General features: G+C 60.1%; 102 protein-coding genes, 1 tRNA gene, 1 pseudogene and 1 riboswitch (2 of these 105 only partly in view). Of the genes and pseudogenes, 56 read left to right on the forward strand and 48 right to left on the reverse strand.

The window, feature by feature from the left end; genetic code table 11:
* The 15 genes and pseudogenes from I6L41_RS10645 to exeN all read left to right on the forward strand — a co-directional run.
* Positions 1-390 carry the 3' end of an HD domain-containing phosphohydrolase gene (locus tag I6L41_RS10645; protein ID WP_216958708.1) on the forward strand. It extends 1,056 nt beyond the left edge of the window, so 390 of the gene's 1,446 nt are visible here — the last part of the coding sequence; its start codon lies off the left edge, out of view; it ends in the stop codon at positions 388-390.
* 327 nt (positions 391-717) lie between these two features.
* Positions 718-2,286 (forward strand): ExeA family protein, encoded by a 1,569-nt coding sequence (locus I6L41_RS10650; RefSeq protein WP_204482924.1) that lies wholly within the window; start codon positions 718-720, stop codon positions 2,284-2,286.
* Positions 2,286-2,981 carry a GspB family T2SS assembly factor variant ExeB gene (gene exeB / locus I6L41_RS10655; RefSeq protein WP_216958711.1) on the forward strand — a complete coding sequence of 232 codons (696 nt, stop codon included), beginning with the start codon at positions 2,286-2,288 and terminating at the stop codon, positions 2,979-2,981. The genes I6L41_RS10650 and exeB overlap by 1 nt, the downstream gene beginning before the upstream one ends.
* Before the next feature lie 228 nt (positions 2,982-3,209).
* Positions 3,210-4,043, forward strand: a complete 834-nt coding sequence (exeC, locus tag I6L41_RS10660; RefSeq protein WP_139732621.1) for a GspC family type II secretion system variant ExeC — start codon at positions 3,210-3,212, stop codon at positions 4,041-4,043.
* 21 nt (positions 4,044-4,064) lie between these two features.
* The gene (gene exeD, locus I6L41_RS10665) at positions 4,065-6,104 is read left to right on the forward strand and encodes a GspD family T2SS secretin variant ExeD (protein WP_216958715.1); all 2,040 of its coding nucleotides are present in this window, start codon (positions 4,065-4,067) and stop codon (positions 6,102-6,104) included.
* Positions 6,104-7,609: a GspE family T2SS ATPase variant ExeE gene (exeE, locus tag I6L41_RS10670; protein WP_040065841.1), complete on the forward strand. Its 1,506-nt coding sequence runs from the start codon at positions 6,104-6,106 to the stop codon at positions 7,607-7,609. The genes exeD and exeE overlap by 1 nt, the downstream gene beginning before the upstream one ends.
* A 1-nt stretch (position 7,610) precedes the next feature.
* A complete protein-coding gene (gene exeF, locus I6L41_RS10675; RefSeq protein WP_005338296.1) occupies positions 7,611-8,831 on the forward strand; it encodes a GspF family T2SS innner membrane protein variant ExeF in 1,221 nt (406 codons plus the stop codon).
* Positions 8,832-8,928: 97 nt separating this feature from the next.
* Positions 8,929-9,360 (forward strand): GspG family T2SS major pseudopilin variant ExeG, encoded by a 432-nt coding sequence (exeG, locus tag I6L41_RS10680; RefSeq protein ID WP_005338297.1) that lies wholly within the window; start codon positions 8,929-8,931, stop codon positions 9,358-9,360.
* A 38-nt stretch (positions 9,361-9,398) separates the two neighbouring features.
* Positions 9,399-9,971 (forward strand): GspH family T2SS minor pseudopilin variant ExeH, encoded by a 573-nt coding sequence (gene exeH / locus I6L41_RS10685; protein WP_216958718.1) that lies wholly within the window; start codon positions 9,399-9,401, stop codon positions 9,969-9,971.
* Positions 9,968-10,327, forward strand: a complete 360-nt coding sequence (exeI, locus tag I6L41_RS10690; protein ID WP_005338301.1) for a GspI family T2SS minor pseudopilin variant ExeI — start codon at positions 9,968-9,970, stop codon at positions 10,325-10,327. The genes exeH and exeI overlap by 4 nt, the downstream gene beginning before the upstream one ends.
* Positions 10,324-10,971, forward strand: a pseudogene (gspJ, locus tag I6L41_RS10695) (type II secretion system minor pseudopilin GspJ); the annotation flags it as partial. The gene exeI and the pseudogene gspJ, both read left to right, overlap by 4 nt.
* 106 nt (positions 10,972-11,077) lie before the next feature.
* The gene (exeK, locus tag I6L41_RS10700; protein WP_216958725.1) at positions 11,078-12,079 is read left to right on the forward strand and encodes a GspK family T2SS minor pseudopilin variant ExeK; all 1,002 of its coding nucleotides are present in this window, start codon (positions 11,078-11,080) and stop codon (positions 12,077-12,079) included.
* Between the two features lie 122 nt (positions 12,080-12,201).
* Complete coding sequence (exeL, locus tag I6L41_RS10705) at positions 12,202-13,386, forward strand: GspL family type II secretion system protein ExeL (protein WP_216958728.1); 1,185 nt, start codon at positions 12,202-12,204, stop codon at positions 13,384-13,386.
* Positions 13,383-13,874 carry a GspM family type II secretion system protein ExeM gene (gene exeM, locus I6L41_RS10710; protein ID WP_216958730.1) on the forward strand — a complete coding sequence of 164 codons (492 nt, stop codon included), beginning with the start codon at positions 13,383-13,385 and terminating at the stop codon, positions 13,872-13,874. Before exeL ends, exeM begins: the two co-directional genes overlap by 4 nt.
* Positions 13,871-14,638, forward strand: a complete 768-nt coding sequence (exeN, locus tag I6L41_RS10715) for a GspN family type II secretion system protein ExeN (RefSeq protein WP_216958732.1) — start codon at positions 13,871-13,873, stop codon at positions 14,636-14,638. Before exeM ends, exeN begins: the two co-directional genes overlap by 4 nt.
* Positions 14,639-14,777: 139 nt before the next feature.
* Here the strand turns inward: exeN and I6L41_RS10720 are convergent.
* Positions 14,778-14,865, reverse strand: a tRNA-Ser gene (locus I6L41_RS10720).
* A 208-nt stretch (positions 14,866-15,073) separates the two neighbouring features.
* Here I6L41_RS10720 and I6L41_RS10725 point away from each other — a divergent pair.
* The 3 genes from I6L41_RS10725 to I6L41_RS10735 all read left to right on the forward strand — a co-directional run bounded on the left by I6L41_RS10725 (position 15,074) and on the right by I6L41_RS10735 (position 18,423).
* On the forward strand, positions 15,074-15,730 hold the full coding sequence (locus tag I6L41_RS10725) for a Bax inhibitor-1/YccA family protein (protein WP_005338308.1): 657 nt from the start codon (positions 15,074-15,076) through the stop codon (positions 15,728-15,730).
* Between the two features lie 164 nt (positions 15,731-15,894).
* Entirely contained in the window at positions 15,895-18,048 is a 2,154-nt protein-coding gene (gene yccS, locus I6L41_RS10730) for a YccS family putative transporter (protein WP_216958734.1), read from the forward strand.
* Between the two features lie 24 nt (positions 18,049-18,072).
* The gene (locus I6L41_RS10735) at positions 18,073-18,423 is read left to right on the forward strand and encodes a TusE/DsrC/DsvC family sulfur relay protein (RefSeq protein ID WP_019446869.1); all 351 of its coding nucleotides are present in this window, start codon (positions 18,073-18,075) and stop codon (positions 18,421-18,423) included.
* Between the two features lie 64 nt (positions 18,424-18,487).
* On the opposite strand, the gene I6L41_RS10740 is transcribed toward I6L41_RS10735, so the two are convergent.
* The 3 genes from I6L41_RS10740 to I6L41_RS10750 all read right to left on the reverse strand — a co-directional run bounded on the left by I6L41_RS10740 (position 18,488) and on the right by I6L41_RS10750 (position 21,310).
* A complete protein-coding gene (locus I6L41_RS10740; RefSeq protein ID WP_216958736.1) occupies positions 18,488-19,228 on the reverse strand; it encodes a hypothetical protein in 741 nt (246 codons plus the stop codon).
* A 166-nt stretch (positions 19,229-19,394) separates the two neighbouring features.
* Entirely contained in the window at positions 19,395-20,300 is a 906-nt protein-coding gene (locus I6L41_RS10745) for a Gfo/Idh/MocA family protein (RefSeq protein ID WP_216958739.1), read from the reverse strand.
* Between the two features lie 128 nt (positions 20,301-20,428).
* Positions 20,429-21,310: a LysR family transcriptional regulator gene (locus I6L41_RS10750; protein WP_216958742.1), complete on the reverse strand. Its 882-nt coding sequence runs from the start codon at positions 21,308-21,310 to the stop codon at positions 20,429-20,431.
* 105 nt (positions 21,311-21,415) lie between these two features.
* Between I6L41_RS10750 and I6L41_RS10755 the strand changes: the two genes are divergently transcribed.
* The 5 genes from I6L41_RS10755 (at position 21,416) to I6L41_RS10775 (ending at position 27,243) form a co-directional block, all read left to right on the forward strand.
* Entirely contained in the window at positions 21,416-22,024 is a 609-nt protein-coding gene (locus tag I6L41_RS10755; RefSeq protein ID WP_005347588.1) for a short chain dehydrogenase, read from the forward strand.
* Positions 22,025-22,445: 421 nt separating this feature from the next.
* A complete protein-coding gene (locus I6L41_RS10760; RefSeq protein ID WP_254203303.1) occupies positions 22,446-23,024 on the forward strand; it encodes a hypothetical protein in 579 nt (192 codons plus the stop codon).
* Between the two features lie 286 nt (positions 23,025-23,310).
* Positions 23,311-24,810, forward strand: a complete 1,500-nt coding sequence (locus tag I6L41_RS10765) for a histidine-type phosphatase (protein ID WP_216958748.1) — start codon at positions 23,311-23,313, stop codon at positions 24,808-24,810.
* Positions 24,811-25,502: 692 nt separating this feature from the next.
* Positions 25,503-26,333 carry a hypothetical protein gene (locus I6L41_RS10770; protein WP_216958751.1) on the forward strand — a complete coding sequence of 277 codons (831 nt, stop codon included), beginning with the start codon at positions 25,503-25,505 and terminating at the stop codon, positions 26,331-26,333.
* A gap of 112 nt (positions 26,334-26,445) precedes the next feature.
* Complete coding sequence (locus I6L41_RS10775; protein ID WP_216958754.1) at positions 26,446-27,243, forward strand: hypothetical protein; 798 nt, start codon at positions 26,446-26,448, stop codon at positions 27,241-27,243.
* Between the two features lie 359 nt (positions 27,244-27,602).
* Here I6L41_RS10775 and I6L41_RS10780 read toward each other — a convergent pair whose 3' ends face one another.
* From I6L41_RS10780 to I6L41_RS10790, 3 genes are all read right to left on the reverse strand, one after another.
* Positions 27,603-29,966, reverse strand: a complete 2,364-nt coding sequence (locus I6L41_RS10780; RefSeq protein ID WP_216958758.1) for a YgiQ family radical SAM protein — start codon at positions 29,964-29,966, stop codon at positions 27,603-27,605.
* A 184-nt stretch (positions 29,967-30,150) separates the two neighbouring features.
* The gene (locus tag I6L41_RS10785) at positions 30,151-33,279 is read right to left on the reverse strand and encodes an efflux RND transporter permease subunit (protein WP_216958762.1); all 3,129 of its coding nucleotides are present in this window, start codon (positions 33,277-33,279) and stop codon (positions 30,151-30,153) included.
* Positions 33,279-34,328, reverse strand: coding sequence for an efflux RND transporter periplasmic adaptor subunit (locus tag I6L41_RS10790; RefSeq protein WP_216958765.1), 1,050 nt, complete (start codon positions 34,326-34,328; stop codon positions 33,279-33,281). The genes I6L41_RS10785 and I6L41_RS10790 overlap by 1 nt, the downstream gene beginning before the upstream one ends.
* A gap of 201 nt (positions 34,329-34,529) precedes the next feature.
* Between I6L41_RS10790 and I6L41_RS10795 the strand changes: the two genes are divergently transcribed.
* Positions 34,530-36,083 (forward strand): sensor domain-containing diguanylate cyclase, encoded by a 1,554-nt coding sequence (locus I6L41_RS10795; RefSeq protein ID WP_216958768.1) that lies wholly within the window; start codon positions 34,530-34,532, stop codon positions 36,081-36,083.
* Positions 36,084-36,116: 33 nt separating this feature from the next.
* A complete protein-coding gene (locus tag I6L41_RS10800; protein ID WP_216958771.1) occupies positions 36,117-36,992 on the forward strand; it encodes a patatin-like phospholipase family protein in 876 nt (291 codons plus the stop codon).
* Between the two features lie 72 nt (positions 36,993-37,064).
* Here I6L41_RS10800 and I6L41_RS10805 read toward each other — a convergent pair whose 3' ends face one another.
* Complete coding sequence (locus I6L41_RS10805; RefSeq protein WP_216958774.1) at positions 37,065-38,405, reverse strand: APC family permease; 1,341 nt, start codon at positions 38,403-38,405, stop codon at positions 37,065-37,067.
* 198 nt (positions 38,406-38,603) lie between these two features.
* Positions 38,604-38,870, reverse strand: a complete 267-nt coding sequence (locus I6L41_RS10810) for a DNA-binding transcriptional regulator (protein ID WP_005338367.1) — start codon at positions 38,868-38,870, stop codon at positions 38,604-38,606.
* 258 nt (positions 38,871-39,128) lie between these two features.
* Here I6L41_RS10810 and I6L41_RS10815 point away from each other — a divergent pair, with 258 nt between their 5' ends.
* From I6L41_RS10815 to I6L41_RS10830, 4 genes are all read left to right on the forward strand, one after another.
* The gene (locus I6L41_RS10815; protein ID WP_216958777.1) at positions 39,129-39,725 is read left to right on the forward strand and encodes a hypothetical protein; all 597 of its coding nucleotides are present in this window, start codon (positions 39,129-39,131) and stop codon (positions 39,723-39,725) included.
* Positions 39,726-40,033: 308 nt separating this feature from the next.
* Positions 40,034-41,053, forward strand: a complete 1,020-nt coding sequence (ompA, locus tag I6L41_RS10820; protein ID WP_013723997.1) for a porin OmpA — start codon at positions 40,034-40,036, stop codon at positions 41,051-41,053.
* Positions 41,054-41,360: 307 nt separating this feature from the next.
* Positions 41,361-42,362, forward strand: coding sequence for a porin OmpA (gene ompA / locus I6L41_RS10825; protein ID WP_139405970.1), 1,002 nt, complete (start codon positions 41,361-41,363; stop codon positions 42,360-42,362).
* 232 nt (positions 42,363-42,594) lie between these two features.
* The gene (locus tag I6L41_RS10830; protein WP_043818860.1) at positions 42,595-43,632 is read left to right on the forward strand and encodes an OmpA family protein; all 1,038 of its coding nucleotides are present in this window, start codon (positions 42,595-42,597) and stop codon (positions 43,630-43,632) included.
* 85 nt (positions 43,633-43,717) lie between these two features.
* On the opposite strand, the gene I6L41_RS10835 is transcribed toward I6L41_RS10830, so the two are convergent.
* Positions 43,718-45,412: an NAD-dependent malic enzyme gene (locus I6L41_RS10835; protein ID WP_005338379.1), complete on the reverse strand. Its 1,695-nt coding sequence runs from the start codon at positions 45,410-45,412 to the stop codon at positions 43,718-43,720.
* A gap of 69 nt (positions 45,413-45,481) precedes the next feature.
* On the reverse strand, positions 45,482-46,339 hold the full coding sequence (locus I6L41_RS10840; RefSeq protein WP_162628346.1) for an AraC family transcriptional regulator: 858 nt from the start codon (positions 46,337-46,339) through the stop codon (positions 45,482-45,484).
* Positions 46,340-46,459: 120 nt separating this feature from the next.
* Between I6L41_RS10840 and I6L41_RS10845 the strand changes: the two genes are divergently transcribed.
* Positions 46,460-47,839 (forward strand): MATE family efflux transporter, encoded by a 1,380-nt coding sequence (locus I6L41_RS10845; RefSeq protein ID WP_047435970.1) that lies wholly within the window; start codon positions 46,460-46,462, stop codon positions 47,837-47,839.
* Positions 47,840-47,962: 123 nt separating this feature from the next.
* Positions 47,963-48,211 carry a YciN family protein gene (locus I6L41_RS10850; protein ID WP_005338382.1) on the forward strand — a complete coding sequence of 83 codons (249 nt, stop codon included), beginning with the start codon at positions 47,963-47,965 and terminating at the stop codon, positions 48,209-48,211.
* A 33-nt stretch (positions 48,212-48,244) separates the two neighbouring features.
* On the opposite strand, the gene I6L41_RS10855 is transcribed toward I6L41_RS10850, so the two are convergent.
* Entirely contained in the window at positions 48,245-49,366 is a 1,122-nt protein-coding gene (locus I6L41_RS10855) for a GGDEF domain-containing protein (RefSeq protein WP_005338383.1), read from the reverse strand.
* A gap of 246 nt (positions 49,367-49,612) precedes the next feature.
* On the opposite strand from I6L41_RS10855, the gene I6L41_RS10860 reads away from it, so the two are divergent.
* Both I6L41_RS10860 and I6L41_RS10865 read left to right on the forward strand, forming a co-directional pair.
* Positions 49,613-51,010: a nucleobase:cation symporter-2 family protein gene (locus I6L41_RS10860; RefSeq protein ID WP_216958780.1), complete on the forward strand. Its 1,398-nt coding sequence runs from the start codon at positions 49,613-49,615 to the stop codon at positions 51,008-51,010.
* A 99-nt stretch (positions 51,011-51,109) separates the two neighbouring features.
* Positions 51,110-51,826 carry a protein ligase gene (locus I6L41_RS10865; protein WP_216958783.1) on the forward strand — a complete coding sequence of 239 codons (717 nt, stop codon included), beginning with the start codon at positions 51,110-51,112 and terminating at the stop codon, positions 51,824-51,826.
* Positions 51,827-51,939: 113 nt separating this feature from the next.
* Here I6L41_RS10865 and I6L41_RS10870 read toward each other — a convergent pair whose 3' ends face one another.
* On the reverse strand, positions 51,940-53,316 hold the full coding sequence (locus I6L41_RS10870; RefSeq protein ID WP_005338391.1) for a sodium:alanine symporter family protein: 1,377 nt from the start codon (positions 53,314-53,316) through the stop codon (positions 51,940-51,942).
* A 107-nt stretch (positions 53,317-53,423) separates the two neighbouring features.
* Positions 53,424-53,539: riboswitch (glycine riboswitch) on the reverse strand.
* 507 nt (positions 53,540-54,046) lie between these two features.
* Here I6L41_RS10870 and I6L41_RS10875 point away from each other — a divergent pair.
* On the forward strand, positions 54,047-55,213 hold the full coding sequence (locus tag I6L41_RS10875; protein WP_216958786.1) for a type III PLP-dependent enzyme: 1,167 nt from the start codon (positions 54,047-54,049) through the stop codon (positions 55,211-55,213).
* A gap of 88 nt (positions 55,214-55,301) precedes the next feature.
* Here the strand turns inward: I6L41_RS10875 and I6L41_RS10880 are convergent, their stop codons facing one another.
* Positions 55,302-56,270 (reverse strand): calcium/sodium antiporter, encoded by a 969-nt coding sequence (locus tag I6L41_RS10880; RefSeq protein ID WP_216958789.1) that lies wholly within the window; start codon positions 56,268-56,270, stop codon positions 55,302-55,304.
* Positions 56,271-56,396: 126 nt separating this feature from the next.
* Positions 56,397-56,870, reverse strand: a complete 474-nt coding sequence (locus I6L41_RS10885) for a peroxiredoxin (RefSeq protein ID WP_216958792.1) — start codon at positions 56,868-56,870, stop codon at positions 56,397-56,399.
* 155 nt (positions 56,871-57,025) lie between these two features.
* Here I6L41_RS10885 and I6L41_RS10890 point away from each other — a divergent pair, with 155 nt between their 5' ends.
* A complete protein-coding gene (locus I6L41_RS10890) occupies positions 57,026-57,952 on the forward strand; it encodes a phenylacetate--CoA ligase family protein (RefSeq protein ID WP_216958794.1) in 927 nt (308 codons plus the stop codon).
* A gap of 83 nt (positions 57,953-58,035) precedes the next feature.
* Here I6L41_RS10890 and yfcD read toward each other — a convergent pair whose 3' ends face one another.
* A complete protein-coding gene (yfcD, locus tag I6L41_RS10895) occupies positions 58,036-58,518 on the reverse strand; it encodes an NUDIX hydrolase YfcD (protein ID WP_058059161.1) in 483 nt (160 codons plus the stop codon).
* A 203-nt stretch (positions 58,519-58,721) separates the two neighbouring features.
* Between yfcD and I6L41_RS10900 the strand changes: the two genes are divergently transcribed.
* Entirely contained in the window at positions 58,722-58,940 is a 219-nt protein-coding gene (locus I6L41_RS10900) for a DUF1107 family protein (RefSeq protein ID WP_005338403.1), read from the forward strand.
* 52 nt (positions 58,941-58,992) lie between these two features.
* On the opposite strand, the gene I6L41_RS10905 is transcribed toward I6L41_RS10900, so the two are convergent.
* The 11 genes from I6L41_RS10905 to I6L41_RS10955 all read right to left on the reverse strand — a co-directional run bounded on the left by I6L41_RS10905 (position 58,993) and on the right by I6L41_RS10955 (position 68,984).
* The gene (locus tag I6L41_RS10905; protein ID WP_033135134.1) at positions 58,993-59,307 is read right to left on the reverse strand and encodes a DUF2845 domain-containing protein; all 315 of its coding nucleotides are present in this window, start codon (positions 59,305-59,307) and stop codon (positions 58,993-58,995) included.
* 188 nt (positions 59,308-59,495) lie between these two features.
* Complete coding sequence (locus I6L41_RS10910; RefSeq protein ID WP_005338405.1) at positions 59,496-60,107, reverse strand: FKBP-type peptidyl-prolyl cis-trans isomerase; 612 nt, start codon at positions 60,105-60,107, stop codon at positions 59,496-59,498.
* A 150-nt stretch (positions 60,108-60,257) separates the two neighbouring features.
* A complete protein-coding gene (locus tag I6L41_RS10915; RefSeq protein ID WP_216958797.1) occupies positions 60,258-60,983 on the reverse strand; it encodes a copper homeostasis protein CutC in 726 nt (241 codons plus the stop codon).
* 41 nt (positions 60,984-61,024) lie between these two features.
* The gene (locus I6L41_RS10920) at positions 61,025-61,927 is read right to left on the reverse strand and encodes an ROK family protein (RefSeq protein WP_005343908.1); all 903 of its coding nucleotides are present in this window, start codon (positions 61,925-61,927) and stop codon (positions 61,025-61,027) included.
* A gap of 107 nt (positions 61,928-62,034) precedes the next feature.
* Positions 62,035-62,541: a GNAT family N-acetyltransferase gene (locus I6L41_RS10925; RefSeq protein WP_005338408.1), complete on the reverse strand. Its 507-nt coding sequence runs from the start codon at positions 62,539-62,541 to the stop codon at positions 62,035-62,037.
* Complete coding sequence (locus I6L41_RS10930) at positions 62,529-63,335, reverse strand: M48 family metallopeptidase (RefSeq protein ID WP_100654279.1); 807 nt, start codon at positions 63,333-63,335, stop codon at positions 62,529-62,531. Before I6L41_RS10930 ends, I6L41_RS10925 begins: the two co-directional genes overlap by 13 nt.
* A 181-nt stretch (positions 63,336-63,516) precedes the next feature.
* Positions 63,517-64,491, reverse strand: coding sequence for a PstS family phosphate ABC transporter substrate-binding protein (locus I6L41_RS10935; protein ID WP_005338411.1), 975 nt, complete (start codon positions 64,489-64,491; stop codon positions 63,517-63,519).
* A gap of 178 nt (positions 64,492-64,669) precedes the next feature.
* Complete coding sequence (gene phoR / locus I6L41_RS10940) at positions 64,670-65,965, reverse strand: phosphate regulon sensor histidine kinase PhoR (RefSeq protein ID WP_216958800.1); 1,296 nt, start codon at positions 65,963-65,965, stop codon at positions 64,670-64,672.
* Positions 65,966-65,973: 8 nt separating this feature from the next.
* Positions 65,974-66,663 carry a phosphate regulon transcriptional regulator PhoB gene (gene phoB / locus I6L41_RS10945; RefSeq protein ID WP_216958803.1) on the reverse strand — a complete coding sequence of 230 codons (690 nt, stop codon included), beginning with the start codon at positions 66,661-66,663 and terminating at the stop codon, positions 65,974-65,976.
* A gap of 101 nt (positions 66,664-66,764) precedes the next feature.
* Entirely contained in the window at positions 66,765-67,175 is a 411-nt protein-coding gene (locus tag I6L41_RS10950) for a VOC family protein (RefSeq protein ID WP_216958806.1), read from the reverse strand.
* A gap of 129 nt (positions 67,176-67,304) precedes the next feature.
* Positions 67,305-68,984, reverse strand: a complete 1,680-nt coding sequence (locus I6L41_RS10955) for a sigma-54-dependent Fis family transcriptional regulator (protein WP_216958809.1) — start codon at positions 68,982-68,984, stop codon at positions 67,305-67,307.
* Positions 68,985-69,220: 236 nt separating this feature from the next.
* On the opposite strand from I6L41_RS10955, the gene I6L41_RS10960 reads away from it, so the two are divergent.
* Positions 69,221-70,738 carry an aldehyde dehydrogenase family protein gene (locus tag I6L41_RS10960; protein WP_005358870.1) on the forward strand — a complete coding sequence of 506 codons (1,518 nt, stop codon included), beginning with the start codon at positions 69,221-69,223 and terminating at the stop codon, positions 70,736-70,738.
* An 80-nt stretch (positions 70,739-70,818) separates the two neighbouring features.
* On the opposite strand, the gene I6L41_RS10965 is transcribed toward I6L41_RS10960, so the two are convergent.
* A complete protein-coding gene (locus tag I6L41_RS10965) occupies positions 70,819-71,604 on the reverse strand; it encodes a helix-turn-helix domain-containing protein (RefSeq protein WP_216958812.1) in 786 nt (261 codons plus the stop codon).
* 233 nt (positions 71,605-71,837) lie between these two features.
* On the opposite strand from I6L41_RS10965, the gene I6L41_RS10970 reads away from it, so the two are divergent.
* Complete coding sequence (locus I6L41_RS10970) at positions 71,838-72,737, forward strand: DMT family transporter (protein WP_216958815.1); 900 nt, start codon at positions 71,838-71,840, stop codon at positions 72,735-72,737.
* An 81-nt stretch (positions 72,738-72,818) separates the two neighbouring features.
* Here I6L41_RS10970 and I6L41_RS10975 read toward each other — a convergent pair whose 3' ends face one another.
* The 5 genes from I6L41_RS10975 to I6L41_RS10995 form a co-directional block, all read right to left on the reverse strand.
* The gene (locus I6L41_RS10975) at positions 72,819-73,514 is read right to left on the reverse strand and encodes a response regulator (protein WP_075115718.1); all 696 of its coding nucleotides are present in this window, start codon (positions 73,512-73,514) and stop codon (positions 72,819-72,821) included.
* Positions 73,515-73,517: 3 nt separating this feature from the next.
* Positions 73,518-75,086 (reverse strand): sensor histidine kinase, encoded by a 1,569-nt coding sequence (locus tag I6L41_RS10980; protein WP_021229142.1) that lies wholly within the window; start codon positions 75,084-75,086, stop codon positions 73,518-73,520.
* A 17-nt stretch (positions 75,087-75,103) separates the two neighbouring features.
* The gene (gene maeA, locus I6L41_RS10985; RefSeq protein WP_216958818.1) at positions 75,104-76,654 is read right to left on the reverse strand and encodes an oxaloacetate-decarboxylating malate dehydrogenase; all 1,551 of its coding nucleotides are present in this window, start codon (positions 76,652-76,654) and stop codon (positions 75,104-75,106) included.
* Between the two features lie 23 nt (positions 76,655-76,677).
* Positions 76,678-77,994, reverse strand: coding sequence for a 2-hydroxycarboxylate transporter family protein (locus I6L41_RS10990; protein WP_216958822.1), 1,317 nt, complete (start codon positions 77,992-77,994; stop codon positions 76,678-76,680).
* Between the two features lie 516 nt (positions 77,995-78,510).
* On the reverse strand, positions 78,511-78,681 hold the full coding sequence (locus tag I6L41_RS10995) for a hypothetical protein (protein ID WP_174218983.1): 171 nt from the start codon (positions 78,679-78,681) through the stop codon (positions 78,511-78,513).
* A 298-nt stretch (positions 78,682-78,979) separates the two neighbouring features.
* Here I6L41_RS10995 and I6L41_RS11000 point away from each other — a divergent pair, with 298 nt between their 5' ends.
* The 5 genes from I6L41_RS11000 to I6L41_RS11020 all read left to right on the forward strand — a co-directional run bounded on the left by I6L41_RS11000 (position 78,980) and on the right by I6L41_RS11020 (position 83,071).
* Positions 78,980-79,492, forward strand: a complete 513-nt coding sequence (locus tag I6L41_RS11000) for a MarR family transcriptional regulator (protein ID WP_005349886.1) — start codon at positions 78,980-78,982, stop codon at positions 79,490-79,492.
* A gap of 1 nt (position 79,493) precedes the next feature.
* Positions 79,494-80,549, forward strand: a complete 1,056-nt coding sequence (locus I6L41_RS11005) for an HlyD family secretion protein (RefSeq protein WP_040066685.1) — start codon at positions 79,494-79,496, stop codon at positions 80,547-80,549.
* Positions 80,539-81,636 (forward strand): DUF2955 domain-containing protein, encoded by a 1,098-nt coding sequence (locus I6L41_RS11010; RefSeq protein ID WP_216958824.1) that lies wholly within the window; start codon positions 80,539-80,541, stop codon positions 81,634-81,636. Before I6L41_RS11005 ends, I6L41_RS11010 begins: the two co-directional genes overlap by 11 nt.
* A 207-nt stretch (positions 81,637-81,843) precedes the next feature.
* Positions 81,844-82,572 (forward strand): ABC transporter substrate-binding protein, encoded by a 729-nt coding sequence (locus I6L41_RS11015; RefSeq protein ID WP_234898496.1) that lies wholly within the window; start codon positions 81,844-81,846, stop codon positions 82,570-82,572.
* A gap of 142 nt (positions 82,573-82,714) precedes the next feature.
* Positions 82,715-83,071, forward strand: coding sequence for an MliC family protein (locus tag I6L41_RS11020; protein WP_216958830.1), 357 nt, complete (start codon positions 82,715-82,717; stop codon positions 83,069-83,071).
* Between the two features lie 56 nt (positions 83,072-83,127).
* Here the strand turns inward: I6L41_RS11020 and I6L41_RS11025 are convergent, their stop codons facing one another.
* From I6L41_RS11025 to nrdD, 5 genes are all read right to left on the reverse strand, one after another.
* A complete protein-coding gene (locus I6L41_RS11025) occupies positions 83,128-83,520 on the reverse strand; it encodes a TonB family protein (RefSeq protein WP_005358848.1) in 393 nt (130 codons plus the stop codon).
* Positions 83,521-83,697: 177 nt separating this feature from the next.
* Complete coding sequence (locus I6L41_RS11030; protein WP_005338440.1) at positions 83,698-83,868, reverse strand: YqaE/Pmp3 family membrane protein; 171 nt, start codon at positions 83,866-83,868, stop codon at positions 83,698-83,700.
* Positions 83,869-83,932: 64 nt separating this feature from the next.
* Positions 83,933-84,442, reverse strand: coding sequence for an anaerobic ribonucleoside-triphosphate reductase-activating protein (gene nrdG, locus I6L41_RS11035; protein ID WP_216958833.1), 510 nt, complete (start codon positions 84,440-84,442; stop codon positions 83,933-83,935).
* Positions 84,439-84,735 (reverse strand): hypothetical protein, encoded by a 297-nt coding sequence (locus tag I6L41_RS11040; RefSeq protein WP_230599605.1) that lies wholly within the window; start codon positions 84,733-84,735, stop codon positions 84,439-84,441. Before I6L41_RS11040 ends, nrdG begins: the two co-directional genes overlap by 4 nt.
* A gap of 39 nt (positions 84,736-84,774) precedes the next feature.
* Positions 84,775-86,892: an anaerobic ribonucleoside-triphosphate reductase gene (gene nrdD, locus I6L41_RS11045; protein ID WP_100654288.1), complete on the reverse strand. Its 2,118-nt coding sequence runs from the start codon at positions 86,890-86,892 to the stop codon at positions 84,775-84,777.
* A gap of 445 nt (positions 86,893-87,337) precedes the next feature.
* Here nrdD and I6L41_RS11050 point away from each other — a divergent pair, with 445 nt between their 5' ends.
* Positions 87,338-88,312 carry an ABC transporter substrate-binding protein gene (locus I6L41_RS11050; RefSeq protein WP_005338444.1) on the forward strand — a complete coding sequence of 325 codons (975 nt, stop codon included), beginning with the start codon at positions 87,338-87,340 and terminating at the stop codon, positions 88,310-88,312.
* A gap of 81 nt (positions 88,313-88,393) precedes the next feature.
* Here the strand turns inward: I6L41_RS11050 and ligA are convergent, their stop codons facing one another.
* The 3 genes from ligA to I6L41_RS11065 form a co-directional block, all read right to left on the reverse strand.
* On the reverse strand, positions 88,394-90,400 hold the full coding sequence (ligA, locus tag I6L41_RS11055) for an NAD-dependent DNA ligase LigA (protein ID WP_216958836.1): 2,007 nt from the start codon (positions 90,398-90,400) through the stop codon (positions 88,394-88,396).
* A 99-nt stretch (positions 90,401-90,499) separates the two neighbouring features.
* On the reverse strand, positions 90,500-91,669 hold the full coding sequence (zipA, locus tag I6L41_RS11060; RefSeq protein WP_216958840.1) for a cell division protein ZipA: 1,170 nt from the start codon (positions 91,667-91,669) through the stop codon (positions 90,500-90,502).
* Positions 91,670-91,684: 15 nt separating this feature from the next.
* The gene (locus I6L41_RS11065; RefSeq protein WP_216953087.1) at positions 91,685-95,059 is read right to left on the reverse strand and encodes an AAA family ATPase; all 3,375 of its coding nucleotides are present in this window, start codon (positions 95,057-95,059) and stop codon (positions 91,685-91,687) included.
* Between the two features lie 214 nt (positions 95,060-95,273).
* Here I6L41_RS11065 and cysZ point away from each other — a divergent pair, with 214 nt between their 5' ends.
* Both cysZ and I6L41_RS11075 read left to right on the forward strand, forming a co-directional pair.
* Positions 95,274-96,038, forward strand: coding sequence for a sulfate transporter CysZ (cysZ, locus tag I6L41_RS11070; RefSeq protein WP_005338455.1), 765 nt, complete (start codon positions 95,274-95,276; stop codon positions 96,036-96,038).
* A gap of 146 nt (positions 96,039-96,184) precedes the next feature.
* The gene (locus tag I6L41_RS11075; RefSeq protein WP_005338456.1) at positions 96,185-96,799 is read left to right on the forward strand and encodes a trimeric intracellular cation channel family protein; all 615 of its coding nucleotides are present in this window, start codon (positions 96,185-96,187) and stop codon (positions 96,797-96,799) included.
* 85 nt (positions 96,800-96,884) lie between these two features.
* Here the strand turns inward: I6L41_RS11075 and I6L41_RS11080 are convergent, their stop codons facing one another.
* The 4 genes from I6L41_RS11080 to I6L41_RS11095 all read right to left on the reverse strand — a co-directional run bounded on the left by I6L41_RS11080 (position 96,885) and on the right by I6L41_RS11095 (position 100,235).
* On the reverse strand, positions 96,885-97,136 hold the full coding sequence (locus I6L41_RS11080) for a hypothetical protein (RefSeq protein ID WP_021229156.1): 252 nt from the start codon (positions 97,134-97,136) through the stop codon (positions 96,885-96,887).
* A 47-nt stretch (positions 97,137-97,183) separates the two neighbouring features.
* Positions 97,184-97,729, reverse strand: coding sequence for a DUF882 domain-containing protein (locus tag I6L41_RS11085; RefSeq protein WP_005338458.1), 546 nt, complete (start codon positions 97,727-97,729; stop codon positions 97,184-97,186).
* A 164-nt stretch (positions 97,730-97,893) separates the two neighbouring features.
* The gene (locus tag I6L41_RS11090) at positions 97,894-99,378 is read right to left on the reverse strand and encodes a murein L,D-transpeptidase (RefSeq protein ID WP_158112084.1); all 1,485 of its coding nucleotides are present in this window, start codon (positions 99,376-99,378) and stop codon (positions 97,894-97,896) included.
* A 92-nt stretch (positions 99,379-99,470) separates the two neighbouring features.
* Positions 99,471-100,235: an ABC transporter substrate-binding protein gene (locus I6L41_RS11095; protein ID WP_158112083.1), complete on the reverse strand. Its 765-nt coding sequence runs from the start codon at positions 100,233-100,235 to the stop codon at positions 99,471-99,473.
* Between the two features lie 316 nt (positions 100,236-100,551).
* Between I6L41_RS11095 and I6L41_RS11100 the strand changes: the two genes are divergently transcribed.
* From I6L41_RS11100 to I6L41_RS11120, 5 genes are all read left to right on the forward strand, one after another.
* Complete coding sequence (locus I6L41_RS11100; protein ID WP_088869915.1) at positions 100,552-101,097, forward strand: hypothetical protein; 546 nt, start codon at positions 100,552-100,554, stop codon at positions 101,095-101,097.
* Between the two features lie 55 nt (positions 101,098-101,152).
* A complete protein-coding gene (locus tag I6L41_RS11105) occupies positions 101,153-102,172 on the forward strand; it encodes a glycosyltransferase family 2 protein (protein ID WP_216958843.1) in 1,020 nt (339 codons plus the stop codon).
* Positions 102,169-102,540, forward strand: coding sequence for a GtrA family protein (locus tag I6L41_RS11110; protein WP_005338463.1), 372 nt, complete (start codon positions 102,169-102,171; stop codon positions 102,538-102,540). Before I6L41_RS11105 ends, I6L41_RS11110 begins: the two co-directional genes overlap by 4 nt.
* On the forward strand, positions 102,540-103,706 hold the full coding sequence (locus I6L41_RS11115; protein ID WP_040066657.1) for a hypothetical protein: 1,167 nt from the start codon (positions 102,540-102,542) through the stop codon (positions 103,704-103,706). The genes I6L41_RS11110 and I6L41_RS11115 overlap by 1 nt, the downstream gene beginning before the upstream one ends.
* Positions 103,707-103,934: 228 nt before the next feature.
* On the forward strand, positions 103,935-106,046 hold the full coding sequence (locus tag I6L41_RS11120) for an alpha-amylase (RefSeq protein WP_216958846.1): 2,112 nt from the start codon (positions 103,935-103,937) through the stop codon (positions 106,044-106,046).
* Positions 106,047-106,121: 75 nt separating this feature from the next.
* Here the strand turns inward: I6L41_RS11120 and I6L41_RS11125 are convergent, their stop codons facing one another.
* Positions 106,122-106,748 carry a glutathione S-transferase gene (locus I6L41_RS11125; RefSeq protein ID WP_216958851.1) on the reverse strand — a complete coding sequence of 209 codons (627 nt, stop codon included), beginning with the start codon at positions 106,746-106,748 and terminating at the stop codon, positions 106,122-106,124.
* A 170-nt stretch (positions 106,749-106,918) separates the two neighbouring features.
* Here I6L41_RS11125 and I6L41_RS11130 point away from each other — a divergent pair, with 170 nt between their 5' ends.
* The 4 genes from I6L41_RS11130 (at position 106,919) to I6L41_RS11145 (ending at position 110,491) form a co-directional block, all read left to right on the forward strand.
* On the forward strand, positions 106,919-107,563 hold the full coding sequence (locus tag I6L41_RS11130; RefSeq protein WP_216958854.1) for a response regulator transcription factor: 645 nt from the start codon (positions 106,919-106,921) through the stop codon (positions 107,561-107,563).
* Positions 107,564-107,676: 113 nt separating this feature from the next.
* Positions 107,677-108,273: a TetR/AcrR family transcriptional regulator gene (locus I6L41_RS11135; RefSeq protein WP_216958857.1), complete on the forward strand. Its 597-nt coding sequence runs from the start codon at positions 107,677-107,679 to the stop codon at positions 108,271-108,273.
* A gap of 82 nt (positions 108,274-108,355) precedes the next feature.
* On the forward strand, positions 108,356-109,234 hold the full coding sequence (locus tag I6L41_RS11140) for an alpha/beta hydrolase (RefSeq protein ID WP_216958861.1): 879 nt from the start codon (positions 108,356-108,358) through the stop codon (positions 109,232-109,234).
* Positions 109,235-109,345: 111 nt separating this feature from the next.
* Positions 109,346-110,491: a patatin-like phospholipase family protein gene (locus I6L41_RS11145; protein ID WP_216958864.1), complete on the forward strand. Its 1,146-nt coding sequence runs from the start codon at positions 109,346-109,348 to the stop codon at positions 110,489-110,491.
* A gap of 28 nt (positions 110,492-110,519) precedes the next feature.
* On the opposite strand, the gene I6L41_RS11150 is transcribed toward I6L41_RS11145, so the two are convergent.
* Complete coding sequence (locus I6L41_RS11150) at positions 110,520-112,472, reverse strand: monovalent cation:proton antiporter family protein (RefSeq protein ID WP_216958867.1); 1,953 nt, start codon at positions 112,470-112,472, stop codon at positions 110,520-110,522.
* A 118-nt stretch (positions 112,473-112,590) separates the two neighbouring features.
* On the opposite strand from I6L41_RS11150, the gene I6L41_RS11155 reads away from it, so the two are divergent.
* A complete protein-coding gene (locus I6L41_RS11155) occupies positions 112,591-113,493 on the forward strand; it encodes a GGDEF domain-containing protein (protein WP_005347848.1) in 903 nt (300 codons plus the stop codon).
* A gap of 89 nt (positions 113,494-113,582) precedes the next feature.
* Here I6L41_RS11155 and tilS read toward each other — a convergent pair whose 3' ends face one another.
* Positions 113,583-114,649: the 3' portion of a tRNA lysidine(34) synthetase TilS gene (tilS, locus tag I6L41_RS11160; RefSeq protein ID WP_216958870.1), read on the reverse strand. Its footprint extends 292 nt past the window's final position; the window shows 1,067 of its 1,359 coding nt (coding positions 293-1,359); the start codon falls outside the window, past its right edge; the stop codon is at positions 113,583-113,585.

A 114,649-nucleotide genomic window follows, 5' to 3' on the forward strand; every position in this document is an offset into this window, starting at 1 on the left:
ACCGACGAGGAGTTCGCCATCATGAAGCGCCACCCGCAGATCGGAGCCGACGCGCTGGCGAGTGCCGAGGCGCAGCTGGGCTCGAACTCCTTCCTGCGGCTGGCCCGGGAGATCTCCCTCACCCATCACGAAAAGTGGGATGGCAGCGGCTATCCGGCAGGGCTGGCGGGTGAGGACATTCCTCTCTCCGGGCGTTTGATGGCGGTAGCAGATGTCTACGATGCCCTCATCTCGAAACGAGTCTACAAACCTGCTTTCAGCCATGAGGAAGCGAAGGAGATCATCGTGAAGGGGAGCGGCAGCCATTTTGATCCCGACATTGTCGCGGCGTTTCTCGCCTGCGAAGCGCAGTTCAGGGAGATTGCCGCGCAGTTTCAGGATCACCACTGAGCAAGTACATGCTGACCAGCTTGCTCTGATGGCTGACAGGGCAACCGGCGTCATAAATTGTACACAAACAGGTCTGACCATGGCCGACTCAGCGCCATGCTGACGGCCTTTGCCACGCCGCGCACATATTGATATTTCCCTTTATTTACAGCTGTTTTTTGTCATTTTGTGATCCGGAGTCGTGCCAATGACGCAACCGGGATCACAAGATGGCAGGAAAAGGCCGCAATTTGCCCTCCGGCGCCAATGATGGCTTCCAATGAAAGCGAGGTTTGCTATCATCCGGAGACATTTTTCATCTGTCGCCGGCTACAAAAGAATACCCTCATGTACACACAGTTCTTCGGCCTCTCGGAACACCCGTTTTCCATCTCGCCCAATCCCAAGTACCTCTATATGAGCGAGCGCCACGGCGAAGCCCTTGCTCACCTCAACTATGGATTGCAGGATGGCGGCGGCTTTGTGCTGCTGACCGGCGAAGTGGGCACCGGCAAGACCACCGTCTCCCGCTGCCTGCTGCAACAGCTGCCCGCCGAGACCGAGATCGCCTATATCCTCAACCCCTCCCTGACCGAACGGGATCTGCTGGCTGCCATCTGCGACGAGTTTCAACTCCCCTATCCCGAAGATGCCGGGATCAAGCGGCTGTTCGACCTTATTCGCGATCACCTGCTGGCCAACCTGGCGGCAGGCAAGCGCAGCGTGGTGCTGGTGGATGAGGCGCAGCACCTGCTGCCCGGCGTACTGGAGCAGCTGCGTCTGCTCACCAACCTCGAAACCGACGAACGAAAGCTGCTGCAAGTGGTGCTGATCGGTCAGCCCGAGCTGCAACAGATGCTGCGCCAACCCCTGCTGCGTCAGCTGGCCCAGCGCATTACCGCCCGCTATCACCTGCTGCCGCTCTCCCACAGCGATGTGGATGCCTACGTCCGCTTCCGGCTGCAAGTTGCAGGCTGCGTACAACCCATCTTCACCCCGCGCGCCATCAAGACGCTTCATCGCCTGAGTGGCGGCATCCCCCGTTTCATCAACCTCATCTGCGACCGCGCCCTGATCGCCGCTTTCGCCCGTGGCAGCTACAAGATTGTCCACAGCGATATCAGCCAGGCCGCCTTCGAGGTCAATGGCGTTCGGGACGAAGGGAGCTGGGCCTCCGGTCTGATGGTGACGCTGGCTGGCGCCCTGCTGGTGGCCGCAGGCTGGTGGGGCTGGCAATTTTTCGGCGTGTTCCCCACCCGTCCGGTAGTCAAGGTCGAGGTGCCGGTCACCATCGACGAGACCGCCGAGCAGCAGGAGCAGCTGACCGAGGCGATCAATCAGGCCATCGACCCCGACAGCGCCATGCAGAATCTCTATCGGGTCTGGGGGTATGAACCGGAACCGTTCGAAGCAACCTGCGACAACGCGCCCCGTGCCGGTCTGCGCTGTCAGGAGGGAGAGGCAAGCCTTGACGAGCTGCGCGCCCTGCAGTACCCAGCCATGATCACGCTCACTGACCAGACTGGCGGCCTCTACTACGGGACCCTGGTCAATCTGGGGCCGAACAAGGCCAGCCTGATGATAGGTGACCAGAGCTGGCAGGTGGATCGCCAGTGGCTCAGCGACAACTGGGGCGGCAGCTACACCCTGCTCTGGCGCATGCCGAAAGGGGGGGTGAGCCTGATTGCCAGCAATGCCGGTCAGACCCAGATCCAGTGGCTCGACAACGCCCTCAGCCGCGCGCTGCAACAACCCGAGCGCAAGGTGCGCCGTTTCGATGGCGAGCTCAAGAACAAGCTGCAGCAGTTCCAGCGGGATCAGGGGCTGACCCCTGATGGCATCGCTGGCAGCAACACCCTGCTGCGTCTCAACGCCCTCTCCGGTGAACCCATGCCCAGACTGGAGGAGGCCTCCTGATGTCGACCCTGCTCAAGGCGCTGCGCCGTGCGCAGCAACCGCAACTCTCCGCCCATATTCTGGCCATGGGCTTGCCCATGCCCCGGGAAGAGGAGCGCAGCCCACGCCGCATCGGCTGGCTGCTGGCTCCCCTTGCCCTGTTGCTGGGGGCGGGCGCCAACTATGGCTGGCATCTGCTCCACCTGCGCCCCATCGAGGAGAAGGTAGAGGTAAAAGAGGTGATCACCCCGCCCTTCGTGCGGGTCGAACCCAAGGCGATGGTGACCCGACCGCTCCCCCCGCCCCTGCCGGAGCCGGTGGTCCAACCCAGAGCAGTGGCCAAAAACGAGGGGACCAGTCAGGGGAATACCCCCGCGCTGAGTCTGGCCGAGCAGCTGATGAAAGCCCTCAATGAAACCCCATTGCAGGAGACGCCACACGCCACCGGCCAGAACAACGTGCAACCGGCCCAGTTGATGGCGCTGGGCTCGGCACCCCAGTCGGTGCGCCAGCAGGTACCGCAATTGAGCTACGGCTCTCATGTGTTCTCCTCCAACCCCGCCAAGCGGGCCGTAGTGCTCAATGGCCGGGAATACCGGGAGGGGAGCGAAATCGCCCCGGGGGTCGTGCTCGCTACCATCGACCAGCAATACATAGTGCTGCAGGTCGCCGGACAGAGCGTTACCCTCAAGGCGCTGCAGGATTGGCGAGGATGAGTACGCACCGTACCCTGATGTTCGCTGGCAAGCTGCGATACACCTCACCTGAGTGCCACTTTTGTGAGCATTCAAAGGTTTACGGTGTGATGAAATATCCATTTTTACGGTTTGGCGCGCCCCGACCCGTTGTGTCACAGCACTCCGCCGTACACAATACGCAGCCGCCCCAGAGCCTGGAATTTGTTGATTAATATGACGCTACGATTCAGGGATGACATCTTGACCATGCTGCTGGCCCAGTGCCGACGGCTTCCCATGACCAGAGTCACCCAGGTGGCCTTTCTGGCGCTGCTGATCATGCTGGCCCAGCAGAGCGCCGCCCTCACCTGGCGTCTGCTCACCCTGGCAAGCCCGCAAACCAGTCAACCGTGGCAACCCTCCGCCGTGGCGGTCAACGGCCAGAGCAACCCGCGCCTTGAACTGGGCGAGGTAAGCCGACTGGCGCTGTTTGGCAAGGCGATCCCCAAGGCACAGGCCAAAGCCGCCGTGGCCGCCAATGCGCCGCGTACCCAGCTCAATGCCCAGCTCAACGGAGTGCTGGCGAGCTCGGATCCCGCCAAATCCATCGCCATCATCGCCATGTCCGGCATCCAGAACTCCTACGGGATCGGTGACATGATTGACGGCACCCAGGCGCGGATCCGGCAGGTCTATCCGGATCGGGTGATCATCGAGCGGGATGGCCGCGACGAGACTCTGATGCTGGATGGTGAGGAGTATGGCAAGCCGCTGCCACAGACCAACGCCGCCCCCCTTGGCTCCCTGCGCAGCGAGCTGATGGCCGATCCGGGCAAGATCACAGATTACCTCAATATTTCACCGGTTCAGGTGGATGGCCGCATGACCGGCTATCGCCTCAACCCGGGCAGCAATCCTGAGTTTTTCAACCAGAGCGGGCTGCAGGCCAATGACCTGGCCATCAGCATCAACGGGCTGGATTTACGGGACAACATGCAAGCCATGCAGGCGATGCAGCAGATGGCTGGCGCAACGGAAATGACAGTGACCGTCGAGCGACAGGGCGAACAGTTCGACATCTATGTGCGCTTGTCAGAATAATGATTTGGAGTCGTACCAATAATGACCACTAAAGGGAAAAGCTGGCGTCTGGCCACTATCGCAGCGGCACTGATGATGGCGGGCTCAGCCTGGGCCACCGAATACTCTGCCAGTTTCAAGAACACCGAGATTGAAGAGTTCATCAATACGGTGGGCAAGAACCTCAATAAAACCATCATCATAGAGCCCTCGGTGCGCGGCAAGATCAACGTGCGCAGCTACGACCTGCTCAATGAGGATCAGTACTACCAGTTCTTCCTGAGCGTGCTCGACGTCTACGGCTTTGCCGTGGTACCGATGGACAACGGGGTGCTCAAGGTGCTGCGCTCGCGGGATGCCAAGACCTCCGCCATTCCGGTGGTGGATGGCAGCAACCCGGGCTCCGGCGACGAGATGGTGACTAGAGTAGTGCCGGTGCGCAACGTCTCGGTCCGTGAGCTGGCACCGCTGCTGCGCCAGCTCAACGACAACGCCGGCGGTGGCAACGTGGTGCACTACGAGCCCTCCAACGTGCTGCTGATCACCGGCCGCGCCGCCGTGGTCAACCGTCTGGTAGAGGTGGTGAACCGGGTCGACCGCGCAGGCGATCAGGATGTGGACATCATCAAGCTCAAGTTTGCCTCGGCGGGGGAAATGGTGCGGCTGGTAACCAATCTCAACAAGGATGGCAATCCCCAGGGGGGCACCGCTTCCCTGCTGCTCTCCCCCAAGGTGGTGGCCGACGAGCGCACCAACTCTGTGGTGGTGAGTGGTGAGCCGAAAGCGCGCGCCCGCATCATCCAGATGGTGCGCCAGCTCGACCGCGACCTGCAAAGCCAGGGCAACACCCGGGTCTTCTACCTCAAATATGGCAAGGCCAAAGATATGGTCGAGGTGCTCAAGGGGGTCAGCTCCAGCATCGAGGCCGACAAGAAGGGCGGCGGCGCAACCACAGGTGGCGCCAGCATCGGCGGTGGCAAGCTGGCCATCTCAGCTGACGAGACCACCAATGCGCTGGTCATCACCGCCCAGCCGGACGTGATGTCCGAACTGGAGCAGGTGGTGGCCAAGCTCGATATCCGCCGCGCCCAGGTGCTGGTGGAGGCGATCATCGTCGAGATGCAGGATGGCGACGGCCTCACCCTTGGCGTCCAGTGGGGCAATGCCAACGGCGGTGGCACCCAGTTCACCAACTCAGGTCTGCCTCTCGGCAGCGCCATTGCGGCGGGCAAGGATTACCAGAATGGCAAGACCGACACCGCTGCCGGTCTGCTGAAAGAGTTCAACGGCATGGCCGCCGGTTTCTATCACGGCGACTGGGCCATGCTGGCCACGGCGCTGGCCTCCAATACCAAGAACGATATTCTCTCCACCCCGAGTATCGTCACCATGGACAACAAGGAGGCCTCCTTCAACGTCGGTCAGGAGGTCCCGGTCCAGAGCGGTTCGCAAAGCTCCACCACCAGCGATCAGGTGTTCAACACCATCGAACGCAAGACGGTGGGCACCAAGCTGGTGGTGACCCCGCAGATCAACGAAGGGGATTCGGTGCTGCTCAATATCGAGCAGGAGGTCTCCAGCGTCGCCCAGACCCAGGCGACCGGTACCGCCAACCTTGGCCCCACTTTCGATACCCGTACCGTCAAGAACGCGGTGTTGGTCAAAAGCGGCGAAACCGTGGTGCTGGGCGGTTTGATGAATGAGGAGACCAAGGAGCAGGTCTCCAAGGTGCCCTTGCTGGGCGATATCCCGGTGCTGGGCTATCTGTTTCGCTCCACCTCCAACACCACCTCCAAGCGCAACCTGATGGTCTTTATCCGGCCGACCATCTTGCGCGATGCGGACGTCTATACCGGTGTCTCCAGCAACAAATACTCCCTGTTCCGCGCCGAACAGCTGGATGCGGCAGCCCAAGAGGGCTATCTCACCTCGCCCAAACGTCAGGTATTGCCTGCCTATGGCCAGGATGTGATGGTGTCGCCCGAGCTGCAAAAAGAGATCCAGAAGCAGATCAACGAGATGCGGAGCAGACAGCAAAGCACTGTCGAGACCACCACCCCGTTTGTGCAGAGTAAGCCCTGATGAGTGCCTACCATCTGGATGGAAGCGCCGGGCCTGCGCCACTGCCCGAGCTCCCCTTTGTCTTTGCCCGCAACTTCGGGGTGATCCTGATTGAGCGGGACGGCGCTCCCGTGCTGCAGTGCCGCCCTGGCGTCACCCCGCAGGCCCTGCTGGAGGTGCGGCGGGTCGCTGGTTGCAGCTTCGCGGTGGAGCAACTCGACAACGAGGCCTTCGAAGAGCTGCTGATGGCCCACTACCAGCGCGACTCCTCCGAGGCGCGCCAGCTGATGGAAGATCTCGGCAACGAGATGGACTTCTTCGCCCTGGCCGAAGAGCTGCCGCAAAGCGAAGATCTGCTGGATGCCGATGACGACGCCCCCATCATTCGTCTCATCAACGCCATGCTGAGCGAGGCGATCAAGGAGGAGGCCTCCGATATCCATATCGAGACCTTCGAGCGGGCACTGGTCATTCGTTTTCGCATCGACGGGGTGCTGCGGGAGATCCTTCGCCCCCATCGCAAGCTGGCATCACTGCTGGTCTCGCGGATCAAGGTGATGTCGCGGATGGATATCGCCGAGAAGCGGGTGCCGCAGGATGGCCGTATCTCGTTGCGTATCGGCGGCCGCGCCGTCGACGTGCGGGTCTCCACCATGCCGTCCAGCTACGGCGAGCGGGTGGTATTGCGTCTCTTGGACAAGAACAACGTGCGCCTCGAGCTCAAGCAGCTGGGGATGACCGCGGCCAACCGCACCATCATCAGCGAGCTTATTCGCAAGCCCCACGGCATTATTCTGGTCACCGGCCCGACCGGTTCCGGTAAATCCACCACCCTCTATGCGGCGCTGTCTGAAATCAACTCGCGGGATCGCAACATCCTGACCGTCGAAGATCCCATCGAATATGACCTCGAAGGGGTGGGCCAGACCCAGGTCAACACCAAGGTGGACATGACCTTCGCCCGCGGCTTGCGCGCCATTTTGCGTCAGGATCCGGATGTGGTGATGGTGGGGGAAATTCGAGATCTGGAAACCGCCCAGATCGCGGTGCAGGCCTCCCTCACCGGTCACCTGGTGATGTCGACCCTGCACACCAACACCGCCATCGGTGCTATCACCCGGATGCGGGACATGGGGATCGAGCCCTTCCTGCTCTCCTCGTCGCTCTTGGCGGTGCTGGCCCAGCGGCTGGTGCGCACCCTCTGCCCCGATTGCCGCGCCCCGCGCCCCATCACCGAGCAGGAGCGCCTCGCCATGGGGATCGAGCTGGCCCCCGATCAGCAGGTGTGGCGTCCGGTCGGGTGCGAGCTGTGCAACCACACCGGCTACCGTGGCCGGACCGGCATTCACGAGCTGGTGGTGATCGATGAAGCGGTGCGTGAAGCCATTCACAGTGCCAGCGGCGAGCTCGCCATCGAGCGGCTGATCCGCGGCCACACCCCCAGCATCCGCCGTGACGGCATCGACAAGGTCCTCAAGGGGCAGACCAGCCTCGAAGAGGTACTGCGCGTGACCCGGGAAGATTGAGATGGCGGCATTCGAATACAAGGCCCTCGACAACAAGGGGCGCAGCAAGAGCGGCGTGATGGAGGGCGACTCGGCCCGTCAGGTACGCCAGCTGCTGCGCGAACAGGGGCTCACCCCCCTCGAGGTGAACGAGACCACCGAGAAGGCGAAACGGGAAGCGACCCGCTTCGCCCTGTTTCGGCGTGGTGCCAGCACTGCCGAACTGGCCCTGATCACTCGCCAGCTGGCGACCCTGGTTGGGGCCGGTCTCACCATCGAAGAGGCGCTCAAGGCGGTGGCCGAGCAGTGCGAAAAGGCCCACTTGCGCTCTCTGGTGGCGACCGTGCGCAGCAAGGTGGTAGAAGGTTATTCGCTGGCCGACTCGCTGGGTGCCTTCCCCCATGTGTTCGACCAGCTGTTTCGCTCCATGGTGGCGGCCGGTGAAAAGTCGGGCCATCTGGAGAAGGTGCTCAACCGTCTCGCCGACTACACCGAACAGCGCCAGCATATGCGCACCAAGCTGTTGCAGGCGATGATCTACCCCATCGTGCTTACCTGCGTGGCTATCGGGGTTATCTCGATCCTGCTTACCGCCGTAGTGCCCAAGGTGGTGGCCCAGTTTGAACACATGGGCCAGCAGCTGCCGGGCACCACCCGTTTTCTCATCGGTACCAGCGAACTGATGCAGGCCTACGGCCTCTGGTTCCTGCTGCTGATCTTCCTTGGCAGCTTTGTCTGGCGCTGGTGGCTCACCGATGAAAAGCGTCGCCGACGCTGGCATCAGGTACTGCTCGGTCTGCCGGTGATTGGCCGGGTCAGTCGCGGTCTCAACACCGCCCGCTTCGCCCGTACTTTAAGCATCCTCAACGCCAGCGCGGTGCCGCTGCTGGAGGGGATGAAGATCTCCGGCGAAGTGCTCTCCAACGACTTTGCCAGAATGCGCATTCTCGAGGCCGCCGAACGGGTGCGCGAGGGGACCAGTCTGCGCAAGTCGCTGACCGAGACCAAGATTTTCCCGCCCATGATGCTGCACATGATCGCCTCCGGCGAGCAGAGCGGCGAGCTCGACAGCATGCTGGAGCGGGCGGCGGACAACCAGGATCGGGAGTTTGAATCCCAGGTCAATATCGCCCTCGGGGTGTTCGAACCCATGCTGGTGGTCTCCATGGCCGGGGTGGTGCTGTTTATCGTGATGTCGATCCTGCAGCCGATCCTCGAGCTCAACAATATGGTGAATATGTAAGTTTCCGGTGTTCGGTGGCGCCGCTGGCGGCCCGTCGAACCCACCCAGTGATCACTCTCTGATGGGCCATCCCATCTCATTCGTTACGGAGCAACTCATGAACAAACGTCGTCAATCCGGTTTTACCCTGCTGGAAGTCATGGTGGTCATCGTGATCCTCGGCATTCTGGCCAGTCTGGTGGTGCCCAACCTGATGGGCAACAAGGAAAAGGCTGACCAGCAGAAAGCGGTCTCCGATATCGTGGCGCTGGAAAATGCCCTCGACATGTACAAGCTGGACAACAACCGCTACCCGACCACAGAACAGGGTCTGGACGCGCTGGTGACCAAGCCCTCCATCGATCCGGCGCCGCGCAGCTACCGCGATGGCGGCTACATCAAGCGCCTGCCGCAAGATCCCTGGGGCAACCCGTACCAGCTGCTGAGCCCGGGCCAGTTCGGCAAGATCGACATCTTCTCCATGGGTCTGGATGGTGAAGCCGGTACCGATGACGACATCGGCAACTGGAACCTGAAGGATTTCCAATAAGTGATGTGCCGCCACCGCACTCCTTGTGAGCTGACTGCATGAAGCGGTCTCTCTCATTTCATCGCCAATCCGGCTTTACTCTGCTGGAAGTGTTGCTGGTCGCCATGCTGATGGGACTGGTGGCCACCGCCGTCACTCTCAGCATGGGAGGCGCCAGAGGAGATCGGGAGCTGGACAAGCAGGCGCGTCGCCTGATGGCGACGCTGCAACTGGCGCAGGAGTACGCGGTGATGGATGGCCGGCTGGTGGGCATTCGCGTCGAGGAGAATGGCTGGCAGTTTATGCAGCGTCAGGCCAAGGATCGCAAGTGGCTGGCCCTGACTGGCGACAAGCAACTGGGGCCGGTGCAACTGGCCGAGAACATGACGCTGGCGCTGGAGCTGGAAGGCTTTGGCTGGCAGCCGGACTCCGACGAGAAAACCGAACAGAAGCGCGACGAGAAGGAGCGCACGCCGCAGCTACTGATCTTCCCGGGCGGCGAGCTGAGCCCGTTCGTGCTCACCTTCACCCAGCAGGATGGCGATGCCCGCTACACCCGCATCGTCAAGGGGGATGAGTTCGGCCGCCTCACCCTGCTCACCGGCGATGAAGATGAAGAGGTGAGCGAATGAACGCCCGCGGCATGACACTACTCGAAGTCATGGTCGCACTGGCCGTCTTTGCCATCGCGGGTCTCGCGGTAATGAAAACCGCCAGCGAACACCTCTCGGCCCTCAACTATCTGGAGCAGAAGACACTCGCCACCTGGGTGGTAGAGAACCAGCTGGTGCAACAGAAGCTCGAGAACAAGTGGCCTGGTGACAGCTGGGTGGAAGGGGATGAGCAGATGGCGGGCAGCACCTGGTACTGGCGCTATCGCGGCGTCGCCACCGCCGACAACAACTTCCGGGCGCTCGATATGGAAGTGCGCACCGAGGCCAAGGCCGAGAACCCGGTCGCCATGATGCGGACCTATATCAGCCGATGACCCAGCTATCCGCCCGCACGCCTCGCCCCGTCCGTCACGCCGGTTTTACCCTGCTCGAAATGCTGGTGGCGATCGCCATCTTCGCCACTCTCAGCATGGGCGCCTATCAGGTGCTGCAGGGGGTACTCACCAGCGACGAGGTGGCCAAGCGCAAGGAGGCTCGCCTCAACGAACTGCAACTCGCCTTCACCCTGCTGGAGCGAGACGTCACCCAGATGGTGCCGCGCAGCGGTCGCATCGAGGGGGAGAACAACAAGGTGCTGCTGGCGGCCTCCCGGTTCGGCCAGCAGAGCGATGACTGGGGCATGGCCTTTATGCGCAGCGGCTGGCTCAACCCGGACGGCATGCTGCCCCGCTCCCATCTGCAACGGGTCGGCTGGCGCCTCAAGGATCAGAAGCTGGAGCGCCTGAGCTACCTCTATCCGGATCCGGTGATCGGCACCGAGCCGCGCATCCAGCCAGTGCTGACAGGGGTCACGGCGTTTCGCCTCTACTTCTTCGACAAGGGCAACTGGAAGGAGGAGTGGACCCAGCGCAGCGTGCTGCCCCACGGGCTGGCAGTGGAGCTGGATCTGGAAGATTACGGCACCATTCGCCGCCAGTTCCTGATTGGTGCCGGTGGCCAGCGCGCCGAAGAGAACAGCCAGAGCAGCAACCCCGACCAAGGTGGCAACAACAACAACGGGAACAACGGCGGCAACAGCAATACCAATAGTGGCAATGGTGACAGCCAGAACGGAGGGGGCGCCAATGCGGGCTAATCTCGCCGCCCCCGGTCGCCAGCGCGGCATGGCGCTGCTGGTGGTGCTGCTGATCCTCTCGGTGATGGTGATCATCGCCAGCAATATGAGCGGCCGCCTGCAGCTTGAGCTGCGCCGCACCGCCAACATCACCACAGGCAAACAGGCGTGGTGGTATGCCCTCTCGGCAGAGGCGCTGGTGAGCAAGGTGCTGACGCAGGATTTCAAGGACAATCCCGAGGTGGTCAACCTCAGCCAGAACTGGGCCCGCAAGAACACTGTGTTTCCGGTGGACGATGGCCAGCTCAAGGGCGAGGTGACCGACCTGCAATCCTGCTTCAACCTCAACAGCCTGAGCGTGGCCTCCAAGGCGGGGAGCGGCGAAGAGCTGGCGCAGCAGCCCTATCCGGTGCAGGTGTTTCGTGAACTGCTCAAGCATCTGGCGATGGATGATTACGAGGCGGCCCAGCTCACCGATGCCATCCGTGACTGGACCGACAAGGATACGGTGCTGGCCTCCAGCCTTGGCGCAGAGGACGCCTATTACGAGGGGCTCAAGCCACCCTACCTGACCGCCAATCAGTGGATGCTGGGCAAGGATGAGCTGCGGGCGGTGCGCGGGGTGACGGCCAGGGTCTATGCCAAACTGGCACCCTACGTCTGCACCCTGCCCAACGACAAGTTGAAGATCAATATCAATACCCTTGTCCCCCAGCGCCCCGAGCTGCTGGTTGCCCTCTATCTGGGCACTATCGGGCTGGATGACGCCAAGCGAGTACTGAACGAGCGGCCACAGAAGGGGTGGAAAGAGAGCAAGCTGATGACAGACATGCTCGCTCCGGTCGATTCGGTGAAAGGACTGAAAGAGGCGCTGGTGGTCAAGAGCGACTTCTTCGAAGCCCGAGTCGTGGCCGAGGTCGGCGATAACCGGGCCTGGCTCGAAACCCTGTTCCAGCGGGGCAAGGACAATAAACTGGTGATGCTGCGCCGCCTCAGTAGCGGCGCCGAATAAACAGCGCACCTGCAGGCCATCGCCCGCGGGTACGAGAGATGTTGGATGCAGCCTGCGGGCTGCGCACCGGTTGCCAGGGCGCACAACGCCCTTTGCAAACCGGTATCGCAGGAGAGAGATGCGTGAGCGAAAGTCTGGTCATCCGACTGGGGACCAATAAACAACAACCCGTGGCCTGGCTGGTCTGGTCCGGTCAGGAGCAGGAGATCATCGCCTCCGGCACCCTGCCCTCGGCCGATGCCCTGAGCGAGCTGCAGGAGCGGGCCGGTGGTCGCCCCGTGGTCACCTTGGTGCCGGGCAGCGATCTGATCTTCCGGCGCGTCACCCTGCCGGGTCGCTACAACCGCCAGTCGGCAGCGGCCCTCCCCTACCTGCTGGAGGAGCAGATTGCCTCCGATGTGGACGAGCTCCATCTGGTGGTGCTGGCCCATGAGGGCCAGCAGGTGGATCTGATGGCGGTGGATCGGCAGAAGATGGCCGAGTGGCTCGGCTGGCTCGATGCCGCTGGCCTCAAAAGCCTGCAACTGCTGCCCGATGTGCTGGCGCTGCCACAGGCCGCTGATGGCTGGTCTGCGCTGCAACTCGGCAACGAGTGGCTGGTGCGCCAGGGCCCCTGTCAGGGGATCGTCGCCGACGAGCCGCTGCTGGCCATCTTGCTGGCGACTGAAACCGAGCCGGTCACCATCCACAGTCACACCCCGGTGCCCGCCATTGCCGCCGCCAACTGGCAGGCGGCGGAGCCGGAACTCCCCATGTTGCTGCTGGCCAAGGGGGCCCTCACCTGCCGGGCCAACCTGCTGACCGGCCCCTACCGGCCGCAGACCGAATATGCCCGCTACTGGTTGCAGTGGCGCAAGGTAGCCATCACCGCCGGTCTGTTGCTGCTGGTGGCCCTCGGCCAGCGCGGCGTGCAACTCTATCAGCTCACCGAGCAGGACAAGGCGCTGAAAGCGGAGATCCGCACCGTCTATACCCGCATCTTCCCGGGTGAGAGCCGCATCGTGAACGTGCGCAGCCAGATGAACAAGCATCTGCAACAGATGGGACAAGCCCCGCAAAACGGCGTGCTGCTGATGCTCACCGAGCTGGCCCCCACCTTTGCCGAAGTCCCCGGCCTCAAGCCGCAGGTGATGCGCTTTGATGCCAGTCGCCGCGAGCTGCGGCTACAGGTGACCGCCCCAGGCTTTGCCGAGATCGAGCGGTTCCGCGAGCTGGCTGGCAAGCAATTCGAGGTACAGCAAGGCGAGGTGCGCAGCACCGAGGGCAAGGTAGAGGGCGCACTGGTGCTCAAGGGTAAATCATCATGATGGAAAAATTGCAGAGCTGGTGGCACGGCATCACCGCACGGGAACAGCGGCTGGTGGCCGCAGGCGGCGTTCTGCTGCTGGTCGGTCTCTTCTACTGGAGCGTCTGGCAACCCATCGCCAACCGCATCGCGGAGCGGGAGCGGCAGGTGCAGAACCAGCAGCAGACCCTCGCATGGCTCAAGGAGAAAGGTGAAGAGGTGCTGGCCATGCAGGGGGGCTCGGGTCGCCAGATCGATACCAGCGGCACCCTGGAAGGGGTGGTCAACCGCACTGCCTTCAACCACAAGATCAAGATTGCCCGGCTGCAACCCCAGGCGCAGGAGCTGCAAGTGTGGATCGACACGGTCCAGTTCGATGACTTGCTGCTCTGGCTCTCCACGCTGGTGGAGCAGCACGGCATTCAGGTTCAAATCATCGAGATCGCCCGCGAGGATCTGCCCCCGGGTCTGGTCAAGGTCAGACGTTTGCAGTTGAGTCGTCCACAATGAAAAAACGCATCCTGATTGCCAGCCTGTTTCTGACAGCCTATCTGCTCTTCCTGCTGGCCACCCTGCCTGCAGCGCTGGTAGCGCGCTATCTGCCGCTGCCTGCCAACGTTGCCAACCTGCTGAAACTGGAAGGGGTGAGCGGCACCCTCTGGAATGGCCAGATCGCCCGACTGCAATATGCCAGCGAATCGGTGAACCAGCTGCGCTGGGATCTCAACGGCTGGTCGCTGCTGCGCTTCGCACCCGAAGTGGCCATTCGCTTTGGCGATCGCAACGGACTCAATGGTCAGGGCGTTGTCGGCTGGAATGGCGCCGCCTTCGGCCGGGACTTGACTCTCAACGCCCCCGCCCCCTGGTTGCTAAGCCGGGTGCCGATGCGCCTGCCGATCCCGATCACCGTCACCGGCCAGCTGCAGCTCAAAGTGGAGCAATTTGTCCAGGGCAACCCCTGGTGTGACAACCTCTACGGCAACCTCGACTGGTACAACGCCAGCGCCGATACCCCTGCGGGCAAGCTGGATCTGGCTGACCCCGAGCTGAAACTCACCTGCCTCGACTCCAAACTGGTGGCCGAACTCAAGCAGGGCTCGGATGCGGTGCAGACCAGCGGTCGCCTCGAGCTGCAACCCAATGGCCAATACCTGTTCCAGGGCACCCTGAAGCCGGGCCCGGCACTGCCGCCACAGATGCAGCAAGGGCTCCCCTTCCTCGGCCAGCCCGACAGTCAGGGCCGCTTCCCCCTGCGCTATCAGGGGCGGATCTAAGCCCTCATTCAAGGTGAAAATGGCTCAGGGACAACCCGAGCCATTTTTATCGTCCATGTGACATGTCAGTTGAAATACCAGATACGACAGATACAAAAAAGCCCAAGCGATTGAATCACTTGGGCTTTCTCTTTGAATATGGCGGAGGAGGTGGGATTTGAACCCACGGATGGTCGCCCATCGCCGGTTTTCAAGACCGGTGCATTCAGCCGCTCTGCCACCCCTCCGAACGGCGTGCATACTACGCTAAGCCCTTGTTCATATGCAATACATATTTCCTGTGGGATAGTGTGCGGGAGCAAAATGGCAGGTGGCTTGAAATTGTTCCTCGTCATCCCTATTTGTTCTACATACAATGCGTAAACATGCAGTAACAAACAGCGATCACGAGGCGGCTGCTCGCCGTCTCACCCGGACATCAAGAGGACACCCAAGATGGATACCCGTTCTATCTACACTGGCACCCAAAGTGCCGTACGCGATACCAACAAGGTGCTGCGTAACACCTATATGCTGCTCTCCCTCACTCTGGGCTTCTCTGCCGTGGTGGCGGGGGTCGCTACCGTGATGAACATGCCGCCGCTGCACTGGGCCGTGTTCCTGATCGGTGTCTACGGTCTGATGTTCCTGACCGAGAAGAATCGCAACAACGGCATGGGGCTGGTCTTCACCTTCGCCCTGACCGGTCTGCTGGGCTATAGCCTGGGCCCCATCATCAACATGTACATGAACAATGGTGGTGGCGAGATCGTGATGACCGCCCTTGGCGGCACCGCGCTCACCTTCTTCGGTCTGTCGGCCTACGCCCTTACTACCAAGCGTGATCTCTCTTTCATCGGTGGCATGCTGTTCGTCGGTTTCTGGGTACTGCTGGTGGCCATGATTGCCAACATCTTCCTGCAGATGAGCGCCCTGAGCCTGGCCCTGTCCGCCATGTTCATGCTCTTCTCCTCCGGTGCCATCCTGCTGACTACCCAGCAGATCGTGCGCGGCGGCGAGACCAACTACATCTCCGCCACCGTCACTCTGTATGTCTCTATCTACAACATTTTCCTGAGCCTGCTGAGCCTGCTTGGCGGCAACCGCAACTAATCAAAAACCCCGCTTCGGCGGGGTTTTTATTGGCTCCTGTTTCTGTCAGGATAAGTTGCAAATCAAGGATATGATGCGAAGCGGCCCTGATCCAAATCAGGGCCGCTTCTCGCTTGGCGGGGTAACATCCTGCCCTCGTTTCGTTCAAGGGTTGTTCCTGTTTCATGCCGATGGATCTCTCTGGCCTGCTGCGCCGACTGCTGACCGATAGTCACATCTACTTCGCACTCAAGGTGCTGCTGGCCATTCTCGGTCTGCTCGCCTTCACCCTGGCCACAGGCAATATCCAGCTCACCGTACTGCTCTCCCTCGGGGTAGTGGCGGGCGCCATCGCCGAAACCGACGACAGCCTGTGGGGACGGCTCAAAAACCTCGCCATGACGCTCATCTGCTTCATGTTCGCGTCCCTCTGTGTGCAGTATCTCTATCCCACCCCCTGGCTGTTTGCCATTGGGCTCGCCAGCTCCACCTTTATCTTCGTGATGGTGGGGGCGCTCGGCGCCCGCTATGCCACCATCAGCTTCGGCTCGCTGCTGATCGCCATCTACACCATGCTGGGTGCCACCAAGGCGCCGGATCTCTTCTACCAGCCGCTGGCCCTCGGCGCTGGCGCCCTCTGGTACGGGCTGGTCTCGTTTATCTGGCTCTGGCTGCTACCCTACAAGACCCTGCACGAGCAGCTGGCCCAGAGCTACTTCGCCCTTGGCCGCTACCTGCTGGAAAAATCCCGCTTCTTCCCGGCAGACGAGCACGGCGCCCAGGCCATTCGCCACAATCTGGCCCAGCTCAACATCAATCTGGTGAGCGCGCTGACCCTCACCAAGTCGGCCCTCAACGCCCGCCTGAGCCGCCGCCATCCGGCGAGCCCCGAGCTTGCCAGCCTGCTGCGCCTCTACCTGCTGGCGCTGGAGATTCACGAGCGCGCCACCTCCAGCCACTACCCCTACAGCCGGCTGGAAGCGGAGCTCAAGCAGGGCATCGTACTGGAAGGATTTCAGGAGGTGTTCCTGCAGCTCTCCGAAGCGTGCCAGCGGCTCGGTTACGCCATTCTGGTGCACAAGCCCTACGCCCATAACAAGCGCATTCACTGGACGCTGGAGGCCCTCGGCGATCAGCTGGAGTTCACCAATCTCAAGCAGCACTACCCGAAAACCCTGCTGACGCCGATGAAGTTCCTGCGCCGCAATCTGGCCAGCATCAACCAGCTGCTGGGCAGCGCCGAAGTGCTGCAAAACCCCGAACAGCCGGAGCAGGAGCTGCCCGCGCTGGCGCGGCCGCCCCGCCTGCCGCTGCTGACCCAGCTCAAGCAGCACCTCACCTTGCACTCCATGGTGTTTCGCCACGCGCTGCGTTTGTCGCTCGGGCTGGTGATTGGCTACGGCATACTACAAGCCTTTGATCTGGAAAAGGGCTACTGGATTTTGCTGACCGTGCTGTTTGTCTGCCAGCCCAGCTACAGCGCCACTCGCCGCCGACTGGTGCAGCGAATGCTCGGCACCTTCGCCGGGATCCTGGTGGGCATTCCGGTGCTCTGGCTCTTCCCCGAGCTGCACGTTCAGCTGGTGGTGATGGGGCTGGCCGCCTTCCTGTTTTTCACCCAGGTGCGCAACAACTACAGCGCCGCGGTCTGCTTTATCACCCTCTACGTGCTGATGGCGTTCAACCTGCTCGATGGCATCGGCTTTGCCATTCTGGGGCCACGGCTGCTCGATACCCTGCTCGGCTGCCTGATCTCTTACGGGCTGGTAGCCTGGCTCTGGCCGGACTGGCAGTACAAGCGGCTGCCGACACTTATCGCCAACTCGCTCTCGGCCAACGCCCGCTACCTCTCGGCGGTGCTGGCAAGCCTCAAGCAGCAACGGGACGAGTCCATCGACTATCGGGTGGCGCGCAAGAGCGCCCATCTGGCGGACAGCGAACTGGCTACCGCCTGGCAGAGCATGCTGGTGGAGCCGCAAAAGCGCCGCCGCTTCCTCGATCTCTGCTTTACCCTCACCTGGCGCAACCATGCCCTGCTCTCCTACATTTCGGCGCTGGGGGCCCATCGCGACAAGCTGGAGGCCATCAGCGGGCTGGATGAGGTGCGCCACCATATCTGCCACACCCTGGAGCAGGCCGCCGGCCATCTGGCGGGCAACCCCTCCAGCTCCATCGGAGGTCAGTGCCCGGTGATAAGTCCGGACAGCAGCGAGGAGCAGCTGATGCTGACCCAGCAGCTCAACCTGATCAGCGAGCTGGCGGATCAGCTGCTGCATCTGGCCAACGAGAGTCGGTTGCTCACCGGGGATCAAGGCGCTACCATGCCCGCCCAATCCTGATAGCCCCATTAGCGAGGAGCCCTCATGTCTGCGTCCGAAAAACATCAGCTGGAATTCAACGGCCAACTCATCGAGACCGATGCCAAGGGCTACCTGCTCAACAGCAACGACTGGAGCGAGGAGCTGGCGCTGGTACTGGCCGCGCAGGAGGGGATCACGCTTGAGGAGCCGCACTGGGAAGTGGTGCGCTTTGTGCGCGCCTTCTATCTGGAGTTCAACACCTCCCCCGCCATCCGCGCGCTGGTCAAGGCGATGGAAAAACAGTACGGCCCCGAGAAGGGCAACAGCCGCTACCTCTACAAGCTGTTCCCGGAAGGGCCCGCCAAGCAGGCAACCAAGATTGGCGGCCTGCCCAAACCGGTGAAGTGCATCTGATCCCATAAAGCGGGCGGTGCAAAATCACCGCCCATTCCATTCGTTGTTGGCAACAAAAAGCCATTTATCTACCAAACAACCTTGCAAAGAATCCCTTCTTTTTTTCTTGTGTTACTGGCTCAGTCATACTTTCTATCTGAGCAAGTTGTTCAAGGCTCGCCTCTGCATACAGCAAGGCTCCATCGGGATAACAATTAAATAAATTTGTCAAACTGCGAGTTGAGTTCAAATCTAGTGGATTCGGCTCAACTATTTCTGTCGCCTCAACCAGTGCCAGGTCATTTTCTATAGCGTCATCAACTGCACGCCAAAATATATCCAGACGACCATGAGAAAAAATATCGTCCAGTTTGTCACGAACTGCAGAGTTACAACTGTAATCACTGCGTAATGCTTTCAGTGCCTCGTTGGACAAGAAAACACCTCCACAGTAATTTTCTGTCAGGCGATTATCAAATAAGCAGTTTTTAAAATCTTCTGGCACTAATTGTTTCCAGTCACTAACATAGCGTGACATTAATTTATCATCAGCTAAAAATGAAAATGCAGCTCCTCTGAGGTAATGATGTTTGCGTAAAAACCCAGAAATAATTGCTATATAAAAGGCATGACCTTTGTTAAAAGGCAAATCTTTTTCGATAGTTCTCGCTTCTGCGAATCTTGACTTTAATTGTTCAGTATAAAAATCATCCATTCCAAATTGCGAAGCAATGGTCTTGTAATGCTCAAGATCTTGCAGACCTTTAAAATAAATTAAATGAACTTCTTCTTTACTGATTGGGTGATAAGTAATATCCCATCCCATAACACCGCCTCGAATAATAACTTTTATTCACCTTGAGATGAATTTGAGTGTAACAAAGAACCAAGTATTCTGTCCGATATGGAATATGATTCTTGCCAGTGCAATAAAACTACCAAGGATGTCATATCACTCAGCATGGTAGTTGTAATTGTTCCACCTCTATTCGTTAAACAGCAAGCGCCACCAACTGCTCCGCCAGCCGGTGACCGTGCAGGTAGGAGGCGATCAGCTCGCTATCCGCCTTGCCCGATTCAATCTGCTGATACCAGTGCTCCAGCATGGCGGCAAAGCCGCGCTGGGCCAGCACCGGTTGCCAGTCGTTGGGGCTAAGCATCTGCGCCTGCTTGTCGCGGGCGATACTGCCGCGGGTGCAGTTTTCAAGGTGCAGGGAGAGGTTGTCGCCGTAGGCATCGATGCGCTCCTCGGTGATCCCGGCACTGCGGTTCATGCTGCCGCTGATGGCGCGATTGCCACTCTGCCAGCTGACGCTGACCCCGGCCAACAAACTCTTGTCCTTCGTATCCGGTCGCAATACCGCATGAAAGTCGCCGCCCGGCACGCCGCCATAGAAGCAGAGGCTGTCGAGCACATGGATAAAGTCATCGAACATAAAATCCCGCGCCTTGCCCGGCAGGGCAAAGCGGTGTTTCTGCCAGTTGAGCTCGGTGAGCGGCTGGGCGCGGGCCTCGGCCATGGCGGGCAGATAGCGGCGGTTAAAACCGGTAAAGAGGGCGCAATCTTGCGCGATGGCGAGATTGGCCAGCGCTTCTGCCTCGGCCAGATTGTCGCACAGGGGCTTGTCGACAAAGGTGGGGATCCCTGCCCGCAGGCACTGCTCGGCCAGCTCACGGTGAACGGCGGTGGCAGCGTGGATCATCACGGCATCGGGACGGCTGGCCAGCATGGCAGCCACATCGGTAAAGCACTCGGCGACCCGATACTGGCGGGCCAGCTTTTCCAGCACCGCCGGATTGCGGGTACAGAGCAGCGGGGTGACCCGCTCATCGCTCGCCAGCAGCGGCAGATAGGCTTTTTGGGCAATATCCCCCAGACCAATCATGGCAATGCGCATCTCAACTCCTTTTCACTCGATAACGGGACAAGCGGATAACTGCCCGCACCATCGCAGGATTTGTCCCGCAGATCCAGCCTGCCGTTAGCACGCTGGCTGGCGTGTGCAGATCTGTGCAAACGGCGACGTTATCCGGGCATGGCTGGAGCGCTGACCGACTTGATTACATCGGCCAGCCACTCGATGGCGAGATTGCCCTGACTTTTGCGGTGTCTGCCGACCACTACCTCGAACGGCTGGGGCGCCCCGGCCAGCTCCAGCACACGAAAATCCCCGAGGGCGGCGATAGCTGATGGAATGCAGGCCGCCACGTCATTGACCGACATAAAGGCCTGCAGCGAGGTGTAACAGGGGAGCGTTGCCACCACCGCGCTGGCAACCTGCTGCGGGCTCATCTGCCCTTCGAAATTGCCGACGCTGTTGGCGAACTGCACAAAGGGGATGGCCGCCATATCCTGCGGGGCGTTGTCCGGAAGATATCGGGAGTCGCGGCGCAGCACGCAGCAGTAGTGATCCCGGCGCAAGGTGGCGCGCAGCAACCCCGGGTCGAGATAGGCATCAAAACCAATCACCAGATCGACCTCGCCGCTGGCCAGCGTCTCCAGATGCAGCTCGGTCTGAAAGTCCACCACATCGAGCCGGATGGAGGGCGCCTGACTGCGCAGAGCGCTTGCCAGCCTTGGGATAATGGCAAGCTGGGCATATTCGTTCGCCATCACCTTGAAGGTGCGCTCGCTGCTGGCGGGGTCGAAGGGGGCAGCCACAAAGACCCCGTCGATATCGGCCAGGATCTGCTCGAACCTGGCGGCCAGATCGCAGGCGTAATCGGTGGGCTGCAACCCGGCGCTCTGGCGGATAAAGAGCTCGGCGGGAAAGAGATCGCGCAGCTTTTTCAAATGGCTGCTCACCCCCTGTTGGGAGATCTCCAGCAGCTCGGCCACCCGCGACACACTCTTGTATCTCACCAGCAGCACCAGCACCCGCATCTGCCTGATATCGATCTTTTCCACCCTTACCTCACCAATTTCAGTTGTATCACATACAAATCACCCATGATTTACATTGTATCAGTGGCTCTCTAACCTTGCAGCTCTTCCAGCAAAGCGAGGTTAACGATGAAAACTGTCATTCTGATTGGTGCTCAGGGGAAAATGGGGCAAGCCGCCCTCAGTGGTCTGGGCAAGCACAAGGTGATCACCGCCAGCCGCTCCGGCGAGGGATGTGATTTTCAGGTGGATATCACCAGCAGAGAATCCATCGAGCGACTCTACCAAAACGTGGGCTCCTTCGATGCGGTGGTCAATACCGCAGGATTTTGCGAATACGCCCCCTTTGGCGAGATGAGCGACGAGCAGTGGCAAACCACCATCCAGAGCAAGCTAATGGGGCAGATCAATCTGGTCAATATCGGCCTCAACTACATCAATCAGGGGGGCTCCTTCACCCTGATCTCCGGCATCCTCAATATCAAGCCGATCCCGCTGGCCATTGCCGATGCCACCACCAGCGGCGCCATCGATACCTTTGTCCAGTGCGTGGCCCACGAGCTGCCCCGTGGCATTCGCATCAATGTGGTCAACCCGACCGTACTGGAAGAGGCGTGGGACGTATATGGCGAGATGATGCCTGGCTTCCAGCCGGTGCCGGGAGCTCTGGTCGGCAAGGCGTTTGAGCGCTCCGTCGATGGCTTTATTAGCGGCCAGGTGCTCTATGTCGATGCCTGATCCGGTTCAGGTGTGACCCCAATGCCTTTGTAATTCCTTGTCGATGTTTTTCCTCTTCCCCGAAAGCTCTGCTCTCGGGGCTTTTTGCATAGAGGAACCGGAGTAGCGACAAAATATGATTTCATTTCGACGGCGGCACACAGATTTATGTCATCCGGGTCACTGTCAGAGTGGCCTCGTTTGGCTTACTATGGCGCTCTTGTCCCTGTTGCCGAGCAAAGGGACTATTTCAGGCTATTTGCCGGAATGAATTACCGCTGACCAACGCTCTATTTGGCCGCAGCTTATTGGTGCGGCCACTATTGCCTGTGCACTATCGGCACTTATAAAACGCGTTATTTATGGATGTATAACGATGAAATCATCAATTGCACTCAAAGCCTTGTCGCCCTATATATTCGCAATATTGTCAGTTGGACTGATGTCCAGCGGATATCATGCGCTGCCGATTTATTGCGGCCTGGCCATTGTCGTCTATCCGGTGCTGGTTGCCATGCTGGCGGACGAGTGGGAAAAACAGGGGCTGGTCTATCGCGAATCAACCCAGGTCGAGGTTGATGTCAATGTGCGCGGGATCCTTATCAAGGAGCAGAGACGGCATCTGGAGAATCTCTATTTTATCTCGCCGGACGTGATGCAGACCAAACTCACCAGCCTAGCCCGCCTCAAACTGCTGCTCTGCGGCGCCATGGTTGCAGTGTCACTCTATGAATTCGCGCAGCAGGCCGAGGCACAATTTGCCCTGCACGCCGTCAATCAGATCGATATCAATCTGCTGGATATATGTGGCCTGATGATCGGCCTTGGTGGGGTGCTGTTTCTCGGCCACAGTGCGAGAAAAAGCCTCTCCCTCTACGGGACCTGTCGCCATAAAAACTATCTGGTGCAGAGTCATAACGAACCCGGCGTCCAGCTCTATAGCGCAGCCATTTCTGCCAAAGCGGCAAACCTGCAAGTGACTCATACCCGCATGTTCGATGCATTATTGGCGTGGTATTAAGCAACCTTTAATTGGCAATCTTCAATTGGCCTCCCCCTTTGGATCAAGATGGCGGGGCAGGAGGTAAGGCAATAGGGCACCATCCCAACAACGCTCACTGACCACTCTGCCGTGACAGGCGCAGTGGTTGGTTGAGCCTCTATTGCCCTCCCTATAGCCATCCTCTCTCCCCCTTGCTTACTGCTTTATCAGAAGTCATCAGCCTGTCATCTGGCTGACATCCCGCGGTCATTTTCAAGTCATAGAGTTTTTCACTTATTTTTCATATGGATAGATAAGGAACATCATGACTTTCCCGCGCTCTTCTTATGTGGCTTTGGCCGTCTCGCTGGTCTTGCTTGGCGGCTGCCAGTCAGAGAACGAATCGTCTGCCGACAGCCAGGGCAAAACCGCCTACCAATACAGCACCAAAGCGGTCTACAGCCCGCAGCAGCAGGAGGAGAGTTACGAGCCAGCGCCCCAGGGGTTCAGCCCGGTCTTTACCGAGATGGTGGCGCGCCACGGCTCGCGCTCCCTCTCCAGCCCGAAATATGACGTGCTGACCAAGCTGGTCTGGGAAGAGGCGCAGCGTCAGGGGGCGCTTACTACCCTCGGGCAGGGGCTGGGAGGCAAGGTCGATCTGGTGACGGCCGCCAACCAGAAACTGGGTTATGGCCTGCTCTCGGCGCTGGGCAAGGAGGAGCACGCCAATCTCGCCACCCGACTGGCGGCACGGCTGCCGACCCTGCTCAACAGCAGCGAGCCCCACTGCATCAAGGTGGTCACCTCGGGCAAGGACAGGGCCAACGAAAGCGCCTTCTACTTTATGGAGAGCCTCAAGCGCGACGTGAGCTATGTCAGCGACTCGGCGCAGTGCTACCTCACGCAGGATGACCCCTCGAAGATCGACAAAATGCTGGTCAACAAGTTCGAGCTCTACTTCCACAAGACCACGCCCGAGGGGGATTACGCCCGCTACCTGCCCGCCTATGAGAGCTACCAGCGCTTTATCGGCGACGAAGATGCCGCAATCGCCCCGGCCCCCGAGCTGGCCAGGGCGCTGGATCAGCTTAAAAACCTGAGCAAGACCAAAGAGATGGCCCGCAGCATGCTGGAGCGTATCTACAGCAAGGGCTTTGTCGACTATCTGGCGGGTGGCGTCGAGTTTGTCGCCGTCAACCCGGAAGATGGCGGCATGACCTATGTGCACGACGAGGTGGATGCCGCGCTGATGCTCTACAACCTCTTTATCATCGGCCCCGGCATGATCCGCGAAGCGCAGGCACAGGGCAGCGAACCCTGGGCGCTGGAGCAGTTCCTCACCCCGGAAGAGTCTGCCTGGTTCTCCTACCTCTCTGATGCGGAAGATTTCTACGAGAAGGGGCCGAGCTTTGCCAACCAGAGCGCCCCCTACGCCATTGCCCAGCCGCTGCTCGACGGCCTGTTTGGCGAGGTGCAACGTCAGGTAGTGGAGGGTGAGCAGAGCCGACGAGCCACCCTGCGCTTTGCCCACGCCGAAGCCATCATCCCCCTCGCCGCCCTGATGAAGCTGGAAGGGAGCCGTCAGGGGGCCAGCCCGGATCAGCTGTTCAGCCAGCAGAACAACGAGTGGCGCGGCGGCTGGGTCTCCCCCTATACCGCCAATATTCAGTGGGATATCTACCAGAACGGGCAGCGGCAGGTGCTGGTCAAGATGCTCTACAACGAAAAGGAGATCGCCTTTAAGACGGGCTGCCAGCCCTACCAGAGCGGCAGCCACTACTACGATTTCGAGGAGCTCAAACGCTGCTACGGCTATAACGGCTAACCCTTCACGCGCCGGATATGGCAATAACAAGGGGCGACCAGCAGGTCGCCCCTATTCACTCCCCTTCCCTGCTTGCCAGAGATGAATATGGCTATAAAGCCGCCTTCCGGCTCCATTTGCTGATCAAGCTCAAAAAACGATTAATTTCTGATAGTTGAGCCACTGAAAGGCTCGCCCAAGCAGTTTCGTTTGGCTTACCATAGCCATCCAGAACCCGTTGAGCTGCGATGGGTTGCTGCCAGCGCGGATCAGGGGAGCATATTGGAAGCTGTAATCCACGGGCGGTAGCGTGGAATTCAGAGGCGTTATACCTTGCTCAGAAAGGTGGGTGTCCCATCTTTTCTTTCAAATCCATTTGCTGATCCAGTTCAAAAAACGATGAGATTCTGATGGTTACAGCATTTTAAGGCTCGCTCAGACAGTTTCCTTTAGCTTACCATAGCCATTCAGAACCTGTTGAGCTGCGATGGGTTACTGCCAGCGCAGGCCAAGGAAGCATATTGGAAGCTGTAATCCACGGGCGGTAGCGTGGGATTTGGTAGCGTTACGCCTTGCTCAGAAAGGTGGGTGTCCCAATTTTTAACCTACCCAATTGTAGGTTGCGGTTGAGCGAAGCCAAATATAAAAGATGCTCTGGGGCGATAATACATTATCGCACACTATACAAATGTTAATGATACCAAGAGAATGATATGGGGACTATTGGAACGACTTTTTCAGAGCTCTACTTTCACGAGCTAGATACTAGAGATCGAATTTTTGCTAGGCTACAGCTTAACTATGCTATTTATGCAAGTGCGATTGCGATGCTTGCATATATGGCCAGAATGGTTGATTACTCAACCCCATGCATATATCTATCTTTTTTTTATGTCGGCATTATCACAACCGTGGCTTTACTGTTATTTTCAGCTCATGCAACATGGAGGGCCCTTACAGGGCACACATATGCAATGCTTCCAAAAGCCAAAGAAATGTATGAATATGACCAAAAACTCAGAGCCGATACGGAAGCAACTCAGAATTATAATTCCACCTACAATCTTAATGTTCCCTTACCAGATCACGAATCAAGATTTGAGTCATTCGTAAGCGAGGCTATGAGCCAGTGCATTGATCATAATTACGCTTTAAATGAAACGCGAAGATATCTAATTAGGCGAGCGCTGTTTTATATCCTTTGTGCGGTAATACCATTTGGAGCATCAGCCTTGTTATTTGTGGTTCAGGATATGGATGCATCATCTCCACGCAAAGTATCAACTTCATTTAGTGAATCATCTCCTCTAGCAAATAAACTTAACGATCTTGGCACCTTTGTAGCTAAATCACAATTTTTTATCCACGAAAGGAATAACGCTATGTCCGAGCCCGACAATAAAAAAACTACCAACCAAACTCAAACCCCTCCTCCCCCACCTCAACCGACGAATCCCCAAAAGCCACAACTACAATACGCCACTGAAAGCTTCAACCCACCATTGCCTGACAAGGAAAAATTACTTAACGAAGGAAAAGGCTAACAACTCTGCATAGCTTTACTCCCCCTTCACACCAGAGCACAAATTGCTCGTTTTCAGACAAAAATATGGGGCATATATCTTTCCAAAGACATGCTTAACTGGAATTTGAAAAATGGAAAATTATATTTCAAGATTTGATTGGCACAAAGCTGTTGACAATACCGTTAGTAATGCACTTGGTAAATGCTATCCTCGTGACTGGAAAGATGAAGACCATCTGACTAGATCTCTTTTAAGAGCGTTAAGAGATGAACACTCAACAGTAACAATTGAGAAAGATAAAATAATTGGTAAGAATACAAAGTGTCATTGGGATATATATAAAAATACAAAGGAGCAAGGGATTGAACAGAAACATGGTGACATTGGTGTTCTCGTTCAATTGCATTTTGATGATTCCAAGATCTTGGAGGGCGTAGCTTTTCTAGAAGCAAAGCGTATTTATCACGACTCTCTCGATGACACAAAATCAAAATTTGAAGCGCTAGATATGTTGCAGTTAGAAAAGTACTGTAATAACTCCTCCTTTCATCGAACAGTGCTTTATGATGTGAAAAATATAAGCAATCAAAATTTCGCATTTTCATTAACTCTACCGACTCGACATTTGTTAACTATCGATAAAAATAACAGAGATATCTATCCTTATTGCGAACGTTTTTCATACTGCTTAACAAACCGCTATTTTCAAGGCTATGAATTGGATTTTGATCAAACCTTAGTAAACGAAGTTAAAGGGTTTCTTGGCAATAATGGAGGGGTTAAGTATCTTATTGTTGCACAAACAACCCTAAGTCCAGAACTTGAACTTAGTCTTGAACCTATAAAAATCAACAGTGATATTTATGCACGACTCGATTCATCTGAACCAGATAACACTCCAACAAATGACTTTGGGATGGGGATGTAAAATATAATATGGTGTTATAATTTCACCCCCTTTTAAATATAGTTATATTTAGTTTTGCAGTTTTGCTGCAGATCACCATAAAACAAAAAAGGCGACCATCCGGTCGTAATGCAAGTCAGTTAAGAGAATTTGAGTCCCAACCCGCGGGGTATAAGGGCTAACGAGTGAGGGAGGCATGATGCCTCCCTCTTTTTATTGCATGCCAGTCAGGCCAAGGGTTGGAGCCAACTTGACTCCTTAATCATGGAGCTACTTTTTATATTCAATATCTCGAATATTTAGTCATAAAAGAGCTTAACTGACTGGCATTAACCATCCGGTCGCCTTTTTAATTTCTATCACTTTCCAGTCATGAAATATTACCGCGCCGGTCTCTTGGCACTATTCCCTTTTGCCGCAGGCTTGCTGCCCTGAGCGGCGGGTTTGGCCCCCGGCTTGGCAGAGCCTGCGCGGGTCGGGGTTTTACCCTTATGGGCGGGTTTTCCGGCAGGTTTGCTTTTACCCGCATTCTGGCCCGCACTCTTGCCTTCGCCCTGTGCGGCCGGTTTGCCGTTAGCCGCGCCTTTGTGCAGCTGGGAGCCCACCGGCTTGCCGCCCGTCGGCTTGTTGCCTGTGCCATTGCCACGCTGATGGGCAATGTTACTGTGGCGAGTCAGGGCCGGTTTCATCCCCTTGCCGCTGGCGGCGCGCTCGTTGCGACCTTCCGCCGGCACCAGACAGCCGGGGCCATTGCCAATCAGGTGGCCCTTGCCCATGGCGAGCAGGGCTTCGCGGATCATCGGCCAGCCAGCAGGGTCGTGGTAGCGCAGCAGCGCCTTGTGCAGGCGGCGACGGCGCTCGCCCTTGGCGACAAAGACATCGCCCCCCTCGCGGCTCACCTTGTTTAACGGGTTTTTCTCCGTGTAATACATGGTGGTGGCGTTGGCGAGCGGCGACGGGTAGAAGTTCTGCACCTGATCGAGCTTGAAGCGGTTCTCTTTGACCCAGAGCGCCAGATTGACCATGTCTTCATCTGTGGTGCCCGGGTGGGCGGAGATGAAGTAGGGGATCAGGTACTGCTGCTTGCCCGCCTCTTTGGAGTATTTGTCGAACAGCTCCTTGAACTGGTAGTAGCTGCCCATGCCCGGCTTCATCATCTTGGAGAGCGGCCCCTCCTCGGTATGTTCCGGCGCGATCTTGAGGTAGCCGCCGACGTGGTACTTGGCCAACTCCTTGATATAGCGGGGATCTTCGACCGCGATGTCGTAACGCACGCCGGAGGCGATGAGGATCTTCTTGATCCCCTTGAGGTCACGCGCCTTGCGATAGAGGTTGATGGTCGGGCTGTGGTCGGTGTCCATGTGCGGGCAGATGGTGGGCCAGACACAGGAGGCGCGACGGCAGGTCTGCTCGGCTTTGGGGCTCTTGCAGCGCAGCTTGTACATGTTGGCGGTGGGGCCGCCGAGATCCGAGATGACGCCGGTAAAGCCCGGCACCTTGTCGCGGATATCTTCGATTTCTTTGAGGATCGACTCTTCCGAGCGGCTCTGGATGATGCGCCCTTCGTGCTCGGTGATGGAGCAGAAGGAGCAGCCGCCAAAGCAGCCGCGCATGATGTTGACCGAGGTCTTGATCATGTCGAAGGCGGGGATTTTCTCCTTGCCATAGGCCGGGTGCGGCACCCGCTGGTAGGGCAGGCCGAAGACGCCGTCCATCTCCTCGGTTTCGAGCGGGAAGGCGGGCGGGTTGACCCAGACGATGCGATCGCCGTGAGCCTGCGCCAGGGCGCGGGCACAGCCGGGGTTGGTCTCGTGGTGCAGAATGCGCGAGGCGTGGGCGTAGAGCACCTTGTCCTCTTTGACCCGCTCATAGGCGGGCAGCTTCACGTAGGTCAGCTCCCACGGCTTGGGCTTGGCCGGCTGCACCAGCACGGGTTTGGCCTCCTGCGCGGCCGGTGCCGCGTCGCTGGCGTCATCGGCGCAGGGCGCCCCTTCCATATAGGGGTTGGGGATGGGATCGATGCGGCCAATCTGGTCGAGCTTGCTCGAATCCACCCCTTTCCAACCCGGCAGCGGCTCCTTGCGGATAACGGCGGTGCCGCGAATATCCTGCATGGTCTCGATGGTCTCCCCCGCTGCGATGCGGTGAGCCACTTCCACCAGCGGCCGCTCGGCGTTGCCGTAGATGAGGATATCGGCCTTGGCATCGAGCAGGATGGAGCGGCGGATGGTCTCGGACCAGTAGTCGTAGTGGGCGATACGGCGTAAGGAAGCCTCGATGCCGCCGATAACGACGGGGACCTCCTTGAAGGCTTCTTTACAGCGCTGGGTATAGACCAGAGTGGCGCGATCCGGCCGCTTGCCGCCCACATCCCCCGGGGTGTAGGCGTCGTCGTGACGCAGCTTTTTATCGGAGGTGTAGCGGTTGATCATGGAGTCCATGTTGCCCGCGGTCACCCCGAAAAAGAGGTTCGGTTTGCCCAGACGCATAAAGTCATCCTTCGATGACCAGTCCGGCTGGGCGATGATGCCGACCCGAAAGCCCTGCGCCTCCAGCATGCGGCCAATCACCGCCATGCCGAAGCTCGGGTGATCCACGTAGGCATCCCCCGTCACCAGAATGACGTCGCAGCTGTCCCAACCCAGCTTGTCCATCTCTTTGCGGGACATGGGCAGGAAGGGCGCCGTGCCGTAGCACTCGGCCCAATAGCGGGGATAGGAGAAAAGGTTGGTAACCGGCTGCATTTTAACCACCTGGAACAATTCGGGTCGCGCATTATACCGGTTGCGGCCAAGGGGGGCGATGGCTTTTTGCCCCCAGAGTTCGCGCGGGATAAGGGCTTGTTCCTCAATTCAGCCAACCACTCTGCCTGCAATCGGCCAAAAGCAAGGGCGCCCTTGTTGGCAACACTCACCCTGACGGCAGCCGTCAGTGGGCCGGGGTCTGTTCGTCCCCCTCCCCTTTGGCGGTCAATTTGGCGGCCAGCGCTTCGTCTACCTGCTGATCCCGCTGCCCGGTCATGCCGGCGTGGCGGGCGATCAGGTGGTAGGTGGCGGGCACTACCAGCAGGGTGACCAATGTTGCCAGCGACAGACCGAAGAAGACGACTGTGCCCACTGCCATCCGGCTCTCGTAGCCCGCCCCCATGGAGAGCATCAGCGGCACCGCGCCGATAATGGCGGTGAGCGAGGTCATCAGGATCGGGCGCAGACGGCGCACCGAGCCTGCGATGATCGCCTCCTCGAACCCCTCCCCGCGCTGGCGCAGCTGGTTGATGAACTCGACGATGAGGATGCCGTTCTTGGTCACCATGCCGATCAGCATGATCATGCCGATCTGGCTGTAGATGCTCATCTCCTGCCCCGTAAGCCAGAGGCCGAGCAAGCCGCCGAAGATGCCGAGCGGCACCGTCATCATCACCACGGTCGGGGTGAGGGTGCTCTCGAACTGGGCCACCAGCACCAGATAGACCACCAGCAGGGCGAGGCCAAAGACCATCGCCATCTCCCCCTGATTGTCGCGGTAATCCTTGGAGTCACCGGCGTAATCGACCGTCATGCCGCTCGGCAGATGCTCGTTGGCCCAGCCATCGAGGAAGTCGAGCGCCTCGCCCAGAGTGTGATCCGGTGCCACGTCAGCGGTCAGGGTCACCGCCTTCTGGCGCTGGTAGTGGTTGAGGCGGTTGGCGGTTGCCACCTGCTTGACCGTCGCCAGCGTCGAGAGACTCACCATCTCGCCATTGGCCGCCTTCAGGTAGATGCGGCCGAGATCGGAGATGCCGTTGAACTCCTTCTGGTTGGCGCGCAGGTAAACGTCATACTCCTCGCCCCTGTCCACATAGGTGGTCTTGCTCACCCCACCCAGCATCGCCTGCAAAGTGCTGGCAACGGTGGAGACCGGAATGCCGAGCTGGCTGGCGCTGTCGCGCGAGACGGTCACCTGCAGCTCCGGGGTCTTCTCGGCGTAGTCGAGATCCGGGCTTATCATCAGGCCGCTCGCCTGCGCCGCTTTTTGCAGCTCCAACCCCTGCTGGTAGAGCTCGGCATAGTCGTTGCCCTGCAGCACGAACTGCACCGCGGCGGTGGAGCCGCCCCGAAAGCCCGGCTGGAAGGTGCGGATCATTACGTCGGGAATGCCGGCGAGCTTGACCCCGAGCGAGCGGGAGAACTGGGTGGCAGTGATGTCGCGCTCAGCCCAGTCGGTGAGCTGGATGATCACCATGCCGGTCTGATCGCCGCCGCGGCCAAAGGCGGGGGTACTGAAGCTCATCGCCTTGACCACCCCCTTGCCCAGCATCGGCATGATGGCGGACTCCACCTGCTGCATGTTGCGCTTCATCCGCTCGATGCTGGTCCCCTCCGCCCCCTTGACGAAGACAAAGACCACCCCACGATCCTCAGTCGGGGTGAGGCTGCTCGGCAGCTGGGTAAAGAGGGCACCGATACCGGCGAGACAGAGCAGCAGCGCCAGCGGCGTCCAGCGCGAGCGGCGCAGCAGCCCCTGCAACAGGCGGCGATAGTGCCCCTCCACCCAGCCAAGGCCGCGATCGAGGGCCGCCGTCAGCCGATTCGGCTTGTCGAGCGGGCGCATCAGCCAGGAGCCCATGGCCGGCGTGAGGGTCAGCGCCACCAGTGAGGAGCAGAGCACCGCCAAAGAGAGCAGAATGGCAAACTCGGTAAAGAGTCGGCCCACCATGCCATCCATAAAGGCGATGGGGATAAAGACCATCACCAACACCGCAGTGGTGGCGATGACCGCAAAGCCCACCTCGCGGGTGCCGTGCCAGGCCGCCAGCAGGGGGGGCTCACCCCGTTGCAGATGGTGGTGAATGTTCTCCACCACCACGATGGCGTCATCCACCACCAGACCGATGGCGAGAATAAGCGCCAGCAGGGTGATGAGGTTGATGGAAAAACCGAGATACCAGGCGCCGATAAAGGCAGAAATCAGCGACACGGGCACCGTGATGGCCGGAATAAGGGTGGTACGCCCCTGACCGAGGAACAGGTAGAGCACAGCCACGACCAGCACGGCGCAGATGGCCAGGGTTTCATATACCTCGTCGATGGCCTGCTTGATAAAGATGGTGGAGTCGTAATCGACCTCCAGCTTGGCCCCCTCCGGCAGGAAGCGCTGCATCTCCACCAGCTTCTTCTCCACCCCCTGCGCCACCGCCAGCGGGTTGGCGGTGGACTGGGCGACGATACCGATCCCCAGACTCTCGCGGCCATTGCGCTGGTAGGCGCTGTCTTCGTTCTTGGCCCCCACCTCCACATCGGCGATGTCGGAGAGATAGACGCTCTGGCCATTGGCGGCGGTGCGCACCTGCAACTGCTGGAAATCTTCAGCCGTGTGGTAGAGCCGGGCAATCTGCACCGACATGGTCATGGAGTTGTTGCGGATCTCGCCGCCCGGCAGCTCGATGTTCTCGCGCTTGAGGGCATCCTGCACATCCGCCACCGTCACACCGCGCGCCGCCATATCAGCCGGGCGCAGCCGCACATACATCACCTGGGTGAGATCGCCGGAGAGCTCCACTTCGCTCACCCCGTCCACCAGACTCAGGGGGTCGACCAGCACCCGGTTGGCGTAATCGGTCATGGCGGTGCGATCCATCTGGCTGCTGCTGAAGTTAAGCCAGACCGCCACATCGCCGCTGCCGCTATCCTTGGTCACCAGCGGGTCATCGGCATCCTCCGGCAGCTTGCTCTTGGCGCGGGTCAGGGCATCGCGCACATCGGAGACCCCCTCCACCATGTTCCAGCCGAGCTTGAACTCCACCGTGATCATCGAGCGCCCCTTGCGGGTCACCGAGTTGATGTTCTTGATGCCGCTGATGCCGGAGAGCTGATCCTCGATGGGTTTGGTGACCTGGCTCTCCATCACCGCCGGCGCGGCCCCCTCATAGGTGGTGGTGATGGTGACCGACGGGGTCTGCACATCGGGCATCTCCCGCACCGTCAACTTGCTGAAGGCGACCAGACCGAACACGGTGAGCAGGGCGCTGAGCACCACCGCCACCAGCGGGCGGCGTACTGAGATATCGGAGAGCCACATCAGCCGTTTACCTCCGCCAGATCGCGGACTTTGGCGCCATCACGCAGATTGACCAGCCCCTCGACCACGATGCGATCGCCGACTTTCAGCCCCTCGGTGACCCAGACGGTCTCCCCCTCGGTCTCGCCGAGCACCACCGGCACCCGCTTGACCCGGCCATCGGCCTCGAGGCGGTAAACGAAGCGCTGCTCGCCGGCATACTCCACCGACTGGGCAGGAATAAGGGTGAGCTGGCGGGAGGGGAGCGAGAGCTCGACGTTGAGCAGCATGCCCGGGCGCAGCTGGCCGTTGTGGTTGGGCAGCTCGACCCGCGCCTTGATGTTCTGGGTCTCGTTGGAGATGCGGCTGTCGAGGGTGGTGAGGGTGCCGTTGAAGTGCTGATCCGGCCAGGCAGCGCTGGTCGCCGTTACCGCCATGCCGGGGCGCAGCAGGGCGAGGTAGCGCTCCGGCACCGCCAGATCGAGGCGCAGGGTGTCGATATCGTCGAGGTGCAGCAGGGTATCGCCACTATTGACCAGCGCCCCTTCGCTCAGATCAATCAGGCTGACAGTGCCGGCAAACGGCGCCTGCAAGTTACGCAGGGAGAGCTCGTAGCGGGCGGCATCGACGCGCGCCTGCACCTGATCGACGGTGGCCTCCTGCCCCTCCAGCACCGACTGGGTGACGGCGCCACGGGCGACCAGCTTGCGCATCTCGTTAAGCTTGCGGTGCTCATCGCGCAGGCTGGCACTCTGCTCGGCCAGCTCGGCGCGCTGCTTGCCGTTGTCGAGGGCGATAAGGGTCTCCCCTTTGGCGACGCCCTGCCCGGACTTCACGGCGATGGTGACGATGCGGCCGGTCACCTCGGGACTGATAACGACGGAGCGGTTGGCCTCCAGCTTGCCCACCAGCTTGAGGGTCGGTTCGGCCAGACTCTGCTTGACGGTCTGGGTGCGAATATTGATCTCGCGGGTCGGGGCCTTGGCTGCCGGTTGAAAGTGGCCAACAGCCCACCAGATGGCTGACACCAGAGAGAGCAGGCCGAGGCCCAGCCAGATACGCATTTTCATCGAACAATCCATGAAGAGTTGAGAGGGGGAAATCTGATTGGGGGCCATTTTAGCCCCAGACTATGCCGTGACTATGTATAAATGTGACAAAACGTAACAGGAGTGGCGCCAGATCACTGCAATCATGCCTTTTCGATCCCTTTTTCAGCAGAGTCGCATACACTAGCGACAGTTTTCTTCGCAAAAATAGCCAAATTGCCTATGCCAAATGTGTCTGACCGACGTTTCCTCTCACGCCTGACCTGGCTGCTCTTTGCCTTTGTCATCCTGCTGGTTGGTCTGACCCTGCAGCAATCCCTGAAACAGATTGAAGAGCTTTATCTCAGCGATACGGCCAACAGCGCCATTCGCCTGCGCGATCAGTTCAAGCAGACCGAGATCTTTCTGGAAGCGATGCGCGGTCAGGCCGAAGAGCGACTGCGCAGCGATCCCCAATCGGTACTGACTCGCCAGCTCTATCGCCATATCGAGGAGCGGCCTGAGGGGCTGGCGCTCGACCAGCCGCCTGCCGACCTGCCCGCCGGGCTGGTCGGCAACCTCACCGGACTGGGCCCCCTGCCCCCTCGCGGCAGCGAGCGGGAAGCTCGCATTCATCTGGCCCTGAGTCTCTCACCCCTGCTCTCTACCGCCAGCCAGCGCCTTGGCAAGGAGATCGCATGGGTCTACTTCACCGGTGCGGACAACTTTGTCTACCTCTACCCATGGCGCCCCTCCAGCCAGTACCGGTTTACCAACACCATGTATGACAAATCCTACTGGCTGGATGCGCAGGCGACCCCCAATCCGAGCCGCTCTACCATTCTCTCGCGCCCCTATGAGGACTTTGCCGGACTGGGCACCATGATCACCATGTCGCAACCCCTCTACCAGGGATCAACGCTGGTGGGGGTCATCAGCATGGATGTGCTGCTCTCGCGGCTCCACCAGCAGTTGCAGGCGCTCACCCCAAAGCTCGGTGGTTACCTGCTTATCAATCAGTACGATCAGGTGCTGGCCTGCAGCGACTCTGACCCGCATCCCCAGCAGAGTCTGGAGCCGGACGATGAGTACCGCTGGCATCAGGGGGGCTTTCAGCTCACCCAGGCACTGAGCGACACACCGCTGCGGCTGGTGCATCGCATCCCCCTGTTTGAGCTGCTCGTTGCGCTGATCTGCCAGTCGGCACCGACCCTGCTCGCCATCCTCTTCATGCTGCTGGCTGCCATCTCCTACCTGAGGGCCCGCCGCCTCAATCTGCAGCTCAACTATCTCTCCTGTCACGATGCGCTAACCGGCGCCTTCAACCGCTACTATCTGACCCAGCAGGAGCAGCTTGGCCAGCTGGCAAAACAGATGCCTATCGGAGTGATCCTGTTCGATGCGGATCACTTCAAACGGGTCAACGACCGCTTCGGCCACGGAGTGGGTGATATCGTGCTGATCCGGCTGGTGCAGATCTGCCAGCAGCAGCTGGGCCCGTCGGATTGCCTGATCCGTTGGGGTGGCGAGGAGTTTCTGCTGCTGGCCGCCCGCTGTGATGAGGCACGTCTCGCAGCGCTGGCCGAACAGCTGCGTCTCGCGGTCGAGGGTTATGAGTGGCGCAGCATAGTGCCCGAGCTGGCCGTCACCATCAGCCTCGGTTACCACCCCCACGCAGATTCCATCCCGCTGCACGAGGCGATCCGCCGTGCCGATGTGGCGCTCTATCAGGCCAAAGGCAATGGCCGCAACCGCTCGGAAAGATGGCAGGGTGACGAGGCCCAGCTCACAGAGTAAGCTGGGCCCTCCACACTTTTCAGGAGTCACTTCGTGCCACGAAAACCCCGCGTAGGGCTCGCTCTGGGGAGCGGTGCCGCCAGAGGATGGGCCCATATCGGCGTCATCCGCGCTCTTGAACGACTCGGCATCAAGCCCGATCTCATCGCCGGCTGCTCCATCGGCAGTTTTGTCGGCGCCGCCTATGCCGCTGGCGAGCTGGACAGACTGGAGAGCTGGGTACGCGGCTTTACCCGCCTGCAGGTGGTGAGCCTGCTCGACCCGGCCCTCTCCGGCGGCCTCTTTCGCGGCGAAAAGGTGTTTGGCATTGCCGCCAACCATCTCGGGGATCCCGAGCTGGAGAGTCTGCCCATCCCCTTCGCCTGCGTGGCGACCGAACTCGATACCGGCCGCGAGATCTGGCTGCAACAAGGCCCGCTGCGCCAGTCAGTGCGCGCCTCCTGCGGCATGCCGGGGATCCTAACTCCGACCCGGGTCAACGACCGCTGGCTGGTGGATGGTGCCGTGGTCAATCCGGTGCCCATCTCGCTGGCTCGCGCCATGGGGGCCGAGGTGGTGATTGCGGTCAACCTCAACACCGATATGCACCAACCCTGGACCGACGAGCCGGATCAACCCGGCAGCGGCGGCCTGCTCAGCCAGTGGCTCAATCGCGGTGAAACCGCGCCAGCCACTCCGGGTCTGTGGAGCGTGATGAGTGGCTCCATCAACATCATGCAGGAGCGGATCACCCGCGCCCGGATGGCAGGTGACCCGCCGGAGATCCAGCTCTGCCCGCGCCTTGGCAGCTTCTCCATCATGGATTTTCATCGCGCCAGCGATGCCATCAACGAGGGGGAAGCCTGCGTCGAGCGCAATCTCGATCAGCTCAAGGATGAACTGGGCCGCCTCGGGTTGCTGGGCAGTTAGTTGTCGACATGCAGCGGTTTACACATGAAAAAAGCGCCATTCGGCGCTTTTTTTTTCAACTCACTTACCCGGTTACTCCTTACGGTAGAAGAGCAACCCGAGCAGAATCACCCCCACAGAGACCAGCAGATAGAGTCCCAGACTGGGATTGGTGATACCGCCATACAGAATGATGAGCGCGCCCAGGGTGGCGCAGGTCGGGATCACAAACCGCTTTATCCAGCCCAACTCGGTAAAGGTGCGCATGTACCAGAAATAGAGGAACAGATAGAGGCCATAAATCAGCACGATCGGCATCTCGTCCAGGGCGATGTAACGACCGAATGTCTCGTTGATGCTGCAGTACCACAGCACTGAGTAGATCACCGACAACAGCGCTGCCGCGAGGGCCGAGTTGATTGGCATGTGGTGATGCGGTTCGATACGGCTCATCCACTTGGGGGCTGGCCCCTGATTGCGGATCGCCAGCGAGTAGGGAATGCGCATGGTCGCCAACACCAGACCATTGAGGGTGCCGAGGCAGGAGATAATCACGAACACGGTCAAAATGGTCGAGGCAGTCCCGCCAAACAGGCTGGTTGTCGCGAGATTTACCGCGTTATCCCCTTGCGCCACTATCTCGTCCGTCGGCAAGACGCTGGCGATCCCCAGAAAATAGGTGACATAGACCACAAAGACGATCAGGGTGCCAATCACCAGCGCTCTGGGCAGATTCTTCTTGGAATCGCGAATTTCGCTGTTGATGGTCACGGCGGCAATCCACCCCTCATAAGCGAAGGCGGTGGCAACCACGGCCGTAGCCAGAGTGCCTCCGGTGCTTCCTATCCCATCCATTGCCTGCACAAAGTTGGTCACGGTGACACCATTGAGCAAGCCTGAAATGGTGCCCACAATGGCAACCAGGATCAGCGGGATCAACTTGATCAGGGTAGAACCCACTTGCAGCTTGCCCGCCAGGACCGGGGTGTAGAAGTTGATCAGATAGGTGACCGTCATATAGACAGCCGCCAGTATCCAGGTCGCACCAGAGTTGGTCGGATTATCACTACCGAGCAAGATCATGGTGTACAGAGCGGCGACCCAGGCAAGGATGGCGGAAAGAGGGGCGTAATAGAGTACGCCTTTGAACCACCCCACCAGATAACCAAACATTTTGCCGTATGCCGCTTCGGCATAATCGACGATACCGTTGGACTTTTCGATCCGCTGGGCAAACTCGGCAAACACCAGCGCGCCGAAGATCATCGAAAACGCTCCCAGCGCCCATGCCAGCAGCGCAATGGCCAGATTACCGCCAGTCAGACGCAGTACATCATCGGCCTTGAAGAAGACACCGGAGCCGATCACCACGCCGACCACCATCGCAATGGCAGTCATCAGGCCATAGCGTTTATCCAACTCATTACTGCTCATACCCATACTCCATACGATTGCTCATATCATCCTGAATGTAATAGTGTTCAGGTGGCCAGATACCACCAGGGGCCCACTTTTCGGGGCCGCTTATTCTCGTTGGCCTGCATGGATAATTCAAAGCGTGTTAGATCAAAATATCGATCGGCAACCCAAAAAAATACCGCCCGAAGGCGGCATTTCTATTCACATCGATGATCACGCCTTGGCGAGGTCATCCGGGCCAATCTGGCCGATTTCGGCGACTTTCTTGTCTGCCAGCAGCCAGAGAGTGAACTTGTGCAGATCCGGGTGGTGCGCCAGGGCAACCAGGAAGGCGCCCCCAACTTCACGGTAACCCAGCTCGTAGTTTTTCAGCGTGGTGGGAGGAACACCCAGCAAATCTGCAAACTTCGGACGGCTCAAACCGACCGCTTCACGGATCTGACGGATCTTCTTGCCAACAGTGACGATATTTGAATTCATAATGTTCCATACTCCGTTTGGCGGATTTACTCCGCCTTTTATTTTTCGCGACGACTCGTAGTCAAGTGTATCAGTTTTGTTCGGACTCGTTATGGTCGAGCCTCTATCTTATGAGCGCCTTTCGGCGACAACCCTTGCCTTCAAGGGGGGATGGTAATCGCTCAGCCGCCTCAGGTAAACAGTCTCGAAAAGAAACCTTTATTGTGGCCCCCCCAATAACTCGTATAATCCGCCGGATACCCATTAAGAGGAATAAGTATGGCGTTTCCCGGCATTATCTCTCGCCTGCACCCCGTATCCAACACAGAAGAACTGGCACAACAGCGCCTGCAAGGTGAACAATATCGCGCCGAAGCATTCTGGCTTCCGGCCTTGATGTCCAGCCACGCCAGCGAGCTGCTGGCCGCCCTGCCGGAGAGCTGCAGCCTGTTTCTTGAACAGGCATGCCCGGAGCTGGCCTTGCGCAGCCACGACGGCTCCCTGCATAACAATGAGCAGCTCATCACGGTAAATGGTCAGACAATTGCGCTGGCAACCACCCCGGGTGATGGTGGTCTGGTGCCCGAATCAGGCATGTGCGAGATGGCCGACTGGCTGGAGGCGGGACACCGCCATTTCATCTGTTCAGCTGCGGTTCAGCCTGTGGCTCGCGCCATCCTCAACATCTGGCCCCTTGACCCCTATCTGGCCCGACATTTCTTGATGACATTTACCCCTCTGCTGCAGAGCGCAACCCAGGCTGATTACCTCGCGGTCTTTGCCGCCAGAGCGAATCCAGCCAACCCGCATAGCGACTGGGTTCAGGCTTATATGAAGCTGGAGAAGAAACTGCACAGGGCCTATCTGGATCACTAATTAATCAAAATAAACAGCCAGTTAAGGGAACGACACAATTTGCCACAAGGCTCATTTGTGAGCTTGATCATGTTTTAAAATCGGCATAGAGTGCGCCTCGTCATCGGAATGACATCAGTTGCCTGGCAGTGGTTTCTCACGCATTGCGTGCCATGCCAGCGCACTCGACACACCAGGAGAGTGTGCAACCCGGTTCTGCCGGGTCATCTGCCAGACTCGACGCCAGCCGTACGGCGGAGCCTGCAGCTTACATAAATTACAAAGTGTGAAGCACGTGAATAACGTGCGATCTCAACGAGGATTTTTTTATGATGAAAATGGCTCCTTCCATGATCGCCATCGCCATGGCTGCTCTGGGTGCTACCGCTGCTCACGCCGCTGACGACATCTACTTCGGTGCCGGTGTCGGTGCTACTCACTTCAACGGCCTGAACAAGCTGGAAAGCACCAATGTAGGCCAGGAAGACGCGGCTGCTGCCAACGCCTTCATGGGTTACAACTTCACCGAGAACTTCGGTACCGAACTGGGCTACCAGTACACCGGTCGTGGCAACACCGACGGCAACCGTTACGAGAGCCAGGGTGCCACCCTGTCCGGTATCGCCCGTATGCCGGTTGGCAACGACTTCTCCCTGTTCGCTGAAGGCGGCGCCTACTGGGGTCACACCGATGGTCTGGGCACCAGCGACACTAAAGTTTCCCCGCTGGCCGGTGCTGGTGTGACTTACAAGGTAAATGACGCGCTGGATCTGCAAGCTCGCTACCGCTACATGTGGGACGTGGCTGACCTGCACGCCAACGGTGAGCGTTACAAAGCCAACCAGAGCATCGCTACTCTGGAAGCGGTATACCACCCGTTCCGTACTTCCTACGTAGCTCCGGTAGCTGCTCCGGTAGTTGAAGAAGCTCCGGCTCCTGCTCCGCAAGTTGTAGAGAAGAACTTCGCCCTGAACTCAGACGTGCTGTTTGCCTTCGGCAAAGACACCCTGAAGCCGGAAGGCGTTGCAGCCCTGAACGGTCTGTATCAGCAAATCGTTGAGTTCCAGCCGAAAGATGGCAACGCTGTTGTTGTTGGTTACACCGACCGTATCGGTTCCGACGCTTACAACCAGAAGCTGTCTGAAGCCCGTGCCCGTACCGTTGCCAACTTCCTGGTGAGCAAAGGTATGGCTGCCAGCAAAGTTGCCATTGAAGGTCGTGGCGAAGCCAACCCGGTTACCGGCACCAAGTGCAACGGCGTAACTGCTAAAGCTCAACTGATCTCCTGCCTGGCTCCGGATCGTCGCGTAGAAGTTCGCGTATCTGGCGTACAAGAAGTTCAGCAATAATCTGACCTCGTTCAGATAGTGCGAAAAAAAGGGATGCTGCGGCATCCCTTTTTGTTTGTCTAGTTCTCGCTTGCATCCCTCACTCCCGCCTCCCTGCCCTTGCCTGCCTCGTCTCGAAAGCATAAAGTAGTTGCGCCTGTAAGGTATTGGATAAGCACTAAAAAGCGCTTCTTGTCCGGTCTGTTGTCCATGACGCCAATGCATCATGAGAGTCCAAAGCCTTCGCTATCCACTTTGCTGGCGATTTTTCGCAGCAATAAAAACAAGTGCATTGCCCGACATGGGCTAACACAACGAGGATAAACCGATGAAACTCAAAATGGCTCCTACCCTGATTGCACTGGCGCTCGCCGCCGCAGGTACCACAGCTCAGGCTGCCGATGACTGGTACACCGGTGTTGGTGCAGGTTGGGCATATGCTCACAACCTTGACGATGTACAAGGTCTGGATACAGACAAAGACGCCACCGCGCTGAGCCTGTTCGGCGGTTACAACTTCAACGACTACTACGCAGCTGAACTGGGCTACCTCTACGCCGGTAAAGCGGGCGTGGACGGTGCCGATTTCAAAACCCAGGGTGCCACCCTCTCCGGTATCGCCCGCCTGCCGCTGGGCGACATCTTCTCGGTGTTTGCTGAAGGTGGTGCCTACTTCAACCACGTCAACGGCAATGGCAACAGCGACAACGGCACTGCGCCGCTGGCGGGTCTGGGTCTGACTGCCAAGCTCTCCGACCTTATCGATGTGCAGGCACGCTACCGCTATCTGTGGAATCTGGGTGACGAGCAGAAAACCTGGGAGAGCGACATGAGCGTCGCGACCCTGGAGCTGGTGATGCACCCGAATCGCACCTCTTATGTTGCCCCGGTTGCCGCCCCTGCGCCTGAGCCGGTTCCCGAGCCGGTACTGGTCGACAAGAACTTTGCCCTGAGCTCTGACGTGCTGTTTGCCTTTGGCAAATCCACCCTCAAGCCAGAAGGTGTCGCAGCGCTGAATACGCTGTATCAGCAGATCGTTGATGTTCAGCCGAAAGATGGCAGCGCCGTGGTCGTCGGTTACACCGACCGTATCGGCTCTGACGCCTACAACCTGAAACTCTCCGAAGCGCGTGCCCGTACCGTAGCCGACTTCCTGGTTGGCAAAGGTCTGCCGGCTGGCAAAGTTGCCATCGAAGGTCGCGGTGAAGCCAATCCGGTCACCGGCACCCAGTGCAACAGCGTCAAGGGCAAGGCTCAGCTGATCTCCTGCCTGGCGCCGGATCGCCGTGTAGAAGTACGCGTCACCGGCGTGCAGCAAGTACAACAGTAATCCTGCAGTCCGACATAACAAGGAGGCCACCTGGCCTCCTTTTTCTTGCCGCTTATTTCACCCACCTTGTAACCCTCTTTTGCCCCCTTCCTCTTCCCGTCTCGCGCCCTAGTTCACGGCGTGTCGCCCCCCCATACCTCTTTGGTGGTTAAAAACAGCCCGTCACCTATACATAAGTGTGGGGTTTGACCAGCAGGCACCCCACTACACCAAACATCGACGAGGATACGCGATGAACATAAGAGTAAAACCTGTGTGGATTGCACTGGCATTGGCGAGCACAGGCGCACAAGCGGAACCGGTTCACGACTGGTATGCCGGGATTGGCGGTGGCTGGGCCATTGCCCACAATCTGAATGATTTCAGTCAGGATGTCGGCAAGGATGCGACTGCGCTCTCCCTGTTTGGCGGCTACAACTTCACGGAAAATCTGGGGGCCGAGATTGGCTATCTCTCCACCGGTGACTGGGATATCAGCGGCCACGACTTCAACAGCAAGGGAGCCACGCTGTCAGTCATTGGCCGCCTGCCGCTCAGCGAGATGTTCTCGCTCTTTGCCGAGGGCGGTGGCTATATCTATCACGTCGAGTCGGTCAATGGCGGGGACGACAACCTGGCGCCGCTGGCAGGCCTGGGAGTGACGGCCCGGCTCCATGACTGGGTCGATCTGCAGGCACGCTACCGTTACATAGTGCGCGTTGGCGATGATCCGGATAACGGCAAAGCCAACAGCGGTACCCAGCGCTGGGTCAGCGACATCAGCACCGCCACGCTGGAGCTGGTGATCCACCCGAACCGCAGCCAACCCAAAGAAGCAGCCCCCACGCCCGCCCCGGTCGTGGTTCCCCCGCCACCGGCCGAACCGGAGGTGGTGGATCAGACCTTCAACCTCAGTTCCGATGTACTGTTCGCCTTTGGCAAAGCGGACCTCAAACAGGAGGGGATGAGTGCGCTGGACGATCTCTACCAGCAGATCGTCGACGTGCAGCCCAAGGATGGCAGTGCGGTGGTGATGGGGTATACCGACCGCATCGGCTCGGATGCCAACAATCAGAGGTTGTCAGAAGCTCGGGCCCAAACCGTTGCCGACTTTCTGATCAGCAAAGGGTTGCCTGCCGACAAGGTGAGCATCCAGGGCAATGGCGCGAGTAATCCGGTCACCGGCAACCAGTGTGATGCCATCAAGGCAAAGGCGGCGCTCATCGACTGCCTTGGGCCAGATCGCCGGGTAGAGGTGCGTGTCACCGGCGTACAGGGCGGCAGCGAGTAGTTGATCTTGAGGCGATAACCATGTCAGACGTGCAGTAAAAAGGGATGCCGAGGCATCCCTTTTGCTTTGCATCTTCCCGCAGAAATCAGAACGAGGTGCGGCGGTAGCGGCGATATTCCGGATGCCAGAAGTTGGCGTCGATGGCCTGATCGATCACCTCGTCCGGGGTCTGCACCGCCTTGCCCTGCAGCATGGCTGTCTTGGCCACCATCTTGGCGATGTAGCGGGAGACCTGATGGATATCCGCCAGATCCGGCAGCAGGGAGCCCTCCTCCCCTTTCACCAGCGGTGAACACTCCGCCAGCGCGCGACTGGCCGACATCAGCATGGCGTCGGTCACCCGGGTGGCGCCGGAGGCGATGACGCCAAGGCCGATCCCCGGGAAGATGAAGGAGTTGTTGCACTGGGCGATGACGTAGCGCTTGCCCTTGTGCTCCACCGGTGCGAACGGGCTGCCGGTGGCCACCAGCGCCTGACCGTCGGTCCAGCGGATGAGGTCAGCCGGCGTCGCCTCGACCCGGGAGGTGGGGTTGGAGAGCGGGAAGATGATGGGACGGGCACAGTGCTTGTGCATGGTCTTGACCACCTCTTCGGTAAACAGCCCCGGCTGGCCGGAGACCCCGATCAGAATGTCCGGGCGCCCATGTTCCATTACCTCCAGCAGGGAGATATTGTCCCCCACCGGCCAGTCGGCGATGCGCTCCACCGGTTGGGAGAGACGGCGCTGGAAGTCGAGCTGGTTGGGGATCTTGTCGGTGATAAGACCGAAGCGGTCCACCATAAAGACACGGCTGCGGGCCTGGGCATCGGTCAGCCCCTCGGCCTTCATCTGTGCCACGATCTGCTCGGCAATGCCGCAACCGGCACTGCCCGCACCGAGAAAGGCAACCCGCTTCTCGGAGAGCTTGGCACCGGAAGCCTTGCAGGCGGCGATGAGGCTGCCCAGGGTCACAGCAGCAGTACCCTGAATGTCGTCGTTGAAGCAGCAGAGCTCGTTCTTGTAGCGGTTGAGCAGCGGCATGGCGTTGTTCTGGGCGAAATCCTCGAACTGCAGCAGGATATCTGGCCAGCGGCGCTTGACCGCCTGAATGAAGGCATCGACAAACTCGGCGTACTCATCTCCCGAGATACGCGGATTGCGCCACCCCATATAGAAGGGGTCATTCAGCAGTTGCTGGTTGTTGGTGCCGACATCCAGCACCACCGGCAGGCAGTAGGCGGGCGAGATACCGCCACAGGCGGTGTAGAGGGAGAGCTTGCCGATGGGAATGCCCATGCCGCCGATCCCCTGATCACCCAGACCCAGGATCCGCTCGCCATCGGTCACTACGATCACCTTGACGTTCTGCTTGGTGGCGTTTTGCAGCATGTCATCGATCCTGTCCTTGTCCGGATAGGAGATAAACAGGCCACGGGCGCGGCGATAGATATTGGAGAACTCCTCGCACGCCTTGCCCACCGTCGGGGTGTAGATGATGGGCAGCATCTCGGTCAGGTGGTTGTGCAGCAGACGGTAGAAGAGCGTCTCGTTGGTATCCTGGATGTTGCGCAGATAGATGTGCTTGTCCATGTCGTTACCAAACGCCATGAACTGGCGATAGGCGCGCTCGGCCTGCTCTTCGATGGTCTCGATATTCTGGGGCAACAGACCTTCGAGGTTGAAGTTGCTACGCTCTTCGCTGGTGAAGGCGCTGCCCTTGTTGAGCAAGGGGGTCTCCAGCAGGGCGGGACCGGCGTAGGGAATGTAGAGAGGACGTTTCTGGTTATTATCTTCAAACATGGATCTTGGTACCTAAACGGTTAGCTAGACGCAGGGACCCGCCGATCCTAGGGGCTTGTCTCATTAATTTCAAAGAGTTTGCACATCCGTTGCAAAAGGTTTGCGACCCAGTCGACGAAAGGCGCCGGGGGTCTGACCAGTCAGACGACGAAAGCGGTTGGCAAAGTTGGCCCCATCGCTGTAACCGACCCGGGCCGCCAGCTCGCCAAGTGGCCAGTTGGTATAGAGCAGCAGCTGGCGCGCCTTGTTCATTCTGAGCTCGGTCACCCTCGCCATCGGCCCCATACCGAACGCTTGCTGGCAGAGGCGATGCAGATGGGGTACAGAGCAAGCCATCTGTCGGGCCAGCAGGGCGACACTCCAGGGTTCGTCCAGGCGCGCCTCCACCCGGCGAAACAGAGCCTGCAATCTGAGTTCAGGGGTGCCGCGCACCTCCCCTTGCAGGGTGCGCTCCAGCAGCGCCAGCAACAGGCTGAGCAGTTGAGGTTGCAGCGAAGAGCGAACCCCTTCCCCCTGCATCAGGCTGAGCAGATGGTAGAGCTGATCGCCGCCATCTCCTTGCCAGATACGGTGACCAAGGCGATGCAGGTGCTGCCAGCGCGGCACGTCATCGAGCAAAATCCAGCTGATCTGCCAGCTTTCGCCAATCAGCTTGAGACCACCGGGGACGGCGGCGGGCAGGAAAATCAGCGACCCGGCCGGAATGGCTTGCTCCCCCTCGTCGGTGAGCAGCGCGCCCCCCTCATCATGACTCATCATCAGGATGTGAAACTCGGGGCGATTGCGGCGGATGAGGTAGTGATCCCGCACGCGGGAGAGGCCGGTCAGGAAGATCCCTGCCTCGCCGAGCAGGGGCAGCCCTTCACGTCCCAGCATCTGCTCTTCACAGGCTGGCGCTATCTCCAGACACTCGCTGGCAAATGGCATAACACCTCAACAGGATAGTTTTACACAAGAAAATCGAGAGCTACTCACAGTGAGAAGAGCCTTATCAGCCCCTATCATACCCCTGACAAACCTTGCTTTTCTCATACCCGGTTAACAACTATGAATTATTGGCAAGCGATTTTAAAACAAACCACCGATCGCGAGTTCATGACCCGATTGTGGCGGCTGGCTCTGCCTGTCTCGCTGCAATCCATGATGTTCTCCCTGCTCGGCCTCATCGATATCATGATGGTGAGCCAACTTGGCACCACGGCTGTGGCGGCGGTCGGCTTGGGTAACCGGGTCTTCTTTTTCAATCTGCTGGTGATAGCGGGCCTCGCGGGCGGGGTCTCGGTATTGGCAGCACAATACTTCGGGCGCGGGGAGATGGCCGGGGTGCGCCGCTCCCTGGCGCTGGCCATAGTGGGCGCCCTGCTGGTCACCCTGCCCTTTGCCTTCATCTATGTGTTATCACCGGGCAGCGTGCTGGGTTTTGCCAGTCAGGATCCGGCACTGCGGGCACTGGCGGATCAATTCTTGATGATCACCGGCGCCACCATCCTCTGTACCGCCATCGTGGTGCCGCTGGAGTCAGCCCTGCGCTCGGTCGGCAATGCCGCCGCGCCGACCCGCATCGGCATTATCGCCATCATCGCCAACGTCATCCTCAACTACGCCCTCATCTTCGGTCACTTCGGCTTCGAGGCGATGGGGGTGGCCGGTTCGGCCTGGGGCACCACCATTTCCCGGCTGCTGCAGACAGCCCTGCTGCTGCTCTACGTAAAGCGTTATGAGGCGCGCCTGATCCCGCGCGCACCAGACTGGCTGGCCGCCTTCAAGCGCAAGGAGGTGGTGCGCTTTACCCTAATCGCCCTGCCGCTGCTGTTCCATGACGGCCTCTGGGCCTTCGGCATGCTGATTTACGGCTTTCTCTATGCCCATCTTGGCACCGATTCGCTGGCCATCATGACCACCCTCGGCACCCTGGAAAGCATCCTTATCTCCCTCTTCTTCGGACTGGCGGTGGCCTGCTCCACCCTGCTCGGCCACCGGCTCGGAGCCGAGGAGTACGAGATTGCCTGGCAGCACTCCCAGCTGTTCCTGCTGCTGGCACCGATTGGCGCGCTACTGGTGGGGATCATCGTCTGGCTGCTGCAAGCCAACCTGCTGCAGTGGGTCGGCAACCTGCCCCCCGAGCTGATGACGGAGGCGGGACAGGTGCTCGGCATCATGTGTCTCGGGATGCTGCTCAAGGTGTTCAACATGGTGGGGATCATCGGGGTGCTGCGCTCTGGCGGCGATGTGAACTACAGCATCTTCATCGATATTGTCGGCATGTGGTGCATCGGCATCCCGCTCGCCTGGGTGGCGGTCACTTTGCTCGGCTGGCCCCTCTCCTGGGTGGTGGCGGTGGTCTTGCTTGAGGAGCTTAGCAAGGTGCTGCTGGTGCAGCGCCGTATTCGCCAGCGCTGCTGGTTGAAGAATCTGGTGATCGGATAAACAGCCACAAATCGGGGTCATATCAATGACAGAAAAACCCTGTTTGCAGTATGCTGGGCGCCTCTTCAATCAGAGGCAGGGATCCACGGTTTCCCTGTCCAGTAGTCGTTTAAGGAGACGAGCATGCAACCACAGAAAGAGCTGATCACCGAGACGGCCCTGCTTGAGATGGCCAACAAGATCATCAAGGAGCATGAAGACTTCATCCACGGTATGCGCGCCGATTCGGTGGAGCAGAAGGGGGATATTCTGGTGTTCAAGGGGGAGTATTTCCTGGCCGAAGACGGCACCCCGACCGGCAAAACCATGGCGGTCTTCAACATGTTCAAGCTGCTGGCCCAGCAGCTCTCCGGCAAGTACAAGCTGGCCTGATCGCACCAGCACATTGTCAACAGGATGCCGCCCTCAGGCGGCATCTGTTTTTGCGCGGTTTTGCCCCTCGACCACCACGCAGTTGCGTCCCGCCATCTTGGCCTGATAGAGACACTCGTCGGCACGGTTGATCAGAATATCGATGGTGTCATCGGCACGAGCCATGGCAATCCCGATACTCACCGTCACCTCCAGCAATTCGTCCGAGGTGGGGCTCTTCACCAGCCGCGCCTCGACGGCAATGCGCAGCCGCTCGGCCATTTTGCTCGCCAGCGCCGGATCGGCGCAGTTGTGCATCAGGATGGCAAACTCTTCACCACCATAACGCCCCAGCACCATATCAGGCTCCAGCTGCTCCCCCAGGGTGGTCGCCACCTCCTTGAGCACCGCATCCCCCGCCAGATGGCCGTAGATATCGTTGATCCGCTTGAAGCGATCGAGATCCAGCAGCATCACCGCAAAGGGCTTCTTCTTGAGTTGCAGCCGGATTCTGGCCTGCTCCAGCTGCTTCATCAGCAGGCGGCGGTTCATCATGCCGGTCAGCTCATCAGTGGTCGATTCCCGATAGAGCCGCAGCAGCATGTTGAGCTGGCCGCACTGCACCCAGCAACTGGCCATGGTAAACATGCCGAGCACCCACACCTGATTCAGGGTGGCCTGACTCCAGATGCTCTGGCCCACCAGCAGCCAGTGACCCAGCAGCATGGTCACCAGCACCACACCTGCCAGTTGCAAGCCGAGGGAGAGGGGGATGGGGAAGATGGCAAACAGGGTGATCAGCAGATAGGGAAAGGCCGCATAGCCCGCCTGCAACTCCTGTCCGGCGCCAAAGCTGTTCAGGCAGAAGAGGGAGAAGAGCATCATCACGGCCATCAGGTAGCCAAGGGCCAGCTTCATCCGCTCCCGCTTGAAGTGGATGAGATACGAGAGCGGAATAAGTGGCGAGAGCGCCAGAGTGCAGAAGATCCTGGCCTGGAACAGCTGCTCGAAATGAACGGCGGGCAAGGTCAGCCAATCCACCACGGCCCAGGCGGGCAATCCGAGCATCAGCAAGCAGGTCAGCAGGCGCAAACGCACCGTCATAAAGCCCATGCGAGTACGAGTAAAGTCTTCGGAGTGAACCCTCGCACTCCAGAACTCTGACAACTTGAGCATCCAGAGTCTCCACGATGAATACTGAGGGCTCATTCTACACCTACAAAGTGGTAAAAATGTCATTAGCGGGGAGAATAAAAAGGAGAGGTCGGTCACACAAACCGACAGATGATAATCGCAGCGCGCAAACGTTTCAACCCATCAAAAAATAAACCTTTTTTTGCATAATTAGCGCTGGTCAGCCTCATTTCAATCACTACAATAGCGCCCAATTTTCTCCCCCTCCCCACACAATTCGAGGTACTTATGGAACAGGCTGCTGTCACACGCGCCAATCGAGAGGCACATCCACCCAGGCGAGCCCATAGCGAACTGGTCTATGGCATAGAGGATGTCCCGCCTCTGCCCCAGACGCTGTTCGCCGCCCTGCAGCATATGCTCGCCATGTTTGTCGCCATCATTACCCCGCCCCTGATTATCGCCAATGCCCTCGGCCTCCCTGCCGCCGACACCCGTTATATCGTCTCCATGTCGCTGGTCATGTCCGGCATCGCCTCCTTCATTCAAACCCGCCGCTTCGGCCCCATCGGTTCCGGCCTGCTCTCGGTACAGGGCACCAGCTTCAACTTCCTCGGCCCCATCATCGCCTCCGGTCTCGCCCTCAAACAGGCGGCCATGCCCACCGAGGATCTGTTGGGCACATTGTTTGGCACCATGATGGTTGCCGCACTCACTATCGTGGTGATGAGCCGCTTCCTCCATCTGGTGAAACGGATCATCACCCCGCTGGTGACCGGCATAGTGGTGCTGCTGATCGGCCTGACCCTGATCAAAGTGGGCCTGATCAGCATGGGCGGCGGCTATGCAGCCCTCTCTGATGGCAGCTTCGCCAGTCACACCAACCTCTTCCTCTCCCTGCTGGTGCTCGGCCTTATCGTGTTGCTGCAACGCAGTCGCAATCCCTGGTTGCGCCTCTCCGCCATCATGATCGCCATGCTGGCGGGCTATGCCGTGGCGCTGCTGCTGGGCAAAGTGAGCGCCCCCACCTTCGACGGTCCGCTGGTGATGGTGCCCATTCCGCTCCACTACGGCCTAGGCTTTGACTGGCAGCTGTTCGTGCCGCTCGCCATCATCTTCGTGGTGACGGCGCTCGAAGCGATCGGCGACATGACCGCCACCTCGGACATCTCCGGCGAGCCGCTGGAAGGGCCTGTCTATATGGAGCGGATCAACGGCGGCGTGCTGGCCGATGGTGCCAACTCCATACTGGCGGCGGTTTTCTCCACCTTCCCCATGTCCACCTTCGCCCAGAATAACGGCGTTATTCAGCTGACCGGCGTCGCCAGCCGTCACGTCGGGCTCTTTATCGCCGCCATGCTGGCGCTGCTTGGCCTGTTCCCGGCGGTCGCCAGCCTGGTACAGCAGATCCCCGAGCCCGTGCTGGGGGGCGCCACTATCGTGATGTTCGGCACCATCGCTGCTGCTGGCGTGCGCATCATTGCCCGCGAGGAGCTGGATCGCCGCGCCCTGATGATCCTGGCAGTGTCGCTGGCCATGGGGCTGGGAGTCGCCCAGGTGCCGGAAGTGCTGCAACACCTGCCGGAGCTGGCCAAGAGCGTGCTCTCCTACGGCGTCGCCACCGGTGGCATTACCGCCATCGTGCTCAACCTGCTGCTGCCCAAGCGCGAAGCGCGCCACTCCTGAAACACAGCCTACCGATAGCAAACAGCCCCGCACTGCGGGGCTTTACCTTGCCAGTCGCCACGGGTAGTGTGCTGGGCAGCCTTTTTTGAGGATGCCGCCATGCCCTATCGCCTGCTCTCCCCCCTATCCAATACCGCTTCACCCGCACAGATACTGGCGCAAGAGCAGAACTGGCTGCGCGACTGTGCCCATGACGGCCAGCCCCGCGCTCACCTGTGGCAGGCGCCCCAATGCCTGATTGTCACTCGCAAAGATACCCGCCTCCCCCATTACGAAGCCGCCTGCCAGCAACTTGCAGCTGAAGGCTGGCCAGTGCATGTGCGCGACAGCGGTGGCACCGCCGTGCCCCACGGGGCGGGGATCCTCAACCTATCCCTGCTGCTGCCCCGCACCACCACAGATCTCGCCCACTACTACCGGCTGCTGGGGGCGCCGCTGCTGACCCTGTTGGCGGAGTACGGCCTTGAGGGAAGCTATGACTTCGTGCCCGGATCCTTTTGCGATGGTCAGTACAATCTGGTGATCGGGGGACGCAAGATCACCGGCACTGCCCAGCGCTGGCTGGCGCCGGGGCAGGATCACCAGGGCGCCGTGCTGGCACAAGCCATGCTGCTGGTGGCGGGTGATGTGGATGAGGGAACCAGAATGGCGAGCCGCTTCTACGAGCTGGCGGGCGGCGAACTGCGTTTTATGGCGAGAACCTCCACCACGCTGGCAAGCTGCATCGATTGGCGCGGTAGCGATCAGGCACTGGTAGAGAAAGTGCGAGCACGTCTGGATAGCCTGCTGAGCGAGGGGCTATCCCCCCCATCCTGACCTTATTCCGAAGGGAGAGGGGAAGTACTCATCCAGAAACACTGCGCACAAAAAGCCACGACCGGAGTCGTGGCTTGTTCTTTTCAATGGACACGTGAAACGGGCCGAGGCATTCAGGCCGTCTGCGGCTCCGGCTCGGCTTCGCTATCCAGATCCCGGCTAAAGTAGGCGCGGGTCTCGGCGATCACCACATGGCGCAGACCAATCAGGCCGATGAGGTTGGGCACCGCCATCAGGCCGTTAACGATATCGGCCAGCAGCCAAATCATGTCCAGATGGAGGAAAGCACCGCTCGCCACCAGCGCCAGATAGACCAGACGATAGGGCTTGATCGCCTTCACCCCGAACAGGTACTCGGTGCAGCGCTCGCCGTAGTAGTTCCAGCCAAGGATGGTGGTAAAGGCGAAGAACAGCAGGCCAATGCTCACCAGATACTGGCCGACATGAGCATCGAGCCCCTGGGCAAAGGCCAGACTGGTCATGGCCGCGCCGCTTGCATCGCCGCTCCACACGCCTGTGACCACCAGGGTCAGGCCGGTCATGGTGCAGATGATGATGGTGTCGATGAAGGTACCTGTCATGGAGACCAGCCCCTGCTCTACGCACGAATCGGTCTTGGCCGCCGCCGCCGCGATGGGTGCAGAGCCAAGTCCCGATTCGTTGGAAAAGACCCCGCGCGCCACCCCGGACTGAATGGCCAGCATGATGCTGGCGCCGACGAAGCCGCCGGTCGCCGCATGGCCGGTGAAGGCACTCTCGATAACCAGCATGACGGCATCGGGCAGGGCGCTGGCGTTGTTCACCAGCACGCCCAGACAGGCGACGATGTAGAAGATGGCCATGAAGGGCACCACCTTGCTCGACACGCTGGAGATGGACTTGATCCCCCCCAGGGTCACCAGCGCCACGATCAGGGTCAGCACCACGGCAGTCGCTTCACGGGGCACCGAGAAGGAGAGGCTCATGGCGTCGGAGATGGCATTGACCTGCGGGAAGGTACCGATCCCAAAGAAAGCCACACCGATACCAAACAGGGCAAACAGCTTGGCCAGCGGCTTGGAACCGAGCCCCTTCTCCAGATAGTACATGGGGCCACCCGCCATCTGGCCGTTGGCATCCTGCTCTCGATATTTGACCGCCAGCAGACACTCGGCGTACTTGGTGGCCATGCCGAACAGCGCCGCCATCCACATCCAGAACAGGGCACCGGGGCCGCCGAGCTTGATGGCGGTGGCCACCCCGACGATGTTGCCGGTACCGATGGTGGCAGAGAGAGCGGTGCACAAGGCGCCGAAGCTGGAGACATCCCCCTGCTTGCCCTGCCCCTGATCGCGGCCAAAGACCAGCCGCAGAGCGAGCGGCAAACGCACGACCTGAAGCAGACCCAGACGCAGGGTGAGATAGATACCGGTCCCGACCAGCAGGATCAGCAGGGGCGGCCCCCAGATAAAGCTATCGATGGCGGTTAACGCCGATTGAATTGATGACATGCATCCTCCTTAAGAAACAGAAATTAAGGAGGAGAAGGATGATCTTCCCATAGGTGTCGCGATCGGCCAGAGGCGATCGGATGCGGGCCAAGCCCAGGTACAACCATCCCATCCCCTCTGTCCTTTTGCCTGAGAGTTTCCGGCGCCAGCCTGCCCTTGCGGGTAGTCATGGTGCCTTGCTCCTTCGGCGCCCGATTTAACGGGTCTCTCCAGAGTATCGTCCAGTAGCAGTCCACACCGGTTGCCCGGTACCTGAAAGATTCACTTCTTCGGTGGATGGTTGCCCATCGCTCTCCTGCTACCTTCATCCGAACTAGTTTGGATTAGGAAGTCGGCATGTTAATCCAAAAAATGTGAGCTGTCTCGCACTTGGCCGCCCCCATTTATATTTTTTTAGTGACCGCCAGAACCGCGGCAAGAATGTTAAATATTAGTTAACTATCAACAAGTTAGGCTCTCACGGATCAAATGTGGCCCAAACGGGAAAAATGGCGGATAGAGAACAGTGATCCCTCTCGTTTCGCCAAGAAAATCTTGCCGACATATCCAATCAAAATGCTTGCACACAGAATCAATAAGCCGATAATCCGCTGCATAACCAAGCACTTTGCCATCAATTTATGCACTGTGTTCGGTTGGTCCCACCGGACCGCTCGCCTGACCCGGCCGTCGCCGGTTCAATCGCATATGGCTTGGGCATATCACGCCCCCTAAGGATGACCAAAAGAGAATGAACGAGACCCTGGTTGCAAAAGATGTGGTCGCACAAGATTACCGTCAGCTGGTTGAACAATTCGGCTCCCCCCTGCTGCTGCTCGACAAGGCAGTCGTCCGCAAACAGTATCGGGCCCTGGCCGCAGCCCTGCCCGATGTACGATTGCACTATGCACTCAAACCCCTGCCCCATGAGGCGGTGGTCTCTGTCTTGAAGGAAGAGGGGGCCTGTTTCGATCTGGCCACCAATGGCGAAGTGGATCTGGTGCGCAGTCAGGGGGTTCGCCCGGGACGTTGCATTCATACCCATCCCATCAAGCGCGACAGCGATATCCGTTACGCGCTCGAGTTCGGCTGCACCGTGTTTGTCTACGACAACCCGCTGGAGCTGGAAAAGTTCATTCCCTACAAGGACGAAGTGAAACTGCTGCTGCGGGTCAGCTTCCCCAACCCCGAGACCAAGGTCGATCTCTCCAAGAAGTTCGGCTGCACTCCGGAGCAGGCGCTGCCGCTGCTGCAACTGGCCCACGCCAAGGGGATCAAGGTGATGGGGCTGTCGTTCCACGTCGGCTCCCAGGTACCCCACGCCCGTCGCCATGTGCAGGCCATCGACGCCTGCCGCGAGATCATGGAGCAGGCCTGGGCGCTCGGGCTCAAGCCCTGGGTGCTGGATATCGGCGGCGGTTTCCCGGTGGATTATGAAGGGGGCGAGTTCGATATCGACGGCTTCTGCGCCCCGATCCGCGAAGCGCTGGCCAAGTTGCCCGCTACCGTGCAGAAGATTGCCGAACCGGGCCGCTTTATCAGCGCACCGGCCATGACTTCGGTTTCCAGCGTGATGGGCAAGGCCCACCGTGGCGACAAGATCTGGTACTACCTGGATGACGGTCTCTACGGCAGCTACAACGGCCAGCTCTATGACCACGTCACCTATCCGGTGAGCACGCCTTATGCCAGTGGCGAGCAGCACAATTCGGTGCTCTCCGGCCCCACCTGCGACAGCGTGGATGTGATCCGCGATGGCATCATGCTGCCGGATCTGGCTATCGGCGAGTTGGTGGTTGGCAAGGTGATGGGCGCCTACACCTGGGCCTCCGCCTCCACCTTCAACTTCTTCCCCAAGGCCAGCATCCTCATTCTGGACAGCAGCCAGAAGGGGCAGAAGCTGGTGGCAGTAGCCTGAGCACACCGCTCGCTCGCCAACAGGTTCACTGGGCAAAAACAAGAGGGGGAAGCTTGAGCTTCCCCCTCTCTCATTTCACCAACCCCTATCAGATAAACTGACTGGTCAGCAGCCAGCCGGTATAGGCAACGAAGCAGGTGAGCAGCACGCCCCCCTCCAACCGGTTGATGCGGCCCTGTCCCTTGCGGCCCAGGCACATCACCAGCAGCAACAGGGTCAGCCCCATCATGATGCTCCAGTCACGGGTGAGCACCTCCGGCGCCACATCGAGCGGGTGGATGCCCGCCGCGATCCCCACCACCGCCAGGGTGTTGAACAGGTTGGAGCCGAGCACGTTGCCAAGGGCCAGATCATGCTCGTTCTTGCGAATGGCGATCAGCGACGAGGCTAGCTCCGGCAGAGAGGTCCCTACCGCGACTATGGTGAGACCAATCACCAGATCGCTGATGCCGAGCGCCTGGGCGATGGTCACCGCCCCCCAGACCAGTAGACGGGAAGCACCGATCAGCAGCACCAGCCCGACCACCAGCCAGAAGATAGCGCTCTTGAGGGACATCCCCTCGCTCTCGATATCCTCGGCGGTCTCGGTATCCAGCGCATCTCCCTTGCCATTCAGGCCAGCCCAGATGGACCAGCCCATCAGAGCAACGAAGACGGCCCCCAGAATGACCGCATCCATCCGGCCCAGATGACCATCAATCAGCAGGGCGCCGGAGAGCAGGGTAATACCGAGCAAGATCGGGATCTCCTTGCGCACAACCTGAGAGGCCACCGCGATAGGGCTGATCAGTGCCGTCAGACCCAGGATCAACGCGATATTGGTGATGTTGGAGCCATAGGCATTGCCGAGTGCCAACCCGGGATTGCCCTGGGACGCCGCCAGCGCCGAGACCACCATCTCCGGGGCCGAGGTACCAAAACCGATGATCACCATGCCGATCAGCAGCGGCGGCATCCCCGCATAACGGGCGGTGGCGGCAGCGCCGTCGACAAACTTGTCTGCGCTCCAGACCAGCAGCGCCAGTCCGGCAATCAGGGCAACAAAAGCCAGGGTCATAGGATCTTCATCTCTTGTTATCTGCAACGAAGCGCCAGCCCGAACGGGCAGGCACCATGGGAAAGTGGCGCCAGTGTAGCTGTGCCACCTTCCATTTCAAGGGGAAATCAAACCGTGATTAACATTTCATAGTGCAGCCAGCAGGCTCGCGGCATCGGAGACCTCGAACTTGCCCGGTGCCTCCACAAACAGCTGCTCGACCACACCATCGTTGGCGATCAACGCAAAGCGCTGGGCGCGCACGCCGCCAAAGGCACCGGTCTCCTTGGCAAGGCCCAGCGCCCGGGTCCAGCTGCCATCGCCATCCGCCAGCATGGTGATCGCCTCTGCATTCTGGGCCGTCTGCCAGGCCCGCATCACGAAAGCGTCGTTGACCGACAGACAACAGATGGCATCCACCCCTTTGGCTATAAACTGATCGGCCAGCACCACATAACCGGGCAGATGGGCATTGGAGCAGGTGGGAGTAAAGGCGCCGGGTACCGCAAACAGCACCACTTTTTTACCGGCGAACAGCGTCTTGCTATCCCGCAGCTGCTTGCCCTCGACGGTGATAAAGGTAAATTCGCCCGCAGGCAGGGGTTGTCCTACAGCAATCATGATTTCTCGTCCTGAGTCGTGATGGGAAGTCGCCAGTTTATCCCAGAGTGACGATGCCGCCTAACAGAGGCTCTGAGCCTGACCATGGATAGCGGCAGGCATTTTCCCCTTGGGCAGACTACTCTTGAGCTGGTTTCACGGCGCCAGGAGGCCCCATGCAACACTATTACGATGGTCTGGAAATTCGTCCCCCCGCCATGCGCGAACAGCAGCAACTGGACCAGCTCAATCATCAGCTTACCCATGTCAGTCAATATTGCGCCGGTTACTCCAGCGCCTATCGCCAGTGCCGCCTCGAGGATCTGGCAGAGCTGGCCACCCTGCCACTGCTCGACAGCAAAGAGCTCTTTGCCGCCCAGCAAGCTCATCCCCCCTTTGCCGGTCTCACCGGCCGCCCCGCCAGTCAGGCGTTGCGGGTCTTCTCCTGTCCGGGCCAGCTGGCCATTCCCGAATATGCCGGGGCAGACTGGTGGGGCGCCGCCCGGGCGCTGTTTGCCGCCGGTTTCAAGGCGGGGGAAGTGATGCTCAACGGCCACGACTATCATGCTGGCCCCACCGCCTTTATTTTCGATAACGGCGCCCGCCAGCTGGGCGCCCCCGTGGTGCCCTGCGGGCCCCACGATACCCAGCGCCAGCTGGAGGCGCTGCTGCGCTATCAACCTACCGGCTACGTTGGCCCGCTGGTGACCCTGCTCGACCTGCTGGAAGCGGCCGAAGCGGCGGAGATCCCGACCGACTCGCTGCGCCGCGCCCTGCTGTGTGAAGCCTCTCACCCGGAAACCACGCCACTGCGCGCCATTCACGGCATTGCGGCCCTCAACTGTCTGGTGTGGCAGGATGTAGGGGTGGTGGCCTACGAGAGTCAGCCCGGTCAGGGCTTTATCGTCAACGAGAGCTGCATCATCGAGATCATCGATCCCGCCAGCGGCAACCCCGTGAGCGGCGACGAGACCGGCCAGCTGGTGGTGACCCGGCTCGATCTCGAGTATCCGCTGCTGCGGCTAGCCACCGACTGGCAAGGTCACTGGCTCGCCAAACCGAGCGCTTGCGGGCGCACCAACCGGCGCCTCAAGCTGGTGTAGCAGACCAAGTAAATGCACAAAGGCAGACGGGCAGCCATCAGGCTGCCCGTCTTGTCTCTGGAGAAGAGGATATATGAAGTTGGTCAGCGTCTCGCCTGCCAGGTGGCGATGGCGAGCAGGGAGTCGGGGGTAAATTCGCTGGCACGCTCGGCGATCTCGGCCAGGCTCATCCAGTGCACCGCGCTCACCTCTTCGGCCTGCAACTGCAGCGGCCCCTGATAGTGGCAACTGAAGAGGCCACCCCAGACCCGGTAGCCCTCCCCTTCTGCATAAAAGCTGCCAAAACCCTGCAGAGGAACATCCATAATCCCCAGCTCCTCGGCCAGCTCGCGCCGGGCGGAGCGCTCCATCTCCTCACCGGTGGTGACCACGCCACCGGCGCAGGCATCCAGCATGCCGGGGCAGAAATCCTTGCTGAGGGTGCGTCGCTGCACCAGGATCCGATCCGCGTCGTCGAGCACCAGAATATAGCTGGCGCGATGGCAGAGATTCTCCCGCCGCACCTTGGCTCGCTCGGCCACGCCAATCACCCGGTTATTCCCGTCCACCACATCAACCCATTCCACGCACAGGCCCTTTTATTTGTTCCATTCAAGCCCGCAGTATATCGGTGCGGTGGTTTGTCATGGCACAACTTTTTCGATGACGCCATCAATTTGCCGAACTCACTGGCAAAATAAGGATTCATGCAAATCTTTATAAACCGTCATATCAGTGTCATCGACCGACACCATAGTGTGCCCTGTCCAGGCAATCAGGGAACCGTGTGATGAAGGTATTCAAGCAGTTATCCCCACGGCAGATCGCTCGCTACATCAAGAGCTTTCATCGAGGCTATTTTGCCATCGAGTCGCTGGGGACATTTGAATTCAATGCGGGCAGGATCAGCCTCCATGGCCTGACCTGCCGCCAGCGGCTAAGACTGGCTCGCCAGATCAATCTGGCGGTCAGACAACTTGGTCACCGCGACCCCTTGCCGGACATGTGAGTCAAAGGGTCTTGCCCTACTGTCTGTTGTGCATCCATGCTTTGCCCGCCGGCTACTCGCCGCGCGGGCCGTTTTCGATATCGGTAATGATGCCGTTGCGCACCGTCACAAAGCGCATGAACTCGTTCTTGCCGAAGTTGTAGGTCCAGCGTTCACCATATTTGACCTGCACCATGTTGCCAAACTGGTTCTCCTCGTTGCGATTGAGCTCTTCACGCAACATCGGCTCACCGCACTTGAGCAGCATCTCGGCGGTGGTGTCTCCCTCGGTGATCAGGGCGTTCTTGCAGCGCATGGCGTCGGCACTGGCCGGAATGCTCAGCAGCAACAGAGCCAGCCCCGCTACTTTCTTCATCTTCTTGCTCATCGGGTTCTCCTTATCCTCTCTAATGAGTCGCAGTATGCCTGTTCCCGTTTCTGAAAAAACCAGTAAAAAGCGCAAAAGAGCCGCCCTTTTCTCCTTTCCAGCCCGCTGGTCGCGACAAATGCTGTCTATCACATAACCCAAAAACAAACGGCGACCCGAGGGTCGCCGTTTGCATCAAGCCAGCAGGATCACAGGATGTCCAGCAGCTCGACTTCAAATACCAGCGCAGAGTAAGGCGGGATGGAGCCCGCACCACGGGCACCGTAGGCCAGATCGTGGGGGATGTAGAGCTTCCACTTGGAACCAACCGGCATCAGCTGCAGCGCTTCAACCCAGCCAGCGATCACGCCGGTTACCGGGAATTCAGCCGGCTGGCCGCGAGCGACAGAGCTGTCGAATACGCCACCGTGGGTGAAGGTTCCGTGGTAGTGCACACGCACGGACTGACCGGCTACCGGAACGGCACCGTTGCCTTCTACCAGCACTTCGTACTGCAGACCGGAGTCGGTCACCTTCACTTCAGCGCGCTTGGCGTTATCAGCCAGGAAGGCTTCGCCGTCAGCAGCGGCGGCCTTGGCGGCGGCTTCCTGCTCTTCTTGCATACGCGCAGTGATCACCTGGAAGGCATCATTGATATCGTCACGGCTGACCGCGAACTCCAGACCATTCAGGGCATCTGCCAGACCTTGTTGCAGGGCCGGGATATCCAGACCGGCGAAGGCTTGCTGCGCCAGCTGATCACCCATGTTGCGGCCGATGCCATAGCTGGCCTTCTGTTCGATAGAGTCGTATTGGGACATTGAGATGTTGCTCCAGATCCATGTAGTAAAGAGGCGGGATAATATCAGACTTTTGGCCGGGGTGCTGCCGGGGGCGCCCCTGATTTCCCCGTCAGTGGGAGGAACTTCACACAAGATGCGGATGAACGCCGCCCAACGGCGGCGATCTGCTTAACCGCGATCCAGCAAGGCTCTGACCGCAGCCACCTTGGCGCCATCGGTGATATTGACCCGACCATCGTCCGAAGTGCCCATATTGACGCCATGGGGTACCATGCCACCACGCCAGCCCATGCCGGACATATGCACTTCGCTCACCCCAGTGAACTCGATAATGGTCCGCACGTTGTCGGCATTGACCCCGGCCCCTGGCATCAGGCTGGCACGTCCTGCCAGCGCTTGTTGCATCTCCTGCAGGGTTTCCAGCCCCGCCAGCGCGGTCGGCGCATGGCCCGAGCTTAAAATGCGCTCGCAACCGGCAGCGACTATGGTCTCCAGATCGAGGCGCCAGTCGGAGGAGAGGTCGATGGCGCGATGGAAGGTGACCCCCAACGATCCTGCTGCATCCACCAGCTGTTTGAGCTTGGCGGCAGGCACCCGCCCCTCCTCATCCAGCAGACCGACCACCACCCCTTGCAGCCCCGCAGCGCGTGCCGCCGCGATATCTTGCAGCATCATCTCGAACTCGCCGTCGTTGAAGCAAAAATCCCCGGCACGCGGGCGGATCATGGCATAAACCGGCACGGTGGCGTGACGGGCTGCCTGCTGCATAAAACCGTAGGAGGGGGTCAGGCCGCCCAGACCCAGCGCAGAGCAGAGCTCGATGCGGTCCGCCCCGGATTGCTGGGCAGTAAACAGGGATTCCAGGTTGTCGATACAGATTTCAAGACGGGTCATGAGGACTCCTTTTTCGGGGAGATCAGACCCCACATCTGATCTCATAGATTGAGCAAGGCTGCGCCGCGCACACCACCGGCACCGCCAAAGCGGGCCTGGCGGATCTCGGGCAGGGCGACCCCGGGCAGCAAGTGACCGGGCAGACGCAGCGGCAGCTGTTCATAGAGGGCGGGCAGGCCGCTCAGGCCGCCCCCCAACACCACCACTTCGGGATCAATCACCGAAATGGCGGTGGCAAGCCCGGCGGCCATGATCTCCAGCCAGCAGTCGACCGTCTCGACCGCATGGGGTTCATGGGCCTCGAAGCGTCCCACAATCTGGTGACCCGTGGCGCGCTGGCCATGGAAATGGTGATAGAGACGCTCCAGACCGGTGCCGGAGGCATAGGTTTCAAAACAGACCAGACGACCGCAACCGCAACGGGGACGGGGCAACTCGGGGTACTTCATCAGCATGGTCGCGGGCAAGGGGTAGTGACCAATCTCGCCAGCCAGCCAGTTGCGCCCCTGAATAAGCTTGCCTGCCAGATAGACGGCGCCGCCGATGCCGGTGCCGATGGTGACACCAAGCGCACTGCCTGCGCCGTCGGCAGCCCCTTGATGCACTTCGGACCAGAGGAAGCAGTTGGCGTCGTTATCCACCTTGACCGGCCGCTCCAGCAGCTCGGCCAGATCGGCGCCCAGATGGCGACCATTGATGGAGGGCAGATTGGCCGCCACTATGCTGTGATCCTGGCTGTTGATGACACCGGGGAAACCGATGCCGACCGAGCCCCGTGCGCCGAAGCGGGCATCCGCCTGCTCGACCCGGGAGCGGATCAGCTGCTGCAACCCCTCATAATCGTTGCCCGGGGTACTCATGCGCTCCTCGTGGCAGAGGTTCAATGCACCATCATAGACCGCGAAGGCGATCTTGGTGCCACCGATATCAAAGCCGTAATACATGCCAGCACTCCCTTGTCAGCCCGTGTTTATCCAACTCTGTCCAGGGGGGACATTGTATTAATTCGCAAAAAAAATAAAGTGACCGAGGGCGAAAAACGGGAGAGAGATCAGAGTAAACGGCTCATTTGTCGCTGCAGGCAGGGCTGCCCGAGGCTTATCAGGGTGCGCTCCTCGCCATCAAAAACGAAGCCACGGCGCAGGTAAAACCCCTCGCCGATGTGGTTGCCATCGAGCAGCCACAATTTGACGCTATGGCAACCGGCGCGGCGCATCTGCATCGCCACCGCCTGCCACAACCGTTTGCCATAGCCTTGTCGCCAGTGGTCGGGATGGAGGTAAAAAGCGCGGATCAGGGCATGGCTCTGTCCCGCTTCCTGCTGTGGTTGCCAGTAGAGCAGGCCAATCACCACCTCGTCGAGACAAAGCAGCATGGGCCTTGGGCCCGGTTCGGCCAGACGGCTCTGCCAGATCTGCAGATGAGCGGTGACATCGAGCTGTTCCAGCAGGTCGGCGCCGAGCACCTGGCCATAGGCAGCGAGCCAGCTGGCTCGCTGCATCACCGTCATGGCGGCGGCATCGTCGCTGCGCGCCATGCGCAGGCTTATGCCTTGCATTGGGGCACCAGACCGTTGGCGCGGGCCTGCTCATAGAGCGGCAGCACTTGCGCCTGTTGCGCCTGCAACTCGGCGATCCGGTTCTCGTTGCTCGGGTGGGTGGAGAGCAGTTGCGGCGGGGAGTTGCCACCAGCGGCGGCACTCATGTTTTGCCACAGGGGGATCGCCTCGGCCGGATTGAACCCGGCGCGCGCCATCAGCTCAAGCCCCAGCCGATCCGCTTCGCTCTCCTGAGTACGGCCATAGGGCAACATCACCCCCACCTCGACCCCGAGGCCAAGGGCGGCCATGGTGGCGCCGCGATACTCGCTGGTGCCCATGGCGATGTCCGCAGCCGCCAGACCGATCCCCGCCAGCTGGCTACGCGAGAGTCGCTCGTTGGAGTGCTGGGCCAGCACGTGAGTCAGCTCGTGGCCGATGACGGTCGCCAGCTGATCCTGATTCTTGGCCACCTTGAGCAGGCCGCTGTAGACACCAATCTTGCCGCCGGGCAGGGCGAAGGCGTTGACCTGTTTGGAGTCAAACACCACCACTTCCCAGTTGGTGATGCCATAGCTGGCTGGCACCTGGGCGGTCACCGCCTTGGCGACACAGGAGACATAGGCGTTGAGTTTGGCATCCTTGCTCACCTTCTCCTGCTTCTTCATCTGCTCGAAGGAGTCGGCGCCCAGCTGGTTCATCTGCTGGGGAGAGTAGAGCAGCATCTGGCTGCGGCCGGTCGGCGACTGGGCGCAGGCGACCAGCAGGGAACTACAGAGGGCTACCATGCCAAACTTGGTGAGGGACGCAATCATGAAGGGATCCTTTGCCATAACGTTGCCCTATTCTCGGAAATGCCGCCCGGCTACGCAAGGGAGCCAGCCCCCGGCTGGCGGAAAAATATCCATCCTGCGCTATTAACAAAACTGACAGCCGCCAAAAACAAAACGAGCCCGCTTGGGGCTCGTTTTATCAGGGCATGCTGACTGCAGGCAGTTACATGATACCCAGCTTTTTCAGGTCAGCCTGTACCACCTTGGCCGGCACCGGCACGTAACCATCTTTGGCAACGATGTTCTGGCCTGCTTTGGAGAGCATCATCTTGACGAACTCTTGCTCCATCGGGGAGAGCGGCTTGTTCGGATGCTTGTTCACGTAAACGTACAGGAAGCGTGACAGCGGATACTTGCCGGTGATGGCGTTATCGGAGGTCGCTTCGATGAAGGTCTTGCCATCTTTGGAGAGCGGTACTGCACGCACGCCGGAGGTGACATAACCGATACCGGAGTAGCCGATGCCGTTCAGGGAGGCAGAGACAGACTGCACCACGGAGGCAGAACCCGGCTGCTCGTTCACGCCGCTCTTGAAGTCGCCGTTACACAGGGCGTGCTCCTTGAAGTAACCGTAGGTACCGGATACGGAGTTGCGACCGAACAGTTGCAGATCCTTAGAGGACCAGTTGCCATCCAGACCCAGATCAGACCACTTGGTGGCAGCCTTGGCTTCGCCGCACTTGAGGGTGCTGGAGAAGATGGCGTCGATCTGCGGCATGGTCAGCCCCTTGATGGGGTTGTCCTTGTTGACGAACACCGCCAGGGCATCGACTGCAACGCGGATGGCAGTCGGCTTGTAGCCGTAACGCTTCTCGAATGCTTCCTCTTCACCGGCCTTCATGGCACGGCTCATCGGGCCGAACTGGGCAACACCTTCGGTCAGGGCAGTCGGGGCGGTAGAAGAACCGGCGGCCTGGATCTGCACGTTGACGTTGGGGTACAAACGCTTAAATTCTTCGGCCCACAGGGTCATCATGTTGGCCAGGGTGTCCGAGCCGACAGAGGACAGGTTGCCCGAAATGCCGCTGGTCGGTGTGTAATCCGGCAGGTCTTTATCCACACCGGCAGCCAGGGCGCTGACAGAAAACAGGGTTGCTGCGGTGAATCCGATTACACCAGCCAGTTTGTTGAGTTTCATCCAATCTCTCCAAAGTTACAGAAGGTCCGTTCTTAAGACGGCGCCAGTATCTGACCTGGCAGTGACAAATTTATGGATTTAATGTGACACTTTAATGACATGGCGACAGATTTGAACAAATGAAAAGAGGGCCCGTTCAAAGGCCCTCTTTTTGCAGCTAACTCATTGCCATAAAAGACTATTTAATCACCACCATGCGGCCAGGAATGAGAAAGCTGAAGCGGCTGCCAAGGCCGACCCGGCTCTCGATATCGAGCTGGCAGTCGTGATGACTGAGGGCATGCTTGACGATGGCAAGGCCCAAGCCTGAGCCGCCGGTGTGGCGCGAGCGTGCCTTGTCGACCCGATAGAACCGCTCGGTCAGCCGCGCCAGATGCTCGGGGGCAATCCCCTCCCCTTCATCGCTCACGGCGAACAGCGCCATCGCCCCCTGCTTGCGCCACTCCACAGTAATTTTTCGCCCCGCCGGGGTGTAGTGGATGGCGTTATAGACCAGGTTGGAGACGGCACTGCGCAGCTGCTCCTGATCCCCGCGTACCAGCAGATTGGGCTGCACCACAAATTCGATCTGGTGGGCCCGTTCGCCCGAGAGCGCTCGCGCCTCCTGTTCCAGCAGCCCCAGCATGGCCGGCATGTCCACCAGGTGGGAGAGATCCACGGTCGGGGCCGCCTCGATACGGGAGAGGGTGAGTAGCTGATTGACCAGATTGTCCATCCGGATGGTCTGCTCCATCATCACCCGATGCGCCTTGGCCCACATGGCGGGCGGGGGCGGCTCCTCGGTCATCTCCAGATAGCCCTTGAGCACGGTCAGCGGGGTGCGCAGCTCGTGAGAGACGTTGGAGACGAAGTGCTTGCGGGTCTTCTCGAGACTGCGCAAGCGGGTGACATCCCGCACCACCAGCATCGCCTGATCGGAGGCGTAGGGCATGATGCGAAACTCGAGAAACTTCTCCTCGTTGACCGGGGAGTGCATCTCGAGGGGCTCGTCATACGCCCCCTTGCCCAGATAGGCGTTAAAGGCCGGATTGCGAATGAGGTTGCCGATATGCTGGCCGGCATCCTCCGGCCAGCGAAAACCGAGCAGTTGCTCCGCCAGCCGGTTGCACCAGAGGATGCTGCCATCGGTGCGAAACACTACGGCGGCATCGGGCAGCGCCTCGGCCCCCTCCCGGAAGCGGCGGATCAGCCCCGCCAGCTCGCGGCGACGGGCGCGGTGACGCTGCTGCAGCTTGTAGATACCGTTGAAGATGTACTCCCAGCTGCCATTGCCGCTGGGGGGCACCAGGCTGCGGTCGTGCCACAGCCAGTCAGAGAGCCGCTTCTGGAAGCGATAGTGCCAGCCCAGATGCAACACCGCCGCCACCAGCAGGCAGAGAGCAAGGTGATCAACCAACCAGCCAACCAATGCGAAGGGGGCGTAAAAAAACGCCATTCGCCACAACTGTCGCCGCCAGGCGTAAGGTTGCAACATAACTGCCTCTAGAGACGGGTTGAGAAGCGGTATCCGGCTCCACGCACCGTCTGGATCAATCTGTCGTGCCCTGTCTCTTCAATCGCCTTGCGCAGGCGACGAATATGCACATCCACGGTTCTGTCCTCGACGTACACATTGGTACCCCAGACATTGTTGAGCAGCTGTTCACGGCTGTAGACCCGCTCCGGGTGGGTCATGAAGAAGTGAAGCAGCTTGAATTCGGTCGGCCCCATGTCGAGCGCCTTCTCTTCGGCACTGACCCGGTGGGAGACAGGATCGAGTTTCAGCCCCTGCACCTCGATCACCTCATCCACCGAGGTTGGCGACACGCGGCGCATCACCGCATGGAGGCGAGCAGTCAGCTCCTTGGGCGAGAACGGCTTGGTAATGTAGTCGTCGGCACCGGCCTCCAGACCACGCACCTTGTCCTCCTCTTCACCGCGGGCGGTCAGCATCACCACCGGGATCTGGCGCATCACCTCATCCTGCTTGAGCTGCTTGATAAACTGGATGCCACTGCCGCCCGGCATCATCCAGTCGAGCACGATGAGTTCGGGGTAGGGTTCGCGCACCTTCGCCAGTCCATCGGCGTAATCTTCCGCTTCAATCGTCTCATATCCCTTCTGCTCCAACACGAAGCAGAGCATTTCGCGGATCGGTGCTTCGTCCTCGACCACCAGAATTCGCTTAGCCATTCCCTTCTCTCTCCTCTGTGAAGATGGGTGCGCCAATTATTAGAATTTTCTGTGACACTTTTATGACTTTATGACAGGCGGGATGATAAACGTTTTCAGATTCAGTTGGCAGCAGTACGTTGCAACAAGTCCCACCGGTTGCCGCTGATATCCTCAAATACCACCACGGTGCCATATGGTTCATCGCGGGGCTGTTCACAAAAATGAACACCGTACGCCTGCATGCGCTGGTAATCCCCCCAGAAATCAGTGGTCTCGAGGAACAGAAATACCCGGCCACCGCCCTGCTGGCCGATGGCGGCCTGCTGCTGCGCATTGGCCGCTTGTGCCAGCAGCAACGCGGAACCGGGGGTGCCTTTGGGGGCAACCCGCACCCAGCGCTTGCCCGGTTTGCCCGGTTCATCGAGAGGTGTGTCCTCCAGGAGCGCAAAGCCAAGTCCCTCGGTAAAAAAGCGAATGGCCTGATCGTAATCGGCGACCAGCAGGGTCAATGCACCGATGTGTTGTGACATGGCAGAAAATCCTCAACGGATGAGTCAACGGGTGCAATGCCCCCGGCAAAGGCGCATCATAGCGGCTGGACGGGTAGGGCTCCAGCCGTCATGTGCGTCTTGAAACGACCGGTGAGGGGGAGTGAGCACTCAAGGCTCTTCGCGCAGCGTCCGGTAGAGGGTGGTGCGGCTGATCCCCAGCTGGCGCGCGGCCTCACTCACATTGCCGCCGCATGCCGCCAGCGTTTGCTGCACCTGCCGCCGGGTTTGTTCACGCAAGCTGGTTGCCTCCCCCATCGGCAAGGCGCCGGGCTCTGTGGCCACACTGGGCAGATGCAGGTGGGCGGGTTCTATCCAACCCAACCCCTCTGCCAGCACACAGGCCACTTCCACTGCCTGCTTGAGCTGGCGCACGTTGCCGGGCAGCGGATGGGCCAGCAGCTGTTGCTCCGCATCGCGGGTCAGACGCAGGGTCGGGTCCATCTCCGCCAACAGTCGCTGGATCAGCCCCAGACGCTCAGCGGCAGGCCAACGGCGCAGCGGCATCAGCTGCTGACGCCAGCCGCAGATCCGGTAATAGAGGTCTTCGCGAAATGCGCCACTCTGCACCATGGCCGCCAGATCCCGGTGGCTGGCACTGACCAGCCAGAAATCCACCGCCTCCGGCTTGTGACTGCCAACCGGCGTCACGCTGCGCTCCTGCAATACCCTCAGCAGTCGGGTTTGAGCCTGCAGCGGCAGTTCGCCAATTTCATCGAGCATCAGCATGCCGCCATGGGCTGCACGCAGATAACCCTGACTACCCTGGCTGCGGGCACCGCTGAAGGCCCCGCCTACATAGCCAAACAGCTCGGCTTCCACCAGATCTGCTGGTAACGCGCCGCAGTTGACGCACACCAGTGGCTGCTCCCGCCGACTCGACGCTCGGTGCAGGGCCCGCACCAGATGCTCTTTACCGCTGCCAGTCTCCCCCTCGATAAGCAGTGAAATGCCGCGCTCCAGCATCTTGAGCGGCACCTGCTGCGGAGGTGGCACCGGGCTTGAGTGACCCGGCAGCGCGGTGCAGGAAGGTGTCGCGTCCGCTTCTGGCACCAACCGCAAGCCACGCCCCTCGCGCAGCAGTTGTCTGCCATCGAAAGGGTGCTGGCCAAGCCAGAGTCGACCTGCCCGGTTGGCGCCGAGCAGTTCCCCCTCCTCTCCCAGCAACAGGCGAGCGGACCAGAGGCTCTGGGGATCGAGATCCACCAGCCATCCCGGCTGACGCGCCAGCAGTGCGTTTTCGAGGGTCATCGCCAGCAGCCGCACCGTGCCCAGCATGTCGCCATCGTGATGGGCCGCATCGGTGGAGATGTCGAGCACCCCGAGCAATTGCCCATCCGGCCCGAGCAACGGGCAAGCGCTGCAACTGAGGAAGCTGTGCTGGGCGAAGAAGTGCTGATTGCCGAGCACCTGCACTTCACTCTGCTCGGCCAGCGCGGTACCGATGGCATTGGTGCCCTTGCTCGCCTCACCCCAGCGGGCACCACTGCGCAAAAAGATACGCTCGGCATGGCGGGCGAACCCCTCATCACCGCTGGCGGCCAGAATGGCCCCCTCACCGTCACACAACAACAGGCGACAAGGGCGACCCGCCAGCAGCTGGGCAAACAGCGGCAGCACGAAGCGCTGGAAGCAGGCGATCAGCGCCCTGTGCTGCTCCTGACGGGCCGACAGCTCCCCCAGGGGCAGCAAGTCCAGATCGGCACTCTGCTGGCGGCTCAGCCCCTGATGCAGGCAGCGCTGCCAGGAACGCTGGATCGGACCGGGACCGGGTTGAAGTGACTCACTCATCACGCCTCCTGTTCACAAACAGCACGACTGTCTCGGCCACTGTCCAGAAACGGTACAGTTTTATCGCAATAGCCGTGGTCATTGGTTAACCAAGATACGCCGCCACACCCCATTTGATAACGTTTTTGTAACCTTTTGCCTGCTGGTCAGACCCTTTGGCACGCCCCTTGCGATATCAGCTGGCAACCGGTCTGTCAGTCAGCCCGGTCAGGATCACACACATAAAGGATGATGAGATGATTTATACCGCTCCCGGTCAGGCAGGTGCCCTGGTCAGCTTCAAGTCCCGTTACGACAACTTCATCGGTGGTGAGTGGGTGGCTCCGCGCGCCGGCCGCTACTTTGAAAACATCTCGCCGGTGGATGGCAAAGTATTCTGCGAGGTCGCCCGCTCCGACGCCGCCGATATCGAACTGGCGCTGGATGCCGCCCACAAGGCGTTCACCAGCTGGAGCAAGACCAGCGTCACCGAGCGCAGCAATCTGCTGCTGCGTATCGCCGATCGCATCGAGCAGAACATCGAGCGACTCGCCATCGCCGAAACCTGGGAGAACGGCAAGGCGGTGCGCGAAACCCTGGCCGCCGACCTGCCGCTGGTGGTGGATCACTTCCGCTACTTCGCTGGCTGCATTCGCGCTCAGGAGGGCTCGGCCGCCGAGCTGGATCAGAACACCGTCAGCTACCACTTCAAGGAACCCATCGGCGTGGTCGGCCAGATCATCCCGTGGAACTTCCCGCTGCTGATGGCCGCCTGGAAGCTGGCCCCTGTGCTGGCGGCCGGTTGCTGCAGCGTGCTCAAGCCCGCCGAGCAGACCCCGGTCACCATCATGCTGATGATGGATCTCATCAAGGACATCCTGCCTGCCGGCGTAGTCAACGTGGTCAACGGCTTCGGCGCCGAGGCAGGTCAGGCGCTGGCAACCAGCAACCGGATCCAGAAACTGGCATTTACCGGTTCGACCGAAGTGGGCGCCCATATCCTGCGCTGCGCAGCCGACAAGCTGATCCCTTCCACCGTGGAGCTGGGGGGCAAGTCCCCCAATATCTACTTCGCCGACGTGATGCAGCACGAGAGCAGCTACATCGACAAGGCGGTAGAAGGGATGCTGATGACCTTCTTCAACCAGGGGGAAGTGTGTACCTGCCCCTCCCGCGCGCTGGTGCAGGCCAGCATCTATGACGACTTCATGGACCGAGTGCTGGCCCGTGCCCGCACCATAGTGCAGGGCAACCCCCTCGATACCGCCACTCAGGTGGGTGCGCAGGCGTCCCGCGAGCAGTTCGACAAGATCCTGGGCTACATGGAGATCGGCCGCGGCGAAGGGGCCAAGATGCTGATCGGCGGCGGCCCGGCCAAGGTGAGCGGACTGGAGGGGGGGTTCTACATCCAGCCCACCATCTTCTCCGGTCAGAACAAGATGCGGGTGTTCCAGGAGGAGATCTTCGGGCCGGCACTCGGGGTCACTACCTTCAAGGACGAGGCGGATGCTTTGGCCATTGCCAACGACACCCAGTACGGGTTGGGTGCGGGCCTGTGGACCCGCGACAGCAATCTGGCCTGGCGCATGGGGCGTGGCATTCAGGCTGGCCGGGTCTGGGTCAACTGCTACCACGCCTACCCGGCACACGCCGCCTTTGGCGGTTACAAAAAGTCGGGGATCGGCCGCGAGACCCACAAGATGATGCTGGACCACTACCAGAACACCAAGAACCTGCTGGTAAGTCACGACATCAACCCGCTCGGCTTCTTCTAGCGCAAGCAGATGTCATCAGAAAGGGCGCCTGCGGGCGCCCTCCTTGTTTTGCTTCATCAGATGACATGTCCGGCGATTTGTTATCGGGCTGACTGTAGGCGATAACGCTGGGGGGAGCAGCCCAGCTCCCGGTTGAACATGGCGATAAAGGCCGAGGTGGAGCCGTAACCGAGCCGCCAGCTGATCTCCTGAATGGGCATGTCCCCCTTGAGCCAGGCCAGCGCCTTGAGCAGCCGCAGCCGTGCCCGCCACTGACCGAAACTCATCCCCAGCTCCCGCAGGCAGCGCCGCGCCAGGGTGCGCTCTGTGGTGTGCAGTTGTCCGGCCCACTGGACCAGAGTACGGGGATCGGCAGGATCGCTGTGTAACGCCGCCAGCATGGGAGCCAACAGCTTGTCCTGACTCATCGGCAGGTAGCTCTCCTGACAGCGGGTGCGCGCCAGTCGCTCCACCAGTAACTCGGCCTGACGCTGATCCCACTCATCCACCATATGGCCTACCCGCCGTTCGCAAAAATCGCTCAGCAGGGCGCGAATAAGTGGGGTAAGCAGCAGCAATCTGGGCTCTGGCGGCAGCTTGGCCGCCAGCTCGTGGCTGACGTAGATGGAGGTGTAGTCGAGGGTCTGCTCGTTGTAGGAGGTGTGCTCGAGATCCGCCGGTACCCAGATAAGGTAGTCGGCAGGGGCCACCAGTCGCTGATCCCCCAGCTCTATCTCCATGATCCCCAGACTGATCATGTTGAGCTGGCCCCAGGGGTGGGAGTGCAGCACGGTCGCGCTGTCGGCCAGCATCTGCTGGTAACTGAAAAAGAGCGGATTGGGAGCGGGCAGAACGACATCTACCGGCTGAAAGTGGTGAGTGGCCATCAGCGCCCCTTGTCAGCGAGAGAGAGGAGCAGGCGTGATGCAACGCCCTGTTGGCTCGGTCCCCGGCACAGACCAAAAGCAGCCATCAGTTGCGGGCAGACGCAGTCCGGGTGGGCCGGAATAAGGTGCATCAGAAAGAGTTGTCTTTTCTGCTGGGTCATCTGTCTGTTTTACGCTACTTGATAATATAAAGACAAGGGTAGACTTGACCCCCTGTTAATAAGGAGCCTCTGATGCGAATCTTTTCCCCTCTTCTCTTTCCGCTGATGGCTGTGCTGATCTGGGCTACCAATACCGTGGTTTCCAAGGCGGCCGCCAGCGTGCTCGACCCCGCGGCTATCTCCTTCTATCGCTGGGTGATCGCCGCCCTGGCGCTGACCCCTTTCTGCCTGCCCACCCTTTGGCGGCGACGCAGTGAGGTTCGCCCCTGGCTCGGCAAGCTGCTGGTGCTGGCGGCGCTCGGTATGGTGCTCTACCAGTGCCTGGCCTATTACGCCGCCCACAGCACCTCGGCCACCAATATGGGAGTGATCGGCTCCCTCATTCCGCTGCTCACCCTGCTGCAAGGGGCGCTCTTCTTCGGCCAGCGTCCCGGCAAACAGGCACTGCTCGGCATGAGTATCTCCCTGTTCGGAGTGCTTTGGCTGCTTGGCAAGGGCGAACCGCTCGCCCTGCTCCATAACGGCATCAACCCGGGGGATGGCATGATGTTGCTCGGCTCCGCCAGCTACGCCCTTTACGGCCTCTTGATCCGCCGCTGGCAACTGCCGTTTGGCCCCTGGCTCAACCTCTACATGCAGATCCTGCTGGCGGTACTGCTGCTGGTGCCACTCGCTCTCAGTGCCGATTCGATGGCGGTGCCGGCCGAAGGGTGGGGTCTGGTGCTCTTCGCCGGGCTCGCCTCCTCCCTGCTGGCGGCTTACTGCTGGATGCGCGGCCTCGCCTGCATGGGGGCAGAGCGCACCTCGGTCTTTATGAACCTGATGCCACTCTGTACGGCGCTGATCGCCGTCGTCGGCCTGGGCGAGCCGATCCACGGCTATCACCTGCTGGGTGGCGGGCTGATCCTGGGCGGGGTGATGACCTCCCAGCTGAAAAAGCGTGTCCCACTGCCGGAGCGCAATGCAGCCTGACGGGCAACATGCCAAAAACAACAAGGGAGCCGCTGGCTCCCTTGTTCATTTCTATCGTGTTCTGGCGACTGTGAACCAACTTCACCCCGCCCGGCGCCAGCGGTAGCGCCGCTCCGGCCGCCCCCGCTGACCATAGTTGAGATCCACATCCACCCGATCTTCCGACTCCAGATACTCCAGATAGCGGCGCGCCGTGGTGCGGCTGAGGGAGAGTCGCAGCGCCACCGTGTCGGTGGAGAAGACGCTCTCCGGCTCACCCGCCAGCAGATCCAGCACCTGACGCAGGGTGATGCTGTCGATCCCCTTGGGGGTGACACGCATCTCCTTAATCTGGGAGCGCCCCCCCTTGCCCAGCAGTTTGTCGAGATCTTCCTGCTCCAGCCGACCCCGCTCGCAGAGGCGGCTGTGCAGTTGCAGGATCTCGTCCAGACTCTGCTGGATGCGAAACAGCCGCAATGGTTTGATGACGTAGTCATGAACCCCCAGATTGAGGGCCTGCTGTATGGTCTCCACATCCCGCGAGGCAGTCACCATGATGACATAGGCTTCGCGGTTGTGGCTGCGCAGGCGGCTCACCCACTCAAGGCCGGAGCCATCGGGCAGGGAGACATCCACCAGCAGCAGTTGGGGCACCACACCGGCCATCATGGCATCGGCCTGGGCCAGGGTGCCAGCCCGCCCCAGCAGGGAGAAACCGGGTGTCGCCGCCACCAGTTCTGACAAGATGGCACCGATCCGATCGTCATCTTCAATAACAAGCGTGATTATTGGGTCCATGGCTCACATTAATTGGTTTTTATTCAAGTAGATACCAAACAGGGTGGTCTGCTCGGCGGTTCGCCGCCATTCTATCACACCCTCGTGCCGACCCACGGTCTCCTTGACCAGGAACAGACCCACCCCGTGATCGCCGCTCTGGCGACTCACCCCGTAATCGAACAGGTGATCGGCCAGCTCTTCGTCGACCCCCTCACCGCTATCCTCCACTTCGATCACCAGTCGCCGCCCCACATCGCACAGAGAGAGCAGCACCCGCGGCGGCCGCTGCTGGCGGTTGCGCCAGGCCGCCTGCAGGCCGTTATCCAGCAGGTTGCCAATGAGGGTGATGAGATCGGCCGAGACCGAGGCCGGATACTCCGCCAGCGCCGAATCGGGATCGAGCTCCAGGGTCACCCCCAGCTCGCGAGCCCGGCTGAACTTGCCGAGAATAAGCCCCGCCACCGGCTTGTTGTCGATCAGCCGCAGCAGCTCCTGCAGCATGGTCTGGCACGCTTCGTTCTCCTGCTGGATCAGCTCCACCGCCTGATCCACATGGCCCAGCTGCAACAGGCCGGAGAGGCTGCTCAGCTTGTTGGCGAACTCGTGGCTCTGCATCCGCAGCATCTCGGCATACTGGCGCAGGTGGGTCACCTGCACCCCCAGACTGGCAGCCACCTCTGGGCGGCTGAAGATCAGCAGCCGCCCCGGTGCCTTGCCCTGCACCGCCTGCCAGCGGCCGACGAAGGACTCCCCCTGAATAGTGAAGCTCACTTCCCCACCCTCCTGCTCCAGACAGGGGGCAAGGGGTGGCACCAGCTCCGCCAGCGACTGCCCCTGCAGGGCATGGCGCCCGGTAACCGGCAGCCGCAGCTGATAGCTGGCGGTGCTGTTGATCATGTTGATGTTGCCGCGGCCATCGAGGGCGATCACCCCTTCGGTGATGTGCTCCAGCACCAGATCCTGCAGGGTGAAGCGGCGCACGATCGCCTCCGGCTCCAGATCGAGCAGGGTCTTGCGCAGCAGGTATTGCACCCAGAGTGCCAGCAGCAGGCCGCACCCCAGCACCGCTACTATGGCGCTGATGAGCAGGGCCACCCGCTCCATATAGATGCCCTCCACCTGCTGCATCAGGTAGCCCACCACCACGGCCCCCATGACGCGCCCGTCACCGCCCACCACCGGGGAGAAGCAGCGGATCGCCGGCCCCATGGTGCCCCGATCCTTGGAGCAGTAGCTGCGCCGCTCCTGCAGCGCGGGCCAGATATCCTCGCCGCGAAACTTCTGCCCCACCAGCTCGGGGTTGGGGTGGCTGAGGCGGCGACCATGCTCGTCGGTCACCACCATATAGGTGGCGTCGGTGCGGTTGCAGACGGCCTCCACGTAGTCGCGCAGGGTAGGATCACTGCCCTGACGCAGAGCTTCGACCACCCGGGTATCCGCCGCCATGACCCGAGCCAGATCGCTCCCCTTATCCTGCAAGTTGCTCTCCAGCAGATGACGGATAAAGAGGGCCAGCAGGCTGCCCAGAATGAGGATCAGCAGCAGGGAGAGCCCAAGAGAGAGGGTGACAAGCTGGTGGCGAAGTTTCATGCACATACCTTAAAACGTCAGGACGCTGCCCAATAGTGCGGATGCCACCAGGTCTGGTCAATCAAAGGTGCCGGATCGCCGACAAAATCGGCCAACCCCTCCTCGCGGGCACAGAGTGCCACCGCTCTGGCGACGGCGCGGGCCACCTCTCCCACCTGCTCGATGGGGGGCAACAGCCGACCCGCCACCAGCGGATAGGCGCCAACTGCCCGCACCGCGGCCAGCAACATGCCATCGCTGATGCGGCGCGCCTTGACCGCGCAGGCTCCGAGACCGATCCCCGGGAAGACATAGACGTTGTTGCACTGAGAGACCACCCGCCGCTCACCGGTCACCGTCACCGGCGCAAAGGGGCTGCCGGTGGCCAGCAGGGCGCTGCCATCTGTGGCGGCCCACACCTGCTCGGGGGTGGCCTCGGCACTGCGGGTCGGGTTGGAGAGTGGCAGGATCACCGGCTGATCGCACACCTCCCCCATCGCCTGCAGCACCTCGCCAGTAAAGATGCCACCCTGCCCGCTCACGCCAATCAAGACCGCCGGACGCACCTGCCGGATGGTCTCCAGCAGCGAACTACTCCCCTCCTCAACGGCGCGGGCAAACGGCTGTTGGGCGCGAGTCAAGTTGGGACGATCGGCGCAGACCACCCCGTCCTGATCAAACAGCCAGACGCCGTTGTGGCTCCCTGCCAGCTGGGCCAGCATGGCGGCGATACCACAACCGGCAGAGCCCGCCCCGACGATCAGCACCGGGGCATCACTGAGGGCGGTCCCCGCCTGTTGCAACCCGGCCAGCACGCAAGCGGAGGCGACCGCCGCCGTGCCCTGAATATCGTCGTTGAACATGCAGAGCTCGTCCCGATAACGGGTCAGCAGGTTGGCGGCATGCTTGCCGGCAAAGTCTTCAAACTGCAGCACCACCTGCGGCCAGCGCTTGCGAATGGCGGCCACCACCTTGTCCATGAAGTGGTAATAGCTCTCGCCGTCAATGCGCGGGGATTGCCAGCCGAGGTAGGAGTCATCCTCCAGCAGCTCGGGATTGTTGGTACCCACATCGACACAGAGCGGCAGGGTAAGGGCCGGGTTGATGCCACCCGCGGCGGAGTAGAGCGCCAGCTTGCCGATGCAGATCCCCATGCCGCCGATACCGAGATCGCCGAGCCCCAGCACCCGCTCGCCGTCGGAGATGACGATCACGTCCACCTCCTGCTCCACCGACTCGAGGATATTGTCAAGATCGTCCCTGTCATGCCAGGAGAGGTAGAGACCGTGACTGCGCAGATAGAGATCGCTGTGGCGCTGGCACGCCTCCCCCACCACCGGGGTGTAGATGATCGGCAGCAGCTCCGGCAGGTGGTGACGCACCAGATCGTAGAAGAGTACAGGGTTGTCCTCCTGCAACTGGCGCAGCAGCAGATGCTGGTCAAACGGACTCTGCATGGCGCTGACCAGTCGGTAGATCCGGCGCCGCTGCTGGGAGAGAGACTCCTCCTTGTGGGGAATGCGGCCTCGCACACCCTGACGCTTGCGTTCTGCATAGGGCAGGCTGGTGCCCATCATGATATCGTTCATTTTGTTTGTTCCTCAATCCGGTATCAGGCGAACAGGGAGATAAGAGCAGTAGCCAGGATCAGCATCACGGCGCCGCCAAGACGGGAGGAGATCTGGGCAAAGGGCATCAGCTTCATCCGCTGGGCCGCCGAGAGCACCGCCACATCGCCGGTGCCGCCCATGTTGGCCATGCAGAGTCCGCCGGTGATGGCCGCCTCGATGGGATAGAAACCGATCATCCGGCCCACCAGCGCCGCGCCGAGGGCTCCACCGATCACGGTGACCATGACCAGTACGAAGTAGCTGATGGAGAAGGCGCTGATGAGCTCCGGAATACTGGTATAGGCGACGCCGATCCCCACCAGCAGGGAGGGGGTCAGGTTGCTCACTACAAACTGATACCAGTCGGCTGCCGCCTGCTCATAACGGCGCGGCAGCAGGCCACTCACCTTGATAAAGGCGACTGCCAAAATCATCAGGGCGAAGGGGTGCATGGGGATAAAGTTGCCAAGCAGGGAGCCCAGCACAAACATGCTGGAGCTGATGAAAAGGCCCATACCGAGACTCTGCAGGGTCGGCGCTTCGGCCTGCTCGTCAGCAATGCTCTGGCAATTCTCTTTGACCATCAGCTTGCCGTTGCCGGTCAGGGAGGGGTAACGGCGGCCAAGGCGCGCCAGCAGGGAGCCCACCAGAATGGCCAGGGTATTGGCGATCACGACCGCAGGTACCATGCGTGACAAGAGATCCGCACTGGACATCTGCATCGGGCCGGAGAGGATCTCCACCAGAGGCACCGCGCCAGCGCCCATGCCACCGCCCATGATGGGCAGGCCGATCAGCAGTACCGCATTCTTGAAGCCATACCCCATCACGGAGCCGACCAAACCAACGCTCAGCAGTGCCAGTGCGACGCCACCAAGAATGACCGGCAGGTAGCGCATGGCGGCATTTTTCAGCAAAGCGCCGCTCATGCCGAACACCGAACCGGTCACCAGACTGGCGATAAAGAAGTTGAGAAAGCCCCCCTCCTTCATGAAGTTGGTGATGACCTGTCCCGCCTGCACCGGCAGTAACTGATATTCAAACAGGGCGGCACCGCCGAAGATGGCAAGGATAGTGCCGCCACCCAGATATTCGCGGATCGGCATGATCCGCTCGCCCAACTCGGTAAGCAGGGTGCCCAGTACAAACATCAGTGCCAGCGCACCGACCATGCCCAGCGGCAACGAGCCGTTCCAGCCGGAAAAGAGAACACAGGTCGCCAACCCGAGAAATATAAAGAGCGGCATACCGGCAATTTGTTGGCCGCCCATAAAGACGGCCTTTTCTTGTGTGGTTTGTAGGGGTGAGAGGTTTTTCATTGTTATGTACTCTGCGTGTGATTGTGGCCGCTACTTTATTGTTCCCCCTCTCCCCTGTCGGTTAGCCAGACTGCAAAGCCATATAAAAACATTAAAAACTTAAACATCATGGTGCCACCAACGTGCGCAGCACAATAGAACACCAGACATCCGATACCCGACCAAGTCAGGAAATAGGGTGATAAAACGAGCGACCATAATGGCGGATATTTGGGTGATCAGCAGTAATAACGATGCGATGATCTCCCCCCTTCGGGGAAATAACAGAGCCAGATGACAAGCTCTGCGACCATTTATCGCCACAGCTCCTGTGAGTGATAATCAGCGGGCAATGTCATCGCCATAACGCAAGTGCCACGGAGTGCCACATCAGGGTTTGAGTCGGCGTGCAGGAAGCACGCACGATGAAAAGGGTGAGGAGAAAGATGCAAAAAGGGGAGATTAAAATAGTGATGAGCCAAGCCAGAGAATACCAGAGCACTGGCTTGAACTCACAAGGATCACACACGGTCAGGTCTATTCTGCCAACAGCAATGGAATATTGGCGGGGTCAAAATCATGACTGATATCGGTACTTCTGATAACGCCTTCCCGATTCACGCCATGGTGTGACTCTGCACCATATTCCCCATCACTCAACAGCGCTTCAATTGCCAGATACACACATCCACTGTCATATCCATCCACAACCCGTTTCCCCCTTTTTTTATAACCCCATCAATATTAGCGGATAAAAAAAGAGCTGCTCGCTGAAGCTGAAAATTTCATGAAAATAATCGCCGGATATCCTCCATTCACGGCGCAATATCCGAATCGGCAAGAGAGCCTCGAGTGGATCAGCCCCGAGAATAATATCAGGGGCTCGAATGCTGCTAACTCGCACCAGCGAAAGATCCGACCAGAAACATGATCCGCATCACACTATTTACTTAGCCTGCTAAACAAGTATGATACTTAGCAGGCTAAGTACATTGAGGATGAGAAGATGACGGATCTGGAAAGGTTGCGCGAGCTGTCGCTCGCCGAGCAGATAGCGCGGATGCACCGGCTATGGCGTACTGCCGCCGATCTGGAGCTGGCTCCCCTTGGCCTCACCCATCCCCGCTGGACCGCGTTGTGGAAGCTCTCCCGCATGGGGAACCATGTCAGCCAGAAGACCCTGGCCGAAGCCCTCGAGATAGAGCTCCCCTCCCTGATGCGCACCCTGGGCCAGCTGGAAGAGCAGGGACTGATTGAGCGTCACTGCTGCAGTCAGGACAAGCGGGCCCGCATCGTCTGCGTGACCCCGGCTGGCCAGACCCTGCTCGATCAGATCGCCGACCGCATCATGAATATCCGCCGGGAGCTGCTGGGGGGCATCGACGAGCAGACCCTGCAGCTGTTCGAAGCCACGGTGCAGCGGATCTCGGCCAACGCCCTCAGCAAGATTGAACAACACCACGACCGACAAGCCGGAGGCGATACAAGTCCTCCCGAGACCGACACAGAGAGAGAATAAGATGACCCCGGATCAACAATTTACCCGCTGGATCAAATGGTCCATGGCGGGCTTTGCCACCCTGTTTGCCTATTTTCTGATAGCCGACCTGCTGATGCCCCTCACCCCTCAGGCGATGGCGACCCGGGTGGTCACCAAGCTGGCCCCCCAGGTGAGCGGCAAGGTGATCGAGGTCGCCGTTCACAACAACCAGCAGGTCAAGAAGGGGGATCTGCTGTTCAGGCTGGATCCGGCCCCTTTTGAACTGGCGGTGGAGCAGGCCCGCCTTGCGCTGGCGCAGGCAGAGCAGCAGAACAGTGAACTGGATGCCGCCCTGACCGCCGCCGTTGCCGAGATCAACGCCAAAGAGACCCTGGCCAGCCAGAAGTGGCGCGAGGCTGAGCGGATCGATGCGCTGTACCAACGTCACATGGTTTCGCTGCAACAAAAAGATGAGGCTGACAGCGCCCTGCGCAGCGCCCAGGCCAACCTGCGCGCCAGTCAGGCCAAACTGGCCCAGATCAAGGCCAGTCGTGGCGTGACCGGTGAGGACAATCTGTTGCTGCGCCAGGCCCGCAACAAGCTGGCGCAAGCGCAGCTGGCCCTCTCTTACAGCCAGGTTCACGCGGATCAGGATGGCACCATCACCAACCTGCAGCTCAAGCCGGGCAGCATCGCCAGCGCGGGCAGCCCGCTGCTGGCGCTGGTGTCGGAACAGGTGGACGTCATTGCCGATTTTCGGGAGAAGAGCCTGCGCCATGTCGGCGAGCAAACCCGTGCACTGGTCGCCTTCGATGGCGAGCCGGGTCAGCTCTATCCTGCTCGGGTAAGCAGTCTGGATGCCGGAGTGAGCGCCGGTCAGTTTGATGCCAATGGTCGACTGGCCGCGCCGGTGGAGTCTGATCGCTGGGTACGGGATGCCCAGCGGATGCGGCTGCACCTCGAGCTGGAGCAGCTCCCCGACCATCTGCCAGCCGGGGCTCGGGCCACGGTACAACTGCTGCCGGACAATGCCCTGACCGCCATGCTGGCACGGGGCCAGATCCATCTGCTCAGCCTGCTCCATTATGTCTACTAACCACGCCACTCACCCGTCGGCCAATACCGCCGCAGCACACCCCGCCGGTGTTGCTGCCACCCACCTCTGGTATCGGCCCCTCACCGGCAACGAGCTGCGCCAGTGCCTGCGCATCGCCTTTGGCTGCACCACGGGCTTTTTGCTCTGCAAGCTGTTTGGCTGGAATTACGGGGTCTTCTATACGGTCACACCGGTGCTGCTGCTGGGGATGGTGCCGGTGATGAATGGCCATGCCGCACGCCAGCTGATCGCGGCGGCGGTGGTCTGTGGTGTGGAGGTCGGGCTGCTGGGGGGGCTGTTTGGCAGCCATCCGGCGCTGATGACCCCTATCGCCTTTCTGCTGTTTCTCTACCGTTTCGCCGCCATGTCGCGGGGCAGCCTGTTTCTGTTCGGGGCCAACGGGGTGCTGAGCCTCAGCATCATGCTGCACTTTGCCAGCTATCCGCAGACCGACCTCAACGACCTGATCCTCAACAATATCTGGGCGAGCGTGCTGTCGGTGCTGATCGCCTACCTGATGACCATGCTGATCCCGGATGTGGAAGCCAGACCCAAGCCAGCCTCGGCCCCCAAGGCGCCGCACCGGATGCGCCATGAAGCTCTGCTGGGGGCCACTGTGGCCACCCTGTCGTTTCTGGTATTTCAGGTGTTTGACCTGCGCGACTCCATGTCTGCCCAGGCCACGACCCTGCTGGTGCTGTTCCCCATGCACTGGAACGGTGCGCTGAGTTATGCCCGTAAACGGGCGATGGGTACCTTGCTGGGGGTCACCTTCGGCCTGCTCGGCCAACTGCTGCTCTATGACTGGTCAGGGCAACTGCTGCTGGTAGCTCCACTGCTGTGGCTCGGCGCCATGCTGTTCAGCCATGCCCACGTCAAGGAGGCAGGCGGCTCCGGAGTCGGCTTTGGCGCTCTCACTACCCTCGGCATCCTGTTTGGCCAGTACCTCACCCCGGGCAACGATCTGGTGTTCAGCGCCCTCTACCGGGTGAGCAGCATCCTGTTTGCCATTGTGGTCACCCTGTTGGCCTGCTACCTCGTCCACCGGTTGCTCAATCGCTTCGAGGCGACCCGCTTCGGTTATTGATTTCCTGTTGTAAGCACTGTTGTCAGCCCATGGATGAGCTCTCTTTCGCCCCGTCGCCTGCCGGGGCGTTTTTTCTCTCCCTCGTGTTCCTCCCTTGTCATCCCCCCACCACCACAGCTCAGCGCAGAAGTACGGCTATGCTTGTAAGGCTGCTGTCGATGAGGTGTACCTATGGTCGCGTTGTTAAAAAAATGGCTGGTTTGTCTGATGCTGTTGGCTACCAGCCCGCTCGGGGCCACCCCGCTTGTCATTGGTGCCGAAGATGACTGGGCCCCCTACTGCGAGCGCGACAAGGACAATGAGGATGACCAGCCACGCGGACTGGCGCCTGAGCTGGTCAAGGCGGTGTTCGCCGCCGAAGGGATCGAGATTGTCTTTCGCACCCTCCCCTTCGCCCGCTGCATGCACGATGCGAAAAGCGGCAAACTTGCGGGGTGCTTCAACGCTACCATCACCGAAGAGAACCGCTACCAGTACCATTGGCACGATACCCCCATGTTCGAGGAGGATCTTGCCATCTTCGCCCTCGCCAGCGAGCCGCAACGGGATCTCAAGCTCACCTCGCTGGAGGGCAAGCGGGTGGGCATCACCCTCGGCTACACCTACCCCACCGATTTTATGGAGAACCCCAGGATCACCCGCTTTCAGGCCAAATCCGATGCCCAGATCCTCGAGATGCTGGTACGTGGCCGGGTCGACTACATCCTGATGAACGGCATGCCGGGCTATCTCAAGATCCAGCAGAAGCAGCTGACCGGCAAGGTGGTCAAGGTTGGCAAGCTCTCCACCGATGGCTTCTGGCTTGCCTTCTCCCGCCACCACCCGCAAGGGGAAGCGCTGGCCAAACAGTTCGAGCAGGGGCTGCAGAAGATCAAAAACAACGGCATCTATGAGACGCTGATCCGCCAGTTTGAAACCAGACTTGGCCTCTACTGATTGACGATGCCTTCCTGATAGCGCCCCCTCATACTCGCGCGGTATGCCGGACAGCGAGCGACGCACCGAATGGCTGTGCGGATTGCACAATAACGGCAACCTGTTAGGCTCACGCCCGTATGACACCAATGGAGCTGTAATCATGAATAAGGCACATATGATGGCCGCTGGTGCGCTGGCCCTCGGCCTGCTCGCTGGCTGCAATCAGGGCAATGCCCTCTCAGTCACTGGTGGCGAACCGATCAGTTACCAGTGCGAGCAGGGCAAGAAGGTGCAGGTTCGCTATTTCGCACTCTCCGACGAGAGCCTCAGCTTTATCAAGCTGTCGCTGCCGGACGGCAAGGATTACACCCTGCCCCAGGCCGTCTCGGCCTCCGGCGCCCGCTATACGGACGAGCACGAAGCCGTCTGGTGGAACAAGGGGGATGAGGGCTTTGTCGAGCTGCGGGATCAGGATGGCGAGTGGCAGACCGCCTACAACGACTGCAAACAGCAATAAACGTGACCCCGGCCTGGCCGGGGTCTCTCTTTCTCTGGCATCAGAGTGATGGGGGATCAGTTGATCTCGATCTCGAAGCGGTTGGTCACCTCGACCGGAATGGCATCCGGGTTGCCCTCTGCCGGGCTGTAGCGGATCCGCGAGAGGGTCGCCAGCGCGCTCTGCTCCAGCTCGCCGGGGGGCTCGGCCGCCACCACTTCCGGCTTGACCGGCGTGCCGCTGGCGTCGATTTGATAGCGAACTTCCACATACCCCTTGACCGGTTTGGCCGGCAGGGCGGGCTCGTCATTACCAAGCCATGACCACTGCTTCTCCTGAACCCAGTAGCTGGACAACTGCTCGAGAGGGATAGCGATCGGAGCGCGCTCGTGCGCTACCTCCTGACGGGATGAGCACCCCAGCAACAGTGTCACTGCCAGACCTGACCATACTGCGACTTTCCACTTCATGTAACGCTCCTTGTTCTCTGCCGGTGCTTGTTGCCGGACTGCGGGCCGCTCAACGCGCGCCCTTTTGGTCAGTCACCCATCCTAACGAAAAAGTATTCGTATGAACATGAACAAAAGGGCCATCCCCGAGAGGTTGGCCCTTTTATCGTCAATAAGCTCACTAACCAGCCGAAGGCATCAGCCGCGCTTGTCGCTCACCACCAGCCAGAGCGCATGGACCATGCCCGGCAGACCGCCCATCAGGGTCAGCACTATGTTGATTAAAAAGTGCAGGCTAAAGCCCACCTGGATAAAGGCGCACACCGGGGGCAGGAAAATGGCCAGCAGGATCTTGAGCAGATTGTTCATCTCGGCTCTCCTTTTCAAAAATGTCGTCAGGATTGGAATGGGCTAACCATAAACATCCCGGACTTCAACTGCAAACCAGACAGGGAATTCGCTCACCCGCATCACGCCAGGCGTTGAGGTCGTGGATCTGCTGATTACTGCTGCCACGCCAGAGCAGGCCTGGGTCTGCCAACTCCTTTTCATACTTGCCATCCACCAGCACATCCAGCAAGGCCACCAGCTCGCGCTGGGCCTCTGACAGCTCGCCGAGCCGGTAGCCGGTCCAGCACCAGATATCCTTGCCCGGACACTCGGCGCGTACCCGTTTCACCAGCGCCAGCACGTGGGGCACGTTGGCCGGGTGGAGTGGATCGCCGCCGGAGAGCGACAGACCTCGCCGTTTGATGCGGCTGTCGTTGAGATCCGCAATGACGCGATCGCTCATCGCCTGATCGAACGGCTTGCCGCCATCGAGCCGCCAGGTGCTCTGGTTGTAGCAACCCGGGCACTGGTGCTCGCAACCCGAGACAAACAGGGTGGCACGGGTGCCAGGGCCGTTGATCACATCGACCGGATAGTATTGGTGGTAATTCATGACTGAAGGTTCTGGGTGTATTTGAGATATTCCAGCAGACCACTCATAAAACGGACTCTTTCACTAGCAAGTGTCTGGAAATACTGATCTTCACTCCGGTTCAACATGAATAAGATCTTATCCCGCAGCAATTCTTCATCTAGTGCGTAGCCATGCTCTGTCACATAGGCATGAATAAAACGATAGAAAAATTGGGTGTCATTAATATGCACTTCATGCCAAGTATCTCGCGCTACCCATTGCCTCAGCATTTTCTCCGACATCGGTTTTAGAAACATAAGCTCAACCTTCATAAAGTAAGACTCCCTGTATCATAGGGAGTCTTTAGCGATTTACATATGTTTGACGCGGCGCTTCACCTCTTCCTGCTTGCCCGCATTGAAGGGGCGCGCATCGGGGCTACCGAGGTAGCCGCAGACACGGCGGGTCACCGACACCTTGGCCGGGTCATGGTTACCGCAGCGCGGGCAGGTGAAGCCCTTGGAGGTGCATTCGAACTCGCCGGTGAAGCCGCAGTCGTAGCACTCGTCGATGGGGGTGTTGGTACCGTAATAGGGCACCTTGTCGTAGCTGTAATCCCAGACGTTTTCGAGTGCTTCCAGATTGTGCTGGATATTGGGGTACTCGCCGTAGCAGATGAAGCCACCGCTGGCGATGGGCGGATAGGGCGCCTCGAAGTCCAGCTTGTCGTACGGGTTGACCTGCTTCTCCACATCGAGGTGGAAGCTGTTGGTGTAGTAACCCTTGTCCGTCACACCGGATACCACGCCAAACTCTTTGGCATCGATGCGGCAGAAGCGGGTGCAGAGGTTCTCGCTCGGGGTGGAGTAGAGGCTGAAACCGTAGCCAGTCTCCTCTTTCCACTCATCGATGGCCGCCCTGAGACGGGCGATGATAGCGATGGCTTTCTGTTGCAGCTCGGTGCTGTCAAACAGGTGAACCTTGTCACCAAACAGGGCGTTGATGGTCTCGTGAACCCCGATATAACCGAGGGAAATGGAGGCACGACCGTTCTTGAAGATCTCGCTGACGTTGTCGTCCGCCTTCAGCCGCACGCCGCAAGCCCCTTCCATATAGAGGATCGGTGCGACCCGCGCCTTGACGCCATCCAGACGGGTGATGCGGTACATCAGCGCCTTCTTGGCGACCCGCAGGGAGGCATCGAGACGATCCCAGAAGTCCGCTTCGTCACGGGATTTCAGCGCAATGCGCGGCAGGTTGAGGCTCACCACACCCAGGTTGTTGCGACCTTCGTGGATCAGCTCGCCATTCTCCTCGTAGGCACCGAGGAAGGAGCGGCAACCCATGGGGGTCTTGAAGGAGCCGGTCACTTTCACGACCTGGTCGTAGTTGAGGATGTCCGGATACATCCGCTTGGAGGCACACTCCAGCGCCAGCTGCTTGATGTCGTAGTTGGGATCGCCCTGCTTGTGGTTGAGGCCATCCTTGATGGCGAACACCAGTTTCGGGAACACGGCGGTCTTCTTGTTCTTGCCAAGGCCAGCGATACGGTTGCTGAGGATGGCACGCTGGATCATCCGCGACTCCCAGCTGTCCCCCAGACCAAAGCCGAAGGTGACGAACGGCGTCTGACCGTTGGCGGTGTGCAGGGTGTTGACCTCGTACTCCAGCGACTGGAAGGCGTCGTAGCACTCTTTCTCGGTGCGGGCCATGGCGTAGGCTTCCACATCGGCAATGCCCCACTCTTCGGCCACTTCACGGTGTTTCTGCCAGCTGATGGTCACATAGGGGGCCAGCACTTCGTCGATGCGGTTGATGGTGGTGCCGCCATAGATGTGGCTCGCCACCTGAGCGATGATCTGGGCGGTCACGGCCGTGGCGGTGCTGATGGATTTTGGGGTATCGATCTCCGCATTGCCCATCTTGAAGCCGTGAGTCAGCATCCCTTTCAGATCGATCAACATGCAGTTGAACATCGGGAAGAAAGGTGAGTAATCGAGATCGTGGAAGTGCAGATCACCACTCTCGTGGGCCTGAACCACATCACGGGGCAGCATGTGGCTGGTGGCATAGTGCTTGGCGACGATACCGGCCAGCAGGTCGCGCTGGGTCGGGATCACCTTGGAGTCTTTGTTGGCATTCTCGTTGAGCAGGGCGGCATTGGTCTGCTCAACCAGACCGCGGATCTCCTGCGCCAGACGGCCGCGCGCCTCGCGGGCCTGATCCCTATCGTGGCGATATTCGATATAGGCACGGGCGATGGCCTTGTCGTCGGAAGCCATCAGGTGGTTTTCGACCCGGTTCTGGATCTCGTGGATATCAACTTCACCACGCCCTTCCAGCTCCTGACTCACCGCATTGGCAATGCGGGAGGCGAGTGCCGGATTGGCCTGATTGACCGCTTCCGCCGCACGGCTGACCGCCTCTGCAATCAGCTGGGCATTGAATGGTGCGCGACATCCGTCACGTTTGATCACAACCGGTTTCATGGATTTTCCCCGTTAAAAGGCCAGGCATTTGCCTCTGGCTCACCCTTGTTGGGCCCCCCTCCCGGCATCTCGTCCTGGACGCAAATAAATTCAGCCGAGGCTTGACAAGCCTGGGCTGAAGATAGGAGGGGAACAGCTTATACACAGCTTAATAACACAACATATAGGGATTAAAAACGAATGCGTCCCTATATGTGGTGTCTATTAGGCACCAAAGCGAAGCCTCATTTCTTGATCCAGAACAGGTTTTTCAGCGAGCGGGACAGTTCACGACCAACCCAAAAGAGCCCCATTCAAATCCAACCTCAAGCGGGGTGCGGGCTGGCGTCCGATCCACCCACCCGAAAAAAAATCGCCCCCCACCGCACCGGTTTCGAGATGACAGCGTCAACCAAAACCGCCCATACTGAACAAGAACTCTTTCCCCCTCGACAAGGGACAACCCATGCGCACCTCTCTGCTGTTGCTACTGCTATCCACCCTCTCTCTGCCGCTCTGGGCCGCCAACATTCTGGTGATCAGCAGCTACCATCCCGAATACCTGTGGGACCAAAGCTACAACAAAGGGCTGCTCGATGGCTTGCAGGGGGAGCACAAGATCACTCACTTCTATATGGACACCAAACGCCATCCACGGGAGAAGTTCGACGAAATCGCCCAGCAAGCCATCGCCTTTTATCTGAAGAGCAAACCGGATCTGGTAGTACTGGGGGATGACAACGCCATCAACTATCTGGCCAACGAGATCGCCTCGCTGGGTACCCCGGTGGTGTTTCTCGGCATGAACGAGAACCCCCGTCTCAAGGGCTTTGTCGGCCACCCCAAGATAACCGGCGTGCTGGAGCGCCCCCTGCTCAAGCGCAACATCAGCGAAATAAGCCAGATGATGGGAGGGCTCGACAAGGCGCTAGTACTGTTTGATTCCAGCAATGTAGCCCTCACTGCCATTGAGGATGAATTCAAGACCCAGACCGAGCTGCGAGTCGGTCAGACCCGGATCAACAGCCAGCTGATGGGGGATTACAGCCTCTGGCAGGAGGCGGTGCTCAACGCCAAGAAGAACGGCTATCAGGCAATCTTCCTCGGCCTCTACCACACGCTGGTTGATGACAATGGCAAGCATGTGAGCGAAAAGACGGTGCTGGAGTGGACCAGCGCCAACACGCCGGTGCCGCTCTTCTGTTTCTGGGAATTCACCGTCGGCAAGGGGATGGCCATCGGTGGGCTGGTGCTGGACGGCCACGATCAGGGGATACAGGCAGCCAGCCTCATCAACACCATACTGGCGGGCACCCTGCCCCGTACCATCTCCCCCCGCGCGGCCCTGCGCGGCGAATATGTCTTCAGCAAGAGCGAGCTGGCCCGCTGGCAGCTCACCGTGCCCGACAAATGGCGCCACAAAATCCTCTGGCGTGAGTAACCGCCGAAACAAAAAAGAGAACCCGGCCATGCCGGGTTCTCTTATATCGGATGCTGCGGTTAGCAGGCTTGGTGAGGGCTATCAGCCCTGCAACGCCTGTTGCAGCTCCTCTTCGGTCCAGATGGTGATACCCAGCTCTTGTGCTTTGGTCAGCTTGGAACCGGCCGCCTCCCCCGCGACCAGCACATCGGTCTTGGCAGATACCGAACCCGCCACCTTGGCCCCCAGCGCCTGCAGCGCCGCCTTGGCGTCGTTGCGCGACAAGGTGGTCAGGGTACCGGTCAGCACGAAGGTCTTACCGGCAAAGGGTTGCTCCGCGGCCTCTTTCTTCTCGATAGCCGGCCAGTGGATGCCGGCAGCCAGCAAGGCTTCCAGCACCTCCACGTTGTGGGGCTGACGCAGGAAGTAGTAGACATGCTTGGCCACCACATCACCCACATCGGCCACTTCGAGCAGTTGCTCCACCGAGGCCGCGCGCAGGGCATCCAGGGTGAGGAAGTGGTTGGCAAGGTTGAGCGCAGTCGCCTCTCCCACTTCGCGGATCCCCAGGGCAAACAGGAAACGCGGCAGGGTGGTGCTGCGCGCTGCATCGATGGCGGCTACCAGATTGAGGGCCGATTTTTGCCCCATCCGCTCAAGACCGGCCAGCTGGATGGCATTGAGGCTGAAGAGATCGGCGGGGGTCTTCACCAGCCCCTTGTCCACCAGCTGCTCGACAATCTTGTCGCCAAGGCCGTCCACATCCATGGCGCGACGGGCGGCGAAGTGCTTGATCGCCTCCTTGCGCTGCGCCTCGCAGAACAGGCCACCGGAGCAGCGGGCAACCGCTTCCCCTTCCAGCCGCTCCACTGCCGAACCACACACCGGGCACTCGGTCGGGAAGAGAATTTCACGCGCATCAACAGGGCGCTGTGCCTCCACCACTGCCACGATCTGCGGGATCACGTCCCCTGCCCGGCGCACGATCACGGTATCGCCGACCATCACGCCAAGGCGCTCGATCTCGTCGGCATTGTGCAAAGTGGCATTGGAGACGGTGACGCCGCCAACAAACACCGGTTTAAGCTTGGCCACCGGCGTCACGGCGCCGGTGCGACCAACCTGAAACTCGACGTTCTCAAGCTCTGTCATCTCCTCCTGCGCCGGGAACTTGTGGGCGGTCGCCCAGCGCGGGGCGCGGGCCACAAAGCCCAACTCCTCTTGCAGGGGGATGGCATCCACCTTGTAGACCACGCCGTCGATCTCGTAAGGGAGCTCGCCACGGCGGGCCAGAATGTCGTCGTGGAACGCCTGACAACCGGCGGCCCCCTCTTTGAGCTTCACCTCGGGACTAAGCGGCAGCCCCCACGCTTTGAGCTGGTTGAGACGACCGAAGTGAGAGTCACCGAGTTGCTCGCCGCCGACACCGACGCCGTAGGCATAGAAACTCAAACGGCGGTTAGCGGTAATACGCGAATCGAGCTGGCGCAAACTGCCAGCCGCAGCATTACGTGGGTTAACAAAAACTTTTTCACCAGCAGCAGAAGCTCGTTCGTTCAGATCAACAAAGTCCTTCTTCCTCATGAAGGCTTCGCCACGAACCTCTAAACGTAACGGCCAACCTTTACCTTGAAGAGCCAAGGGAACAGACCGAATAGTTCTAACGTTATCAGTAATATTTTCCCCAACTCGTCCATCCCCGCGAGTTGCGGCTTGAACTAATATTCCATTCTCATAAAGCAGGCTAACTGCAAGTCCATCCAACTTTGGCTCACAACAAAACTTCAAAGAGTCAGTAGATTTTAAGCGTCCTTCAATCCGATGAACAAAATCATCAAGGTCTTCATTATTAAAGACATTATCCAAACTGAGCATGGGAACTTCATGGGTCACTTGCCGAAACTCAGGCAAAGGGGTACTTCCAACTCGTTGGCTTGGTGAAGACGGGGTTCGTAGCGAAGGCTGCTGCTTCTCGATATCAAGCAGCTCGCGCATCAGGCGATCGTATTCGGCATCCGGCACTGTGGGGTTATCCAGCACATAGTACTGGTGACCATATTCGGTAAGCAGTTCACACAATTGACGGTGGCGGGAGAGGGTGTCGCTCATGAAAAAGTCTCGAAGTGTGATTGAACATACGGCCGGGGTAGAAACAAAAATGCGGTACCAGGGTACCGCACTTTTTCTTCACTCGACCCGCATGGCGTATTAGTCGCGACTGGCCTCGTAGGCAGCCAGCTCGTGACGGTAACGGGCAATGGTCTCGTCGCTCAGCGGGCTGCGATCCATATCTGTCAGCATGGCATCGAGATCGCTGGCCAGCTGATCGGCAGCCTGCAGCATGTCCTCGAAGGCAAACGCGGCATTGCTGCGCAGCGGCAGTTGCATGAACAGGGAGACACCCGGCGTGGTGAACTGTTCCATCCGGTACGGATTGAAGGTACCCGGCTTGACCATGTTGATCATGGAGAAGAGCACTTCACCCTTGCCGTTGGGATCTTCGTGACGGTGGAAAATATCCATCTCGCCAAACTTGAAGCCCAGCGCCATCAGGGATGAGAGCAGGGTTGCACCTTGCAAGTCGTGACCCGGACGGCCCATCAGGTTGATGACATAGACATCCTGCCAGATTTTCTCGACCGGCTGGGGGGCCATGCGCGGCTCTTCAACCACAGGTGCAGGTGCCACATAGGCCGGCTCTTCATACACAGGCTCGGGAGCCACATTACGGGGCTGCGGCTGATATTCCGGCTCGGGAGCACGCACCGGTTCGGCACGAACGGTGTCAGCGGTACGGACTGTCTCTGCACGGGCACCAAAAGTCGGGGCGGTCGCGTAAGCGGGCTCGACCAGCGGCTCGTCATCCAGCGACTGCATCATGGGCTCGCGCTGGGGACGGGAACGGTAGACCGGGGTACGACGATTGACCTGAGCAGGTTTGCGCACCGGCGCGGCAGGCGCCTCGTCGATCTCCTCGGGCAGCGGTTCGTCGAACCCTTCCTCCTCTTCATAGACAGGAGGCGGCGGAACCGGGCGGGCAGCAGGCTTGCGCACTACGGGCGGCGGCAGATCGTCCTCGTCATCTTCATCATCAAAGGCGGGGACGGCAGGGCGACGACCGAGTTCCGGCTGGCGGCTCTCTTCACTGCGCAGCTTGGGCTCGGCACGACGGCCACCACTGACCACGCGTACCTGGCCGATGCCATCGCTGTCGAAGGCATCGTTATCACGATCCCGCGACTTGGAGTCCATCCGTCCAATCGGTTTCTCTTTGATTGGTGCCTGACGATTCTTTTTGTTGCTCCACAACCCGTGAATGAGCAATGCCGCAATAGCAATACCGCCCAGGGCAACCAAGATGTAACGCAATTCCTGCATTAGCTGCTTCTCTTTCTAGTTTTGCTCAGCCAAAGCGACGGCTTCACCGATATCGACCGACACAATGCGAGAAACCCCGGGCTCTTGCATCGTGACGCCAACCAGCTGCTCAGCCATCTCCATGGAGACCTTATTATGACTGATGTAAACGAACTGTACTGTGCTCGACATCTCTTTGACAAGAGAACAGAAGCGACCGACGTTCACTTCATCGAGCGGTGCATCCACCTCATCCAGCAGACAAAAAGGTGCTGGGTTGAGTCTGAAGATGGCAAAAACCAGCGCAAGCGCGGTTAACGCCTTCTCCCCCCCGGAAAGCAGGGCAATGGTAGCATTCTTCTTACCCGGAGGTCTCGCCATGATGCTCACTCCGGCCTCCAAAAGATCATCGGAGGTGAGCTCAAGCCAGGCACTGCCCCCACCGAACACTTTTGGAAACAGGGATTTTAAATCTTCGTTGACCTTATCGAAAGTGTCCCGGAACCGTATTTGTGTCTCTTTATCAATTCTTTTAATGGCTTGGCTCAAGGTTTCCAGCGCTTGCTCGAGATCCTGACACTGATTTTCGAGGTAGGTTGCCCGGGTTTTCGCCTCTTCGTACTCCTCCAGTGCCGCCAGGTTGATGGCGCCGAGCGCCTCCACTTGCGCCTCCAGCGTCTGGATCTCCTGCCGCAGCTTGCTGCGATCAGCAGCGATCAACACCGCCTGATCGAGATCTACCAGTCGAACCCCCAACTCTTCGAACTGCTCGTGCAGCCCCTGTCGACGGGTGAGGTTACGTTCGCGCTCAAGGCGCAGGGTTGCCAGCTTCTCCTGCAACGTCACTAGCTGCTTGTGATCGGCACTTCTGGCCTGCTCCAGCTCACCGAGCTGGCGCTCCAGCTCCGCAAGCCGTTGATGGCAGGCGAGCTGCTGCGCCTCCAGATTGCGCTGCTCGGCCAGCAGGGGCGCCAGATCCGGCACTGCCTCGCTATCCGGCCCTTTCAGCCCGGCCAGCTCCAGCCCGAGCCTCGCTAGCTCCTCTTCACCCAGGGTAATGAGTTGGCGCAGATTGCCCAGCTCCAGTTGCAAACGCTGGCAGGCCGCTTGCTGCTGCTCGCGGCGCACACGGGCCTCGTCAACCGCCCGCTCGCAGCGGGTCAGCTGATCCTGAGCGACCTGCACCCCTTGCGTCAGCGGCTCCCCCTGCTCTTGCAACTCGGCAAGGCGTGCCTCATCGAGTTCCAGTTGTTCACGGGCGCTGGCCAGTCGCTCTGCCTCTTCGGCCTGCACCTGATCGAGCCGACTCAGCTCTTCGCCAAGCTGACCGAGCCGCAGCAACCGCTCCTGCCGCTGACCCTGTTGCAGGCTCCAGGCTTCGCGCAGTTGTTGCCATTTCTGCTCTTGCTCGCGCAAGGTTCGCTGCGACAACTCCTGCGCACAGGCAAGCTGGGCGCGCCGGGCATCGGCAGCCACAAGTTGCTCGCTCAGCTGTGCCAGCCCCGCGGCAACCCTCTCCTGCTCGGTATGCAACCGCTCACGCTCCCCCAGCAGTGCCATGGTGCCGAGCGCCGCGCCCTGCCCCAGATCTGCCCAGTTTGGCCCCAGCCAGTCGCCAGCAGGAGTCAGTACCGACTCACCGGCCGCCAGACTTGGCTGGCGGGCCAATGCGGCCTCCCGGCTCTCGACCAGCCAGATGGCATTGAGGAAGGCGGGAATGTGCTCGCCGCCCAGTTGCGCCGCCAGCGTACCGGCAACCGCCGGTTGCGCCGGGCCAATCCAGAGCCCCTCTTGCATCAGATCGCACTCGTCCGCCGGCGTTGCGGTGAGCCAGCGACCCAGCACCTTGTCGAGCACCTGTGCCCACTCGGGGGCAACCTGCAGTCGATCCGCCAGGGTCGCCCCCTCCATCTGCTCGCCGAGGATCTGATCCAGCGTCGCCAGCCGCGCCTCCAACTCCCGTTGCAGGCTCAACTGCTGGCCATGCTGCTGCTTGAGTTGTTCATGGGCGTCGACCGCCTGCGCCAGCTGCTCGGTCAGCTCACCATTGGCCGCCCGCGTCAGCTCCAGCTCACCACTCAGGGCATCGAGGGCCGGTTGCAGGTCATCGGCCTCTGCGCCGAGGGGGCCCGCGCGTTCATCTTCCAGCTTGAGGCGCGCCAGCCGGGTCTTGGCTTGCAGTTCCTGCAGGCCACCCAACCGGGTACGGGTCTGATTGAGCTGCCCCTGCAACCCGGCCAACTGTTGCTGCCACTGCAGCTGGCGCAGGCGGGCCTGCTCCAGCCCCTCGCTAGCCTGCTGGCGGGCCTCCTGCTGCTCGGTGAGCAACTGCTCACACTGCTCCAGCCGGGCGCTCTCCTGCTCGGCGCGCAACACCCCTTCGGTCAGTTGATCCTGCTGGCTGGCAAGCTGAGCCTTGCGGGTGGCGATCCGCTCGCCCAGCGCCTCTGCACGGGCCTGCCAGTCGCGCCCCAGTTCACTCTGGTGCAATTGCTGTTGTTCGAGACGGGCGATGGCCTGCCCGCCGAGAAAAATCTGTTGCTGACGGCTCGCCTGCTCGGCTTGCGCCTCTTGTCTGGCGACCGACAGGGTGACATGGCGCCCCTCATCGGCGGTGCGTTTGGCATCGAGCGCCGCCAGCGCCTGCTCGGCCTGCGCCAGTTCGGTTTTGGCCTCGCCAAGGCGCGTCTCGAGCGCCCACAACTCGGAGCCAATCAGCTCGGCGCGAGCGGCACGCGAACGACTCTTGAGCTGTTTGTAGCGCTCGGCGGTCTCGGCCTGGGCTTTGAGGTGCTCAAGGCGAGAGCCCAGCTCGCCGCGAATATCGCCGAGGCGCTCCAGGTTCTCCTGGGTGTGGCGAATGCGCTGCTCGGTCTCGCGGCGCCGCTCCTTGTAGCGGGAAACCCCGGCGGCCTCTTCCATAAAGAGCTTGAGATCGGCCGGACGCGACTCCACCAGTCGGCTGACGGTGCCCTGCTCGATGATGGCGTAGCTGCGGGGGCCAAGACCGGTGCCGAGGAAGAGGTCGGTTACATCCTTGCGGCGGCACTTCTGGCCGTTGATCTGATAGTGGTTGGAGCCGTCGCGCAGCACTTCGCGGCGCACCGAGATCTCGGTAAAGCGGCCGAACTCGCCGGGCACCCGGTTATGGGGATTGTCGAACACCAGCTCGACCGAGGCGCGCCCGTGTGCACTGCGATTGATAGAGCCGTTGAAGATGACATCGGTCATGTTCTCGCCGCGAAGATGGCGGGCGGAGCTCTCTCCCAGTACCCAGCGCACCGCGTCGATGACGTTGGATTTGCCACAGCCATTGGGGCCCACCACGGCGGTCATGTCTGCCGACAGTTCGATGCGGGTCGGCTCGACGAACGACTTGAAGCCGGCGAGTTTGATCAGTTTCAGACGCATGGCGACCTGTATCAGTGGCTAAATAAAGAGGAGGCGGGCAGGTGACTTTACCAAATCCAGACCCGGCTTTGTTTGTAATATGCAGGCATCATCCCCATTCAATGCCCGATTTTCAGTCGCCACGGCACGAAATAAGGAATAGTCGGCGACTTTACCAAATCAAAGGCTTGTTTGTAATATGCTGGCAGTTCTCCCATGCATAGATGGAGCTCACATGAGCCAATCACCCCATATGGTCAAAGATTCAATCAGCGGTGCAGACTATTTCCTGCGCGGGTTTTCCCTCATTCGCCAACCGGGCATCCGCACCTTTGTGCTGATCCCCCTGCTGGTCAACTTCGTGCTGTTTGCCGGGGCCTTCTATGCCCTGCTGCTGCAACTGGACGGCCTGTTCGCCTGGCTCCATCAGCAGATCCCCGCCTGGCTCGACTGGCTGGACTATCTGCTGTGGCCCATCGCCCTCATCACCATACTGGTGGTCTTCTCCTTTATCTTCAGCTCGGTTGCCAACTGGGTAGCCGCCCCCTTCAACGGTTTGCTGGCGGAGAAGGTGGAACAGATCCTCACCGGTCAGCCCGCCAATGACAGCGGCATGCTGGATATCGTCAAGGATGTGCCACGCACCTTCGGCCGCGAATGGACCAAGCTGAAGTATTACCTGCCCAAGGCCATTGGCTGCCTGATCCTGTTTCTGATCCCGGTGGTGGGCCAGACCCTGGCGCCTGTGCTCTGGTTCCTGTTCAGCGCCTGGATGATGGCGATCCAGTATGTGGATTATCCGTTCGACAACCACAAGATCGACTTCATCACCATGCGTGACGCCTTGAAGCAACGCCGTGGCAAGTGCCTCAGCTTCGGCGCTCTGGTGACCCTCTTCTCCGCCATTCCGGTGGTGAACCTCTTCGTGATGCCGGTCGCCATCTGTGGCGCCACCGCCATGTGGGTCGATCACTACCGGCAGGAGCAGTTGGGGCGCTAACCCTTGAACATTGATTAGAAAAAGGCACCCGAAACGGTGCCTTTTTCGCATTTAGCATGAATTAAATTAATGCATGCATTCGATAGCTTGTCCCATATGACACGAGTTGGTAGGATTCTGGCCTTTCTCGTTCCCTGGGATATCTCATGTTACATGCACTCTTCTTGGTTGGCCTGGTGGCCGAAGGGATGACCGGCGCGCTGGCCGCGGGTCGGCGACGGATGGATCTGTTTGGTGTGGTGATCATCGCCTCGGCGACGGCCATCGGTGGTGGCACCATTCGCGATGTGCTGCTGGGCCACTATCCGCTGCTCTGGATTGAACATCCGGAATATGTGCTGCTGGTTGCCGCAGCCGCGATGGCGGGTGTGGTCTCCGCCCCCCTGATGCGCTACCTCGGCAAGCTGTTCATGGCCCTTGATGCCCTGGGACTGGTGGTCTTCTCTATCTTCGGTGCGGCCCGAGCGCTGGATATGGGCCACGGCGCCGGTATTGCCTGCATCATGGCGGTAGTGACCGGGGTCTTTGGCGGGGTGCTGCGGGATCTGCTCTGTCAGCGAATTCCACTGGTATTTCGTCGCGAGCTCTATGCAGCCATTTCGCTGATCACCGCAGCCCTTTACTGTCTGGCGCTGGATCAGGGCTTGCCGACCAACTGGGCCGCGTTCGGTTCCATCGGGATCGGCTTTGTACTGCGGCTGCTGGCGGTTCGCTTCAAGTGGGGTCTGCCCACCTTCAACTACCAGTACGCGACCCACTGAGTACGCCAGCTTCTGGCGAGGCGGGTTGGATTGCGAGCAACAAAAAAGCGCCCGAGCGGCGCTTTTTTCATGGACGGTCTGCGACTCAGTTAATCCCTTCCGAGCTGAAGAAGGTCGCCTTGTCGGCGATAAAGCGGATCTTGATGTTCTTCCCTTCCCCGCCCCAGAGGCAGCTGGTGGTGCCCAGCGCATCGTCACAACGCTCCGCCTTGCCCAGAATGGTGCTGGCCTCGGCGTAACTCATCCCCATCTTCAACTGGTCGTAATTTTCACGGTTGAGCTTGCTGCAACCGGCCAACAACAGGGCGAGCAGGCCGCCAATCACTATCTTTTTCATCGCTATCTCCTCTCTGGTGGGAAGAGCTTGGCAGTTTGCCAACCCCTTTACCAGCTGCGCACCGGGCCGGTATCGAGGTGAACGAAGTTGTCACGGGGATAGTAACCAACCCCACCCACCTTGAGCTGGAGCGCCGCCTTGCGCAGATGGGCCAGCTGTACGCCGGGGATCCGCACATCCACCGCCTGCCCCAGGGTGTGGTAGCTGTGCTTGGCCACGCCGCGGCTCTTGTGCCGCTTCTGACGATTGGTCGCCGGGGCGCGATAGCCGGAGATCAGCTGGATTTCGCTGCGCCGACCCAGCTTGTGCTGCAACAGGAATAGCTGATCAAACAGCTTCTTGTCGATGTTGAACACTTCATTGCGCCGGTAATCGCGGAAGATGTGGTTGAGCTCGGCCAACCCGTCGCTCAGATAGTGGCCGTTCTCCCAATAGCTGGCGCGCACCCGCTCGCCGGTATTGAGATTGAAGAAACTGAGTTCACGCCCGGTGGTACTGCGGCTGGCCAGTGCAGGGAAGGAGATCAACGAGCTGCCCAACAGGCAACCGGCTCCCAACAACAGGCGACGTCGACTTATCTCTTGTTCCAGCATAAGGGGTTCGTCCATCGCAGATTCAAGCGAAAATAGTTGAATAAGATCACTGATTGAATGTGATACAGGCGCTTGAAACTACCCTCCGGCGGGGCGCCCTGTCAAACCTCAATCGCCCATAGAAAAGCCCGGCACAGGCCGGGCTTTTCACTCTGTGGCAGGGATCACAGCAGGCGGCTCTGGAAGCTGACCCGATCAAATCCGTAGATGTCGTTACGCAGTTGCTGGCGACCATTTTCGTCGATCCAGCTGCTCCAGTAGACGGTAAAGACCGGGATCGGCGTGGTGAGCGGCAACCATTTGGTCTGGCTCTCCTTGAGGATATTGGCCACCTTGTCCGGCTGATAGCGGGAGTCCGCCAGCAACAGTTCGGCCAGATCGTCCGCATGTTCCACCCGGATGCAGCCCGAGCTGAAGGCGCGCGCCCCCTGCTCGAACAGCGCCTTGCGCGGGGTGGAGTGCAGATAGATGGCGTCATTGTTGGGCAGGTAGAACTTGTAGCGCCCCAGGGCATTGTGATCCCCCGGCTTTTGCCGCAGGCGATAGGGGAAACCGGCGGCCAGCGCCTGATGCCACCCCTCTTCGGTGAACTGGACCGGATTGCCCTCGCTGTCGATCACCTCGAACTGCTCGCGACTCAGGTACGCGGGATCCCGACCCAGCTTGGGCAGGATGTCCTTGCTCAGGATGGAACGCGGCACATGCCAGGAGGGGTTAAGCACGATGGAGCGAATTTCGCTGGCCAGAATAGGGGTGGCCCGCTGCTCCTTGCCGACGATGACCCGGCTGGTAAATACCTCGTTGCCGGACTCCACCACGCTCAGACGGTAGTCGGGAATATTGACCAGCACGTAGCGGCCACCGGCGAGTTGATCCACCAGATCGCGACGCCACAGGTTGCGCAGCAGCAGGCTGGCGCGCACTTGCGGGCCGGTATTGAGCCAGGAGCGGGTCTGACGGCCGATGATGCCGTCCGCGGTGAGACCGTGACGACGCTGGAACTGCTTGATGGCCTGCTCGGTATCACCATCGTAAATCTGATCACCATGGCTCGGGGCGCTGTCGCCCAGCTCGTTGAGCATGGCGCGGATTTGGCCGAGCTCGGCTGAGCTCTCTCCGGCACGCAGGGTCGGCATATCGAGGGTTGGCCACTTGCTGGCCATCGGCATCGCCAGCAGTTTGTGCACTTTGGCACGCACCGCCTCGTATTCCGCCACCTGGGGGCGTAGAGATTTCACCTGGGTGAGCAGATCATCATCGCTGGGCTGGGTCACCACAGGGCGGTTCAAATCGAGCTTGAGGGTCTTCATCTGCTCACGCGAGACCAGATCCATCCCCCGCCAGGCGTGCTGGAAACGGCTCAGCTTGGCAAAAATGTCGTCATAGATGGCACCACGCTTGTCTGCGGGAGTGGCCTGCAGACGCTTCCACAGCGTGAAAAAATCGGGATGCAGCTGGGCAAGCACAGCCTCTTGCAACTGCTGCTCCAGCTCGACACGGGCCTGTTCGGCCTGACTGCCCTGATACCAGTCGTGTCCGGTTTCACTGGCCGCCACCACAACTTGTGCTTCGGTCGCATGTACCACGCCAGCGGGCAAACATCCCAGCCACACCAGATTGGCAAGGGCCAGCCAATACTTCATCCCCATGGGTACCTCAAAACGGTTTGTTCACTCTGCCGGGCCTGACAAGCAGACCCGATGCTCAGGCCGCTCATGATGCGTGAACGGCCAATACTTTGCTAGCGCCCGGGGGCATAACGCTGCCAGATAATGTCATACGCATCTGTCTCCTTGAACCGCGCCAACGCCTGATTAAATTGTTGCAAGAACTGCGGCGAAAAGCTGCGCTTGCCCAACATAAAGAAGCTTGGCGATTCAGATACCACCATGGGGTGACTGGTGAACAGACCGCTCATCCCCTCCTTGTTAAGGGCGCTGGGGGTAGCCAGCATGTCACCAAGGAAACCATCGATCCGGCCGCGGGCCAGCTTCTCATAATTTTGCTGGTCGCTCACCGCACTCACCTGTTTGGCATAGCGACCGAGCAGCGACATCACTTCATCGCCATAAAAGTACTCTTTGGTGACGCCGAGGGAGTAACCACTGGCCAGCCAGCTCGCCAGATCCTGCTCGGGGTAGTGGCTGCCCTTGCGGATCCACAGCAAGGTGCGCCCCGGGTTGTAGGAGTCGGAAAACCAGGCATAACGGGCGCGCTCATCATTGATATTCGCCTCCATCGCCATGTCTATCTCGCCATGCTCCATCTCGTGCAGTACCCGCTTCCAGGGCAGCTCCACATAGTTGACCTTGCAGTGCATGGAAGTGAGTACAGCCGTCAGCACCTCGGCGGCATAACCGCGCACCTCTTGCGGTGAGTCGGCTTCGTAATAATGGTAGGGTGGCCAGTTATCGTAACCGACCTGAATAGGCTCGGGACACAGGGCCCTGGCCAATGCCATTGGCGCCCATAATCCAAGCAACAGACAGCAAGAGATCCACTTCATATGTCATCCTTGACGAATAAGTGAGTCATCATAAATCGCCCCCTGCAAAATGGCGATAGAGGCCAGATGACTATCGCATCCGCTAGAAAGTGACGCAGCAAAGCACGTCTATTTGCCAAATACCTTGCCGGAGCGCCACTGGCAATCGACGCCCCGCCAGACCTGTTTAACCGGGAAACAGCAACGTTTGGAACAGGGGTAAAAAGGGGTTAATATGTGACCAAATATTTTTTTGTGATCCACTATGCTTTTTTTGCAATTGGATTAGCATATGCGCGACATCGGCCTACCCATTCTGTCAGGCATAGAGAGTGATATGACGTACAAAAAGTTCGGTTTTTTGACTGCCATTCTGGCGTTAAGCGGTTTTTATCTTTACACCCTCTATCTGGCTGCTCACCCCAACGTGAGCCTGGCCTACAAACTCTATTATCTGGAAGGCAAGACCCGCTTCTGGGAACACAACTCCAGCATGACCTATCAGCCGGGTAACGAGCTCAATCTGACCAAGCCAAGCCGCTTCCTCTCCAGCGAAGGCTGGGCCAAGAAGCCGAGCGATGACGGTACCCTGCTCAGCGGTCAGGGCGGTCTCTACTTTGTGCTGCCCAAGCAGGCGGCCAATCCGGATCAGCTTACCGTACAGGCCCGCATCAACAGCCCGGAAGCCGGTGCCCTGTTGAAAGTGGCGCTGGGTCACGACTTCACCACCACGGTGAAACTGGCCAAAGCGGGCATCAACGAAATCCGCCTCAGTCTGCCCGGCGACTCGCTCACGGCAGATCCCAAGCGCCCCAATTTTCTGGCGCTCTCGGCACCTACTCCCATCAATGTGCAGTCGGTACGTTTGACCGTAGCCCAGTGATCCTTGCCCCGAATACCATTTTATAAAAACAACTATCCCAAATAAGGACGTTCTTATGTCGCATCCAGATTTTCGACTCTCTCTGGTCGTTCCCGTTTACAACGAGGAAGAGAGCATCGATGCCTTCATCAACGCGATAGACAACGAACTGGCCCCGCTGAAAGACCAGCTTGAAATTGTATTCGTCAACGATGGCAGCCGTGACCGCACCCGTGAAGTGGTCGAGCAGGCCATCGCCCGTGACCCGCGCGTGACCCTGGTCAACCTGGCACGCAACTTCGGTAAAGAAGCGGCCCTGACCGCCGGTCTGCATCAGGCCAAAGGGGATGCCATCGTGCCGATGGATGTGGATCTGCAAGACCCGCCCGCCCTGATCCTGGAGTTCGTCAAACTGTGGCAGACCGGTGACTATGACACCGTCTACGGCATCCGCGTTGATCGCAGCGCCGATACCCCGATGAAGCGCCTGACTGCCGGTGGCTTCTACCGCTTCTTCAACGCCCTCTCCACCAGCACCAAGCTGCCGGAGAACGCAGGTGACTTCCGCCTGATCGACCGTCGAGTTGTCGAGGCGATCAAGCTGCTGCCGGAGCGCAACCGCTTCATGAAGGGTCTGTTTGCCTGGGCCGGTTTCCGTGCCGTTGGCGTCCCCTATGAGCGCCCGGCCCGTCACGCCGGTGAAACCAAGTTCAACTACTGGAAACTGTGGAACTTCGCCCTCGACGGCCTGCTCAGCTTCTCCAGCTGGCCGCTGCGGGTCTGGAGCTATGTGGGTGTAAGCGTCTCGCTGGTGGCCTTCCTCTATATCCTGAAAATCATCACCCAGGTGATCTTCTTCGGCATCGACGTACCCGGTTACGCCTCCCTGATGTCCGTAGTGCTGTTCCTCGGCGGTATCCAGCTGTTGTCGCTCGGCATCATCGGCGAGTACATCGGCCGCATGTTCGTGGAAGTGAAACAGCGCCCGGTCTACCTCATTGAAGGGGTATATGGCCAGTATGCCAAGCAGGATGAGGCCAAACCGCAGAGCGCTGACAGCAACCCGCAAGAGCAGCAGGAGCAAGCGCCTCAATGATCTCCCGCGAGGAATTCTGGCGGCTGGTACGTTTCGGTTTTGTCGGCGGGGGGGCTACCCTCGTCGACCTTGGCACCTCCATCGCACTGTTTCATACCTGGCCCACCATCTCGGAGCACCTGGTTACCACGCTGGCTTTTGCCATCGCGTTCTGGTTCTCCTTCTTTGGTCACCGCTACATCACCTTCCAGAAGCAGGGAGCCGCCAGCAAGTTTCTGCTGGTCGCCCTCTTCTCGCTGGCGGTGCGTAACCTGATCCTGAGCGGCCTGCTGTTTGCGGGGCTCTCCGGTCTGCTGCCAGTGGTCATCGCCACCCTGACCGTTACCGTCCTCACTTACGTTCTCTCTCGCGTCTGGGTTTTTGCCTGATGAATGATATGACCAATACTGCCCCGCTAACCGGGGCTGCACTCCCCTATCGCCCGTCACTGCGCATCAGCGGTCGTGACTGGCTGATGATCATCGCCGCCTTCATGCTGAGCCGGGTGGCGCTGTATGGCATGGGCTACTTCGGTGTCCAGCTCTATGGCTCCCCCGACATTGGCCCGCTGCAGGCCTATTGCCAGTTCGACTGCGTCTGGTTCCAGCGCATCATCGAGAACGGCTACGACCTCTACCCGCGCTGGCTGAGCAAGGGCAATGCGGCCAACTGGGCCTTTATGCCGCTCTACCCGATGGTCTCCGGTGCCATCTCCAACCTGTTCAATGTCGAGAGCCTGATCGGCCTCATCATTGTTACCAACCTCTCCTTCTTCGCCAGTTTACCGCTGATGTTGCTGGTGTTGCGTCAGCTCAAGCTGGGGGACGATACCGCCCGCTTTGGCGTCTGGCTGCTCGCCTTCTCCCCCTTCTCCGCCTACTTCGTCTCCGGCTATACCGAGTCGACCTTTATGGCGCTGATGCTGGGGATGTTCCTGTTCGCCTATCGGGAGCAGTGGCTGATGGTGGCCGTGCTGGGGGTCTGTATCTCCGCTACCCGCAACCTGGGGGTGATGATGGTCTTCCCGGTGCTGATCCTGGCGCTGCAGGCCTACGGCTGGCGGGAATTTTTCCGCTTTACCGAGCGCGCTTTCAAGGTGGTGTTCACCCTCTGGATGATCCCGTTTGGCCTGTTCGCCTACATGGTCTACCTCTATCATCTGACCGGCGATGCCTTTGCCTTCAAGCACATTCAGGTGGCGTGGGGTCGCTACATGGACAGCCCGCTGGACTGGTGGCTGAGCGGTTTCGAGCTGGGCGGCCGCAAGGCTTACCTCTCCATCATGGTGATCTTCGGCTGGTGCCTGAACGGTTACCTGTTCAGCCAGAAACGCTGGGCGGAAGCGACCCTGATGTTCATCTGCTGCACCATCCCGCTGATGACCGGCCTCAACGCCATGCCACGCTATATGTTCGGGCTCTACCCGACCCTGCTGGCCATCATTCTGCTGACCCATCGCTGGCCAGCCATCCGCCCGGCGGTGCTCTGCATCAGCGGCATGGTGGCCTCCTTCATCGCGGTGGCCTTCGTCAACTTCAAGTTCTTCACCGTCTGATGTGACGACAATGCCTGATACACCAAATGCCGGTCACCTGACCGGCATTTTTTATGGCCGCTATTTTTATCGACAGAGCGTCCCACCACCTCTCCGTCACACTTTCTTCGGCTTGAAAACGTAACCATTTGAACTGATGTCACAAATCGGCGTTTTGCCGATCCAAGGCGCGCTTTGCTGCTCCTAGAATGGGCCCTTGTCCGAACTGCCCTGCTCAAGGAATGGCTTATGCGTCGTGCTCATCACTTATCCCCTCTCTGGCTCGCCCTGCTGGCCGCCCCTCTGTTCATCCAACAGGCGATAGCCGCTCCCGAGGTTCGCCTCTATGTGGATGGTCAGCCGGTGGCGACCCCGATCGCGCTGGACAAGGGCACGGTGGAGCTGACCCATCCCCTTGCCAAGGGGAGCCACCAGATCCGCATCAGCGACGCAGACAACAGTTGCGGTACCAGCTTTGGCCCGAGCGAGAGCAAGCCGCTCCCCTTCGGCACCGCCCAGCCCATGGACAAATGCAGCAAGGATCAGAGCTTTACCCTTCGGGTGATGCTGGCCGGGGAGTATCAGTTCACCTTCAACCCGGATACCCCCAGCCTCAAGGTGCTGCGGGCGACCAAGAAGAGCGAATTCAAACGCCAGCCACCACAAGAGCCCTGCATCAGCTGGGATGGCGGCCCGGTCACTGTATCCCTGAAAGGGGTTTGGCCCGAGGGTACCCGACTGAGGGATGCCTACTCGAAACAGGAGGCGGTGGTCAAACAGGGCAAACTGACCCTGACCCCGAGCAAAGAGAGCGGCGGCATGCTGCTGCTCGAGCCGGTCAAGGCAGCCAAGCCGGTACCGTTCAGCTGGGATCAGGCGAGCGTCTATTTCCTGCTGACCGACCGCTTCAACAACGGCGATCCCGCCAACGACCACAGCTTCGGCCGCCAGAAGGATGGACAGGATGAGGTGGCCACCTGGCACGGCGGCGACTTCAAGGGGCTGACCGAGAAGCTCGACTACATCAAGAGCCTCGGCATGAACGCAATCTGGATCACCCCCATGGTGGAGCAGGTTCACGGCTTTATCGGCGGTGGCGAGCAGGGCAACTTCCCCTTCTACGCCTATCACGGCTACTGGGCGCTCGACTTCACCAAAATTGACCCCAACTACGGTGACGAGGAAAGCTTGAAAACCCTGGTGGACGAGGCGCACAAGCGCGGCATGCGCATCATCCTCGACGTGGTGATGAACCACGCCGGTTATGCCACCCTCGCCGATCTGCAAGATCTCGGGCTCACCGAGCTGACCCGGAACACAGACAAGCTGCCGACCGTCTGGAACCAGTGGCGACCGAGCGGCGGCCTCAACTGGCATGGCTACAACCAGTTCATCGACTATCAATCACCCGCGTGGAACAAATGGTGGAGCGGTGACTGGGTGCGCGCCGGTCTGCCCGGCTATCCGCAGCCAGGCACCGACGATGTCACCGGCTCGGTGGCGGGGCTACCGGACTTTCTCACCGAATCGACCAAACCGGTAGGGCTGCCGCCGTTGCTGGCCGCGAAAAAGGATACCCTCGCCAAGGCGCTACCCGACGCTACCGTGAGCGACTACCTGATCGCCTGGCACACCGACTGGGTGCGCCGCTTTGGCATCGACGGCTTCCGCGCCGACACCGTCAAGCATCTGGAGCCCGAAGTGTGGGCCAAGCTCAAGCAGGCGGGCACCGCTGCGCTCAAGGAGTGGAAGACCAACAACCCGGGCAAGGCCCTCGACGATCTGCCCTTCTATATGGTGGGAGAGGTGTGGGATCACGGGGTAGCCAAGGATTTCTGGTATCAGAACGGCTTCGATTCGCTGATCAACTTCGACTATCAGCGCGAGTTCGCCCTGTCACAGGCCCAGTGCATGGCCAGCGCCGAGCCCACCTATGACAGCTACGCCAGCCGCATCAATCAGGATCCCGAGTTCAACGTGTTGAGCTACATCAGCTCCCATGACACCAAGTTGTTCTTTGGCGACTATCAGGATGTGCCGCTACAGCGCCGGGTCGCCAACAGCTTTATGCTGCTGCCGGGCGGCATCCAGCTCTACTATGGCGACGAGTCCGGCCGCGGGCTGGCCAAGGATGGCGGGGTGTTCGATCAAGGCTTGCGCTCGGACATGAACTGGCAGGAGCTGGCCAGCGGAGACAAGGCTGAGCTGGTCAAGCACTGGCAGCAACTGGGCCAGTTCCGCGCCGCCCATCCGGCCATTGCGGCAGGCAGCCACCAGAAACTCTCGGATGCACCCTACGCCTTCGTGCGGGAGAAGGGGGATGACAAGGTGGTGGTGGTCTTTGCCGGTCGGCAGAAGTAACTCTTGAGCCACATTGACCAGCAGCAGAGAGGGGAGCCACTGGCTCCCCTCTCTCGTTTATCCATCTGCCAAGGCTCACTGTGACTGGCGCGCCGCCACCGGCCACTGCAACCGCGCCTTGAGCAGGGTCTCCTGCCACAGAGGCCAAGAGAGCAGCGCCTGCTGATAGGCTCCGGCCTGACCGGGCAACAGGATGCCGTAGCTGGCCAGCCGATAGGCCATCACCGCATAGAAGGCATCGACAATGCCCGCCTCGCCAAAGTAGAAGGGGCCCCGCGCCTGCGACCAGATCTCCTGCAAACGGGCCAGCTCACCGACCGCCGCCACCGGGGGATCGATACGGGTTGGCGCCCCAAGAAAGAACGGGAGCAGAGAACGGATCTGCCGAAATCCGGCGTGTAGCTCGGCGCAGAGACTGCGAGCCAGCGCCCGCTCGGCCAGCGAAACAGGATAGAGCTGGCGGTCGGGACAGAGCTCGTGAACATATTCGGCGATGGCCAGCGAGTCGTGAACCCGCACGCTATCGTGTTCGAGCCAGGGCACCAGACCGGCCGGTGCCAGCCGCTTGAGCCGGGCCAGCGACTTGGCATCCTCCAGATCGAACACCTGCTCCTGCCACGTCAGCCCGCTCATGGCGAGCACCAGCGCCGCCCGCATCGCCCAGGTGGAGCCGGTGCCCACCGCCAATACCAAGGATCCCATCTGTTGCCTCCTGCATGAGTTGCCTGCGACCGGCCGATCTGCCCTGATGGCAAAACATCCGATGTTCGCTTCACATTTGCGCACCGGCGGGTTTGACCCTCTTGGTGAGCGATGCTAGTTTGATTTTTCAAAACAATCAGTTAGCAACAATGTGAGCCATTAACCGAAATATGGACAGCCAATTTACCATCGTCATCGCAGATGACCACCCCCTGTTTCGGGGCGCCCTATACCAAGCGGTGCACATGGCCATCAACGACGCTCAATTGCTGGAAGCGGACTCCATCGACAGCCTGACCAGCCTGCTCGGCGAGCACCCCGAAGTTGACCTGTTGCTGCTCGATCTCAAGATGCCGGGGGCCAACGGCTTTGAGGGGCTGGCCCACCTGCGCGGCCAGTATCCCGACCTGCCCATAGTGGTGGTCTCCGCCTCGGAAGATGCGGCCATCATCCACCAGGTGTTGCGGCTCGGGGCGCTCGGCTTCATTCCCAAATCGGTGCCGATGAAGGAGCTGGTCAATGCCCTCAATACGGTGATCGGGGGGGATAACTGGGTGCCGGAAGGCATCTCGCTCCATCCCGAATCGGAAGATGGCCCCGATTTCGCCAGCAAGCTGGCCAGCCTCACCCCCCAGCAATACAAAGTGCTGATCATGCTGCGCGATGGCAGCCTCAACAAACAGATCGCTTGGGAGCTCAACGTCTCCGAGGCCACCATCAAGGCCCATATCACCGCCATCTTCAGAAAACTGGGCGTCAAGAACCGCACTCAAGCGGTTATCGCCCTGCAACAGCTCGATATCAAGGAGAGCTGAAACCCGCACGCAGTGACACACGCGAGACGACATAGCCAGCCATGCTGGCTATCTGTTGCTCGACAATTAGCACGATCGTACTTTATGCTGCCAGCGCCAACGAGGAGAGAGTGATGAACAAGGGGCGCATGACCCGGGAAAACATTTTGCAGACTGCCTTTGAGCAGGCGAGCCAGCAAGGGCTGGAGAGCCTGACCATCGGCTCGCTGGCCAGCGCCTGCGAAATGTCGAAAAGCGGCCTGTTTGCCCACTTTCAATCCCGCGACAATCTGCAGATCGCCGTGCTGGAGTACGCCGCCGAAGTGTTTCGGCTGCGGGTGATCCAGCCGGTACGCCAGCAGGAGCACCAGAGCCAGCATGACAAGCTGATCGCCCTGCTGCGGGCCTGGCAGGCGTGGAACCACTGCTTCGCCGGACGCTGCATGTTCCTCGACGCCTGGACCTCGGCGCAGGATGGCCATGAGCAAAAGAGCCTGGTGCAGCAAGCTGCCCGGCAACTGGTGCGCTTCTGGCTCGACTATCTGGCCCGTCAGGTGGTGCAAGGTCAGGCCGCAGGCGAGTGGCGACAGGAGATGGATCCCTGGCGCGCCGTTTACCGTCTCTATGGCCTCTATCTGGCGGATCAGGTGTTCAACGATCTCGAACTGTGTCAGGATCCGGCCCGCCACTTCTGGCCCGAGGTGGACGCTCTGCTGAGCAGCTGGCGCTGATGTTTTGGCATCCGTTCAACACTAATTTTTAAAAACCAACAAAAAAGCACGACCGTTCGCACATAAAAACCACAGGATGACCATGAGCAGCAAGATCTACTTCAACACCCGCCGCTTCAGCCCGAGCAAATGGCTGCTGGGGATCGGGACCCGGTTGCACCACAGACTCGCCCCCACCCATGCCAAGCGCACCGCCAGCAAGTTGCTGCTCACCCCCCAGCGCAACCAGCGGAATGCCCACGAGCCAGCGGGCCTGGTGAAGCAGGCCGTCCATACCAGCGAAGGGGTATTGATGATCTATCGGCTCGGTCAGGGGCCGCAGTGGCTGCTGATGCACGGCTGGTCCGGCAGCGCCAGCCAGTTCTATCCGCTGATGAGCCATATCGCCGCGCAAGGTTTCACCGCCATTGCCTACGATCATCCGGCCCACGGCCAGAGCGCGGGCAACACTGGCCACCTGCCCCGTTTCGTGCGCGCCTTCGACGAGCTGGCGACCAGGCTGGCCAGCGAAGCAGGCCCGCTGCACGGGGTCATCGCCCACAGCATGGGAGGCGCCGTCACTCTCTCCAGCCGTCAGGCGGGTATCGATACCCTGCCGCTGCTGTTGATTTCGCCGGTGCTCGACTATGTGCCCCAGCTCTACGGCATGGTGGCGCGCTCCGGCTACTCCATCCGGTTGTTCGATGCGGTGGTCAAGGAGATTGAGCAGGAGTACCAGCACCCCTTGAGCACGGTCGATCCGCTAGGTCGCCTCGCCAGTCGCAGCGGCGCGGCAATGATCGTGCACGACGAGGAGGACAGATTCGCCCCCCATAGCGACTCCTTGCGGGCCAGTCAGGATGGTCATACCCGGCTGGTGAGCACCCGGGGTCTGGGCCACGGTCGCATCCTCGCCAGCGCCCCGGTATTCGCCGCCTTCGATCAGCTGGCTCGGCCGGAAAATCCTCACCGCGCCCTTTGACATGGGCCATGAAAAAAACGGGCAAGCGCCCGTTTTTATATTTGATACAGCGCCTTATAGTTAATTTGTCAGTGGGAACATTCTTGTCAGGACACAATAAGGCGCCAGCATATGGCCAGACCCAATACAGCGTTGTTGCTCACCGGTGGCGGTGCCCGCGCCGCCTATCAGGTCGGCGCCCTCAAGGCGATTGCGGAGCTCTACCCGCGCAATCTCGGCATCCCTTTTCCCATCCTGTGTGGCACTTCGGCGGGGGCCATCAACGTCACCGCGCTCGCCTGCTACGCCTCCTGCTTCCATCTGGGGGTGCGCAAGCTGGAGTGGGTCTGGCGCCGTTTCGAGACTCACCACATCTTCGATTTTCACCCCGGCCGACTGCTGTGGCGGCTGATGTACGAAGGGTCGGCGGGGCTGATCAATCCCCACACCAACCACGCCTTTCACCTCTTTGACAACGCGCCGCTGCACCGCCTGCTGGATCAACTCATCGACTATCACCGCATCGATGACAACATCCTCTACGGCAGTCTGGAGGCGCTGGCCATCACGGCATCGGATTACGATGACGGCCTATCCACCACCTTCTTTCAGGGGCGGGCTGACCACCATCCGTGGGAGCGGGCCAGACGTCGCGGGGTGCGCACCGTGCTTACATCGGAGCACCTGCTCGCCTCCTCGGCGTTGCCCTTTGTCTTTCCGGCCACCCGGATCGGCGAGAAGTTCTACGGCGACGGTTCCATCCACCAGCTGAGCCCGCTCAGCCCCGCCATCCATCTGGGGGCGGAGCGGATCCTGCTGATCACCCTGGATCCGCCAGCGCACTCGGCACCGACCCATCATCACGGCCATCTCACCAGCTCCAATATTGCCAGCCATCTGCTCGATACGGTCTTTACCGACACCCTCAACTCCGACCTGGAGCGGCTGTGGCGCATCAACCAGACTCTGGATCTGATCCCGGAGCGGGAGCGCAATCGCCTCAAGCTGAAACGGGTGGAGACCTGCGTGCTGAAACCGAGTCAGGATCTCGACACCATCGCACTGGCCTACCTGCGCAAACTGCCGCTAAAGTTGCGCCGGCTATTGCGGGTGTTGGGCGTGAAGGGGGATGAGACCAGCAGTCTGGCCAGCTTTTTGATGTTCTATCCGGGTTATTGTCAGCAGCTGATCAAGCTGGGCTATCAAGACACCCTGAGGGAACGGGAGAGAGTCGTCGCCTTCCTCGATATCGAAGGGCAGCCAAAAGAGCGGGAATAAAGGGTGCGGCCGATGAGAGCAAGGGGACTCAGCGCCCCTCCAGCAGACGCTGCTCCGCCTGCTCCATCGCCACCACGGTACCAAACAGGATCAGTCGGTCACCGGCCGCCAGCACCAGCTCGGGTCTGGGCTCCAGACTCTGATCGCCGCGCTGCACCTCCTTGATCCGCACCTCATCGAGCGGCAGCTCGCGCACTTCACGGCCTACCGCCCACGCCTGATCGTGCAGCAACAGCGGATGGAGGCGTTCAAGCAGCTGATCCGCTTCCAGATTGCTGGCGCTCTGATCCCCCCAGTAGAAGCCGTGCAGGAAGCGATACTGGCTGCTGCGCTCCAGCTCCATCCGGCGGATCACCCGACCGATGGGGATATCGCAATTGAGCAGCAGGTGGGAGACCAGCATCAAGGCCCCCTCCTGGGATTCGGGGATCACCTCGAAGGCCCCCGCCTGCTTGTACTGCTCCAGAAAACTGTCATCCCGGGTGCGCACCAGCACCTTGAGATCCCCCGCCAGTTCGCGGATCAGTGCCAGCATCGCCTCCACCCGCTTGCGATCATCGAAGGTGATGATCACCAGCCGTGCCCGCAACAACCCGGCGGCCAGCAGAATATCGCGGCGGCTGGCGTCGCCAAAGGCCACCTGCTCCCCCGCCAGCTTGGCCTCGCTCACCCGCTCGGGGTCGAGGTCTAGGGCCAGAAAAGGGATCTCCTCGATCTTGAGAAAGCGGGCACAGGTCTGCCCCGCCCGGCCAAACCCAGCGATGATGACATGCTGGTTTTTGCTCAGGCCCGACTGGGCCACCTCGGAGCGGGTCAGCAGCGCCGGATCGGTGAGGCTGCGAGCCAGCGAGTGGGCCTGGGTCACCAGCCAGGGAGTCATGGCGATGGAGATGATGCCAATACCGATCAGCAGGGAGACCAGCTGCTGATCCAGCAAGCCGTGGTGCAGCGCCAGCGCCAGCAGCACAAAGCCGAACTCCCCCACCTGACTCAGCATGATGCCGGCGGCCATGCTGTCGCGCTTGCGCTCCCCCATCAGCCGCCCGGCCAGCAGCACCAGCAGGGATTTGCACAGTACCAGTAGCACCACGCAGATCAGTACCTGCCACCATGCCCGCGCCACCAGTTCCCACTCCATGGCCATGCCGATGGTGATAAAGAAGAGCCCCATCAACATGTCGCGAAAGGGCTTGATGTCCACTTCCAGCTGATGACGGTAGTGGGACTCCCCCAGCATCATCCCCGCCAGAAACGCCCCCAGTGCCATCGACAGCCCGAGCGAATGGGTCATGAAAGCGGCGAGCAGCGCCACCAGCAGGGCACTCAGTACAAACAGCTCGTCGGAGCGGGCCCGCGCCACCTCGTGAAACAGCAGCGGCAGCAACCACTTGCCCACCGCCAGCAGAGTGAAGAGAGCAAACAGCCCCTTGAGGGTGGCCCAGGCGATCTCGGCGGCCAGGGCGCTCCCCTGCACTTCCGGCTGGGCGAGGATCGGGATCATCACCAGCAGGGGCACCACCGCCAGATCCTGAAACAGCAGCACGCTCACCCCCAGCTGGGCGCGGCGGGTGTGGAGCTGCTTCTGCTCGCCGAGCTGCTTGATCACCACCGCCGTGGAGGAGAGTGCCAACGTTCCCGCCACCACCAGCGACTGGGCCAGACCCAGCCCCCACCACCAGCCGATGGCGAAAAAGAGCAGTGACGTGAGCAGCACCTGCAACATCCCGACCCCCAGCACCAACCGGCGCATCGCCAGTAGTTTCGGCAGGGAGAACTCCAACCCCAGTGAGAACATCAGAAAGACGATCCCCAGCTCGGCAATGGTCTGCATGATCGACTGGCCGGTGATCACCGCCAGCCCGTGGGGGCCGAGCAAGACGCCGGCAATCAGGTAGGCAAGGATGACCGGCAAGCCGAGGCGCCGGAAAGTTGCCACCAGCAGAACGGCGGCGAACAGCAGGATCAACAGGTCGGTGTACAAATTTTCCTCTCCTTTTATCGACTTAAGCTTAGTCAGCCGATCTGGCGGGCAGGAAAGATATATTGGGCATGCCAATTGCAGGGAGGAGACAGTAGTCAGGTGTTACAGGTGGAAGACCATGGAAAATACGTCGTCACTTAATGGCTTTAGCCATGGCATCGAGCAGTGGGTTCGCCAGATGGAGCGGCTCACGCCGTTGCCCAGCGTTGAACGCAACCAGTTGCTCGAGCAGTTGTTGGGGCAGAGCGATCTCGGCGGTCTGCTGACAACTTTTGCCGATCGTGCGGCAAGAATTGTCAGGATCCACGGTCTCTACCTCGATTGTGGCCAGCCCCATGTGCTGATCCAGCACCCACCGCTGGCCACCCTCAACCTGCACAACTATCCGTTCGAGCTGCGCGGTCAGCATGGCCAGCTGCTCGGCCAGCTTCACTACGAGCTGGAACATCCGCTGAGCGGCAGCCAGCAACGGGTACTGATGCAATACCATCAGCTGCTCTGCCTGCTGCTGCCCCTCTATCTGCGGCTGGAAAAACTGGATCAGCTGGTCAGGCTCGATCACCTGACCGGCCTTGGCAACCGCTCCTACTTTGACGAAGCCATTGGCCGCGCCATCGAGCAGCACAGCCGCGAGCCCCACGGTCTGGTGCTGGTGCTGCTGGATCTCGATCGCTTCAAGCAGATCAATGATACCTGGGGCCATCCGGTGGGGGATCTGGTGCTGAGCCGCTTCGCCCAGCTGCTCAAGGGGTGTATCCGCAGCACGGATCAAGCCTTCCGGCTCGGGGGAGATGAATTTGCCCTGCTGCTGCAACCGGCCGAACCCGAGGCGTGGCGCCCGGTCTGGCTGCGACTGCAGCATATGTTGATGACCAACAAGGAGCTCAGCACCTTCTCGGTCGGATGCAGCCTTGGCGCCGCCAGCTGGCAATCCGGGGTCGATGTGCCGAGCCTCTACGAGGCGGCCGACAGTCACCTCTACGCCCGCAAGAAAGCAGGCAAGGCCAGCCCTAACGAATAATCCCGAACTCTTCTTTGCTCCGGCACATGCGAGCCATGTGACCGGAGCTTCTTTTTTTGGGGCTAATCCTCCCTCACACCGAGATCACCTCATGCAAGATCCTGCTCGGGCAGGATGGGGGCGGCACCGTTTCCCTGCCAGTGGCAAACCAGCCCGGCACTCTGTGCCATAAAACCGTCGCAGACAAAGAGCCCCACCACCGCCGCCACCTGCTCGCCATAGTAGAGGATGGGAATGCGTCCCCGTTGCCACGAGGGAACACCATACTCTTGCAGCAGCTTCTTCATCCGCCGACTGCCGCTTCGCCCCACCGGTTTGAGGGGGATCCCGGGCGCTACCTGAAAACGCACCGAGAGCGGCTCGTCCGCTCGGGGGGAACGCAGCAGATCCTCGCCGTGCTCCGCCATGCGCACCACCAGCTCACCCAAACCATCCGGCAGGGTCAGCGGCTCGCCCACAATCATCGGCAACACCTGATGACAAGGTTGCAAGTCAGGGCTCACCAGATAGAGCCGCTCCTGAAAACGGCGGCAGCTCTGGCGCCCCCAGTTGAGCTGGGGATTGGCATCGCCGCGCGCCAACGCGACCTCCTGCCACAACCGGGCAAGCTGCTCGCGGGATGGCATCTCGCCCCCCTGACGGCGGATCCAGTAGCGCAGCAGGTTGTTGCGCCGGGTGGGAGAGAGGGCGTGCAGCGGGCCGATATGGAGCGCCTCCCCCTCGCCCGCCAGCTGCCAGTCACTCTCGGCCAACTCATCCAGCAGCGCCTCCTGCTCGGCGCACAGGGCCATGCTGCGCGCCGCGGTCTGGGCCATGGCGGGCCAGCGCGCCTTGAGCTGGGGGATAAGCGTCTGGCGCAAAAAGTTGCGGTCATAGCTCACGTCCTGATTGCTCTCATCTTCCACCCAGCCAAAGGGGAGGCTCGCCGCCGCCTCGGCCAGCTCGGCACGACTCATATCGAGCAGCGGGCGCAGCAGCAGGCCGCCGGCAAAGGGCTGGCTTGGCAGGATCCCCGCCAGCCCGCGCAGACCGGCGCCGCGCTTGAGGGCCAGCAGCAGGGTCTCCAGCTGATCGTCCTGATGGTGAGCGGTGAGCAGCCACTCCCCCTCCCGCATCCGGGCGGTCAACCGCTGGTAACGGGCGGTGCGAGCCTGCG

The organism is Aeromonas sp. FDAARGOS 1411 (genome assembly GCF_019047125.1).
GTDB lineage: Bacteria > Pseudomonadota > Gammaproteobacteria > Enterobacterales > Aeromonadaceae > Aeromonas > Aeromonas veronii.

Excerpts from the sequence above, each read along its gene's own strand:
- I6L41_RS10650 (WP_204482924.1), top strand. The coding sequence starts at position 718 with ATGTACACACAGTTCTTCGGCCTCTCGGAACACCCGTTTTCCATCTCG.
- exeB (WP_216958711.1), top strand. The coding sequence starts at position 2,286 with ATGTCGACCCTGCTCAAGGCGCTGCGCCGTGCGCAGCAACCGCAACTC.
- exeC (WP_139732621.1), top strand. The coding sequence starts at position 3,210 with ATGCTGCTGGCCCAGTGCCGACGGCTTCCCATGACCAGAGTCACCCAG.
- exeD (WP_216958715.1), top strand. The coding sequence starts at position 4,065 with ATGACCACTAAAGGGAAAAGCTGGCGTCTGGCCACTATCGCAGCGGCA.
- exeE (WP_040065841.1), top strand. The coding sequence starts at position 6,104 with ATGAGTGCCTACCATCTGGATGGAAGCGCCGGGCCTGCGCCACTGCCC.
- exeF (WP_005338296.1), top strand. The coding sequence starts at position 7,611 with ATGGCGGCATTCGAATACAAGGCCCTCGACAACAAGGGGCGCAGCAAG.
- exeG (WP_005338297.1), top strand. The coding sequence starts at position 8,929 with ATGAACAAACGTCGTCAATCCGGTTTTACCCTGCTGGAAGTCATGGTG.
- exeH (WP_216958718.1), top strand. The coding sequence starts at position 9,399 with ATGAAGCGGTCTCTCTCATTTCATCGCCAATCCGGCTTTACTCTGCTG.
- exeI (WP_005338301.1), top strand. The coding sequence starts at position 9,968 with ATGAACGCCCGCGGCATGACACTACTCGAAGTCATGGTCGCACTGGCC.
- exeK (WP_216958725.1), top strand. The coding sequence starts at position 11,078 with ATGCGGGCTAATCTCGCCGCCCCCGGTCGCCAGCGCGGCATGGCGCTG.
- exeM (WP_216958730.1), top strand. The coding sequence starts at position 13,383 with ATGATGGAAAAATTGCAGAGCTGGTGGCACGGCATCACCGCACGGGAA.
- exeN (WP_216958732.1), top strand. The coding sequence starts at position 13,871 with ATGAAAAAACGCATCCTGATTGCCAGCCTGTTTCTGACAGCCTATCTG.
- I6L41_RS10725 (WP_005338308.1), top strand. The coding sequence starts at position 15,074 with ATGGATACCCGTTCTATCTACACTGGCACCCAAAGTGCCGTACGCGAT.
- yccS (WP_216958734.1), top strand. The coding sequence starts at position 15,895 with ATGCCGATGGATCTCTCTGGCCTGCTGCGCCGACTGCTGACCGATAGT.
- I6L41_RS10735 (WP_019446869.1), top strand. The coding sequence starts at position 18,073 with ATGTCTGCGTCCGAAAAACATCAGCTGGAATTCAACGGCCAACTCATC.
- I6L41_RS10740 (WP_216958736.1), bottom strand. The coding sequence starts at position 19,228 with ATGGGATGGGATATTACTTATCACCCAATCAGTAAAGAAGAAGTTCAT.
- I6L41_RS10745 (WP_216958739.1), bottom strand. The coding sequence starts at position 20,300 with ATGCGCATTGCCATGATTGGTCTGGGGGATATTGCCCAAAAAGCCTAT.
- I6L41_RS10755 (WP_005347588.1), top strand. The coding sequence starts at position 21,416 with ATGAAAACTGTCATTCTGATTGGTGCTCAGGGGAAAATGGGGCAAGCC.
- I6L41_RS10760 (WP_254203303.1), top strand. The coding sequence starts at position 22,446 with ATGTCCAGCGGATATCATGCGCTGCCGATTTATTGCGGCCTGGCCATT.
- I6L41_RS10765 (WP_216958748.1), top strand. The coding sequence starts at position 23,311 with ATGACTTTCCCGCGCTCTTCTTATGTGGCTTTGGCCGTCTCGCTGGTC.
- I6L41_RS10770 (WP_216958751.1), top strand. The coding sequence starts at position 25,503 with ATGGGGACTATTGGAACGACTTTTTCAGAGCTCTACTTTCACGAGCTA.
- I6L41_RS10775 (WP_216958754.1), top strand. The coding sequence starts at position 26,446 with ATGGAAAATTATATTTCAAGATTTGATTGGCACAAAGCTGTTGACAAT.
- I6L41_RS10780 (WP_216958758.1), bottom strand. The coding sequence starts at position 29,966 with ATGCAGCCGGTTACCAACCTTTTCTCCTATCCCCGCTATTGGGCCGAG.
- I6L41_RS10785 (WP_216958762.1), bottom strand. The coding sequence starts at position 33,279 with ATGTGGCTCTCCGATATCTCAGTACGCCGCCCGCTGGTGGCGGTGGTG.
- I6L41_RS10790 (WP_216958765.1), bottom strand. The coding sequence starts at position 34,328 with ATGAAAATGCGTATCTGGCTGGGCCTCGGCCTGCTCTCTCTGGTGTCA.
- I6L41_RS10795 (WP_216958768.1), top strand. The coding sequence starts at position 34,530 with ATGCCAAATGTGTCTGACCGACGTTTCCTCTCACGCCTGACCTGGCTG.
- I6L41_RS10805 (WP_216958774.1), bottom strand. The coding sequence starts at position 38,405 with ATGAGCAGTAATGAGTTGGATAAACGCTATGGCCTGATGACTGCCATT.
- I6L41_RS10810 (WP_005338367.1), bottom strand. The coding sequence starts at position 38,870 with ATGAATTCAAATATCGTCACTGTTGGCAAGAAGATCCGTCAGATCCGT.
- I6L41_RS10815 (WP_216958777.1), top strand. The coding sequence starts at position 39,129 with ATGGCGTTTCCCGGCATTATCTCTCGCCTGCACCCCGTATCCAACACA.
- ompA (WP_013723997.1), top strand. The coding sequence starts at position 40,034 with ATGATGAAAATGGCTCCTTCCATGATCGCCATCGCCATGGCTGCTCTG.
- ompA (WP_139405970.1), top strand. The coding sequence starts at position 41,361 with ATGAAACTCAAAATGGCTCCTACCCTGATTGCACTGGCGCTCGCCGCC.
- I6L41_RS10830 (WP_043818860.1), top strand. The coding sequence starts at position 42,595 with ATGAACATAAGAGTAAAACCTGTGTGGATTGCACTGGCATTGGCGAGC.
- I6L41_RS10835 (WP_005338379.1), bottom strand. The coding sequence starts at position 45,412 with ATGTTTGAAGATAATAACCAGAAACGTCCTCTCTACATTCCCTACGCC.
- I6L41_RS10840 (WP_162628346.1), bottom strand. The coding sequence starts at position 46,339 with ATGCCATTTGCCAGCGAGTGTCTGGAGATAGCGCCAGCCTGTGAAGAG.
- I6L41_RS10845 (WP_047435970.1), top strand. The coding sequence starts at position 46,460 with ATGAATTATTGGCAAGCGATTTTAAAACAAACCACCGATCGCGAGTTC.
- I6L41_RS10850 (WP_005338382.1), top strand. The coding sequence starts at position 47,963 with ATGCAACCACAGAAAGAGCTGATCACCGAGACGGCCCTGCTTGAGATG.
- I6L41_RS10855 (WP_005338383.1), bottom strand. The coding sequence starts at position 49,366 with ATGCTCAAGTTGTCAGAGTTCTGGAGTGCGAGGGTTCACTCCGAAGAC.
- I6L41_RS10860 (WP_216958780.1), top strand. The coding sequence starts at position 49,613 with ATGGAACAGGCTGCTGTCACACGCGCCAATCGAGAGGCACATCCACCC.
- I6L41_RS10865 (WP_216958783.1), top strand. The coding sequence starts at position 51,110 with ATGCCCTATCGCCTGCTCTCCCCCCTATCCAATACCGCTTCACCCGCA.
- I6L41_RS10870 (WP_005338391.1), bottom strand. The coding sequence starts at position 53,316 with ATGTCATCAATTCAATCGGCGTTAACCGCCATCGATAGCTTTATCTGG.
- I6L41_RS10875 (WP_216958786.1), top strand. The coding sequence starts at position 54,047 with ATGAACGAGACCCTGGTTGCAAAAGATGTGGTCGCACAAGATTACCGT.
- I6L41_RS10880 (WP_216958789.1), bottom strand. The coding sequence starts at position 56,270 with ATGACCCTGGCTTTTGTTGCCCTGATTGCCGGACTGGCGCTGCTGGTC.
- I6L41_RS10885 (WP_216958792.1), bottom strand. The coding sequence starts at position 56,870 with ATGATTGCTGTAGGACAACCCCTGCCTGCGGGCGAATTTACCTTTATC.
- I6L41_RS10890 (WP_216958794.1), top strand. The coding sequence starts at position 57,026 with ATGCAACACTATTACGATGGTCTGGAAATTCGTCCCCCCGCCATGCGC.
- I6L41_RS10900 (WP_005338403.1), top strand. The coding sequence starts at position 58,722 with ATGAAGGTATTCAAGCAGTTATCCCCACGGCAGATCGCTCGCTACATC.
- I6L41_RS10905 (WP_033135134.1), bottom strand. The coding sequence starts at position 59,307 with ATGAGCAAGAAGATGAAGAAAGTAGCGGGGCTGGCTCTGTTGCTGCTG.
- I6L41_RS10910 (WP_005338405.1), bottom strand. The coding sequence starts at position 60,107 with ATGTCCCAATACGACTCTATCGAACAGAAGGCCAGCTATGGCATCGGC.
- I6L41_RS10915 (WP_216958797.1), bottom strand. The coding sequence starts at position 60,983 with ATGACCCGTCTTGAAATCTGTATCGACAACCTGGAATCCCTGTTTACT.
- I6L41_RS10920 (WP_005343908.1), bottom strand. The coding sequence starts at position 61,927 with ATGTATTACGGCTTTGATATCGGTGGCACCAAGATCGCCTTCGCGGTC.
- I6L41_RS10925 (WP_005338408.1), bottom strand. The coding sequence starts at position 62,541 with ATGCAAGGCATAAGCCTGCGCATGGCGCGCAGCGACGATGCCGCCGCC.
- I6L41_RS10930 (WP_100654279.1), bottom strand. The coding sequence starts at position 63,335 with ATGATTGCGTCCCTCACCAAGTTTGGCATGGTAGCCCTCTGTAGTTCC.
- I6L41_RS10935 (WP_005338411.1), bottom strand. The coding sequence starts at position 64,491 with ATGAAACTCAACAAACTGGCTGGTGTAATCGGATTCACCGCAGCAACC.
- phoR (WP_216958800.1), bottom strand. The coding sequence starts at position 65,965 with ATGTTGCAACCTTACGCCTGGCGGCGACAGTTGTGGCGAATGGCGTTT.
- phoB (WP_216958803.1), bottom strand. The coding sequence starts at position 66,663 with ATGGCTAAGCGAATTCTGGTGGTCGAGGACGAAGCACCGATCCGCGAA.
- I6L41_RS10950 (WP_216958806.1), bottom strand. The coding sequence starts at position 67,175 with ATGTCACAACACATCGGTGCATTGACCCTGCTGGTCGCCGATTACGAT.
- I6L41_RS10955 (WP_216958809.1), bottom strand. The coding sequence starts at position 68,984 with ATGAGTGAGTCACTTCAACCCGGTCCCGGTCCGATCCAGCGTTCCTGG.
- I6L41_RS10960 (WP_005358870.1), top strand. The coding sequence starts at position 69,221 with ATGATTTATACCGCTCCCGGTCAGGCAGGTGCCCTGGTCAGCTTCAAG.
- I6L41_RS10965 (WP_216958812.1), bottom strand. The coding sequence starts at position 71,604 with ATGGCCACTCACCACTTTCAGCCGGTAGATGTCGTTCTGCCCGCTCCC.
- I6L41_RS10970 (WP_216958815.1), top strand. The coding sequence starts at position 71,838 with ATGCGAATCTTTTCCCCTCTTCTCTTTCCGCTGATGGCTGTGCTGATC.
- I6L41_RS10975 (WP_075115718.1), bottom strand. The coding sequence starts at position 73,514 with ATGGACCCAATAATCACGCTTGTTATTGAAGATGACGATCGGATCGGT.
- I6L41_RS10980 (WP_021229142.1), bottom strand. The coding sequence starts at position 75,086 with ATGAAACTTCGCCACCAGCTTGTCACCCTCTCTCTTGGGCTCTCCCTG.
- maeA (WP_216958818.1), bottom strand. The coding sequence starts at position 76,654 with ATGAACGATATCATGATGGGCACCAGCCTGCCCTATGCAGAACGCAAG.
- I6L41_RS10990 (WP_216958822.1), bottom strand. The coding sequence starts at position 77,994 with ATGAAAAACCTCTCACCCCTACAAACCACACAAGAAAAGGCCGTCTTT.
- I6L41_RS11000 (WP_005349886.1), top strand. The coding sequence starts at position 78,980 with ATGACGGATCTGGAAAGGTTGCGCGAGCTGTCGCTCGCCGAGCAGATA.
- I6L41_RS11005 (WP_040066685.1), top strand. The coding sequence starts at position 79,494 with ATGACCCCGGATCAACAATTTACCCGCTGGATCAAATGGTCCATGGCG.
- I6L41_RS11010 (WP_216958824.1), top strand. The coding sequence starts at position 80,539 with ATGTCTACTAACCACGCCACTCACCCGTCGGCCAATACCGCCGCAGCA.
- I6L41_RS11015 (WP_234898496.1), top strand. The coding sequence starts at position 81,844 with ATGCTGTTGGCTACCAGCCCGCTCGGGGCCACCCCGCTTGTCATTGGT.
- I6L41_RS11020 (WP_216958830.1), top strand. The coding sequence starts at position 82,715 with ATGAATAAGGCACATATGATGGCCGCTGGTGCGCTGGCCCTCGGCCTG.
- I6L41_RS11025 (WP_005358848.1), bottom strand. The coding sequence starts at position 83,520 with ATGAAGTGGAAAGTCGCAGTATGGTCAGGTCTGGCAGTGACACTGTTG.
- I6L41_RS11030 (WP_005338440.1), bottom strand. The coding sequence starts at position 83,868 with ATGAACAATCTGCTCAAGATCCTGCTGGCCATTTTCCTGCCCCCGGTG.
- nrdG (WP_216958833.1), bottom strand. The coding sequence starts at position 84,442 with ATGAATTACCACCAATACTATCCGGTCGATGTGATCAACGGCCCTGGC.
- I6L41_RS11040 (WP_230599605.1), bottom strand. The coding sequence starts at position 84,735 with ATGAAGGTTGAGCTTATGTTTCTAAAACCGATGTCGGAGAAAATGCTG.
- nrdD (WP_100654288.1), bottom strand. The coding sequence starts at position 86,892 with ATGAAACCGGTTGTGATCAAACGTGACGGATGTCGCGCACCATTCAAT.
- I6L41_RS11050 (WP_005338444.1), top strand. The coding sequence starts at position 87,338 with ATGCGCACCTCTCTGCTGTTGCTACTGCTATCCACCCTCTCTCTGCCG.
- ligA (WP_216958836.1), bottom strand. The coding sequence starts at position 90,400 with ATGAGCGACACCCTCTCCCGCCACCGTCAATTGTGTGAACTGCTTACC.
- zipA (WP_216958840.1), bottom strand. The coding sequence starts at position 91,669 with ATGCAGGAATTGCGTTACATCTTGGTTGCCCTGGGCGGTATTGCTATT.
- I6L41_RS11065 (WP_216953087.1), bottom strand. The coding sequence starts at position 95,059 with ATGCGTCTGAAACTGATCAAACTCGCCGGCTTCAAGTCGTTCGTCGAG.
- cysZ (WP_005338455.1), top strand. The coding sequence starts at position 95,274 with ATGAGCCAATCACCCCATATGGTCAAAGATTCAATCAGCGGTGCAGAC.
- I6L41_RS11075 (WP_005338456.1), top strand. The coding sequence starts at position 96,185 with ATGTTACATGCACTCTTCTTGGTTGGCCTGGTGGCCGAAGGGATGACC.
- I6L41_RS11080 (WP_021229156.1), bottom strand. The coding sequence starts at position 97,136 with ATGAAAAAGATAGTGATTGGCGGCCTGCTCGCCCTGTTGTTGGCCGGT.
- I6L41_RS11085 (WP_005338458.1), bottom strand. The coding sequence starts at position 97,729 with ATGCTGGAACAAGAGATAAGTCGACGTCGCCTGTTGTTGGGAGCCGGT.
- I6L41_RS11090 (WP_158112084.1), bottom strand. The coding sequence starts at position 99,378 with ATGGGGATGAAGTATTGGCTGGCCCTTGCCAATCTGGTGTGGCTGGGA.
- I6L41_RS11095 (WP_158112083.1), bottom strand. The coding sequence starts at position 100,235 with ATGAAGTGGATCTCTTGCTGTCTGTTGCTTGGATTATGGGCGCCAATG.
- I6L41_RS11100 (WP_088869915.1), top strand. The coding sequence starts at position 100,552 with ATGACGTACAAAAAGTTCGGTTTTTTGACTGCCATTCTGGCGTTAAGC.
- I6L41_RS11105 (WP_216958843.1), top strand. The coding sequence starts at position 101,153 with ATGTCGCATCCAGATTTTCGACTCTCTCTGGTCGTTCCCGTTTACAAC.
- I6L41_RS11110 (WP_005338463.1), top strand. The coding sequence starts at position 102,169 with ATGATCTCCCGCGAGGAATTCTGGCGGCTGGTACGTTTCGGTTTTGTC.
- I6L41_RS11115 (WP_040066657.1), top strand. The coding sequence starts at position 102,540 with ATGAATGATATGACCAATACTGCCCCGCTAACCGGGGCTGCACTCCCC.
- I6L41_RS11120 (WP_216958846.1), top strand. The coding sequence starts at position 103,935 with ATGCGTCGTGCTCATCACTTATCCCCTCTCTGGCTCGCCCTGCTGGCC.
- I6L41_RS11125 (WP_216958851.1), bottom strand. The coding sequence starts at position 106,748 with ATGGGATCCTTGGTATTGGCGGTGGGCACCGGCTCCACCTGGGCGATG.
- I6L41_RS11130 (WP_216958854.1), top strand. The coding sequence starts at position 106,919 with ATGGACAGCCAATTTACCATCGTCATCGCAGATGACCACCCCCTGTTT.
- I6L41_RS11135 (WP_216958857.1), top strand. The coding sequence starts at position 107,677 with ATGAACAAGGGGCGCATGACCCGGGAAAACATTTTGCAGACTGCCTTT.
- I6L41_RS11140 (WP_216958861.1), top strand. The coding sequence starts at position 108,356 with ATGAGCAGCAAGATCTACTTCAACACCCGCCGCTTCAGCCCGAGCAAA.
- I6L41_RS11145 (WP_216958864.1), top strand. The coding sequence starts at position 109,346 with ATGGCCAGACCCAATACAGCGTTGTTGCTCACCGGTGGCGGTGCCCGC.
- I6L41_RS11155 (WP_005347848.1), top strand. The coding sequence starts at position 112,591 with ATGGAAAATACGTCGTCACTTAATGGCTTTAGCCATGGCATCGAGCAG.